This window comes from Exiguobacterium sp. LL15 (genome assembly GCF_024436095.1).
Taxonomy (GTDB): Bacteria; Bacillota; Bacilli; order Exiguobacteriales; family Exiguobacteriaceae; genus Exiguobacterium_A; species Exiguobacterium_A indicum.
The window spans coordinates 1,180,851-1,288,862 of the sequence record NZ_JANFNX010000001.1 but is presented as its reverse complement, the minus strand read 5'-3'; the positions used below and the strand labels follow the sequence as shown (position 1 = coordinate 1,288,862).

139 protein-coding genes, 1 pseudogene and 1 riboswitch (2 of these 141 running past the window's edge) are annotated in these 108,012 nt (G+C 47.9%); of the genes and pseudogenes, 62 read left to right on the top strand and 78 right to left on the bottom strand.

Annotation, left to right across the window (positions count from 1 at the left end):
• From NOM72_RS06530 to NOM72_RS06495, 8 genes are all read left to right on the top strand, one after another.
• Positions 1-961, top strand: partial view of a DEAD/DEAH box helicase gene (locus NOM72_RS06530; protein ID WP_255998307.1) — the 3' end only. 1,649 nt of this gene lie to the left of the window's left edge; only the last 961 of its 2,610 coding nucleotides appear in the window; the start codon falls outside the window, past its left edge; it ends in the stop codon at positions 959-961.
• The gene (locus NOM72_RS06525) at positions 958-1,488 is read left to right on the top strand and encodes a glycerol-3-phosphate acyltransferase (RefSeq protein ID WP_058713097.1); all 531 of its coding nucleotides are present in this window, start codon (positions 958-960) and stop codon (positions 1,486-1,488) included. The genes NOM72_RS06530 and NOM72_RS06525 overlap by 4 nt, the downstream gene beginning before the upstream one ends.
• Positions 1,489-1,500: 12 nt before the next feature.
• Complete coding sequence (locus tag NOM72_RS06520; RefSeq protein WP_174316320.1) at positions 1,501-3,051, top strand: GNAT family N-acetyltransferase; 1,551 nt, start codon at positions 1,501-1,503, stop codon at positions 3,049-3,051.
• 289 nt (positions 3,052-3,340) lie between these two features.
• Positions 3,341-4,018 carry a 50S ribosomal protein L25/general stress protein Ctc gene (locus tag NOM72_RS06515; protein ID WP_023468341.1) on the top strand — a complete coding sequence of 226 codons (678 nt, stop codon included), beginning with the start codon at positions 3,341-3,343 and terminating at the stop codon, positions 4,016-4,018.
• A gap of 95 nt (positions 4,019-4,113) precedes the next feature.
• Positions 4,114-4,213: riboswitch (TPP riboswitch) on the top strand.
• Positions 4,214-4,313: 100 nt separating this feature from the next.
• Positions 4,314-4,886, top strand: coding sequence for an ECF transporter S component (locus NOM72_RS06510; protein WP_047390306.1), 573 nt, complete (start codon positions 4,314-4,316; stop codon positions 4,884-4,886).
• Positions 4,883-6,412 (top strand): ABC transporter ATP-binding protein, encoded by a 1,530-nt coding sequence (locus NOM72_RS06505; protein WP_255998302.1) that lies wholly within the window; start codon positions 4,883-4,885, stop codon positions 6,410-6,412. Before NOM72_RS06510 ends, NOM72_RS06505 begins: the two co-directional genes overlap by 4 nt.
• Positions 6,384-7,106: an energy-coupling factor transporter transmembrane component T family protein gene (locus tag NOM72_RS06500; RefSeq protein ID WP_255998300.1), complete on the top strand. Its 723-nt coding sequence runs from the start codon at positions 6,384-6,386 to the stop codon at positions 7,104-7,106. The genes NOM72_RS06505 and NOM72_RS06500 overlap by 29 nt, the downstream gene beginning before the upstream one ends.
• A 55-nt stretch (positions 7,107-7,161) precedes the next feature.
• Entirely contained in the window at positions 7,162-8,193 is a 1,032-nt protein-coding gene (locus NOM72_RS06495) for an NAD(P)/FAD-dependent oxidoreductase (protein ID WP_255998298.1), read from the top strand.
• 72 nt (positions 8,194-8,265) lie between these two features.
• Here the strand turns inward: NOM72_RS06495 and NOM72_RS06490 are convergent, their stop codons facing one another.
• Positions 8,266-9,084, bottom strand: a complete 819-nt coding sequence (locus NOM72_RS06490; protein WP_023468346.1) for an alpha/beta fold hydrolase — start codon at positions 9,082-9,084, stop codon at positions 8,266-8,268.
• A gap of 154 nt (positions 9,085-9,238) precedes the next feature.
• On the opposite strand from NOM72_RS06490, the gene NOM72_RS06485 reads away from it, so the two are divergent.
• On the top strand, positions 9,239-10,507 hold the full coding sequence (locus NOM72_RS06485) for a hypothetical protein (protein ID WP_255998295.1): 1,269 nt from the start codon (positions 9,239-9,241) through the stop codon (positions 10,505-10,507).
• Positions 10,504-11,772 carry a hypothetical protein gene (locus NOM72_RS06480; protein WP_023468348.1) on the top strand — a complete coding sequence of 423 codons (1,269 nt, stop codon included), beginning with the start codon at positions 10,504-10,506 and terminating at the stop codon, positions 11,770-11,772. Before NOM72_RS06485 ends, NOM72_RS06480 begins: the two co-directional genes overlap by 4 nt.
• 1 nt (position 11,773) lies before the next feature.
• On the opposite strand, the gene NOM72_RS06475 is transcribed toward NOM72_RS06480, so the two are convergent.
• From NOM72_RS06475 to NOM72_RS06460, 4 genes are all read right to left on the bottom strand, one after another.
• Positions 11,774-12,010 (bottom strand): hypothetical protein, encoded by a 237-nt coding sequence (locus NOM72_RS06475; RefSeq protein ID WP_023468349.1) that lies wholly within the window; start codon positions 12,008-12,010, stop codon positions 11,774-11,776.
• A 116-nt stretch (positions 12,011-12,126) separates the two neighbouring features.
• Entirely contained in the window at positions 12,127-12,456 is a 330-nt protein-coding gene (locus NOM72_RS06470; protein WP_023468350.1) for an antibiotic biosynthesis monooxygenase, read from the bottom strand.
• Positions 12,457-12,488: 32 nt separating this feature from the next.
• The gene (locus NOM72_RS06465) at positions 12,489-13,112 is read right to left on the bottom strand and encodes a hypothetical protein (protein ID WP_255998292.1); all 624 of its coding nucleotides are present in this window, start codon (positions 13,110-13,112) and stop codon (positions 12,489-12,491) included.
• Positions 13,109-13,540 (bottom strand): GNAT family N-acetyltransferase, encoded by a 432-nt coding sequence (locus NOM72_RS06460; RefSeq protein WP_255998290.1) that lies wholly within the window; start codon positions 13,538-13,540, stop codon positions 13,109-13,111. Before NOM72_RS06460 ends, NOM72_RS06465 begins: the two co-directional genes overlap by 4 nt.
• Before the next feature lie 44 nt (positions 13,541-13,584).
• Here NOM72_RS06460 and NOM72_RS06455 point away from each other — a divergent pair, with 44 nt between their 5' ends.
• Complete coding sequence (locus NOM72_RS06455) at positions 13,585-14,370, top strand: pentapeptide repeat-containing protein (protein WP_255998288.1); 786 nt, start codon at positions 13,585-13,587, stop codon at positions 14,368-14,370.
• Between the two features lie 67 nt (positions 14,371-14,437).
• Here NOM72_RS06455 and NOM72_RS06450 read toward each other — a convergent pair whose 3' ends face one another.
• Together NOM72_RS06450 and NOM72_RS06445 are read right to left on the bottom strand one after the other, a co-directional pair.
• Positions 14,438-15,166 carry a nucleotidyltransferase domain-containing protein gene (locus tag NOM72_RS06450; RefSeq protein ID WP_255998286.1) on the bottom strand — a complete coding sequence of 243 codons (729 nt, stop codon included), beginning with the start codon at positions 15,164-15,166 and terminating at the stop codon, positions 14,438-14,440.
• On the bottom strand, positions 15,147-15,620 hold the full coding sequence (locus NOM72_RS06445) for a hypothetical protein (RefSeq protein WP_029341746.1): 474 nt from the start codon (positions 15,618-15,620) through the stop codon (positions 15,147-15,149). Before NOM72_RS06445 ends, NOM72_RS06450 begins: the two co-directional genes overlap by 20 nt.
• A gap of 199 nt (positions 15,621-15,819) precedes the next feature.
• Between NOM72_RS06445 and NOM72_RS06440 the strand changes: the two genes are divergently transcribed.
• On the top strand, positions 15,820-16,386 hold the full coding sequence (locus NOM72_RS06440; protein WP_023468356.1) for a recombinase family protein: 567 nt from the start codon (positions 15,820-15,822) through the stop codon (positions 16,384-16,386).
• A gap of 25 nt (positions 16,387-16,411) precedes the next feature.
• Here the strand turns inward: NOM72_RS06440 and NOM72_RS06435 are convergent, their stop codons facing one another.
• On the bottom strand, positions 16,412-16,819 hold the full coding sequence (locus NOM72_RS06435; RefSeq protein ID WP_023468357.1) for a hypothetical protein: 408 nt from the start codon (positions 16,817-16,819) through the stop codon (positions 16,412-16,414).
• Positions 16,820-16,964: 145 nt separating this feature from the next.
• On the opposite strand from NOM72_RS06435, the gene NOM72_RS06430 reads away from it, so the two are divergent.
• Positions 16,965-17,348 carry a hypothetical protein gene (locus NOM72_RS06430; protein ID WP_023468358.1) on the top strand — a complete coding sequence of 128 codons (384 nt, stop codon included), beginning with the start codon at positions 16,965-16,967 and terminating at the stop codon, positions 17,346-17,348.
• Between the two features lie 18 nt (positions 17,349-17,366).
• On the opposite strand, the gene NOM72_RS06425 is transcribed toward NOM72_RS06430, so the two are convergent.
• A complete protein-coding gene (locus NOM72_RS06425; RefSeq protein WP_023468359.1) occupies positions 17,367-17,894 on the bottom strand; it encodes a hypothetical protein in 528 nt (175 codons plus the stop codon).
• 110 nt (positions 17,895-18,004) lie between these two features.
• Here NOM72_RS06425 and NOM72_RS06420 point away from each other — a divergent pair, with 110 nt between their 5' ends.
• Positions 18,005-18,604, top strand: coding sequence for a TetR/AcrR family transcriptional regulator (locus NOM72_RS06420; protein WP_255998283.1), 600 nt, complete (start codon positions 18,005-18,007; stop codon positions 18,602-18,604).
• Between the two features lie 38 nt (positions 18,605-18,642).
• Here the strand turns inward: NOM72_RS06420 and NOM72_RS06415 are convergent, their stop codons facing one another.
• The 12 genes from NOM72_RS06415 to NOM72_RS06355 form a co-directional block, all read right to left on the bottom strand.
• A complete protein-coding gene (locus NOM72_RS06415; protein ID WP_255998282.1) occupies positions 18,643-19,932 on the bottom strand; it encodes an MATE family efflux transporter in 1,290 nt (429 codons plus the stop codon).
• Positions 19,926-20,663, bottom strand: coding sequence for an ABC transporter ATP-binding protein (locus NOM72_RS06410; protein WP_255998280.1), 738 nt, complete (start codon positions 20,661-20,663; stop codon positions 19,926-19,928). Before NOM72_RS06410 ends, NOM72_RS06415 begins: the two co-directional genes overlap by 7 nt.
• Positions 20,642-21,388 carry an ABC transporter ATP-binding protein gene (locus NOM72_RS06405; protein WP_255998278.1) on the bottom strand — a complete coding sequence of 249 codons (747 nt, stop codon included), beginning with the start codon at positions 21,386-21,388 and terminating at the stop codon, positions 20,642-20,644. Before NOM72_RS06405 ends, NOM72_RS06410 begins: the two co-directional genes overlap by 22 nt.
• Positions 21,336-22,163: an ABC transporter permease gene (locus NOM72_RS06400; RefSeq protein ID WP_255998276.1), complete on the bottom strand. Its 828-nt coding sequence runs from the start codon at positions 22,161-22,163 to the stop codon at positions 21,336-21,338. Before NOM72_RS06400 ends, NOM72_RS06405 begins: the two co-directional genes overlap by 53 nt.
• Positions 22,160-23,095, bottom strand: a complete 936-nt coding sequence (locus NOM72_RS06395) for an ABC transporter permease (protein ID WP_255998274.1) — start codon at positions 23,093-23,095, stop codon at positions 22,160-22,162. Before NOM72_RS06395 ends, NOM72_RS06400 begins: the two co-directional genes overlap by 4 nt.
• Positions 23,095-24,612, bottom strand: a complete 1,518-nt coding sequence (nikA, locus tag NOM72_RS06390; RefSeq protein ID WP_255998272.1) for a nickel ABC transporter substrate-binding protein — start codon at positions 24,610-24,612, stop codon at positions 23,095-23,097. Before nikA ends, NOM72_RS06395 begins: the two co-directional genes overlap by 1 nt.
• A 163-nt stretch (positions 24,613-24,775) precedes the next feature.
• Positions 24,776-25,690: a methyl-accepting chemotaxis protein gene (locus NOM72_RS16110; RefSeq protein ID WP_294746159.1), complete on the bottom strand. Its 915-nt coding sequence runs from the start codon at positions 25,688-25,690 to the stop codon at positions 24,776-24,778.
• A gap of 116 nt (positions 25,691-25,806) precedes the next feature.
• Complete coding sequence (locus NOM72_RS06375; RefSeq protein WP_035397253.1) at positions 25,807-26,565, bottom strand: SDR family oxidoreductase; 759 nt, start codon at positions 26,563-26,565, stop codon at positions 25,807-25,809.
• Positions 26,566-27,144: 579 nt separating this feature from the next.
• On the bottom strand, positions 27,145-27,582 hold the full coding sequence (locus NOM72_RS06370; RefSeq protein WP_023468370.1) for an Asp23/Gls24 family envelope stress response protein: 438 nt from the start codon (positions 27,580-27,582) through the stop codon (positions 27,145-27,147).
• A 42-nt stretch (positions 27,583-27,624) separates the two neighbouring features.
• Positions 27,625-27,831, bottom strand: coding sequence for a DUF2273 domain-containing protein (locus NOM72_RS06365; protein ID WP_035397250.1), 207 nt, complete (start codon positions 27,829-27,831; stop codon positions 27,625-27,627).
• Between the two features lie 15 nt (positions 27,832-27,846).
• Positions 27,847-28,389 carry an alkaline shock response membrane anchor protein AmaP gene (amaP, locus tag NOM72_RS06360; protein WP_255998271.1) on the bottom strand — a complete coding sequence of 181 codons (543 nt, stop codon included), beginning with the start codon at positions 28,387-28,389 and terminating at the stop codon, positions 27,847-27,849.
• Positions 28,390-28,673: 284 nt separating this feature from the next.
• Positions 28,674-29,117 carry a hypothetical protein gene (locus NOM72_RS06355; protein WP_055968215.1) on the bottom strand — a complete coding sequence of 148 codons (444 nt, stop codon included), beginning with the start codon at positions 29,115-29,117 and terminating at the stop codon, positions 28,674-28,676.
• Positions 29,118-29,202: 85 nt separating this feature from the next.
• Between NOM72_RS06355 and NOM72_RS06350 the strand changes: the two genes are divergently transcribed.
• Positions 29,203-29,931 (top strand): SDR family oxidoreductase, encoded by a 729-nt coding sequence (locus tag NOM72_RS06350; protein WP_023468374.1) that lies wholly within the window; start codon positions 29,203-29,205, stop codon positions 29,929-29,931.
• 66 nt (positions 29,932-29,997) lie between these two features.
• On the opposite strand, the gene NOM72_RS06345 is transcribed toward NOM72_RS06350, so the two are convergent.
• The 3 genes from NOM72_RS06345 to NOM72_RS06335 form a co-directional block, all read right to left on the bottom strand.
• On the bottom strand, positions 29,998-30,966 hold the full coding sequence (locus NOM72_RS06345; protein WP_255998270.1) for an LLM class flavin-dependent oxidoreductase: 969 nt from the start codon (positions 30,964-30,966) through the stop codon (positions 29,998-30,000).
• A 62-nt stretch (positions 30,967-31,028) separates the two neighbouring features.
• Positions 31,029-31,718, bottom strand: coding sequence for an ABC transporter ATP-binding protein (locus tag NOM72_RS06340; protein WP_023468376.1), 690 nt, complete (start codon positions 31,716-31,718; stop codon positions 31,029-31,031).
• A 109-nt stretch (positions 31,719-31,827) separates the two neighbouring features.
• Entirely contained in the window at positions 31,828-32,220 is a 393-nt protein-coding gene (locus NOM72_RS06335) for a hypothetical protein (RefSeq protein WP_023468377.1), read from the bottom strand.
• A 197-nt stretch (positions 32,221-32,417) separates the two neighbouring features.
• On the opposite strand from NOM72_RS06335, the gene NOM72_RS06330 reads away from it, so the two are divergent.
• Together NOM72_RS06330 and NOM72_RS06325 are read left to right on the top strand one after the other, a co-directional pair.
• On the top strand, positions 32,418-32,936 hold the full coding sequence (locus tag NOM72_RS06330; RefSeq protein WP_255998269.1) for a DUF4256 domain-containing protein: 519 nt from the start codon (positions 32,418-32,420) through the stop codon (positions 32,934-32,936).
• Between the two features lie 137 nt (positions 32,937-33,073).
• Positions 33,074-33,937, top strand: coding sequence for a sensor domain-containing diguanylate cyclase (locus NOM72_RS06325; RefSeq protein ID WP_023468378.1), 864 nt, complete (start codon positions 33,074-33,076; stop codon positions 33,935-33,937).
• On the opposite strand, the gene NOM72_RS06320 is transcribed toward NOM72_RS06325, so the two are convergent.
• Positions 33,899-34,588, bottom strand: coding sequence for an alpha/beta fold hydrolase (locus NOM72_RS06320; RefSeq protein ID WP_052017118.1), 690 nt, complete (start codon positions 34,586-34,588; stop codon positions 33,899-33,901). The genes NOM72_RS06325 and NOM72_RS06320 overlap by 39 nt on opposite strands.
• Positions 34,585-35,430 carry an alpha/beta fold hydrolase gene (locus NOM72_RS06315; RefSeq protein WP_255998267.1) on the bottom strand — a complete coding sequence of 282 codons (846 nt, stop codon included), beginning with the start codon at positions 35,428-35,430 and terminating at the stop codon, positions 34,585-34,587. Before NOM72_RS06315 ends, NOM72_RS06320 begins: the two co-directional genes overlap by 4 nt.
• Before the next feature lie 39 nt (positions 35,431-35,469).
• On the opposite strand from NOM72_RS06315, the gene NOM72_RS06310 reads away from it, so the two are divergent.
• Positions 35,470-36,135 (top strand): HAD family hydrolase, encoded by a 666-nt coding sequence (locus NOM72_RS06310; RefSeq protein WP_052017117.1) that lies wholly within the window; start codon positions 35,470-35,472, stop codon positions 36,133-36,135.
• The gene (locus NOM72_RS06305; RefSeq protein ID WP_023468382.1) at positions 36,132-36,515 is read left to right on the top strand and encodes a GNAT family N-acetyltransferase; all 384 of its coding nucleotides are present in this window, start codon (positions 36,132-36,134) and stop codon (positions 36,513-36,515) included. Before NOM72_RS06310 ends, NOM72_RS06305 begins: the two co-directional genes overlap by 4 nt.
• On the opposite strand, the gene NOM72_RS06300 is transcribed toward NOM72_RS06305, so the two are convergent.
• From NOM72_RS06300 to NOM72_RS06290, 3 genes are read right to left on the bottom strand one after another with little or no spacing between them, the layout of a single operon-like run.
• A complete protein-coding gene (locus NOM72_RS06300) occupies positions 36,507-36,944 on the bottom strand; it encodes a GNAT family N-acetyltransferase (RefSeq protein WP_023468383.1) in 438 nt (145 codons plus the stop codon). The two genes, NOM72_RS06305 and NOM72_RS06300, sit on opposite strands and share 9 nt — an antisense overlap.
• 15 nt (positions 36,945-36,959) lie before the next feature.
• Positions 36,960-37,415: a hypothetical protein gene (locus NOM72_RS06295; protein WP_023468384.1), complete on the bottom strand. Its 456-nt coding sequence runs from the start codon at positions 37,413-37,415 to the stop codon at positions 36,960-36,962.
• Entirely contained in the window at positions 37,412-37,906 is a 495-nt protein-coding gene (locus tag NOM72_RS06290; RefSeq protein WP_035397238.1) for an RNA polymerase sigma factor, read from the bottom strand. Before NOM72_RS06290 ends, NOM72_RS06295 begins: the two co-directional genes overlap by 4 nt.
• 138 nt (positions 37,907-38,044) lie before the next feature.
• On the opposite strand from NOM72_RS06290, the gene NOM72_RS06285 reads away from it, so the two are divergent.
• The 3 genes from NOM72_RS06285 to NOM72_RS06275 are packed head-to-tail and all read left to right on the top strand — an operon-like array spanning position 38,045 to position 39,821.
• A complete protein-coding gene (locus tag NOM72_RS06285) occupies positions 38,045-39,070 on the top strand; it encodes a serine hydrolase domain-containing protein (RefSeq protein WP_305120358.1) in 1,026 nt (341 codons plus the stop codon).
• Positions 39,067-39,477, top strand: a complete 411-nt coding sequence (locus NOM72_RS06280) for a TIR domain-containing protein (RefSeq protein ID WP_023468387.1) — start codon at positions 39,067-39,069, stop codon at positions 39,475-39,477. The genes NOM72_RS06285 and NOM72_RS06280 overlap by 4 nt, the downstream gene beginning before the upstream one ends.
• Positions 39,474-39,821, top strand: coding sequence for an AAA family ATPase (locus NOM72_RS06275; RefSeq protein ID WP_255998261.1), 348 nt, complete (start codon positions 39,474-39,476; stop codon positions 39,819-39,821). Before NOM72_RS06280 ends, NOM72_RS06275 begins: the two co-directional genes overlap by 4 nt.
• Here the strand turns inward: NOM72_RS06275 and NOM72_RS06270 are convergent.
• The gene (locus NOM72_RS06270; protein WP_255998259.1) at positions 39,801-40,073 is read right to left on the bottom strand and encodes a hypothetical protein; all 273 of its coding nucleotides are present in this window, start codon (positions 40,071-40,073) and stop codon (positions 39,801-39,803) included. The two genes, NOM72_RS06275 and NOM72_RS06270, sit on opposite strands and share 21 nt — an antisense overlap.
• A 61-nt stretch (positions 40,074-40,134) precedes the next feature.
• Here NOM72_RS06270 and NOM72_RS06265 point away from each other — a divergent pair, with 61 nt between their 5' ends.
• Genes NOM72_RS06265 through NOM72_RS06250 form a run of 4 tightly spaced genes read left to right on the top strand, consistent with a single transcriptional unit; the run spans position 40,135 to position 42,805 of the window.
• Positions 40,135-40,941: a phosphotransferase gene (locus NOM72_RS06265; protein ID WP_255998257.1), complete on the top strand. Its 807-nt coding sequence runs from the start codon at positions 40,135-40,137 to the stop codon at positions 40,939-40,941.
• Positions 40,942-40,979: 38 nt separating this feature from the next.
• Positions 40,980-41,411, top strand: a complete 432-nt coding sequence (locus NOM72_RS06260) for a hypothetical protein (protein ID WP_255998255.1) — start codon at positions 40,980-40,982, stop codon at positions 41,409-41,411.
• Positions 41,412-41,461: 50 nt separating this feature from the next.
• Positions 41,462-42,445 carry a DUF2268 domain-containing putative Zn-dependent protease gene (locus tag NOM72_RS06255; protein ID WP_255998253.1) on the top strand — a complete coding sequence of 328 codons (984 nt, stop codon included), beginning with the start codon at positions 41,462-41,464 and terminating at the stop codon, positions 42,443-42,445.
• Positions 42,446-42,454: 9 nt separating this feature from the next.
• On the top strand, positions 42,455-42,805 hold the full coding sequence (locus NOM72_RS06250) for a hypothetical protein (RefSeq protein ID WP_255998251.1): 351 nt from the start codon (positions 42,455-42,457) through the stop codon (positions 42,803-42,805).
• 357 nt (positions 42,806-43,162) lie between these two features.
• On the opposite strand, the gene NOM72_RS06245 is transcribed toward NOM72_RS06250, so the two are convergent.
• From NOM72_RS06245 to NOM72_RS06225, 5 genes are read right to left on the bottom strand one after another with little or no spacing between them, the layout of a single operon-like run.
• Entirely contained in the window at positions 43,163-44,473 is a 1,311-nt protein-coding gene (locus tag NOM72_RS06245) for a HAMP domain-containing sensor histidine kinase (RefSeq protein ID WP_055968244.1), read from the bottom strand.
• Positions 44,470-45,141, bottom strand: coding sequence for a response regulator transcription factor (locus NOM72_RS06240; protein ID WP_255998248.1), 672 nt, complete (start codon positions 45,139-45,141; stop codon positions 44,470-44,472). Before NOM72_RS06240 ends, NOM72_RS06245 begins: the two co-directional genes overlap by 4 nt.
• 16 nt (positions 45,142-45,157) lie before the next feature.
• Positions 45,158-46,303, bottom strand: coding sequence for an ABC transporter permease (locus NOM72_RS06235; RefSeq protein WP_255998246.1), 1,146 nt, complete (start codon positions 46,301-46,303; stop codon positions 45,158-45,160).
• Positions 46,300-46,977 (bottom strand): ABC transporter ATP-binding protein, encoded by a 678-nt coding sequence (locus NOM72_RS06230; protein ID WP_255998244.1) that lies wholly within the window; start codon positions 46,975-46,977, stop codon positions 46,300-46,302. The genes NOM72_RS06235 and NOM72_RS06230 overlap by 4 nt, the downstream gene beginning before the upstream one ends.
• Positions 46,977-47,834 carry an efflux RND transporter periplasmic adaptor subunit gene (locus NOM72_RS06225; protein WP_255998242.1) on the bottom strand — a complete coding sequence of 286 codons (858 nt, stop codon included), beginning with the start codon at positions 47,832-47,834 and terminating at the stop codon, positions 46,977-46,979. Before NOM72_RS06225 ends, NOM72_RS06230 begins: the two co-directional genes overlap by 1 nt.
• Before the next feature lie 168 nt (positions 47,835-48,002).
• On the opposite strand from NOM72_RS06225, the gene NOM72_RS06220 reads away from it, so the two are divergent.
• The 9 genes from NOM72_RS06220 (at position 48,003) to NOM72_RS06180 (ending at position 59,501) form a co-directional block, all read left to right on the top strand.
• Complete coding sequence (locus NOM72_RS06220; protein ID WP_023468400.1) at positions 48,003-48,698, top strand: ABC transporter ATP-binding protein; 696 nt, start codon at positions 48,003-48,005, stop codon at positions 48,696-48,698.
• 27 nt (positions 48,699-48,725) lie between these two features.
• A complete protein-coding gene (locus NOM72_RS06215; protein WP_255998240.1) occupies positions 48,726-49,499 on the top strand; it encodes a hypothetical protein in 774 nt (257 codons plus the stop codon).
• 19 nt (positions 49,500-49,518) lie between these two features.
• Positions 49,519-52,155 (top strand): ABC transporter permease, encoded by a 2,637-nt coding sequence (locus NOM72_RS06210; protein ID WP_255998238.1) that lies wholly within the window; start codon positions 49,519-49,521, stop codon positions 52,153-52,155.
• 52 nt (positions 52,156-52,207) lie between these two features.
• Entirely contained in the window at positions 52,208-52,624 is a 417-nt protein-coding gene (locus tag NOM72_RS06205; RefSeq protein ID WP_055968256.1) for an NUDIX hydrolase, read from the top strand.
• 14 nt (positions 52,625-52,638) lie between these two features.
• A complete protein-coding gene (locus tag NOM72_RS06200) occupies positions 52,639-55,266 on the top strand; it encodes an ABC transporter permease (RefSeq protein ID WP_255998236.1) in 2,628 nt (875 codons plus the stop codon).
• A 17-nt stretch (positions 55,267-55,283) separates the two neighbouring features.
• A complete protein-coding gene (locus NOM72_RS06195; RefSeq protein ID WP_255998234.1) occupies positions 55,284-55,811 on the top strand; it encodes an HAD-IIIA family hydrolase in 528 nt (175 codons plus the stop codon).
• Positions 55,812-56,316: 505 nt separating this feature from the next.
• Positions 56,317-56,955, top strand: a complete 639-nt coding sequence (locus NOM72_RS06190; protein WP_255998232.1) for a hypothetical protein — start codon at positions 56,317-56,319, stop codon at positions 56,953-56,955.
• A gap of 5 nt (positions 56,956-56,960) precedes the next feature.
• Positions 56,961-58,217 (top strand): hypothetical protein, encoded by a 1,257-nt coding sequence (locus tag NOM72_RS06185; RefSeq protein WP_255998230.1) that lies wholly within the window; start codon positions 56,961-56,963, stop codon positions 58,215-58,217.
• Between the two features lie 30 nt (positions 58,218-58,247).
• A complete protein-coding gene (locus NOM72_RS06180) occupies positions 58,248-59,501 on the top strand; it encodes a hypothetical protein (RefSeq protein WP_255998228.1) in 1,254 nt (417 codons plus the stop codon).
• A gap of 1 nt (position 59,502) precedes the next feature.
• On the opposite strand, the gene NOM72_RS06175 is transcribed toward NOM72_RS06180, so the two are convergent.
• Together NOM72_RS06175 and NOM72_RS06170 are read right to left on the bottom strand one after the other, a co-directional pair.
• A complete protein-coding gene (locus NOM72_RS06175) occupies positions 59,503-60,033 on the bottom strand; it encodes a hypothetical protein (protein WP_255998226.1) in 531 nt (176 codons plus the stop codon).
• Complete coding sequence (locus NOM72_RS06170) at positions 60,030-60,617, bottom strand: TetR/AcrR family transcriptional regulator (RefSeq protein ID WP_023468411.1); 588 nt, start codon at positions 60,615-60,617, stop codon at positions 60,030-60,032. The genes NOM72_RS06175 and NOM72_RS06170 overlap by 4 nt, the downstream gene beginning before the upstream one ends.
• Before the next feature lie 154 nt (positions 60,618-60,771).
• On the opposite strand from NOM72_RS06170, the gene NOM72_RS06165 reads away from it, so the two are divergent.
• Together NOM72_RS06165 and NOM72_RS06160 are read left to right on the top strand one after the other, a co-directional pair.
• Positions 60,772-61,488, top strand: coding sequence for an ABC transporter ATP-binding protein (locus NOM72_RS06165; RefSeq protein ID WP_255998224.1), 717 nt, complete (start codon positions 60,772-60,774; stop codon positions 61,486-61,488).
• Entirely contained in the window at positions 61,488-62,516 is a 1,029-nt protein-coding gene (locus NOM72_RS06160; RefSeq protein ID WP_023468413.1) for an ABC transporter permease, read from the top strand. Before NOM72_RS06165 ends, NOM72_RS06160 begins: the two co-directional genes overlap by 1 nt.
• Here NOM72_RS06160 and NOM72_RS06155 read toward each other — a convergent pair whose 3' ends face one another.
• Entirely contained in the window at positions 62,517-63,191 is a 675-nt protein-coding gene (locus NOM72_RS06155; RefSeq protein ID WP_255998222.1) for a hypothetical protein, read from the bottom strand.
• A gap of 117 nt (positions 63,192-63,308) precedes the next feature.
• Here NOM72_RS06155 and NOM72_RS06150 point away from each other — a divergent pair, with 117 nt between their 5' ends.
• Both NOM72_RS06150 and NOM72_RS06145 read left to right on the top strand, forming a co-directional pair.
• Positions 63,309-63,653 (top strand): DUF2200 domain-containing protein, encoded by a 345-nt coding sequence (locus tag NOM72_RS06150; protein WP_050678012.1) that lies wholly within the window; start codon positions 63,309-63,311, stop codon positions 63,651-63,653.
• 258 nt (positions 63,654-63,911) lie between these two features.
• Entirely contained in the window at positions 63,912-64,121 is a 210-nt protein-coding gene (locus NOM72_RS06145; RefSeq protein ID WP_255998219.1) for a hypothetical protein, read from the top strand.
• A gap of 57 nt (positions 64,122-64,178) precedes the next feature.
• On the opposite strand, the gene NOM72_RS06140 is transcribed toward NOM72_RS06145, so the two are convergent.
• From NOM72_RS06140 to NOM72_RS06125, 4 genes are all read right to left on the bottom strand, one after another.
• Positions 64,179-64,721, bottom strand: a complete 543-nt coding sequence (locus tag NOM72_RS06140; RefSeq protein WP_035397188.1) for an NADPH-dependent FMN reductase — start codon at positions 64,719-64,721, stop codon at positions 64,179-64,181.
• Positions 64,722-64,775: 54 nt separating this feature from the next.
• The gene (locus tag NOM72_RS06135; RefSeq protein ID WP_035397186.1) at positions 64,776-65,759 is read right to left on the bottom strand and encodes a ring-cleaving dioxygenase; all 984 of its coding nucleotides are present in this window, start codon (positions 65,757-65,759) and stop codon (positions 64,776-64,778) included.
• 59 nt (positions 65,760-65,818) lie between these two features.
• Positions 65,819-66,253 carry a MarR family winged helix-turn-helix transcriptional regulator gene (locus NOM72_RS06130; RefSeq protein WP_255998216.1) on the bottom strand — a complete coding sequence of 145 codons (435 nt, stop codon included), beginning with the start codon at positions 66,251-66,253 and terminating at the stop codon, positions 65,819-65,821.
• Between the two features lie 194 nt (positions 66,254-66,447).
• On the bottom strand, positions 66,448-67,128 hold the full coding sequence (locus NOM72_RS06125; RefSeq protein WP_255998214.1) for an NAD(P)H-dependent oxidoreductase: 681 nt from the start codon (positions 67,126-67,128) through the stop codon (positions 66,448-66,450).
• A 119-nt stretch (positions 67,129-67,247) separates the two neighbouring features.
• On the opposite strand from NOM72_RS06125, the gene NOM72_RS06120 reads away from it, so the two are divergent.
• Both NOM72_RS06120 and NOM72_RS06115 read left to right on the top strand, forming a co-directional pair.
• Positions 67,248-67,619 (top strand): winged helix-turn-helix transcriptional regulator, encoded by a 372-nt coding sequence (locus tag NOM72_RS06120; protein ID WP_035397181.1) that lies wholly within the window; start codon positions 67,248-67,250, stop codon positions 67,617-67,619.
• Complete coding sequence (locus NOM72_RS06115; protein ID WP_255998212.1) at positions 67,616-68,074, top strand: VOC family protein; 459 nt, start codon at positions 67,616-67,618, stop codon at positions 68,072-68,074. Before NOM72_RS06120 ends, NOM72_RS06115 begins: the two co-directional genes overlap by 4 nt.
• Here NOM72_RS06115 and NOM72_RS06110 read toward each other — a convergent pair.
• The 3 genes from NOM72_RS06110 to NOM72_RS06100 are packed head-to-tail and all read right to left on the bottom strand — an operon-like array spanning position 68,067 to position 69,905.
• Entirely contained in the window at positions 68,067-68,699 is a 633-nt protein-coding gene (locus tag NOM72_RS06110) for a Type 1 glutamine amidotransferase-like domain-containing protein (protein WP_255998209.1), read from the bottom strand. The two genes, NOM72_RS06115 and NOM72_RS06110, sit on opposite strands and share 8 nt — an antisense overlap.
• 25 nt (positions 68,700-68,724) lie before the next feature.
• The gene (locus NOM72_RS06105; RefSeq protein WP_255998207.1) at positions 68,725-69,483 is read right to left on the bottom strand and encodes an aminoglycoside phosphotransferase family protein; all 759 of its coding nucleotides are present in this window, start codon (positions 69,481-69,483) and stop codon (positions 68,725-68,727) included.
• Complete coding sequence (locus tag NOM72_RS06100; RefSeq protein ID WP_023468425.1) at positions 69,480-69,905, bottom strand: Lrp/AsnC family transcriptional regulator; 426 nt, start codon at positions 69,903-69,905, stop codon at positions 69,480-69,482. The genes NOM72_RS06105 and NOM72_RS06100 overlap by 4 nt, the downstream gene beginning before the upstream one ends.
• A 136-nt stretch (positions 69,906-70,041) precedes the next feature.
• Here NOM72_RS06100 and NOM72_RS06095 point away from each other — a divergent pair, with 136 nt between their 5' ends.
• The gene (locus tag NOM72_RS06095) at positions 70,042-70,200 is read left to right on the top strand and encodes a DUF1272 domain-containing protein (RefSeq protein ID WP_023468426.1); all 159 of its coding nucleotides are present in this window, start codon (positions 70,042-70,044) and stop codon (positions 70,198-70,200) included.
• A 35-nt stretch (positions 70,201-70,235) separates the two neighbouring features.
• On the opposite strand, the gene NOM72_RS06090 is transcribed toward NOM72_RS06095, so the two are convergent.
• On the bottom strand, positions 70,236-70,700 hold the full coding sequence (locus NOM72_RS06090; protein WP_047394648.1) for a DUF4188 domain-containing protein: 465 nt from the start codon (positions 70,698-70,700) through the stop codon (positions 70,236-70,238).
• 1 nt (position 70,701) lies between these two features.
• Positions 70,702-71,238, bottom strand: coding sequence for a PadR family transcriptional regulator (locus NOM72_RS06085; protein WP_055968286.1), 537 nt, complete (start codon positions 71,236-71,238; stop codon positions 70,702-70,704).
• A gap of 148 nt (positions 71,239-71,386) precedes the next feature.
• Here NOM72_RS06085 and NOM72_RS06080 point away from each other — a divergent pair, with 148 nt between their 5' ends.
• Positions 71,387-71,659, top strand: coding sequence for a hypothetical protein (locus tag NOM72_RS06080; protein ID WP_023468429.1), 273 nt, complete (start codon positions 71,387-71,389; stop codon positions 71,657-71,659).
• A 5-nt stretch (positions 71,660-71,664) separates the two neighbouring features.
• On the opposite strand, the gene NOM72_RS06075 is transcribed toward NOM72_RS06080, so the two are convergent.
• Positions 71,665-72,222 (bottom strand): histidine phosphatase family protein, encoded by a 558-nt coding sequence (locus NOM72_RS06075; protein WP_255998203.1) that lies wholly within the window; start codon positions 72,220-72,222, stop codon positions 71,665-71,667.
• Positions 72,219-72,881: a Type 1 glutamine amidotransferase-like domain-containing protein gene (locus NOM72_RS06070; RefSeq protein ID WP_255998201.1), complete on the bottom strand. Its 663-nt coding sequence runs from the start codon at positions 72,879-72,881 to the stop codon at positions 72,219-72,221. The genes NOM72_RS06075 and NOM72_RS06070 overlap by 4 nt, the downstream gene beginning before the upstream one ends.
• A 162-nt stretch (positions 72,882-73,043) precedes the next feature.
• Between NOM72_RS06070 and NOM72_RS06065 the strand changes: the two genes are divergently transcribed.
• A complete protein-coding gene (locus NOM72_RS06065) occupies positions 73,044-73,751 on the top strand; it encodes a hypothetical protein (RefSeq protein WP_255998199.1) in 708 nt (235 codons plus the stop codon).
• 10 nt (positions 73,752-73,761) lie between these two features.
• Positions 73,762-74,466, top strand: coding sequence for an AAA family ATPase (locus tag NOM72_RS06060; protein WP_035397160.1), 705 nt, complete (start codon positions 73,762-73,764; stop codon positions 74,464-74,466).
• Positions 74,467-74,545: 79 nt separating this feature from the next.
• On the opposite strand, the gene NOM72_RS06055 is transcribed toward NOM72_RS06060, so the two are convergent.
• The 3 genes from NOM72_RS06055 to NOM72_RS06045 form a co-directional block, all read right to left on the bottom strand.
• Positions 74,546-74,959: an SRPBCC family protein gene (locus NOM72_RS06055; protein ID WP_035397158.1), complete on the bottom strand. Its 414-nt coding sequence runs from the start codon at positions 74,957-74,959 to the stop codon at positions 74,546-74,548.
• Between the two features lie 103 nt (positions 74,960-75,062).
• Positions 75,063-75,281, bottom strand: a complete 219-nt coding sequence (locus tag NOM72_RS06050; protein WP_023468435.1) for a hypothetical protein — start codon at positions 75,279-75,281, stop codon at positions 75,063-75,065.
• A 2-nt stretch (positions 75,282-75,283) separates the two neighbouring features.
• Positions 75,284-76,564, bottom strand: coding sequence for a right-handed parallel beta-helix repeat-containing protein (locus NOM72_RS06045; RefSeq protein WP_255998196.1), 1,281 nt, complete (start codon positions 76,562-76,564; stop codon positions 75,284-75,286).
• Positions 76,565-76,681: 117 nt separating this feature from the next.
• Between NOM72_RS06045 and NOM72_RS06040 the strand changes: the two genes are divergently transcribed.
• Positions 76,682-77,260, top strand: a complete 579-nt coding sequence (locus NOM72_RS06040; RefSeq protein ID WP_255998194.1) for a hypothetical protein — start codon at positions 76,682-76,684, stop codon at positions 77,258-77,260.
• Positions 77,261-77,296: 36 nt separating this feature from the next.
• Here the strand turns inward: NOM72_RS06040 and NOM72_RS06035 are convergent, their stop codons facing one another.
• Positions 77,297-77,911 (bottom strand): histidine phosphatase family protein, encoded by a 615-nt coding sequence (locus NOM72_RS06035; RefSeq protein WP_055968296.1) that lies wholly within the window; start codon positions 77,909-77,911, stop codon positions 77,297-77,299.
• A 144-nt stretch (positions 77,912-78,055) separates the two neighbouring features.
• Between NOM72_RS06035 and NOM72_RS06030 the strand changes: the two genes are divergently transcribed.
• Positions 78,056-78,931 (top strand): alpha/beta hydrolase, encoded by an 876-nt coding sequence (locus NOM72_RS06030; RefSeq protein ID WP_023468439.1) that lies wholly within the window; start codon positions 78,056-78,058, stop codon positions 78,929-78,931.
• Between the two features lie 274 nt (positions 78,932-79,205).
• Here the strand turns inward: NOM72_RS06030 and NOM72_RS06025 are convergent, their stop codons facing one another.
• From NOM72_RS06025 to NOM72_RS06015, 3 genes are read right to left on the bottom strand one after another with little or no spacing between them, the layout of a single operon-like run.
• Positions 79,206-79,853, bottom strand: a complete 648-nt coding sequence (locus NOM72_RS06025) for a hypothetical protein (protein WP_255998192.1) — start codon at positions 79,851-79,853, stop codon at positions 79,206-79,208.
• 59 nt (positions 79,854-79,912) lie between these two features.
• Positions 79,913-80,443 carry a nucleotidyltransferase family protein gene (locus tag NOM72_RS06020; protein WP_255998189.1) on the bottom strand — a complete coding sequence of 177 codons (531 nt, stop codon included), beginning with the start codon at positions 80,441-80,443 and terminating at the stop codon, positions 79,913-79,915.
• Positions 80,436-81,419 (bottom strand): quinone oxidoreductase family protein, encoded by a 984-nt coding sequence (locus NOM72_RS06015; protein ID WP_023468442.1) that lies wholly within the window; start codon positions 81,417-81,419, stop codon positions 80,436-80,438. The genes NOM72_RS06020 and NOM72_RS06015 overlap by 8 nt, the downstream gene beginning before the upstream one ends.
• Before the next feature lie 166 nt (positions 81,420-81,585).
• On the opposite strand from NOM72_RS06015, the gene NOM72_RS06010 reads away from it, so the two are divergent.
• Both NOM72_RS06010 and NOM72_RS06005 read left to right on the top strand, forming a co-directional pair.
• Entirely contained in the window at positions 81,586-82,173 is a 588-nt protein-coding gene (locus NOM72_RS06010; RefSeq protein ID WP_255998187.1) for a hypothetical protein, read from the top strand.
• Positions 82,174-82,243: 70 nt separating this feature from the next.
• A complete protein-coding gene (locus tag NOM72_RS06005; RefSeq protein WP_255998186.1) occupies positions 82,244-85,477 on the top strand; it encodes an FtsX-like permease family protein in 3,234 nt (1,077 codons plus the stop codon).
• Between the two features lie 53 nt (positions 85,478-85,530).
• Here NOM72_RS06005 and NOM72_RS06000 read toward each other — a convergent pair whose 3' ends face one another.
• The 10 genes from NOM72_RS06000 to NOM72_RS05955 form a co-directional block, all read right to left on the bottom strand.
• Complete coding sequence (locus NOM72_RS06000; RefSeq protein ID WP_255998185.1) at positions 85,531-86,454, bottom strand: DMT family transporter; 924 nt, start codon at positions 86,452-86,454, stop codon at positions 85,531-85,533.
• Between the two features lie 105 nt (positions 86,455-86,559).
• Positions 86,560-87,030, bottom strand: a complete 471-nt coding sequence (locus tag NOM72_RS05995; protein WP_255998183.1) for a hypothetical protein — start codon at positions 87,028-87,030, stop codon at positions 86,560-86,562.
• 31 nt (positions 87,031-87,061) lie between these two features.
• On the bottom strand, positions 87,062-87,379 hold the full coding sequence (locus NOM72_RS05990; RefSeq protein ID WP_023468447.1) for a hypothetical protein: 318 nt from the start codon (positions 87,377-87,379) through the stop codon (positions 87,062-87,064).
• 29 nt (positions 87,380-87,408) lie between these two features.
• Positions 87,409-89,853 (bottom strand): ABC transporter permease, encoded by a 2,445-nt coding sequence (locus NOM72_RS05985; protein WP_255998181.1) that lies wholly within the window; start codon positions 89,851-89,853, stop codon positions 87,409-87,411.
• Positions 89,850-90,599 (bottom strand): ABC transporter ATP-binding protein, encoded by a 750-nt coding sequence (locus NOM72_RS05980; RefSeq protein WP_370688696.1) that lies wholly within the window; start codon positions 90,597-90,599, stop codon positions 89,850-89,852. Before NOM72_RS05980 ends, NOM72_RS05985 begins: the two co-directional genes overlap by 4 nt.
• Positions 90,600-90,695: 96 nt before the next feature.
• On the bottom strand, positions 90,696-91,118 hold the full coding sequence (locus NOM72_RS05975; RefSeq protein ID WP_035397130.1) for a cytidine deaminase: 423 nt from the start codon (positions 91,116-91,118) through the stop codon (positions 90,696-90,698).
• Positions 91,119-91,128: 10 nt separating this feature from the next.
• Complete coding sequence (locus NOM72_RS05970; RefSeq protein ID WP_035397128.1) at positions 91,129-91,899, bottom strand: ABC transporter permease; 771 nt, start codon at positions 91,897-91,899, stop codon at positions 91,129-91,131.
• Positions 91,896-92,597, bottom strand: coding sequence for an ABC transporter ATP-binding protein (locus NOM72_RS05965; protein WP_255998176.1), 702 nt, complete (start codon positions 92,595-92,597; stop codon positions 91,896-91,898). Before NOM72_RS05965 ends, NOM72_RS05970 begins: the two co-directional genes overlap by 4 nt.
• Before the next feature lie 96 nt (positions 92,598-92,693).
• A complete protein-coding gene (locus tag NOM72_RS05960) occupies positions 92,694-93,134 on the bottom strand; it encodes an NUDIX domain-containing protein (protein WP_023468453.1) in 441 nt (146 codons plus the stop codon).
• A 58-nt stretch (positions 93,135-93,192) separates the two neighbouring features.
• Positions 93,193-94,788 (bottom strand): M3 family metallopeptidase, encoded by a 1,596-nt coding sequence (locus NOM72_RS05955; protein ID WP_255998174.1) that lies wholly within the window; start codon positions 94,786-94,788, stop codon positions 93,193-93,195.
• Between the two features lie 159 nt (positions 94,789-94,947).
• Here NOM72_RS05955 and NOM72_RS05950 point away from each other — a divergent pair, with 159 nt between their 5' ends.
• A complete protein-coding gene (locus NOM72_RS05950; protein WP_023468455.1) occupies positions 94,948-95,154 on the top strand; it encodes a helix-turn-helix transcriptional regulator in 207 nt (68 codons plus the stop codon).
• The gene (locus NOM72_RS05945; RefSeq protein ID WP_255998172.1) at positions 95,151-95,849 is read left to right on the top strand and encodes a DUF3169 family protein; all 699 of its coding nucleotides are present in this window, start codon (positions 95,151-95,153) and stop codon (positions 95,847-95,849) included. The genes NOM72_RS05950 and NOM72_RS05945 overlap by 4 nt, the downstream gene beginning before the upstream one ends.
• A gap of 44 nt (positions 95,850-95,893) precedes the next feature.
• Here the strand turns inward: NOM72_RS05945 and NOM72_RS05940 are convergent, their stop codons facing one another.
• Entirely contained in the window at positions 95,894-96,043 is a 150-nt protein-coding gene (locus tag NOM72_RS05940; protein ID WP_023468457.1) for a hypothetical protein, read from the bottom strand.
• A gap of 100 nt (positions 96,044-96,143) precedes the next feature.
• On the opposite strand from NOM72_RS05940, the gene NOM72_RS05935 reads away from it, so the two are divergent.
• Together NOM72_RS05935 and NOM72_RS05930 are read left to right on the top strand one after the other, a co-directional pair.
• The gene (locus tag NOM72_RS05935) at positions 96,144-96,326 is read left to right on the top strand and encodes a Fe3+ hydroxamate ABC transporter substrate-binding protein (protein ID WP_255998170.1); all 183 of its coding nucleotides are present in this window, start codon (positions 96,144-96,146) and stop codon (positions 96,324-96,326) included.
• A 6-nt stretch (positions 96,327-96,332) separates the two neighbouring features.
• Positions 96,333-97,196, top strand: coding sequence for an NAD-dependent epimerase/dehydratase family protein (locus NOM72_RS05930; RefSeq protein WP_255998168.1), 864 nt, complete (start codon positions 96,333-96,335; stop codon positions 97,194-97,196).
• A 46-nt stretch (positions 97,197-97,242) separates the two neighbouring features.
• Here the strand turns inward: NOM72_RS05930 and NOM72_RS05925 are convergent, their stop codons facing one another.
• On the bottom strand, positions 97,243-98,241 hold the full coding sequence (locus tag NOM72_RS05925; protein ID WP_255998166.1) for a phosphotransferase: 999 nt from the start codon (positions 98,239-98,241) through the stop codon (positions 97,243-97,245).
• A 77-nt stretch (positions 98,242-98,318) separates the two neighbouring features.
• Here NOM72_RS05925 and NOM72_RS05920 point away from each other — a divergent pair, with 77 nt between their 5' ends.
• The 3 genes from NOM72_RS05920 (at position 98,319) to NOM72_RS05910 (ending at position 99,522) form a co-directional block, all read left to right on the top strand.
• Positions 98,319-98,717 (top strand): VOC family protein, encoded by a 399-nt coding sequence (locus NOM72_RS05920; RefSeq protein WP_023468461.1) that lies wholly within the window; start codon positions 98,319-98,321, stop codon positions 98,715-98,717.
• Between the two features lie 122 nt (positions 98,718-98,839).
• The gene (locus NOM72_RS05915; RefSeq protein WP_023468462.1) at positions 98,840-99,181 is read left to right on the top strand and encodes a PadR family transcriptional regulator; all 342 of its coding nucleotides are present in this window, start codon (positions 98,840-98,842) and stop codon (positions 99,179-99,181) included.
• Positions 99,178-99,522 (top strand): DUF1048 domain-containing protein, encoded by a 345-nt coding sequence (locus NOM72_RS05910; RefSeq protein ID WP_370688663.1) that lies wholly within the window; start codon positions 99,178-99,180, stop codon positions 99,520-99,522. Before NOM72_RS05915 ends, NOM72_RS05910 begins: the two co-directional genes overlap by 4 nt.
• Positions 99,523-99,572: 50 nt before the next feature.
• Here NOM72_RS05910 and NOM72_RS05905 read toward each other — a convergent pair whose 3' ends face one another.
• From NOM72_RS05905 to NOM72_RS05885, 5 genes are read right to left on the bottom strand one after another with little or no spacing between them, the layout of a single operon-like run.
• The gene (locus NOM72_RS05905) at positions 99,573-99,926 is read right to left on the bottom strand and encodes a hypothetical protein (RefSeq protein ID WP_255998164.1); all 354 of its coding nucleotides are present in this window, start codon (positions 99,924-99,926) and stop codon (positions 99,573-99,575) included.
• Positions 99,923-100,138, bottom strand: coding sequence for a helix-turn-helix transcriptional regulator (locus tag NOM72_RS05900; protein ID WP_255998162.1), 216 nt, complete (start codon positions 100,136-100,138; stop codon positions 99,923-99,925). The genes NOM72_RS05905 and NOM72_RS05900 overlap by 4 nt, the downstream gene beginning before the upstream one ends.
• Before the next feature lie 56 nt (positions 100,139-100,194).
• Positions 100,195-100,650 (bottom strand): GNAT family N-acetyltransferase, encoded by a 456-nt coding sequence (locus NOM72_RS05895; protein ID WP_035397107.1) that lies wholly within the window; start codon positions 100,648-100,650, stop codon positions 100,195-100,197.
• A gap of 19 nt (positions 100,651-100,669) precedes the next feature.
• Entirely contained in the window at positions 100,670-101,014 is a 345-nt protein-coding gene (locus tag NOM72_RS05890) for a DUF3147 family protein (RefSeq protein WP_035397105.1), read from the bottom strand.
• A complete protein-coding gene (locus NOM72_RS05885) occupies positions 100,995-101,399 on the bottom strand; it encodes a MarR family winged helix-turn-helix transcriptional regulator (RefSeq protein ID WP_055968336.1) in 405 nt (134 codons plus the stop codon). The genes NOM72_RS05890 and NOM72_RS05885 overlap by 20 nt, the downstream gene beginning before the upstream one ends.
• 74 nt (positions 101,400-101,473) lie before the next feature.
• Between NOM72_RS05885 and NOM72_RS05880 the strand changes: the two genes are divergently transcribed.
• Positions 101,474-101,830, top strand: a complete 357-nt coding sequence (locus NOM72_RS05880) for a hypothetical protein (protein WP_255998159.1) — start codon at positions 101,474-101,476, stop codon at positions 101,828-101,830.
• A 12-nt stretch (positions 101,831-101,842) separates the two neighbouring features.
• Positions 101,843-102,610 carry a nucleotidyltransferase domain-containing protein gene (locus NOM72_RS05875; protein ID WP_255998157.1) on the top strand — a complete coding sequence of 256 codons (768 nt, stop codon included), beginning with the start codon at positions 101,843-101,845 and terminating at the stop codon, positions 102,608-102,610.
• On the opposite strand, the pseudogene NOM72_RS05870 reads toward NOM72_RS05875, so the two are convergent.
• A pseudogene (locus NOM72_RS05870) lies at positions 102,599-103,309 on the bottom strand (class I SAM-dependent methyltransferase). The gene NOM72_RS05875 and the pseudogene NOM72_RS05870 sit on opposite strands and share 12 nt — an antisense overlap.
• A gap of 183 nt (positions 103,310-103,492) precedes the next feature.
• Here NOM72_RS05870 and NOM72_RS05865 point away from each other — a divergent pair.
• Positions 103,493-104,128 (top strand): homing endonuclease associated repeat-containing protein, encoded by a 636-nt coding sequence (locus NOM72_RS05865; RefSeq protein ID WP_255998155.1) that lies wholly within the window; start codon positions 103,493-103,495, stop codon positions 104,126-104,128.
• A gap of 48 nt (positions 104,129-104,176) precedes the next feature.
• Here NOM72_RS05865 and NOM72_RS05860 read toward each other — a convergent pair whose 3' ends face one another.
• From NOM72_RS05860 to NOM72_RS05850, 3 genes are read right to left on the bottom strand one after another with little or no spacing between them, the layout of a single operon-like run.
• Positions 104,177-104,587: a DUF4362 domain-containing protein gene (locus NOM72_RS05860; RefSeq protein ID WP_255998145.1), complete on the bottom strand. Its 411-nt coding sequence runs from the start codon at positions 104,585-104,587 to the stop codon at positions 104,177-104,179.
• Between the two features lie 16 nt (positions 104,588-104,603).
• Positions 104,604-105,110, bottom strand: a complete 507-nt coding sequence (locus tag NOM72_RS05855; RefSeq protein ID WP_023468473.1) for an SRPBCC family protein — start codon at positions 105,108-105,110, stop codon at positions 104,604-104,606.
• On the bottom strand, positions 105,082-105,447 hold the full coding sequence (locus NOM72_RS05850) for an ArsR/SmtB family transcription factor (protein ID WP_023468474.1): 366 nt from the start codon (positions 105,445-105,447) through the stop codon (positions 105,082-105,084). Before NOM72_RS05850 ends, NOM72_RS05855 begins: the two co-directional genes overlap by 29 nt.
• A gap of 136 nt (positions 105,448-105,583) precedes the next feature.
• Between NOM72_RS05850 and NOM72_RS05845 the strand changes: the two genes are divergently transcribed.
• Positions 105,584-106,438 (top strand): LysR family transcriptional regulator, encoded by an 855-nt coding sequence (locus NOM72_RS05845; protein ID WP_255998141.1) that lies wholly within the window; start codon positions 105,584-105,586, stop codon positions 106,436-106,438.
• Here the strand turns inward: NOM72_RS05845 and NOM72_RS05840 are convergent.
• Positions 106,426-107,055 (bottom strand): hypothetical protein, encoded by a 630-nt coding sequence (locus NOM72_RS05840; protein WP_255998139.1) that lies wholly within the window; start codon positions 107,053-107,055, stop codon positions 106,426-106,428. The two genes, NOM72_RS05845 and NOM72_RS05840, sit on opposite strands and share 13 nt — an antisense overlap.
• Positions 107,056-107,173: 118 nt before the next feature.
• Between NOM72_RS05840 and NOM72_RS05835 the strand changes: the two genes are divergently transcribed.
• Together NOM72_RS05835 and NOM72_RS05830 are read left to right on the top strand one after the other, a co-directional pair.
• A complete protein-coding gene (locus NOM72_RS05835) occupies positions 107,174-107,941 on the top strand; it encodes an SDR family NAD(P)-dependent oxidoreductase (RefSeq protein ID WP_214746014.1) in 768 nt (255 codons plus the stop codon).
• A 62-nt stretch (positions 107,942-108,003) separates the two neighbouring features.
• Positions 108,004-108,012, top strand: the beginning of a protein-coding gene (locus tag NOM72_RS05830; RefSeq protein WP_174316373.1) for an SDR family NAD(P)-dependent oxidoreductase. The gene runs 789 nt beyond the window's last position; the window shows 9 of its 798 coding nt (coding positions 1-9); its start codon is at positions 108,004-108,006; its stop codon lies beyond the right edge, outside the window.

Sequence of the window (108,012 nt, the reverse complement as noted above, 5' to 3'; positions counted from 1 at the left end):
GTCGCAAACAGTCAGTCAACTACGGCATCTGCAAGCAAAACGCCGTTTCGCCTTAACGGGAACACCGCTCGAGAATCGACCGCGTGATATCTGGTCGATTTTCCATGTCCTGTTTCCAGAGCTACTGCCGGATCTAATGACGTTTGAGAAATGGTCGTTTGACGATATGCAACGGTTCATCCAACCGTTCTTATTACGGCGTGAGAAACAAGATGTCTTACAGGATTTACCGAAGAAACAGATCGAACATCATTATGTCGAGCTCGGTCCGAACCAAAAACGCTTATATGCGTCGTATCTTGCCAAATTGCAATTCGAGACGCTGCAACACTTAGACGAGATGAAACGCGAAGATCGTTTGAAGTTACTGGCTGGGTTAACGCGTTTGCGGCAAATTTGCAACGATCCGGGATTATTCGTCGAGGGATACAGAGGAGAAGCAACAAAACGAACGCGTCTGCTCTCATTGATTGCCGAAAAACGGGCAGCCGGAAAGCGGATCTTGATTTTCTCGCAGTATACACAAATGCTCGAGCGTATTCGCTCGGATCTCGCGCAACGTCACCTCCCCCACTTCCTGTTGACGGGTGAGACACCACTCGAAGACCGGGTGGCGTTATGCGATCGGTTCAATGACGGTGAAGTCGATCTCTTCTTGATTTCCCTGAAAGCCGGCGGAACGGGACTGAATCTCGCGTCTGCTGATACCGTCATCCTCTTTGACAGCTGGTGGAATCCCGCAGTCGAACAGCAAGCTGCCGATCGTGCCCACCGGCTTGGACAACAATCCGACGTGACGGTCATCAAATTGCTGACACGCGGGACGATCGAAGAAAAGATGACGGAATTACAAGATCGAAAAGCCCAGATGGTCGATGCCGTCCTGACGGCTCCAGACAGTGATGCCTTGACCGTCAAAGAACTCGTTCATCTCGTAGAAACAAAGGAGGAACATCGGTGATCCTTGATCTTCTGCTTGGTTACCTTATCGGCAGTATTCTGGGCGGTACGCTCTGGAAGTACGTCAGTCGAACCGATTTGGCTCAGGTCGGTTCCGGAAACATCGGTGCTCGCAACGCCCATCGTGCCGGTGGGCTCCCGGCCTTTTTATTCGTGTATCTGTTTGATGCCGCGAAGACCGTTCTTGCACTACAGATCACAGACGCATTTTATCCCGTTGCTCTTGCCGTGCTCATCGGTCACTTGTTTCCGTTGTTTCATCCGCGACGCGGCGGTAAAGGGTATGCCGTATTTTCCGGAATTGTCTTCGCCATCACGCCGTGGGCATATCTTGCCGGACTAGGCATACTCGGTCTGTCTTATCTCGTAACGAAAGATAGCGTCAAAGCAGGGCTGATTCCGGTTGTTCTGCTCCCGTTACTCCCCGTCTACTTTGACGCAGGATCCATCAATATCTTGTGTACCGTTGCCGTAAGTCTACTTGTCCTGTGGGCTCATGATGCACTTCACAAGCTAGTCATTACATAAGGAGGACATCTCATGATCGACTTTTCCATTGCCACCGCTTCGGACGCGGAAGCAATCCATGAACTGAACTACCTCACCTTCACGGAAGAGATTCCGCAACATCAACCGAACACCGAACGGAAACGGATTGACCGGTTTCATGATCAAAATACTTATCTGATCGGCAAGGAAGACGATCGACTCGTCGCGATGATTGCTATTCGGAAGCATCGCCCTTTTTCACTTGAGGAAAAAGGCGTGACGTTAGATGAGACATTGACGGACCCAGCGGAAATCCGTTTACTCAGCGTTCGTCCCGAATACCGCAATAGTCGTACGTTCATGCAATTGATGCGCTTTTTGATGGTCTACTTGGAACGGGAAACGATTGATCATGTCTATATCAGTGGTACGACACGGGAAGCTAAACTATATGCGCGGTTCGGCTTCACACCAATCGCAGCGACGCTCGGTAGTGGTGACGCCCAGTTCGTACCGATGTTGTTGTCGCGCGCGACATACGAACGATCCGTCATCGCGGACGTTTTACGTCCTCTGCATTTTCTAGCCGGTCCGGTCGAAGTCGCTCCGACGGTCCGTCAAGCGGCGCAACAAGCACCGCGCCCGCATCGGACGGCATCGATGCGTCAGCTCGATCAAAATTTACGGGACCGAATGTGTCAGTTGCTGGATTTGCCACATGTCTCGATGGCTGTCGGCAGTGGTACGCTCGCCAACGATATCGTCGCACAACAACTGAGTGGACATGGGTTGATCCTAAACGGTGGTGAGTTCGGTCAACGCTTGATCGATCACGCAGCACGAGCAGGAAAGTCCTTTGATGTCCACTCGCTTCCATCCGGTCACCCGATCGACTTGGAACAACTCGCGAGTCAACTGCATCAAACGGAATACGACTGGATCTGGTTGACGCATTGTGAGACGTCAACGGGCGTCCTCTACGATCTCGATGCGGTAAAAGCGCTGTTAGAACAACGAACCGCACTCATCGTCGATGCGATCAGCGCCGTCGGAACCGGGCGTTTCTCGTATGCCGGCTGCAGATTCGTCACGACCGTCTCCGGAAAAGCAATTGGGGGTTTACCGGGTCTTGCGTTCATCGGTCACGTAGATCGCGTCCTACCTTCTCCACGTATTCCACGTTATCTAGATCTCGGACTCTATGCGGAAGGCGTCGCCTTTTCCGGTTCCTCGAACTTGTTGCTGGCTTGTCAGGCAGCGCTCGATGCCCTTGATCTCGATCAAGCCGCTATCAAGATGACCTATCTCGAACAGGCCGTTCGCGCGACTGGTTTTAACCTGCTTGCGACGCAAGAAGCACAAGCGCCGGGAATTCTGACGATCGTCCATCCGTCGGCAACCGCTTTAGGAGACGCTCTCCGGATCCAAGGCTATCATGTTCAATATGAAAGCGACTATCTCGTCCATAATCAATGGCTCCAAATCTCAACGATGGGACAGACGACGATGCGGCACATCGAACGTCTCGTCCGCGTGCTGGTTCGTGAAAACCAACGCATCACCATAAAAAATGAAAAAAACGAAAGACCTCTCAACCCTTGATTTCAAGCGGTTTGGAGGTCTTTCGACTTTAAAAAATAAAAAATAGAGGTTTAAGGATTTAAAACATAGGGGTATAAACTCACTAGCACCGCATCAAACGGTGACTTACTCACACATGTTTCTCAATATCAGCGTAATGACCTGGGAGAGAAATGCAAAGTCACGAAAGCGTCAGATTCAAAAGAGTCTGAAACCGATTGTCTTAGCATATTTAAATTGTTCAGGACTTGTCCTGCTCCTACATTCATTACCTTTTGAGGGCTATACCAAATTCAAGGGGGAAATGAACATGTCAGTTAAATTAACAGCCGAAAAACGCGAGGTACGTCCACGCTCACTCCGTAAACAATTACGTCATGAAGGAAAAGCTCTTGGTGTCGTGTATGGTTACAAAGTGGAAAGTACACCAATCGCATTCGAAGAAAAAGAATTGCTTAAAATCGTTCGAGAAAACGGTGAGAACGTCTTGATTTCACTGAAACTCGACGGTAAAAATATTAACGTCTTGATCAACCGTCGTGATATGGATGTCTTCACACCAACTGTCGATCACGTTGAATTCATCGCCGTTAAAATGGATGAAGAGACAGAAGTCGAAGCAGACGTCGTACTCGTCGGCGAAGCAGCTGGCGCTAAAGTCGGTGGATTCCTGTCACAGACACTCTTTAAAGTAACAGTCGCAGCTACACCAGATAAATTACCAGAGAACGTCGAAGTCGACGTCACGAACCTCGAAATCGGCGATTCGATCTCTGTAGCTGATCTTCCAGAACAAAAAGATTTCCGTATCGTCACAGAAGGCGACATTCAAGTCGCAGCTGTCGTCGAATCAACGCTTGAACAAGAGCTTGAGGAAATCGAAGAAGCAGAAGCTGAGGCACAAGCGGAAGCTGGTGAAGACAACGAAGCGGAAGCTACGGAAGAGTCTTCAGAAGAAGCAAAAGAAGAGAACGAAGACAACAAATAAGTCGTTTGACGATACGCCCTTCGTGGCGTATCGTTTTTTTGTGTCTTGACAATAGACAGAAGATTGCCTAAAGTGAACAGCGTATCACCTATTACCATATCCACTAGGGGAGCCCATTTGGCTGAGACGATTCACTTCGGACCCTTCGAACCTGATCTAGTTCATACTAGCGTAGGAAAGTGGAGCGATCACATCCAATGACTCCTGCTGCGCGCAGTTTTTCTGAGGACCGCTCTCTTTTTTACGGAGGGCGGTCTTTTTTGGCGTCTCCCCCATTCTAAGGAGGACGTACCTAATGCAACACTGGAAAATGAAAGAAATCATGGTCATGATGATGCTCGCCGTCGCTTGCGGGGTCATCTATCTTGGTTGGTCAACACTCTGGTTACCGATGTCTGCGATCTTCGGACCTGTCGGTGCCAACTGGATGTTTGGGATCTGGATCATCGCGAGCCCGCTCGTCGCAGCAATCATTCAAAAACCAGGTGCCGCCCTCATCGCGGAAATCGTCGCGGCAGCCGTCGAGCTGTTCACGGGTAGTCACTTTGGTTTATCGGCTCTACTGATCGGGGTATGCCAAGGGCTTGGTGCGGAACTCGTCTTTGCGATGACGCGTTATCGTCGTTATGACACCTGGACATTGATGTTATCGGGTGTTGGAGCCGCGATTGGTAGCATTGTCTATAGTCTGATCGCGAACGGATTCGGTTACTACACGACGACGACGTTGCTTGCGACAACTGGCTTACAATTAATTAGTGGCGCATTACTGGGCGGCTTGCTTGCAGCGATTCTCGTCCGTCGCCTTGTTGCGACCGGTGTCTTGAACGGGTTTGCGGCAGGACGTGCGAAACGGGAAGTCGCATGATTACTGTCGACGATCTCAGCATCCGCTACCCCGGTCAGATGAAGTCGGTGCTCGATCATGTATCGCTGACGATCGAGCAAGGAACGACCCTTCTGCTCGGACGAAGCGGGAGTGGCAAGACGACACTGCTTCATGCCCTAGCCGGACTGACACCAGAGACGATTGAAGTCGAACAGACGGGAACCGTTACCCGGTCCGGTTCGGTCGGAGTGCTATTCCAAAACCCAGAAGAACAGTTCTGCATGGAAACGATCGGACGCGAAATCGCTTTTAGCTTAGAAAACCGGTCGATTCCACGCGAAGAGATGGAGGAACGAATTGAACGCTTACTCGCACTCGTTGGTCTCCCTCTCCCCTTCTCGACACCAATCGCGAGTCTATCCGGGGGGATGAAACAACGCCTCGCGCTCGCTGCGGTCCTGGCACTTGAGCCGACGATCTTATTACTCGATGAACCAACGGCTCAGATTGACCCGATCGGGCAACACGAGCTGATGGCGTTGATCTTTCAGATTCAGAAAGAACATGATTTAACGATCGTCTTGATCGAACACCAACTCGATGTCTGTTTACCTTACATCGACAAAATCGTCTTACTTGAGGACGGATCGGTGACTGCAACGGCGCATCCGCAGGATTTGTTCCCGCAGGCGTATACGGATCTTCAATCGAAAGGGATCGCTGTTCCCTCTTTGTATCCGTACACGTTAGAGACGTTACCCATAGATGGACCACAAGCAGCGCGACTTCATGTGCTTCCTCCAGTCGCTACTGCAGGCATTCCCTTGTTACACGTCGCTGCATTATCGACGAAAGCCCCTTACCCGCTGACCGATGCGACATTTTCCCTGAAGACGGGAGAATGGGTGATGCTGCTCGGGGCAAACGGCTCCGGGAAAAGTACGTTGCTTGCAACACTCGGTCGGTTGCTCTCGCATCAAGGAACATACCGGTTCCAGGAACGTTCGGCTCAGCGTTACTCCCGGCGACGCTTTTATGAGCATGTCGGCTATGTCTTTCAACAACCGGATCTGCAGTTTCTCAAACTGACAGTCGAAGCGGAAATCGACTGGAGTCACCGGGCAGCGACGAGTGATGAGCGCACAGCGTTGCTCGAACGACTGGAACTCGCATCTGTCAAAGAGCAGTCACCGCTTGCGCTTAGTACGGGGCAACAACGACGGCTCAGCGTCGCGACGATGCTCGGGCAGACGAAGGATTTATTGTTGCTCGATGAACCGACGTTCGGACAGGATGGATTGACGACACGGCGGCTCATGGAACAGTTGTTGACGGAACAACAAAACGGAACGACACTCGTCATGGCAACGCACGACATGGAACTCGTCGCCCGATACGCGGATCGTGTCCTCGTTATGGAGCAAGGCCGAATTGCCTTTGATGGAAGTCCGAGCGAGTTATTCGCTGATGTTCCGTTACTCGAACGCTGTCAGCTACAACGTCCACTTTCGTACCAATTCCAGGAGGTGAAGCGCAATGCAGACGAACGCGTCACCGTTCGCTAAACTCAATCCTGTCATCAAAGGTAGCGGATTGTTTTTGATCATGTTTGCCTTGATTGCAACGAACGACTGGGTCAAGACGTTGGTGTTCCTGAGTTTTGCTATCGCGCTGCTACTCCTCTCCGGGTGGGGTCCTCACGATTTCTTGAAACGACTCGCACCTTACAGTCTATTATTCTTATTGACGTTCTGGATGATGGCAGCCTTCGGCAAAGGAACGAATCCTCTATGGTCGTTTGGTTGGTTTCATGTCACATCGGAAAGTGTTATGCACGGCTGGTTACTTGCCTTACGGATGGCAACGTTCGTCTGCTTAAGTTTCGCTTTCGTCACGACGACCGATGCGACCCGGTTCGTGATGAGCTTGATTCACCAAGCAAAGGTGTCGCCTCGCTTCGCGTACGGATTTCTTGCCGGGATCCGCTTTCTGCCTCAACTGGTCGAAGAAGTTCGCGTCTTACGGCAAGTTCGGATGATTCGGAACGTTCACAGTCGCTTTCCTGGTGATGCGTTCCTATCAATCGGCTTACCGCTCTTCTCGCGATCGATCCAGCGGGCAGAACGGATGGCGATCGCTTTCGAAGCCCGTCATTTTTCAGCAGAACGGACATATTATGAAGTGCCAGTCGTTCAGCGCCAGGATGTTATCTATCTCATGGTCATCCTCCTGTTCATCAGTCTTGTCTTTTGGCTATGATTATCGCCACCCGTATCCGGGTACATTCTAGCAAGACAGATTGAAGGAGAACGACATGAAACGAATCCTCTTGATTGGTGCAGGGCACGCTCATCTGCATTGCATTACCAATGGACCAACAGAAGACGTCGAGTGGCTGATTTTAAATGCCTCGACGTACCAATATTACTCGGGCATGTACTCCGGACTTGCTGACGGAACGTACGATATCGATGAGATCCGTATCGACGTCGCCGCACTGTGTCGCGCCAATGATAAACAGTTCATCGAAGAGACCGTCATCAAAATCGACCCCGATGAAAAGCTCGTCTTCGGTGCATCCGGCAGACGCTACACCTATGACGTCGTCTCGACGAATATTGGCTCGTTCGATTGGGCGGAAGATACGACACGATTATCGATTAAACCGAACTACCGGTTACCCGATACATTAAAGCGTCTGCAACAAGCAAAGCGTCCAGTCTTGATTGGAAGTGGTGCAGCGGCCGTCGAGATGGCGGCGTCCTTAAAAGCAGCGGGTGTACCGATCACACTGATCACGGATCCAGAGTTACTTTCAGGACACCCCGCAGCGGAAGCGATTGCGAGACGGTTAAAAGAACTCGATGTATATTGGATCCGGGAACGTCCAATAGATGACGAACCACCACTCCGCTTCAAGCATCACCCTCCAATCGAGTCGGATGCGATCATCCGCTTAACGGGTGCGAAAGCACCGGCATTGTTTGCAGACAGCAAGCTCTATACGGAAGACGGTTTCCTAATCGTCAATGAACAGTTGCAAGCGCTCGATCATCCGAGTCTGTTTGCTGCGGGTGACGCGGCGACCCTCGTCGCTTATCCCGATATTCCAAAGAATGGCGTCACAGCTGTCCGGCAAGCACCGATCTTACTGGCAAACCTCTTACGGTACGTCCAGGAAGAGACACTGCAAACCTATCGTCCGCAAACGAACTATTTGACGATTTTATCGATGGGATCGCGTCATGCGATTTCCCTGTATGGCAATCAGTATTCGACTCACCCGTTCGGTTGGTACCTGAAGCGCTGGATTGATCAACGGTTCATGCGGAAGTATCGCCCTTAAAAGTGTGCGCCGGCGCACACTTTTTTTTGTACACAAAAACAAGCCATGGACGGGTGTCCATGGCTTGTTGGATTAGACGGTTTGATTTCCTTTAACGTACGAGAGTAACGTTTCGTTGAACTTCTCTTGTTCATCAAGCAACATACCGTGCCCACTCTCTTCGAAGACTTCAAGTCGTGCATGTGGAATTTCCTTTTGCATTTCTTCCGCGAACTCGAACGGACAGACTTGGTCTTTTTTACCGTGGATAATTAACGTATCGACTTTGATGTCTCCGAGTTTCCCACGTAAGTCTTCGTCACGTAAGGCGATCGCTGACTGAATCGTACCGTGGGACGAAGCGGCGATACTAAGTCCATGGAACCATTGTTGAAGTGGTTCTGGATGTTCTTTCGCAAAGAAGATTTCCCCGAATCCTTTAAGCATCGACGGACGATCTTGTTTCGTATCGGCAATCAACGCATCGACTTCTTCTTTTGTCATTCCGTATGGATAGCCGTCTCGCTGTGTAAAGACAGGTGCTGCAGCTCCTGCGAGAACGAGCTTACTGACTTTTGAATCCCCGTATTGCAAGAGATAGGACAAGGCGATTCCTCCTCCCATCGAGAAGCCAAGCAACGTGACGTTCGATAATTTCAGCTGTTCGATGACTTCATTGATATCGGACGCCATCGTCTTATAATCGTATCCCGTTGCCGGCGCATCTGATTTGCCATAACCGCGATAATCGATCCCGACGTAACGGTACCCTTCTTCGACGAGCAGGTTCTTTTGATACTCGAACATATTGTTGTTTGCTGGCCAGCCGTGTAGAAAGACGACTGGTTGACCCGATCCGACATCCTCGACATAAATCTTCGTGCCATCAACTGCTTGAATGAATGTACCCATCATAAAACCCCCATAGTAATAGATTGACCGTGCATGCATCTATTATTCCCGACTCAAGAGATGTCAAACATCTTGATGTTAAAGTGTTATAGAAAATTCTGTCTATTCTTGAAATTATGGTAAAATATAGTCATTAGGATGAAGGAGGGTTTTCATGAGACGCTATATACATACCGGTATTCTCGCAGGCGCAGTCCTACTTGCCGGATGCGGTAAAGAACAATACTTAGACCTTACATATGATGCCAATTACTGGGGCGGTATTTCGACTACTTTTGATGGGCAAGAGATACCGGATCTCCCCAAAAAACAAACGGCTGCTTTGTTGAAGGTTTGTCAGCAAAAACCAGACATGAAGCACTTACCTGACCGATACGTGCAACACGAAGGGTTTGACTTATACTTCCTGCCTCCGAATGTCCAAGGGCGTGAATTCCAACACGTTCGTTTCCTATCAGACGAAAAAAAGGACTATCTGGCCTGTCAGCCGATTCGCCACGCAGATTATACGGTCCATCAGATTAAGCGAAGTGATTATCCATTCGTTGATTGGTCAAAACAACCGGTTAAAGCTAAATCGACGATTGTCCGCTTTAAACCTGTACCAAAAAAAGTAATGGATCAGCAAAAACAGGAAAATGAAGAAAGTAAGCAATCGAAAGAGATGGGACATTACCTCTTCCCGTCCTACCAGCTGTCCTTACCACCGGAAGGTCAATTCGTTCTTTTCATGAAAGACAAAAGTAAGGACGACGAACAAACACTCTTTGAGACGACCGAATCCCTATCCGGTTCCGAATTGAATTTAGCTTTTCGTGTCATTCCGAATAGTGGTTTGCAACATACATCAATCGAACTAATGACCAGTGGTGATCGTATCGGAATTCCATCCGTCATTCAAGATCATGTGATGGGGCAATCGTATCAAATCGAACGAAAACAACTTCCTGATACACTTTCAGTGGGACAGACGGTTCCTTTTGCGACTGTTCGGAAGAAAGAAGAAGGCAAAATCATTCAGGAAACATCGATTTATATGCGTCTCAATCCGACTTACGAAAAACCCGCGAATTACAAATACGTATTCTTTGATACATCGCCAACCAGCTATGTCGGTTTTATCCATCAATCACCGAAACAGCTCGTCGAGAGCGATTATAAGTTTGTCTCGGCAATACCGGATAAATTAGCGAAAAAAATCGCTCAGGAATTAAAAGAGACCGATGTCATGGAGCCACAGGGCACGAAACTAAATCAGAAAAAATTAACATTGATGCGCCAAGGAAAAAGCCAAACGTTCGAGCTATTTGAACGCAAACGCGCCAAAAAGCTTGAAATCTATGTCGTCAAAAAGGGAACAAAGAACGGTGCTAAGCTGTCGGGTACGACAAGTGAAGCACTCAGTGAGGTGCTTAACAAATGAACAAACGTTACTGGATCGGACTCACACTTGCAGCAACGCTCGCGTTAAGCGGTTGTCAAAGTGATGCGCCGAATTTCAAATGGGATTACTTATCGAAATTGTATGATGGAGCGCGGTTTAAAGGCAAAGAACCTCCGAAGATGTTATCGGAAAAGGAAATGAGTGTCATCATGGAGGAGTGTCGATCAAAAGCGGTAAAAGCTCCAAAAAATTATTCTTACGGTGACACGTTCTCCGTCGTGATGACGGCACCATTTGAAGATTACTTAGGACAAATGGCTCGTTATGTCCAGTCCGGAGAACAAACATATCTGTATTGTCAGAATATGGCTGACAGCGAGTATCACCTCTTATCAACCAAACAAGATGTCTTCGCGAAAACGAAGCTGGTTGAACATCCGAACGAGTTAGAAGTCCATCCAGACACCATTAAAAAAGAGGACTGGTTCTCACGTGATGATAACATCATAAACGGTTCTGTTCGAAAATTAGCGCTACCTGGATCAGGTTACCTGGTGATGAAAGCGACTGATGTAACGAAAAAAGACGAACGAAAGACATTCGTCGTCTATGCAGAAGCCCTTACTCCCTTTACTGAAGATACGAAGCTTTATCTGACGTACAATGAGAAATATAATGAGAATGACGATATATCGTATAACTCCTTTGTACGCATACCGCAATTGATCAGTGGACAGCAGATGGAGACGTCGATCCATGCGATGAAACAGCCCGGAAAAGTCCGCTTCATTCCTGGTGACGGCACACCGGAACATTACGGCACGCTTATCGCAACAGAAAAAAACGGACACCAATTCCGCTACGAATTGTCGATTCAGCACACGATGGAACGTCCGTCTGAGCTTGCTCGACAGGACTTATCGGAAGAAGATGTTCTATCCACTATCAATGACATAACACTCTTCCATCAAAAGCAGTTCAAGCATTATCTTTATGATCAAAGCGATTCTTCTAAAGATCGTCTTAAAGTCGAGGATACGATCATGATGACGAGTGATGAGTCCGGGAAATTGCAAAAAGCAATCAAGACAAGTGAACAGGCTGACGTACGAGGAAAACGGGCGAAGTGGAAATACTTGACGTTCCGAAAAGGAGTGAAAGGACAACAATACGAAGTTTATCTCGACAAGCGTGTCAAAAAGACCGATATTTACTTGAAGGATCCGAAACGTGACGTGTCGATTCACTTATCAGCATCAGGTCGTGACATCATCCTTTCCTTATTTGAGCTATACGAAAAATGACTCACACCATAAAGATGAGATGTTGGAGCAAATAAATCAAGGAACACCAGAAGATAAAGGCAATCCCCTCGCGTAACCACTCTTTACGCGTCAACGGTTCACGTAAGAAAGAGACGCAAGCAAACAGCAAGACGAAGAAGTAGAGATAAATGAAGCTACCGCTCGTCAAGAAACCAAAGAGCAGGATCATACCACCGAGGACGGACAGGCTAGAGACGACAGGTTTACGATAGACCATGCGGTGTCACCTCGTTTCATCTAGTTTGTTAGAATATACCCAGATTACGGGAAAACATTCTAATCTATCATTACAAACAACACCCCTGAGAGAAGTCTTCTCAGGGGTGTTAGTGTTTAGTCCACGACGGCACTGTGATCAGCGACGATCGCATATTCCGTGACGGTATTCGACGTCACGAGCGGTTTGACTTCCGACGTTCCGTTATCCCGCTTATGGTGCACGCCTTTGTACGCTTGACTCTCTTGCCATGCATGGAATGCCGCTTGATTCAACCATGTCGTCATGATCGTGACGATGTCTTCTTCTGCCTGACTGATATCGACGAGGACTTGCATCCGGTGGAACCCTTCCATTCGTTCAATTCCTTTCGTCGTCTTAAAACGCGCTGCGACTTGATCTGCTGCACCTTTGACGACGTGTAACTGGTTCATGACGATCCACATGTTCTTCTCCCCCTTTTTTCGTCTTCAGTATACTAAAAGTCATTCCGGGTTGAAAACGCGGATGCGTTATCGCTTGGTAACGTCAATCGCTGGATCGTCTCTTTTCCGTCTACGCTCGTCGCGATCATCTCGAAATAGAGCGAATGCGGGAAGGCATCCGGTAACGGTTGGACAGTATGGAAACGTTCCTGATTTGTTACTGACAAGGAGCGTTGCATCGGACGAAGCGGCGCTTCGCCATCAGCCGTCGTCTTATACGGCTCGAACCGGATCGATTTCATTTGTTTCGAACCGTTCATGCCGTAGGCGACAAGGTATCGACCTTCGTCCGTCGTCAACAAGCGACCTTCGAACCAGTCCGTCTCCCTCGTCTGTTTCGAGCGAATGATTCGGTCGATTCGTTGTGCCTCATCGGTTTGTTGCAGGAGCAAAAACAAGCGGTCGTGTTTCGCTTCAAGATACGCGACGGCATAATGCCCAGACAGTCGTTCGACGAAATAGACGTCGCGCGCTTCGACCGGTGTGTTCGTCATCTGTGTATATAACCGGGCGGCTTGCTTCGCCGTAAAGGAAACGGTCTCTTGACGTGGCTGTATCCCCGTCAGCGTTCCGAGCACGAGACCGAACAATAAGATGAGGAGGAGACGCCGTTTCATCGGTCGACCTGTTTGACGAGCAGGTGATAGCTCATCCCTGGTGGATAGTCATCGATTCGTCCGACTTCGACGAATCCCTGTCGCTCATAAAACGGAAGCGCTTGAAATGAGAACGTCTCGACGCGGATTCGCTGAACACCCGCTGCTCGTGCCCATTCCTCCAGTTGACGGAGTAACTGAGTACCGAGCCCGCTTCCCCGTTCCTCTTCGACGACGAAGAACCATTCAATATGTAACCAGCCCCAGTACATTTCCCCTGAGATGCCACCGATTGGTTGATCGTCACGTGTCGCAAGTAATGTGACGGCTTGTGTTCCCTCGGAGCGTTTCGTCGCATGAAGCGGTGAACGCTCGACATTATATTGACGCACTTGCTGCCTAAGCCAGTCCTGTCCGTCCTCATTTTCATTAAGTTGAAATTGCAGCATGTCCAAACTCCTTTCTTGTTATAGTAGTAGTGGAGGTGAATCATATGGAGCCTACATTCCAGATTGATTGTACGAAGTGTTTTGGTTTATGTTGTACCGCACTCGCTTTTTCGAAATCCAGTGATTTTGGTCATGACAAACCGGAAGCGACACCGTGTCGTAATCTTGACGCGGACTACAGCTGTCGCATCCATGACCGATTACGCGACAGCGGCTACAAAGGCTGTACCGTCTATGATTGTTTTGGTGCTGGACAACATCTGTCACAGCAGACATTCGAAGGCGATGATGCACCTAAGCGACGCCAAGCGATCTATGCTGCCTTCCCGAAGATGGTTCATTTGTTTGAGATGATGTGGTACATAACCGACGGAAAACGCGATGTCACCCGTGACATTCACGATCAACTCGATGAGACGCTTGCCGCACTGACCCGGTACGCGGCATTACCAGCCGATCAATTTGAACGACTTGACTTGATACCGGTTCGTCAAACCGTCCGACCACTCCTTGAAATGATTGCATCGCGTGTTCAAGCTCAGTATAGCGGAAGACGCGACCAGATACCACGCGACTGGGTCGGAAAACAGTTACCAAGACGTAATTTCTCAGGTGCCAGTGTTCAGAACCAGTGGTTGCTTTCGACGAACTTATCGCGCAGTAACCTGCGCGGAGTCAACTTTCTCGGGGCGGATTTGCGAGACTGTAACGTCAAGGACGCCGATCTGACGGATGCACTCTTTTTGACACAGGCACAAATCAATGCGGCAATCGGCAATGCAGCGACGCAGTTACCGCGTCGCTTACTCCGTCCGTCCCATTGGCGTTAAACAGAAGCGAACGATAAGGAGGCACGTTTTCGGTCGATTGATCCGAAAGCGTACCTCCTTTTGCTTGTTATCGTTTCCCGAGCGTAAAGCCGTCAAAATAACGCCCGCCAAATGGTGCAAGATAATCATCGACTAATGCGACGACTTCTCGTCGGTCATCCGATTGATAATACAACTCGAATGCCGTTGTGTGTCGACTAGCATAGTCTTCGTCAAATTCCGCAAGAGCACGGATCGCCCACTTCCCTTGCCCGATGTAGCAACGATTGGCGCGAAGGACGAACTCGATGCTCTGTTCATATAAACGTGACGCAATCGCTAAACCTTCCGCGCGGTTCGTCACACTCTCGAAGTCGTCGAGCATATCACTTAAAAAATAACGTGCGCGCTCTTGTTCCGAAGTCGTCCACGCAACAGGTCCGTCCGCCAATTGTTGAACGGCTTCCTGACGGATAGTTGCAAGTCGCGGATGATCCTCGATTGTCCAGCTGTCAGCAATCATTCGTTGCAGGGACGGGCGACCACGTTCCCGGTCACTCTCGAAAAACGGCTGGATCGTCTCAAAGGAATGGACGAATGCTTCGACCGGGACACCATCATGAATGAACGATTCCCGGTATGCCTGACCTCGACTCACTTCAAAGATGATCACATCGACATCTGATTGAGCGGTCGCTTGCCCTCGCGTATGGCTGCCGGCAAGTAAAACAGCACAGTGATTCGGGTAACGTGACGCAATGAGCGGCATGATCCAGTCGCACCACTCCATGCGTGTCTTAGTCTTCAACTTGTTCACCGATGCCGGAGAAGACGGCTAGTTCGTCACCCGGTACAGCGACGATCGTTGCATCGGCTCGGTGTGGCGCAAGACCAATATCGATCGCCCACGATTCATAATATGTATCCGATCCGTTCAGGACGAGCGTTTGTCCGTTGCTAAACGTTAGGAATAAGTGGGGTGCCGTCTTTCCGATCCGGACACCGGTGATGCGTTCCGCGTGAAGCGAGACGATCAAGTGTAACATCTCTTCCTTCGTCGCATGGCGGACGACCCAGTCCTGTGTCGTCTCGACATCGCCATAAAACAGACGATCCGTCTCGATCCGAAGTCGTAGTTCAGGCGCAGTCGTATCGAACAAATTGATGAATTCGAGCGTGACGTAGCCTGCGACATGGACCGTCGCTAACTGTGTGCCGATGAAATAGGTCGTCAAAAGCTGACGGGCGAGTTGATGATCTTCTTTGTTCATGATGAGCACCTCATTTAAAAAGAATGAATGGTATCGGGATGAGTCCGAGAAACTTACTTCCACTCAATTTACCACAAATTAGTCGATACGAACATGAGAAGAAAGGCTTGTTTTCGGTTTTCTGCGGCACGGAGGTGAGAATACGGTATACTGATGAGGAACTGACGTCGATCGTGATCGACAGAGAGGAGCTCCATCCATGCAATATTTCTACATGAGACCCTATCCGGATGATCCAGACTGTTCTACGCAACAAGCGGAAGCCGACAAGATGAATGTGACGACACGTGTCATCGAGACGCATGATTCAGCGAAACGACGGACGGAATTAGAACAGATGCTCGAGACCCTTCAGACGGGAGACGAAGTCATCGTCACGCATCTCTACATCTTAGCAGACTCGACGCGGCACTTGATCGAGATGCTCGAGCACATGGAGACACGCGGTGCGACGCTGTGGTCACTCCGCGAACAGATTCGGACGAGCGAGCGTGCTTCCTTGTCGTTTCTTGAAACGGCACGCCACCTGGTCCAGCTGCAAAGTGACGTCATCAGCATGTCGACGCGTGCCGGACTCTCAAAAGCAAAAGAACAAGGAAAGCAGACCGGTCGACCGCGGAAGCCGGATGAAAATGTCCGCCGCGCGATCGCGATGTATCAAAGTAAAAACTATTCGCTCGCTGATATCCGAGAACAGACCGGTATTAGTAAAAGTACGTTGTACCGATATCTCGAAAGCGAGACAATCGATACAGATAAAGGCTGACTCCATCATGGAATCAGCCTTTTTTTTAGCTATTTTGCTTTAAGGTGTTGCCGAGCCATTTTTGGAGGGCTTTTCCGCCTTCATAGAACGAGCTGTCTCGTAATTCATACGTATGACCGCCTTGTTCGATCAAGTCGAGGAACGTATTCCCGACGTCCCGGTTTTCCCATTTCCGCTGATCCGTCAAATACTTGAAACCGAAGTTACATTCGACGTTGAAGATGATATGGAACGGTTCCTTGAACGATTGGACGGCGCGAATCATCTCGATCAAGATCATCCGTTTCGGCGATGACGCTTCGAACGTATCGAACAGCGTTGTCCGGCGTCCGTGAAACTCGATGACGCGGATCGCGCGACCGGTATCCGCTTTAAAATCATAACTCGTCCGGATCGAGACGATGATCTCGCGTTGGTCTGGTTGTACTGGCATGGTGTATCGCTTCCTTTCTCTCGGTCGATTATAGCATGGAGCTGCTTGAATTTAATAGATGTCAACGACTCGGTCTTAAGAAGGATTGTCGTAACCCAAAATTTGTCTTATACTAAAATTACCAAATACATAAAGGAGCGTTTTCGTGAAACATCTATTTTCGATACTCCTCTCGGCGAGTCTTTTGTTCACGGGTTGCTACTGCACCCTCGACGAACGGACGGACGAGCCACACTTCAAATCGCGTGCCCGCTCCATCTCCTCGTACCATACCTTCGACATCGAATATGCGAAAGGATTACGGAAGGAGCAAGTCTCAAACCGAACAGTCACCGTGACGGATTCGAACGGTGAGCGGATGCAAACGGAGATTGAAGTCCTTGACGGCAAAGAGATCCGAATTAAACCGCCACGTACGGGATATAAAAAAGGACGTCGCTACATCATCCACATTCGGGATTCGATCGACGCCCGCAAACAAGTCCATACGAATACGATTCGGGAACGAACCTTCACTGTCGACCGCTGACAGACAAGGTTCGTTTTTTTATTTGGATCGAGCCGGAAAGACCGTATAACTCATCGAGATGACCCCATCGATCACGAGGACGAGTCCCCACAATTGTAACGTCCGTAAGAGACTCTCCGTCTGCTTCGCATCTCCCAGCCAGAGAATCATCGCACCGAGTAACGCTCCACCAATCAAAAAGGCCAGCACGTGCCGATAGAACCCGTTTCGCTCTTTACGTGCCTTTGAAATGCGCTCCCGTGATACTTGTTCTCTCAGGATGAACCGGCGATACATCCCGTCCGCCCAGGCAATCATCTGTTTTCCAAAGGCAAGTGAGACGCCGATATAGATCGCAGCAAGTCCGTGCGCGATCGTCGCCGTACTGCCGCGACTTAAGTCAAACACCGTTAAGACCAGTAAGACAATATCAATGACCGGTGACATCGCCATCAATCGAAAACCAAGCTTCTCTCGTCTGAATCCATAACGCACGATTAGTCCAGCGACGATGAATACCCAAAATAGAATCTCACAACAGACGATTGCCCACGCGACAAGTTGCATATCAATCCTCTCCTTTTTTAATACGACTGTATCATAAAGATAACACCTCTTTTGTAGCTTGACTAGTCTTTTTAATACATTCGTGCTAAAAAAGATGATATACTTGAGACATGCCAAAACAAGTCAATCACGAAGAACGCAAACGCCTCATCGCCGAAGCGACGTGGCGCACGATTTCTCAAGTCGGTATTGAACAAGCCAGTGTCCGGACGATCGCCAAGGAAGCGGGACTCTCACTGGGTGCCTTACGGTATTACTTCACTACCCAGGACGAGTTGCTCCGCTTCTCGATGGACCTCGTCCAAGAACGGGTCCAAGCACGCATCACAACCATTTTCGAGAAAGGAGGAACCCCGGAAGAAACGTTATGTGACGTCTTACTTGAGGTCTTACCTTATGCACCCGAGCATCAGCTCGAGATGCATGTCTGGTTTCAATTCATGATGTCCGCGTATTCATCGCAAGCGACAGAAAATCCGGATGATATCTACCATATGGTTCAAATACTGTTGACACAGATCCCGGACGGTACACTCCGAGCAGATTTAGACATTGAGCTTGAGAGTGAACGGCTCGCAGCACTCGTTGACGGGTTAGCCTTTCATGCTCTGTTTCGACCAGAACGATTACCAAAAGAACGCCTGCGTCATGTGCTCGTCCATCACTTGAACGCCCTCTTCGTCCGTCCTTTAGCGATCGACGACAAATAACCCGCTGTTCCCTTTACACGAGGGAAACAGCGGGTTTTTCATCGTTTTGCTTCTACGAGAATCAACGATAAGGAACGAATCAAGAAGAACGTCAAAAATGCTGCCCAGACACCCTGATTTTCAAAAGTCGGTGTCAGCAGGAGGACGACCGCAAAACCAATTCCTGCTTGAATCATCGAATTCCGAACGGGTGTTGCTTCAACCCGCCCGGCAAAGATTCCTTCATAGATCATCGCCCAACCGGCGAGGAGCGGTAGGATGATGATCCAGAAGTAATAATCGCGCGCTGCGTCTAGGATTGCCTCTTCTGAAGTGAACAACTGTAGGAGCGGTGTCTCAAGGAAGAGGAGCACCAGTGACCAGAAGACGACCGAGTAGAATCCAAACGTCCGTGCCAAACGGACACTCTTCCGGTATCCTGCCTGATCTTGATGCCCTCTCGCCCGACCGACGAGAACCGTTGACGCATGACCGAGTCCACCGAACCAGTACGAAATCAGATACTGGATTTGTAGCAGGATCGCGTTGGCTGCGAGGACATCCGGTCCGAATTGTCCACCAGCACGTGTGAACCAGCCGGTGACGAGTAGAAGGAAAATCGTGCGAATGAACAAGTCACGATTGACTTGAAAGAATTGACGGTACGCTTGCCATGCCGTCAAGGCGCGCCATTCATCACGCGTCATCGATAAATGACCACGAATCAGGTACAGACTACAGACGACGATGCTGATCTCCGCGATGACGGTCGCAACCGCGATTCCAGCAACACCGGCATCCAATCCGTAGACGAATCCGATATCGAGAACGACATTGACTCCTGTACTAAACAATTGGACGAACAAGGCGTGCTTGACCTGACCGGTACCAATCAACCAGCCGAGTAACGCATACCCCATCAACACGAACGGTGCGCCAATCATCCGGTATGAAATATACGTCTTGACCGCACCGAGCAAGTCAGCGGGTGGTGCAAGTAAGTACAGTCCGATTTGCTCGAGCGGCTGTCGGAATAACAGGATGAGCAGACCGATACAAGCTGCTAGAAACAGCGGTCGGTAAAGTGACGTCCGTAAGGCGTGCACGTCATTCGCCCCACTTGCTTGGGCGCTGAATCCTGTCGTACTCACTTTTAAGAAACCGAACAACCAATAGATCGTATTAAAGAAGACGGCTCCGACAGCGATACCGCCGATCGCCCGCGGATCACCGGATTGACCGATGACGACGGTATCGGTCACCCCAAGCAAGGGTGTAGCAATACTTGAGAGAATCAGCGGATAAGCGAGTAACCAGTACGTTTTGTGGGTCGGTTGTGCGTTCACCATGTTCCGGCCTCGACGAATCGTTGGGTATACGCACCACCTAATTCCAATCGATCAATCAAATCAACAGCACGACCGTCACGTAAGACGAGTATTTCCGAACAGAGGCGCCGGATGAAGTCGATATCGTGCGAGATCAATACGAGACTGACACCAAATGTTTGCTGCAGGCGTTCTAGTAGTTCGATGATCTGTGCGCGAGAGACGACATCAAGTCCCGTCGTCGGCTCATCCATCACAATGATGTCGGGTTCAATCGAAATCGCGCGGGCGATCGCGGCACGCTGAATTTGTCCCCCACTCAATTGATGGGGCAATCGATCGAATAACCGTTCCTCCAACCCGACCGCAAGTGCGAGGGCAGTCATGAGATTTTCTTCTGACGTCGCTGGGAAATGCCGCAAGATCGGACGATGCCGACGAAACGGTTCAAGAATCGATTCCCGCACCGTCCATTCTGGATTAAAGGAAGCGAGAGGATGTTGAAAGACGGCTTGAATAGCTCGTCGCTCGTTTCGGTGCCCACTCGGAAATGCCTTTCCATGCAAGGAAATCAAACCATGCGTGGGTTTGAGCAGACCGAGGATCAATCGTCCGAGTGTCGTCTTGCCACTCCCACTCTCCCCGATGATGCCAATTGACGCCTTTTTCGTCACGTGAAAGGAGATATTCGACAAAATGGGCTGATCCTTTATTTGATAAGTAAGATCTGTTACGGATAAGACTGGGTACATGAACTCTTCCTTTCTTCCGGTGATGTACGATGCGCTTGCATCAAGCTCATCGTGAACGGATGACGACTTTGCTCGATCATCTGTGGTGTTCCCGTCTCGACGATTCGTCCATCCTGCATTAAGACGAGTTGCTCCCCATAATGTAAGGCAGGTCCTAATTCGTGGGTGACGAACAAAATCGTTGCCCCGTACTGGTGTTGGTATTCGGTCAACCAGTCGAGTAAACGACGTGTCAACACAGGATCGAGCGCCGTCGTTAGTTCATCCGCTAAAATCAATCGTGGTTTTAAGGTGACGGCAAACAGGATCGCGAACCGTTGCAATTGCCCACCGCTCAACTCTCCTGGATATCGGTCCAACCAGGTCGGGTCCAACTCAAGCGTTCGCAAGACGTCATCGATGTAAGGATGATCCATCTTTCGTCCATGTGCGCGATATGTATCCCGTAACATCTGACGCATCGTCAAAAACGGAAGAAACGCATCGGTATACTGCTGTGGTATGTAACCAATATCGAGACCACGCCGAAGAGGTTCGTCCGAGATGACTTCTCCGCTCGACGACATCCCGTCCGGCAATCGATCCAGTAATCGTTTAAGCAAGAGCGTCTTACCGCTCCCGCTCGCTCCGACGAGACAGATGAATCGATGAGCTGGTAACGATAGATTCATGTCATGCAGAAGGACGTGTTTCGCCCGAACGTGTAAGTTCCGAATCTGAATCATTTACGTGTCCTCCTTTTTTCTTCATCCATCGCGTCCATCCCATCGTCGCGACGACGGTCAAGACGATGCACGCACCTGGCAAAAGCATGAGCCGGGGTGCGGAACTGAAATAAGGACGTCCTTCGTTCAACATTGCTCCCCACTCTGGCAGTGGTGCTTGGACACCAAGCCCGATATAAGAGAATGCCGATAAGAATAAGATGACTTTGCCGACATCCAAACTCATTAACACGACGACTTGTCGGATGATGGGCGGCAAGATATGGCGTCGTAAGATCATACTGTCTGTTAACCCGTTGATGCGTGTCATGCTGATGTATGGCTTTTGCATCGTCTCGGTCACGAGTGTCTCGCTTAATCGCGCGTAGGAAATCCATTTGATGAGTAAAATCGCAAAGATCAAACTTTGAGGACTGGCACCAAATAATCCGGCGATGACAAGTGCTAGAACGGTGTCAGGGAAAATCACGAGACCATCTTCTAATCGATGAATCAAGTGCTTGAGTCGTCCATCATAAAAACCGGCTAGACAACCAAGACAGGTACCGATGCACGCTGTGAGCAACACCGTAAGCAGGCTGAAACCTAAGGATATCAAACCAGCTAAAAAAAGACGAGCTGCGAAATCTCGTCCTAAACCGTCTGTTCCGAGCCAATGTTCGAATGAAGCAGGCTCAAGTCTTTTCGTTACGCTTGTATTAAATGGATTAATGTATACGGTATATGAAATAAATAGTAGGAGACATCCTCCGAAAATGAGCCATCTTTTTTTCATGTGTGTGTTCCCTTCTGCCAATCTGGTCGTAACGCCCGGTTTAACGACCGGATACCTTGATGCAAGACAAGAATGATGCCTGTCGTCAGCAAGATGTAGCCTTGGATCAGTGGGTAATCGCGTTGCAAAATCGCATCGACCATTAACTTTCCGACACCTGGATACGCGAACAGGACTTCGAGGACGACGACACCCCCGGCAAGACTGCCGAGCGTCAGACCGAACACGGACAGGATCGGTGGCAAACTGCCGCGTAACGCATAACGCCAAAGAATCGTCCGCTCGGATATACCACGCATCCGTGCCAACTCAATGTACGGTTGGTTCAATTCACGGCGTAGATTCAGTCGAATCAATGGAATATAAACGCTCGCAAGTGGAAAGCCGAGCGATAGAGCCGGGAGGACAAGTGACGTCATCCCCTCCCGCCCCATCACAGGTAACCATCCGAGACGGACGGCAAACAGGTCGACGAGCAACAGACCGATCCAAAAACCAGGCACGGTCGCTCCGCTCATGCTGACAAGGTGCGCAAGACGGACGACGCTTCGGCCCGTCATCAAGGCGCTACCGATTCCTAGGGGTAAGGCGATCAATAAGGCAATCAAAATACCGCCAAGTGCCAGCTCCGCTGTCACGAGATAACTCTCTAACAACATCTCGATGACCGGTCGCCCCGTCTGTAACGAGTTTCCGAGACGTAAGGTGAGTATGTCTTGCAGCCAACGGACGTACTGGACGAGCAACGGCTGATCGTATCCTAATTCACGGCGCGCGGCCTCGATTTGTTCGGGCGTTGCTGATAATTCATCGATATTCAATAACGTCAAGACCGGATCACCCGGCAGTAACCGTAACAAGACAAAACAACTGAACGTGATGAGTAGAGTGAATAGACTCAGCGATAGCAGTCGTTTGACGATCGAATGCATCAATCGGTCACCTGCAACGTGTTCGTGATCATGTAGTATTCACTCTTTTCCGTTTTCCATCCTTTGACGCGTTTGCTGTCATAGGCGACGAGTGTTGAAGGATGGAGCAAGAAGCTATTGTAGCGTTTCTCGTCGACATATCGCGCGATCTGCTCCGCAAGCCGTGATCGCTCCTCGATCTGAATCGTTTCATTTAACGTCTCGATCTGTTTCGTCAACTTCGGATCCGCGACACGACTGAAGTTCAGTCCCCCGTTCGGATGATAGGTCGCGTTCAAATAATATCCAGCATCCCCACGCGGAGCTGTCAGATTGCTGTACGTCGCGATATCCCAGTCCCGGTTACTTGCCATGTATTCTTCTGGGACATCGATTTGTTTAATCGTGATCGCGACACCAATCTTTTTCGCGTCATCTTGAATGACTTGAGCGATCAACGGCAGGTCTGGTCGAGCCGCATACGTCAATAACGTCAACTTTAAAGGACGACCGTCCTTTTGCATCCGTCCGTTTTGTTTTGTATAACCGGCTTGTTTGAGCCATTCCTCAGGCGTCTTCTGCACTTGTTGCGGATAGTTCGGAGCAAATGGGAATGACGATAGGAACGGACCACGTGCTGGCACCGCATATCCTTGGAGGACGTGATCGACGAGTTGCTTTCGATTGATTAAAGCATCCATTGCCTGTCGGACTTCAAGCGATTGCATCGGACCGTTCGCGACATTCATTGTCAACTGATGGACACGGAACGTATCCGTCGCTTGGACTGTTAATCCTTCAGACTTCAACTGCTTGACACTCTCGATTTCCGGTCGATAGACGATATCCGCCTGTCCGGCACGCAAAGCGTTCGTCCGTGCGCCAGCATCTTCGTTGAAGACAAAATCAACGGAATCAAGTTTCGCTTGTTCTTGCCAATAGGACTTGAAACGTTTTAACTCGACTTTTGTTCCCGGAGCGAACCGCTCGACTTGGAACGGACCGGTTCCCATCGGTTCCTTCGTTACCCCGCTCGCTTTCGTGTCGATGATTGCTGTGTTCGGATTGACGAGTTCCGAGATGAACTCTGGATATGTCGTCTTCGTTTGAATGAGCAAATCGGGTCCGTCCGTTTTGATCGTCTCGATATTCAAGGCATTCTTGACACCTGGATTTTCGTCGATTGAGCGTTCGAGAGACGATTTGACGGCTGCCGCATCAAGTTGTTTCCCATTATGGAACGTCACGTCTTCCTGTAAGACGATCCGCCATGTTCGCTTTCCTTCGTAGGACCATTTTTTCGCAAGCCACGGCTCGACCGTCAATCGTTCGTCATCAAGACGGACGAGCGTCTCCGTCACCCCTGCGCGAAGCGGAACATAACTGCTGTCGCGATGCGGATCGAGCGATTGTGTCGCGAAGTTATAGACGAACGTCAAATGGTTTTGCTCTTGTGGCTTATCAGAAGCAGCACAACCGGCAAGTGTCAAACCGAGGAAGACACTACCGATAAGGCTAGCAGTTTTATATGTAGACATTGTTCTCCACCTTTAATTCGGAATAATTACGTTTTACATCATATCGTAACGATTCCGATTTAACAAGCATCTTTTCTATTTCTCTATATTGAATTTGCCATCAAAAAAAATACCGAATCAACTACAAGCGAACAGCTCGTGTGATTCGGTAGCGGTGTATTTCTTATAAGACGTCGACGAATTGTTTTGCCTGACGCTCGAGTTGTTTCGCTGAATCAGCCAATTGATCGAACTCACTGACCGTATGTTCGAGTTGCCCCGTACTGTCCTTGACCTTAGACGAAATCCGCTCGATGCTGTGTGAAACATCTTCAATCCGCTCAACGATCCCTTCAATGTTGTTCTTGATTTCTCCGATTGAGTGCGACACTTTGTTCGACAGTTTTCGGACTTCGGTCGCGACGACATCGAACCCACGTCCATGTTCACCAGCACGTGCCGCCTCGATCGCCGCATTCAAGGCGAGCAGATTCGTCTGCGCTGCAATATCACGGATCGTCTTGACGATGTCGGTGATCGAGTTCGCATCCTTTCGTAAGGCAACAAGGCTCGACAGATTCTCGACGGATTCCGCCTCGACTTGTTGGACGGTCGCCAGCACGTTCAGACCATCCTGACGACCACTCTCCGATTTGACCGTCAAGAACGCGGATGTCTCGTTGAGTTCAGCCGCCATCCGTAAGACGTCCTGTTGGCGAATCGTAATGTCCGATGCAATTTTTGAGACACCGACGACCCGGCGCCCGTCATCCGAATAGATCGGCATATAGGTCGCTTCGAGCCATTTCTGTTGCCCATCAGCAGCCCGGCGTTCAATCTTGTCCTGATAGGTGATGCCTTGCATCAATTTGCGCCAAAACAACTCATAATCCGGACTGTTGACGTACGCTGGAAAGCAAAGATCACGGTGGTATTTACCGATTAGCTCTTCCACTTCATACCCCATCGTCCGGGCAAACAACTCGTTGACATATGCGACTTTCCGTCGATCGTCGAAGCGAATGATTGCCAGATTTTGCTCGATTGCTCGAATGACTTGTGTGTCGGTGACGTGTGCTGCTTGTTCCTGCATCGACATGCCGATTCCTCCCTGGATTCAAACTCAAGGTCATAATGCTCCTATTGTCATATTATCCCTTGTATCGACAGGTTCCTGCCATTTTAAACTGTAATCTAGTAAATAATATACGATTTTTAATACGCACTCCATCCACCATCGGCGACGACGATTGCCCCGTTAACAAAACTCGCCTCGTCAGACACGAGGAACATTGCCAATTTTGCGACCTCATCCGGCTGACCGGCACGTGGATTGAGTCCCATGCCGAGCATCGCCCGTCCCATTCCGAATTCATTCAGGTTCGTCATCGATTGCCCGATGTTCGTCTCGACGGCTCCAGGAGCGATGCCGTTACAGCGGATCCCCTCTCCGGCGTAAAAGAAGGCGGTATTCTTCGTCAAACCAATGACGGCATGTTTGGAAGCGGTATAGGCTGCTCCTGCTCGGGCACCGTTCAGACCGCCAATCGAGATGTTATTCAAAATGACACCACCTTTTACTTCCTTGAAATGCTTGACCGCTTCGCGCATCAGACGCATCGTTCCCGTCGTATTGACGGCGAGAACATGATCCCAGCGTTCATCGGAGATGTCTTCCACTCCCTCCATTCCGTCCATGATCCCAGCATTGTTGACGAGAACGTCCAGTTTGCCGTAAGCCTCAAGCGCTTGTTGGACGAGTTCTGTTGCTGCCTTTGGTTTGGCGATATCACTCGCAACAGCGATCGCTTCTCCCCCTGCTTCCTTGATGTCAGAGACGACCCGTTCAACGGTTTCCAACCGAATGTCCGCTGCGACGATCCGTGCGCCTTCTTGTGCAAACAATTTGGCCATGGCTTCACCCATTCCTGAGCCAGCTCCCGTGACGATGATCGTTTTACCTGTTAGTCGCATCATGAATCATCCTTTCGTTTATCGTGATACTAATCTATTCCCGAAAAAGGCTCTAGTTTAGTCAAACGTCGTGTCAATTCCATGAAAAAAGACCCGACGATTTTCGTCAGGTCCTGCAGTTAATACGTTGCAATTGTTTCAATGCGACATCGACGTTGAGCCGCTTTCCGGTTTTCTACGATTCTCGGAACATGCTCGGATCAAATAATCTAAATTGATGATTGATCCAGTTTTGTCGATAGATTTCGTGTGCTTGTTTTATGATTTCTTCGTCTGACAACTGTTTCATGTCTATTTCCACGCAGTCGAAATCATCTACACCGAACTTGAAACCACAGCATGGACAAATTTCGTTACTCCCCGCAAAGTGTTCATAATATGGTGGATCTTCAAGTTTATTGCATCCACACACAGGACAGATATAATACGGATCGTTTGGTTTCAAAGATACGATGCCTCCTTAGATAATGATCATTCTTATATCTATCGTAACCCATCCAACCGCTATTTTAGAGAGGAAGTCATGTTATGAATACATGAAAAAAAGACCCGACGAGTTCGTCGGATCTTTTGACTTCGTTATTGTAGTTCGCGGCTCTTTTCTTCTTGTTCGTTGTTCGATTTATTTTTCGCTTCAAATTCAGCGCGTGTCATGACGTCCTCAACGTGCATGTTGACCTCGACGACTTCAAGTCCTGTCATATCACTGATTGATTTTTTGATTTTAGCGACCGTCTCTTGGAAGATTGACGGAATATTTTTACCGTATTCGACGATGACTTTCAAATCGAGTGCGACTTGGCGTTCGCCGACTTCCGCACCGATTCCTTTTGTGATGTCTTCCGAACTCCGGAGACGATCCGTCAGTCCACTCATGAATCCACCACTCATTGACAAGATGCCTGTCACTTCATTCGACGCGATCCCTGCGATTTTTTTGATGACTTGATCTTCGAACGTCAATTTATTCTCGCGTACCACTTCGTTTTCAGTTGTTGTGTTTACTTCGTTTGCCATTTGAAATCTCTCCTTTTGAATGTGTAGTTAGATATATATGAATCAGTCCCGTTGAAAGAACTGAATCCACCCTTCGATATCGAGCGCACCATCGCGCCACTTCCCAATCAAGAATCCGATCGCTGCAAAGGCAACAATGAGGATCGTCGGACCAAAGCCAATCGTCAAGAATAAGATGGCGAGGATTAGACCGACAAGTCCTCCGATCAGTCGGAACCGATACGGGTAAAGTGCTTCCCTTGTCTTCATGTTCCCTCTCCTCTCTTAGACGACACGTTCCGATGTTTTTGTTTTCGTATCACTAATCGTGACCTTCGTACTCGTGACCGGCAACTCGAGTAAGGATTCGACGGCTTGTTTAGCGCGTTCTTGAATATCCTTCGCGATCGTCGGAAGCCCCTCTTGTCCGAAGACCGAGCAGTCGACTTTTAAAGCAACCGTCTCTTTTTTCGAATGGATGTCGGCATGGACACGCGGTGTCCGTACGCCACCAATCCCACGAATCGACTCCAGTGCCGTCCGTTCGATTGTTTCCTTCGAAATCGTAATCGTTCCGTCACCCGTTTGAATCAACAGACGTTGACCTTTCGAGCGGCTGAATAATCCTGTGAATAATAGAATGACGAATACGAGTGCTAAAAAACCTCCGATGGATAGAACGGTATAGCTATACCATTGCTGATCCTGCCACTGCTCGATTAACGAACTGAGCCGTGGAACATCATACACACCGAGCACAAGCAGCCCGACACTGACGAGTCCGAGTATGCCTATGATGACGAGTAAGAATCGATTGAACCCATTCATCTGCACCTCTCCTTTAGGATTGTTAACTTCTTTCACCTAGGTGATTCAACACATGAATTATTATGTGTATGGTGTGTTTATTCCCGTTCATTCGAACCCGAAACATTTACATACACTTTCGTTAAAATGTTCATATATTCTGATTTTTCAGACTATAATTAGTAAAACAAGTGGATTTTTTACTATATTTAACGAAAAAAGACCTCTTTCAACTAAAAAGAGGTCAACAATCTAATCCGTCTATCATTTCCCGCATACTTCGTCAACACGTTTTTTGAAAATGATCATTCCACTTCGATCGGAATGGCAAAATAACCGTTTCCTTCTTCCCACCCTGCTCTAATCTGATAGACATATTTTCCACGGGTCGTTGGCAAAGTGATATTTTCTACGTCCTGAAACGTTCTAAGCTTTTTTCCATTTGTAACGGACCATAACTCAACGGCAACATTTTTTGGATGCGGACCATCTCGAAAAAGAATCGACATCTGTTCTTCCGGTGCAACGCGTTCACCTTGTTTCTTTTTTACTTGTTCAACTGGTCCGATCTTTGCATCAGCCGTCTCTCCTAAAAAGAGACCCGACCACGTATAGGTTCCTAAGTACACCTTTGCTTCACGATTTTCAATCGTCACGTCGGGTGCTGGTGGTTGATGGCGGAAAGGATCCAGCGAGAAGAGTAACCCTAAACTAATCAGCACTATACCAATAAACGTTTGTTGTTTCACGAGGCAACCTCCTACACAATGTTTTCAAATCAATAAAAGCGGCAATACCTCTCAAGGAGTACGTTATTCAAAAGGAGGAGTTCAGATGATTCAGGATAAAGTCGTCATCATTACAGGAGCATCAAGCGGGATTGGGGAAGCAACCGCTAAAGAACTTGCAAAACAAGGAGCAAAACTCGTTCTTGCTGCACGCCGGGAAGATCGTTTGCAAGAACTCGTCAAAGCCGTTGAAGCAGAAGGTGGTCAAGCCGTCTACCAAGTGACGGACGTCACGGATCGCGAACAAGTCGATGCACTCGCTAAGCTTGCGAAAGACAAGTTTGGCTCAGTTGATGTCATCGTCAATAACGCTGGATTGATGCCACTATCACACCTCCACAAGAATCAACAGGATGAATGGAATACGATGGTCGACGTCAACATTAAAGGTGTTCTCCACGGAATCGGAGCCGTCTTGCCGTACATGCGCGAACAAAAAAGCGGACATGTCATCAACATCTCGTCTGTCGCAGGTCACGAAGTCATGCCGTCGAGCGCCGTCTATAGCGGTACGAAATTCGCCGTTCGCGCGATCACGGAAGGTCTCCGCAAGGAAGAATCGGTCGACAATCACATCCGTGCAACGATCATCTCACCGGGAGCGGTCGATACAGAACTGAAGGACCATATCTCGGATGACGAGATCAAACAAGGGATTGGTGACTTGAAAGCGATCGATGCGAGCGCGATTGCGCGTGCCATCGCTTACGCCGTTAACGAACCAGAAGATGTCGCGATTAACGAGATCCTGATTCGTCCAACGGCTCAACGTTAATTGAATGTAGAATTTATTAACAGGACCCCTCATTAGCCAAACAGCTAACGAGGGGTCCTGTTCTGTTTAGAGTAGTCGTTCCGCGATGAGCTGGTACGACTGTAATCGTTTTTCTTGATCAAAGGCATTGTTGATCAGTAAAAATTGATCCGTTTGATAACGCGTTGCTAATACCTCTAGCTCACGCTCAACGACATCCGGTGTCCCAACAATCGCTCGCCGGCGATCTTTGCGAATCCGTTCTACTTGCACGTCATTCCAGACCTTTGATTCTGTCGTCTTAAATGACGGAACGATCGAATTCCCGAGTCGGACGCCTTGAATCCAGGCATCCTGTGTTCGAGCGAGACGTTCTGCTTCTTCTTGTGCCGGAGCACAGATAACGAAAACACAGACGATGACGTTCTTCCCGCCCGCCTCGCGATATGTCGAGAGCGTCTCTTCCCAACGATCCGGATTGATGAAGTGACCAAACACGAGACCACGGTCTTGTTCAGCTGCAATCCGCGCGCTACGTGGTGACAGACCTAGGATCGAAATCGGTGACGGTTTCCGGTCACGTGGTGTCGTCTTGACGATCCGGTACGGGTGTCGATTCGATAGACTGTCTGTTAAAAAGCCCGCCGTCTCATCGACGAGTCGACTAAACTCCGCCGCCCGGTTTTCTTCTCCATCCGTCAACGCAAGTCGTGTCCGTTCGCTCCCGCCCGGCGAATTACCGATCCCGAGTTCGATTCGTCCCGGATAAAACGCATCGAGCGTCGCAAAGCTCTCGGCGACTTTCAGCGGATGATACTGCGGCAACAACACGCCACCTGAACCAAGCTTGATTTTTGACGTCTTCGCACCCATTCGGGCGATGAACAGTTCCGGTGCCGCACTGAGCAACCCGTTCGTATTATGATGTTCAGCGAACCAGTACCGTTCGTAACCGAGTCGCTCGGCTTCTAAGACGAGTCGTTCCGTCGCTTCCATCGTCGCTTCGACCGTATCGCCCTCGTGTAACGGCACTTGATCCAGTATTCCTAGTCGCATCACGCATTCCTCCTCTACCCTTTCAGTGTAAAGCGTGGAGGAACGGAGTTCAAAAACGAGGCTCAGACACGCACGAGACGATCTTCGATGATGACGCCATCTCGCATCTCGATCGTTCGGTTCGCCCGTTCGGCGAGTGCCGGATCGTGGGTGACGAACAAGACGCCGCAGCCTTTCTCTTCGTTTAATGACCGTAAGAGATTGAAGATGATTTCTCCCGTATCCGTATCGAGGTTCCCTGTCGGCTCATCGGCAAGCAACCATTTCGGTTCATGAACAAGTGCTCGGGCAACGGCGACCCGTTGTTGTTGTCCACCGGAAAGTTGCGACGGCAAACTGCCTGCTTTATCAGCAAGACCGACTTGTGCAAGTAACTGCTCGGCGCGTTCTTTTTTATCGTATGGTACTTTTCGACCGAACAAAGGCGCCATGACATTCTCAAGCGCCGTCAGCGTCGGAATCAAATGAAACTGCTGGAAGATGAAGCCGATGTTCTCGAAACGGAAGTCGGATAGTTCTTTACTGTTTAATTTGTTGATTGGTTTTCCGTCGTAATGCAACTCCCCACTCGTCGGACGATCGAGCGTTCCGATTAGACTGAGTAACGTCGACTTTCCAGAACCTGATGGACCGATGATTGAGATGAAGTCACCTGCTTCAAGCGTCACTTCGATGTCTTGTAACGCATGTGTCTCGACTCCGTCTCCCGAAAATGATTTTCCCATCTGTTTGCATTGAAATGTTCCTTCCATATGTAAGCCCTCCATATATTCGTGATAACGTACTATTCAAGAATTTATTGGGAATTCCTTCTAAAAGAAAGGAAATAAAAAACAGCACTCTTGAGGAACAAGAATACTGTCAAGAAACACGTGGTTGAATGGAAACGAAATTTTTACGATAGACGATCTCATACGGTAAAACGAATAATAGACAAGCAAGAGCCGTGAACTGAATCATGCTTCCGGTTGGTGGTAGCGGAGACAGCGATGCATCATGCCATGCTTCATACAAACCAATGAAAAGAAACAGGACGACACTACTCGTCGTCACGTAGATGAGTAAACGAAGGGTCAATGGATAATGGCGGACGATCCATAACATCGGTAAACCAAAGATAAAATAGGATAACGTCATCGCAAACGTTCCGAACTGATAGACGATCTCAAAGTCGATCGTCGTCAAGAACGAATATGCTGTGAACGCTAAGAACGAAAGAATCGTCACAACAGCCGCATAACTGATCCAGCGCATACGGTTGGGCTCCTCTCCTGAATGTCGTTCCTGTACGCGCGATCGCAACAGAAACCGGATATGTACAATTAGTGTAGGCAGTCCGATTTCATTTGTCAATTGTCTTCAGATTGACTTATTCAGTCACTAAACGATTGCACTGGAAGCGGATTCATTGAATAATGGAAAAAAGGAACTAGGAAAGTGAGGTTTTACTGATGGAGGAACAACTCAGGACATTTCGTGATCGCTTTGAATCTACTACTAATTACCACGATGGTCTTTCGTATGACGAGGTCGAGTCTCGCCTGACGTCATCCAAACGAACAGCCCTCGCTTGGATGGAACAAACAGGCGGCGAGCCGAATGTCGTAACCCTTGCTGGACGACTCGTCATCGTCGACACTGCCAAAGAGAGTCCAGCTGGTCGTCGAAGTGTCTGTTTTGATGAATCTGCTCGACTTGGTCGCAAGAAAAATGCGCCCGCAGCAAGTGTCGAGTCGATGATTGAGATGCTAGAGGTGCACCTCTTAACACCAGAACAGTATCAAGAACTACAGACGCAGTTTTCGTTTGACGAAAAAACCTCCAGCTGGCTTGCGACGCCGGACGTGATCCGTCAAAAAGGTGGCGCTTTGTTCGGAGATCGTCGTTATGAGACGACGTTCATCTATCACAACGGAGCGGATTCCTATTATGCGAGCCGAGGATTTCGTGTCTGCATTGAGCTAAATTAATCCAAAAACACTCTACGATTGAAGTAGAGTGTTTTTTGTAAATTATAGGTAATAAAACCCAATTATGATATGATGGTCGATGAATAGAGGAGGTGGACGTCATATTTGTATTGGGATTGATTGTAGGTGGTCTTATCATGTTGATCAGTTTCCGGTTATTCCGCCAGCAACAGCCGGATACAATCGCATTGTGTAAAGATATCTTCTACGTGTTCGAAGTGCAGCCGGAATATCGGTTTCGTTATATCAGTCCTTCCCTCGATGACCATATGGGGAAAGGCGTGGCAGCAGCCAGCTACATGGATCCGGACGAGTGTTTCGCGCGGATTCATCCGGAAGACATCGAAGTCTTGATGTCGAAGATTTCGGGCGACTGTGACTACGATCAGCCGTTTCGGCAACGCTGGCGGACGAATGACGGAACGTACGTCTGGTTCGAAGAATATGCGACACCCATTTGCGAAAATGGGCAGATCGTTGCCATCCAAGGGGTGATCCGTAACATTGACGAACAGTTGAAATCACAACAGGCATTGCTCGATCAATACCGGATCGATGCCTTGACTGGTCTAGGGAATCGCCATGCCTTCAACGAGGCTGTCCACACACTCGATCAAGAGAAGACGGCGTATGGGGTGATTCTGCTTGACTTGAATGAACTAAAAGAGCTCAACGACCGGTTCGGTCACGCGGTCGGTGATGCCTTGCTTGAACAAACAGGACTTTGCATCCGCCGCTTGACAGACCATGGCTACCGGATCGGTGGTGATGAATTCGTCTTGATCGACGAGAGTCCGTCGATTGAGCTGTTCGAGGGATTCGTCGAACACGTTCGCTCGACGTTCGCGACACACGAAATCGGACTCGCAATCGGCGCCGTTCATACGACAACAGGACGCCGTGTCGACGACGTCCTGCATGAGGCAGATGAGCAGATGTATCAAGAAAAGATGAATGATCGCTTAAGTCGTCAGCATGGATTGATGCGCTTGAAGCAATAAGGCGTTGAAGCGTTCCGGTTGATCGAGATTCGCCGTATGCCCGGCTCCCTCGATCGGTAAAACGATGACGTTTGGCACATGTTCCGCAACGAACGCGGTTGCGTCGACTTCGTATGTTTCATTCGTTCCGTTTAGGATGACGACCGGTAAGGTGATCGACTGCAGCATCGTTTCCGTCAGTGCTGGGAAACGGAATGTCATCAAATCAAGGACTGCCCGCGCCGTCGTTTTCCAGGCAGGACCATGCAACTGTTCGAACTGGTCGGCAATTTCCGGTGCTTGTTGTTCGAGGTCGAGGAAGAACTCTCGTTGCTTGCGCATCAGCGGCTCCATCGCTTTAGGAATGAATGGTGAAAAACCCGTGATACATACCCCTTCGAGTTCGTCCGGTGGGTCGAGTGCCAGTTGCATCGCAAGCGTTGCGCCAAGCGACAACCCGAGAATCCATCCTGGACCTTCCTGTGCCATCCGTTCGCGGATGGCACGTGTTGCTTGTGATAAGTAATCTTCCGTTGCCGGTTCCGTCGTCATTCCGTGACCAGGCAGATCAATCGGAATGAACGTAAAATCATCCGCTAAAGCGGATAGCTGTGGTGCAAAGTGTGTTGCTGCCGTTCCCATTAAACCATGTAGTACATACATACGTGTCATACGGTAAACTCCTTAAATTGATGTAGTGTCAATATCGCGTCTACGATGACGTCCGGACGATCGCGATGCATCAGGTGTGATGTTCCCGGAACGAACGTCACGTTCGCCTGATCGGATAGATTCGCCTGTCGCTGAATCAATTCCTGCCATTTTTCTTCCATCCGCTCCAGTTCGTCTTTTGGAAAACCAGCAGCCATCATCGTTTCGATCGACTGCGCTTTGTCCCGTCCAAGAACGGTCAACGGAATACCGAGATCGCGCATGCGTGGTTGAAGATCTTTCGCATCACTTTTCCACTGCGAGATGATCGCATGCATCGCCAGGTAATACGCCGGGTTCCAATCCGTGCGGTCATCCCCGTCCGGGAAACGGTCACGTAAATCAGTTGCTTTTGATAGTTCTTCGAACCGATCGATCCAGACGGCGTCATCCCCTTCTCGGTCGAGCATCGGTGTATCCAGCTGATCGAGTTCTGCTAAATCAACGGACGTCGCATCCACGAGAACGAGACCGGCGACACGTTCTGGATGATGTAGAGCAAAAGCTTGCGCGACAAGACCACCGTAAGAATGACCGACGAGTGTGACCGGAGTCGTAATCTTCGTTGCGTTAAGAAACTGATTGATTTGCCGTAAGATGCCGGTCGTCCCGTCGATGTAATCGTCCGACCATTCGTGCGGATGAAAGCTGACGACCCGGTAGTCCGGTGTCAGTTTCGTCAGAATGTCCGCCCAGTCCTGATACGTCCCACCGAGCGAGGGTAGGAGTAACAACGGTCGACCTGTCGAACCGTCGTCATAATACGTCACTTGTTTTCCCTGATGTTGCATAATTCGTTCCATTATAATCACTCCTCTATACTTTGAAAGATGGTGTTTACCTTGATTCGTGCCCTATTGTTTGATTTAGACGAGACGTTACATGACCGGTCCGGTTCTCTTCCCTATTTCCTTCGGGATCAGCATCAACGTTTTCGTGAAGTTGCGCATGTTCCGATCGACGACTACATCACGACGTTCTTGGCGCTTGATCAAGAAGGACGCGTCTGGAAGGACGTCGTCTATACGGAAATGATTCGTCGCTTCCAGTTGTCGCTTTCTGTTGAAGTACTGCTACACGACTACGTGACGCGTTATCCGATCTTCGCACGGAGCTTTCCGGGAGTCGACGCCTTTTTTGCGCAATTACCGCCTGAGCTACCCATCGGCTTACTGTCGAACGGTCGGACGACGTTTCAACGTGCTGTCTGTGACGCAATCGGACTGTCTCCCTCTTTTACGCAGATCGGGATTTCGGAACAAGAAGGCGTCCGTAAACCGGATCCGGCATTTTTCTTGCGCTTAACGGACCGTTTAGGTGTTCGCCCGGACGAAGTCCTTTATGTCGGCGACAATTACGACCACGACATCTTACCGGCGCGCGCCCTCGGCATGCAGGCGATTTGGAAGCGCACAGGCGATGTTCCATTGACCGACACGCAATTTTCGGACTGGTGCCAGTTACCTGCTCCACTCCAAGACCTGATACGAAAGGAGAACCAGCCATGACGGAACAGATTCGCCGTTTCCAGCCTGACGATTTTGAGCAGATTCATCGATTGAACGCATTAGAAGGATGGCAGGATCTCGTCGCTGATCAAGAGCGGACTCGCAACGCGTGGATGAATGCAAATGCCGCTTTCGTCCTTGAGTCTGACGGAGAAATCCTTGCCTATGTCCGCGCTTTAACGGACGGTTCAGTGACGACGTTCGTCTGTGAGCTCCTCGTCAGCCGAAACGCACGCAAGCGTGGGTACGGACAACAGTTACTCGATCACTTGCAACTTACCTATCCGACGCGGATCGATCTGCTGGCAACCCGTCAAGCTGCTTCTTTTTATGAACAACAAGGATTTCGTGCTTTCCATGGTTTCCGTAAATCACGATGAAGCGAGTGATTTCGAATAACTCGTGCTCGTCACGCTGTAGCCCATCGATTGATAAAAGTGATGGGCTGCTTCGCGTTCCGGTCGATTACCACTGTTCAGCAAGACGGCAGTTGCTCCTCTTGCGTGCGCCCAGTCTTCCGCTGCTCGGATCAAGCGGCGTCCGATTCCCTGCCGACGATATTTCGCGTTGACGACGAACGCGACGATTCGGACATAGGTCGTATCGTGCTCAAACGCTTGCGCCTGAAACAGACCGACGCAGCCGAGAAGCATATCGTCGTCTTCTAACACAAGCAATTCATAATCCGGATGACGGGTGACCCGTGTAAACCGTTCGCGTAACACATTCTCGCTTGCCGGATACCCGAGCTGCGTCATCAAACCGACCAATTGCGGTAGATCGTCTGTTGTCCAAGACCGGATGTTCATCTCCCTTTCCCCCTTCTACTGTTCTGGTGACAGAATCATCACCCGTTCTCTTCCCTCTTCCTGACCAACGACCAGCACGTGCTCAGATACCGGATCATCCTTGATTTGATAGACGGTAAACGCATCGAGGTTCGACGCAAAATCAGATGTGTCCTGTTCCAGTTGCGTATCGGTCAAGACATCATCCGTGACGCCGAGTCGCTTCCCTTTCAGCTGTTGCCAGTCTAAATTCGTCATCTCTTTTGATACTTTGTAAAACTGTTCATCATAATACATGCCGACCCTCATCGATTGCGATGATTGTTCGGGAACGGTCTCATGCAAGGAACTAAAGCCGATGATCGTCAGACCTGCAGCAAGGCAAACAGCTTGTACCGAGCGCCGGCGCCGTTTCGCTTTGCGGATACCTTGGATTGTCCGTTGCCTGACAGATGACGGTACATCGATCAAGATTTTTGGCTCGTGATTCATAGACTCATCCCCTTCTGTCGTCGTACTTTCTCGAGTGCGCGGTACAACGTGCTTTTGATCGTACTCAGTGGCACATTGAATGCTTGCGCAATCTCTTGCAATGACAAATCTTCTTCATACCGGAAGTAGACGATTGATCGCTCGGTCGGCTCGAGGACATCCAGTAAATCGTCCAAGTACAAGCGATCGACGAGACGCTCTTCAAACGAAGTCGTTTGACTCGGTTCGATCGCGAGCGGCTGAAACGACGCTCGATGTTGCTGGAAAGCGCAATTCATCGTGATGCGCGTCAACCACGTCTTAAAATACGAAGCATCCCGTAAACTCTTTCGCCCACGCCATGCCCGGTACGCGACCTCTTGGACGTTCTCAAGCGCTGCCGCCTCCTCTTTCAGATAAATGAAGGAAATACGGTACACATAGTCTTCTTCTGCGAATAAAGCTGCTTCAAAAGCAGCGTCGGATAATGCTGTACCTGACTTTCGAAACACATCGGCATCCTCCTTTTTGGCAATCACTCCCCTATTAGATACGCAACACGTTTAAAAAGTTTCATTTTTTTCAAATTTTTCTTATAATTCCCTTTTCTTGCATGAATGAATTCGATAGGATGGGAAGCAGAGAGGGTGATGAACGTGTACAAGAAACTCATTGCTTTACCGGAGCTTACGCATCTCGAAGGGGCGGTCTCCATCCACCAGAAAGGTGAACAAATCTTTAGCCATGCTAACGGATTCGCACATCGAGGCTACCGCGCATCGAATACAGAAACGACACGATTCGGAATTGCCTCAGGTGCGAAACTCTTCACGGCGGTCGCTATCTTACGGTTAGTCGAGGAAGGAAAGGTTACACTCGACGAACGCGTCGCGCCGATTCTACCGGACATAGGAATCGTTCTAGACGGTGTGACCATACATCATCTGTTAACCCATACGTCAGGCATCGGTGATTATTTTGATGAAGCGACGATGACCGACTTCGAGGAGGTCTTTCAAGATTTCCCGATGTACTGTTTGCGTCGTCCCATCGATTTTTTACCGTTGTTTAAAGGTCAAAAAAGACTGTTCACTGCAGGCGAACGTTTTCATTACAACAATGCGGGATACATCCTGCTCGGTCTCGTGATCGAACAATTGACGAAACAACCCTTCGCGGATTACGTGACGAACGAATTATTCGCTCGGGCGCAAATGACACAGTCTGGTTACTTCCGACTCGATTCGCTACCGGCAGATACAGCCATCGGTCACATCGAGAATGAAGACGGAACGTGGCGAACGAATCACTATGCGTTACCGATCATTGGCGGACCTGATGGCGGCGCCTTCCTCACAGCATCAGACATGGAACGTTTCTGGCGAAGCCTTCTGACGCATCAGTTGCTGTCCGAATCGATGACCACGCAACTGTTTCATCCCCACGTCAAAGTCAAAGATGTTGCGTCTTATGGTTACGGCGTCTGGCTGAAACGACTCGATGCCTCGCACGAGAAGTGGCACATCATGGGTTACGACCCGGGTGTCAGCTTTCATTCCGCCTATTATCCACAATCGGAAACGATCGTCACCGTCTTATCGAATACGTCTGACGGAGCCTACGCGCTCGTTCAGGCCATCGAACTACTTTTACTTGAGAAAGGAATCCATACATGAACCTTTATATCGCTTCTCGCTTTGATCACACGTTGACCGTCCGCTGGCTCCGCGATGAACTCCGCTTGCGTGGACACGATGTAACATACGACTGGACGATGAATGATCGGGCAGAGGATCCTGAAGCATTACGAAAGATTGGTCTTGCTGAATTCGAAGCCGTACAACAAGCGGACGCCTTCGTCCTCGTGTTACCAGCAGGAAAAAGTAGTCACGTCGAACTCGGGATTGCGCTCGCGACGAATCGCCCGATTTACTTATGTATGCCGGATGCGACCTACTTCACCGGACCATTGGCCAGTACGTTTTATCATATCGGACAGACGACCTCTTGCTTCGGAACGAAAGAAGATTGGCTCGCGCAGATTCTCGCTGATCGCTTACCGGAAGAACAACTGACGTCATGAGGACCGTCCTGTTGACGATCGGACCGACCCATGCCGGGAAAACGACGTTCGCACGACAGCTTACTCAACGTCTACCAGCAAGCCTTGTCATCGATCAGGATCTTCAAGCACGCTTTTTGCTCGAACATTATCCGGACCTCGTTCCAACAGAAGGACCGAATCAGATCAAACATGACTTGACGGGATGGTTGATCGAACAGGCAATCACGTCTTCCGTCGAGACGATCATCTTATGTAACGCCAACACCACGCGGATTGGTCGGAAACAATTATTAGATCCATTCTCCCGATCGACGTTCCGCTCGATCCTCGTCTGGTTCGATTTACCCGAAGCCACTTTTTAAAATCGACTGACTCACTCCAAACGCGATGGACGAGAGATTCGTGGCGACTCGTCGTACTACGACATCTATCAGCGGCAACGAATCGAGTCGCCAGTTACAGGTGAAGCGGACAAAATCGTTCGTCTTCGTTCGACGGAAGACGTTGACACATTCCTCGATCATGTCACGAATCCGACGCTTGATGCTCTCTTCGATGCGGTGTCGACTGATTGAAGAACATAATAATCGTGCATAAAGCACCCGCTTCTTCATCAACGCATGCAAAAAGACCAACCGATATGTAACCGATTACAAAAAGAAAGAAGGAACACTCATGTCTGAAGAACAACGATTGACAGGCGGAAATGTCTCCGCTGTCTATCAAAAAGGTGAGCATGTTTATCGCTCACAAAAAGAGAACAGCAACAACGTCCAACGGTTATTATGCCACTTAGAAGCGAAACGCCTATCCGGTGTTCCGCGTTTCGTCGGTATCGACGAACAAAATCGAGAGATCCTGACCTTCCTCCCTGGTGAAACGGCCGATTATCCGCTAAAAGCATACATGTGGCATGACGACGTATTGGACGATGTCGCACGTCTGATGCGCCAGTATCATGACGCGACAGTCGACTTCGACGTCTCACCGGACTGGGCACCGTTGCTCAATACCCCGACTCCACACGAAGTCATCTGCCACAACGATTTTGCCGTCTACAATACGATTTTTCAGGATCAAAAACTGAGTGGCGTGATTGACTTTGACCTCGCAGCACCCGGTCCACGTGCTTGGGATATCGTCTATGCGCTCTATACGTTCGTTCCGCTTAGCAGCAGACGACAAGCACCTGACGAATCCGTTCTTGCTTATTCACCAGAGCAAGATGACACACGTTTCGCCAAGCGAGTGAGTCGGTTCCTTGATGCGTATGGCTATGAAGGACCGCGTTCTGAACTCCTATCCATGTTATTGTTACGCGTCGAAGCCCTCTATCTGTTGATTGATCAAAGAGCAACGAACGGTGATGCTGCCTTCATCAAGATGAAAGAAGAGGGTCACGATACACATTACCGCGCGGAATACCGTTTCATCGCGGAACATGGGGAGAAGTGGTTCATCGATAAATCTTCGATAAAATAATGTTCGACGACATCGATCATCACAAAGGAGTGATTTTTTTGAAGATTATTGATCTCGATTTTTTACTGACGACTGAAGAATATGATCTCGAACTAGATACGATGTCGTTAAAGGCGAACGACCATTACGCGATTGATTTCTATTTTTATGGCGCTGACGAGACATACAAGCTTTTGATTGACGATCCTTCGCGCGATTACTTTTTGATGCGTTTCGAAAAGTACGCCGTTTTCCTAGGAACGTTGCAAGAACATGGCATCATCGACGACAGACTCCAGAATCCTTATCCAGTCGTGAAGTCAAAAGAATCGATCTTGGGAGAGTTCGCTGCGAAGTATATGAAAACGAAGGAAATTTATACGGAACGGGGAGACTTGCACTTATTTGCCATCAGGACACATGAACAGGATTTTTACATTTTATCCTACAGTGATCCAATCATCATTGATCATATGGCGAAAGAGGATTAATTGAACAGCAGATGTTGTTACACCCTAAAAAAGAGGGGGATGAACGTATCTTGAAAAAATTACTGATATTTTTTTTAACTGCTCCCTTTCTGCTTTTATCCGCTTGTACAGAAGAGCAAAAGACATCACAGCCTACTACTCAACTGATGTCAAAGTGTGAAAAAATACAATCCGAATCTATAAAAATTGATGACGAAAGTAAATTGAACATTGTTTTTCTCTATAAACCGTACAAAAAATATCTACAAGCGTCTTTAAAAAACAATGATCCTGAAATAGATAAAAAGAATTATGCGAAGTATGTCTTGAACTATATCGACAAAGTCGGGGAAAAGGAGGAGTTCGCGACAGGCGACTTGAAAGGTTTCCAGATGTTGCAATCAACCGTATACGAACAAGAGCTACTCGATAAAGTCGAGAACTTGATGAAACAGCAGGACAACATTAAAAAAATTATCCAAAAAAAATACATCGCTTCACATAAGATCCTTCCCAAAAAGAAAAGTACCATTTTTATCGCTCCCATTAATCCTGAATCCTCTTTCGATATCCAGCCGATGAAAGGTGTTACAGGAGCCGCCTATAAAGACGCATTCGTTCTCTACCTGGATCCAAACTACGATCAAGACGTCTTAGCATATACGACGGCACATGAATATCATCACTTAGTCCTCATGGATACACCCGATTTTAGTTTAAATACGACTCTTAATTCCGTCATTGTCGAAGGAAAGGCTGATGCCTTTGCCGAGCGAATCGTCAAAGACGTTTCCATTCCTTGGAATGTTGATATGGATGAAGCAACAAAGAAACATGTCGTGCATCTCGTCAACAGCCATGAAGTATCACAACTCGACTTCGTTGTAGGTAACGAACAAAAAGAGATTCCTCGCTGGAGTAACTACATGTTAGGGCGTGATATCCTCAATCATTATTTTGAGTTGCATCCAGATCAGTCCATTGCTGACTGGACCTATACGAATCAAACAGATATCTTAAAAGGATACAAGTATCAAAAGATTCTTGAGCAATGAGGTGTTTTCATGAAATACACATGTCCCGTCTGTGGATATAACCGAATGGACGACGTTGCTTATTATGAAAATGGTGACGCCTCGTTCGAAATTTGTTTTTGTTGCGGCTTTCAGTTCGGAGTAGACGATGATGTCGAAATCGAGGATGGTATCTTCTTATCAATAAGTGAAGCACACGACTTGTATCGTGCGAACTGGCTCAAGGACGGTGCTAAAATCTTTAGTGATTATGCCTTTGAGCGTGCTCAAGCACAAGGTGAACCTTTAGCGCGAACAGTACTGGAAAGTCAATTACAAAATCTAAAAGTCATAACGAAAGAATCAAACACAAAAATTATGGTAGCTAAGAGGGATATGTGATGTTGATTCAAATAATCGGTATCTTTTCAATAATCTTTATACTTGGTTTAATTTTTACAAACCATCCATTGAAAAGAATCATTGTCATTTTATTCGCAAGTTCTATCATTATTTTCGTTGCACGTATTTTAACGACACAACAATCGATTGCAGAAGCGTTTTTTAATTCATTTGGCTTTTTAACACTTTTAGCATTCGTGATAGTCATTATTCACTTCTATAAGAAGCAGTCCATCAAAAAAAAGTAGTCCATAACATGAAATCAAAGACCTTCACGACTACAATCAAAAAAAGCAATAAAGCGCGGAATTTCACGAGAGTCTCGTGTAAGTCCGCGCTCCTTTTCGTCTGTCATCATTAACGCGTCTCGTGCGCCGTTAACGTAACGGTCACGATTGCGCCTTGCTCCGACTGATTCCTAATCGTCAACTCACCGTCATGTAAATCAATGATTCGTTTAACGATCGATAATCCAAGACCATGTCCTTCATTCGCTCGTGATTGTTCGCCCTGATAAAAGCGATCAAACACGTACGGTAAATCCTGTTCTGCGATTCCCGGTCCTTCATCGCGGATCGTGACACGAATGTTCTCTCCTTCACTTAAGGTCACTTCTAACACTCCCGACCCTGGCGAAAACCGAATCGCGTTCTCAAGCAGATTCAGCCAGACGTGCTGCATCAGTTCCTCTTCCCACTCGACGGACATTTCTGGTAAATCAAGCTTCAGTCGAAGTGATTTCTCCGTCCACTGCTGTTCCAGTAGTAAAAGACATGTCCGAAGTTGTTCATCAAGGCGATACCGTTTCCGCTCGATGATCGTCTGATGATCAAGTCGCGACAAGCGGACGAGATTCGACGTCAAGCGTGATAGACGGGTGCTCTCTTGCTCCATGATCGTCAAGTACTGCTGCCGTTTATCCGAGTTTTCTTCTGTCAGTAACAACCTAGAAAATCCTTGAATCGAAGCAATCGGTGTCTTCAGCTCATGCGAGATCGAAGCGACGAGATCCTTTGCGAGATGGTCGTTTCGTCGCAGTGCTTCAGTCATGTGGTTGAAGTTTTCAACGAGGAGCGCGACCTCATCATTTCCACCTTCCTTGATCGAGACATCATAGTTCCCGTTCGTCACTTCAATCGCCGCTTCACTGATGCTACGAATCCGTCGTGTCACGAGCGTGACGGCAAGCCAGGTCAGGATGAAGGCGACGCCGATCGTGATGACGATACCGATTCCAGCTGACGTTCGTAATCCGTCAAGGATGCGTTGTCCGGCAATCGGTGTCGAGACGAGATATCCTGTCTCCGTTTGGCGAATGTATTGCGACGGTTCGAGCCACGTTCCATCGATCGTGATTTCACCCTTTTGCTGTAACTGGTCACGTTCTGACGACGATAATGATTGTACTTGATTGAGCGACGTGTATTGTGTCGTTTGAATTAAAGACTGATCCATATACTGACTCGCCTCAGCGAACGACAGGCTTTGGTCTTGCATCAATCGTTCAATCTGATCCGTTCGTTGTTGCAATTGATTATTTAGGTCTTGATCGACTTCTTGGAACTGGAACCAGACCGTCATGATGAACGGTAATAGCAGTGGTAGTAACAATAAACCGAAGAGGATGACGAAAAAGCGACCAGAGATCGAGCGGACGAAGCGTTTCACTGGATCACTCCCTTATAACCGAGTCCCCAGACCGTCTCGATCGTAAAATCATCATAGGCGCTGAACTTGTCACGCAACCGCTTGATGTGGACATCGACCGTCCGACTGTCGCTCTCGGCATCATATCCCCAAATCTCGTCCATCAATTGCTGACGCGTAAAAATCTGCTTCGGATGTGCGAGCAAGCGATAGAGCAGTTGAAACTCCTTTTGTGGTAACGGTATCTCACCATGAGGCGTTACGACCGTTGCGTCCGTCATTCGTAGTTGCAGGGCGCCGACGATTAATTCTTGCGCTGCTACGATCTTTGACCGGCGTAACAGCGCTCGGATCCGCAGTAACAGTTCGTCCAAATCAACCGGCTTGACCATATAATCATCGGCACCGGTCGTGAACCCGGCTTCCTTATCCTGAAAGGAATCCAGCACCGTCAACATCAAGACAGGTTGTTCGTATCCTGATTCACGCAGCAGCTCAACCAGTTCGATCCCTGAAACGTGCGGCATCATCACATCCGTTACGACGAGATCGACGTGTTGTTGATCCAGTTGATCGAGTGCGTCTTTCCCGTCTCTCGATTCAATCACCGTAAAGCCGGCGGACCGGAGTGTCTCGCCTAGTAACAGACGGACATTCCGGTCATCTTCGGCAATCAAAATCGTTACCATCGTCCTCCTCCTTCACTTAAACATTTCGTAAGGCTTCAATCGGATTCAAACGAGATGCCTTTCGCGCTGGCATATAACCGAACAAGACGCCGACACCGATCGAGAATCCGGCGGCAAGCAGAATCGTGCTCACGGAGAGTGTGAACGGTGTACTGATCATCAGACTGACGCCAAATGCGAGCATCGCTCCGACAAGAATCCCCATCACTCCACCCATCAAGGACAGTAGAATCGATTCCAAGAGGAACTGAAGGCGGATCGTACGTGGTTTCGCACCGAGTGCTTTTCGTAAGCCAATCTCCGTCGTTCGTTCCGTGACCGAGACGAGCATCATGTTCATGATGCCGATCCCGCCGACGATCAAGGAAATCGACGCAATACCTGTCAACAAGAGCGAGAGCATCGTATTGATTTGGTCAATCGAATCGAGGGCTTCATCCAAGCTGACGACGTCATACGTATCGTCGCGTCCGTTATAGAACTGGTACAGCTTTGCCGTGACATCCCGTTTGACGGTCGCGACGTCAGCTGCGTCCGTCTTGAAGATATCCACTTGCTTAACGGCTGTCACTCCAAGCGTCCGCAAGGCCGTCGTATAGGGAATGACGATTTGGTCGTTATCCGCGTCGCTGATACCGACGATCCGGTAATCGAGTCCATCAAGCTTGATCGTCTTACCGATCGCGACCTGACCCGGATAGAGCGTCCGGGCGACGGACGGACTGACGACGGCGACATGCGTCTGTTGTGTCACATCACTGATGACGATGCCACGTCCTTGCGGGACATCTTCAGATTCCCGGTAATAGATGTGATTTCGCCCTTCGATCGTCACCTGGTCGAGTATATGATTTTCGACACGGAGGTCCCGGACCGTCGAGACGGTCGGTGAGACACCGCGTGTTCCTTTAATCGTGTTTAACTCTTCCAGTTGTGCAGGTGATAATCCTTCTTTCAACGGCGTCTCTGTCGTTTGGACCGTTAATTTATTGGCACCGAACGACGCGACCTCTTCATTGATTGAGGCCGTCGCACCGTTGACGATCGAAATCAAGGCGATGATCGATGCGACACCGATGATGACACCAAGCGTCGTCAAGAACGACCGCATCTTATGATGCCAGATATTCGACCATGCCATCCGTAACGTTTCGCGAATCATGTCGTCACCTCCGTCACCTGACCATCCTCGATCCGGATGATCCGGCGGGCTTGCTTAGCAATATTGATATCGTGTGTGATCATGATGATCGTCTTCCCTTCCTCCGAGAGGCTCTCGAACAACTCCATGATTTGTTTCCCTGTCTTTTGATCGAGTGCTCCGGTCGGCTCATCGGCGAGTAAGGTCGTCGGTCGCGTCACGAGCGCCCGGGCAATCGCAACCCGTTGTTGTTGACCACCGGACAGTTGACTCGGTAAGGCATCGGCTTTATCTGTCAATCCGACACGTTCCAGGAGCTCAAGCGATCGCGCGCGGCGCTCTTTGCGTGAGACGCCGGCATAGATGAGCGGTAATTCGACGTTTTGTAGGACGCTCATGCGCGGTAGCAACTGAAACTGTTGAAAGATGAAGCCAATCTCTTCATTGCGGATCGTCGCTAGCTGATCTTCGGATAGATCGTGGACGAGCTGCTCCTGCAAGCGATAGACGCCGCTTGAAGCGACATCGAGGCACCCGATGATGTTCATCAGCGTTGATTTTCCTGAACCCGAAGGTCCGAGGATCGTCACATATTCACCAGCCTCGATCGTTAGCGATACTCGATCGAGGACGATGTGACGATTGGTTCCTTCGCCATAAGCTTTTTGAATTTCATGCAAGTCAACGACCGGCATCAGGATGCACCTCCTGGTGGAGTCGGAAGAAGACCGGAAGCACCGTCCTCACTCGGCAGGAAGACCTCGTCTCCGGCAGACAATCCGTCCTTGATTTCAATATCCTGTCCGTCCGTCACGCCCGTCTTGATGTATTGACGTGTCGTTTCTCCGTCTTTTTTCATATACACATACGGACGATCCGACTTCGAATACGAAATGACATCGAGCGATAAGACAGGTACATCTTGTGCGAGTTGATACGGTAAGCGTCCCTCGACCGTCATGCCGGGTAACCAGTTTGACGAGCTCGGTACCGACACCTTTGCATTGAAATACGTACTTCCATTTTCCGTCACAGCTTCTGGACTAATCGATTCGACCTTCCCGTTGATGGTTTTGTCAGATGCATCCGTCTGTAGTTCAATCGTATCTTCAACTTCAATCCGTTCGATATCTTGTTCATCAATTTTCAAACGAGCGATCAACTCTTTGTTGTCTGCAACAACGAAGAGGACAGTATTCGGGGCATAAACTTCGCCTTCCGTGACGTCAAGACGAACGAGTTGTCCGGAGCGAGGTGCCTTGAAATCTTCTCCTCCTTCGACGCTGACGATCGTTTGACCCGACTTAACGGTATCTCCTTCTTCAAATCGAACGTCGGTGACACGGACATCACGATCACTGATGACCGTCTGTCGATCTTTCGCTTCAAGCGTGCCTGAGAAGTAGAAGAATGTTTTTAATGTCTTCGACTCGACGACCTCCTTCGTTCCTTGTGCCTCTCCTCGTCCTAAAAAGAGCGTGGAACCGATTAACAGGAGTACCAGGATAACCCCTCCACTGATCCATAACCATTTCTTGCGTGTTCGTTTCATGTTAAATGCCTCCCTTGATTGGTGTTAATCCGATCATAGGGAGAAGTTATGAACCAACTATGAACAAATGTTAAAAAAGCGGTTGGATCAGAAATAAAAACGCAATAGACAAAATTTTCTAAAAATAATACACTAAACATAACCAAATTATGTAAAAGGAGTGGTCATATGGATATTACCTTTCAAGATATTTCGCATACATTCGAACGAAGCGGTGTCCGGACCGATGTCTTGCATCAACTAAACGGTCAGTTTTCACAAAGTGAGGTGACGGCACTCGTCGGTCCATCCGGTTCTGGAAAATCAACGTTCCTGAGTCTCCTTGGTTCGCTTGATCGTCCGACGTCCGGTCAAATCCTCTATGACGGGCAGGACATCACGTCTTGGAAGAACAAACGGTTATCGCAATTCCGCTCGCAAGAGATCGGCTTCATCTTCCAGCAGTTTCACTTATTACCGGCACTGACGGTGTCTGAGAACTTAAAGGTCGCCTTGTTAAAGCAAAAGACCTCCTTCAATCAAGAGGAGCGGATTCTCGAGCTGCTCGAACGGGTTGGACTCGACGATAAACGGAATGCTTTACCGGCTCAATTATCCGGTGGACAACAACAACGGGTCGCGATCGCCCGTGCCCTGCTTCATCATCCGCAATGGATTCTCGCGGACGAGCCGACCGGTAATCTCGATTCCGTGACCGGTGACGCAATCTTCGAGTTGTTACTAGAGCTGCATCGTGAAGCCAAATGTGGCGTTTTATTTGTCACACATGACCTAGAACTCGCCGAACGTGCTGACCGGATTCTCTTCATGCAGGATGGACGAATCGTTGAAGACCGCCGGAAGCGTACGGTGCAAAGTGTCTAAGTATTGTTAATGAGGAGGTGTCTCGCGTTGCACACGTTTCGTGCCAAATTAATCACGAGCTTTATCGGCTCACTTGTCGTTTTTCTGTTGCTGTCGGTATCGACGCAGTCCGCGTATGAAGCGTTTCGGAATGCAGACTTCTCGGAACAGGAGACGACGATCGTACGAGATTGTAATCATGATGACTTATCAAAACTTATTTTCAAAAAAAATAGTTGTACACTCGATAACACAATCGACGAAAATTCTGAAGGTGAAATTTTAGGTATAAGTACAGGTAAAACGGAAAAAGTGGATGGAACAGCACGTGGAAAAGCCAATGCTACCAAGTCGCCAGGCTTTTTGGAATCAGCAGAAGAAAAGGCAGGCTCTAGTTTTTCGATCATCCTTCTCTTGTTGCTTTTTGTCGGAAGTTTCATCATTTATTTTGTAATCAAAAAACGAAAGCGACTCACAGGAAAACATACCTTAGAGAGTGCGGAGGATACGCAAGATCAATCAAATTTTTCTTTCAAGTATAAAACTTCTTCTACAATCACTCAGTCGATACCTACTCCTCCTATCGAATCACTGCGCCTGATGCTGTTTGATTTTAACCAACGATTACCACGTGCCCTCAAGCGGCGAAGTCATGAGTCGTTGACAGACTGGACGGAGCGCATTCATCTGGTGACGCCACTCTCTCCTTACTTCGTCACCCGCTACGCAGCGCAAGCAGAAGTAGAAGCACTCGATGCACAAGCGATTCACCATTTCGAACAAGATCTTACACATTATTTAAAGACGCAAATCTCCCAATAACAAGCAAAGGAGACTACATATGCTTCGTTTCGTCATCAATCAATGGCGCCGGCAGCGCGGGAAATTCATCCTGACGCTCGTCGGTGCGCTCATCATCAGCGCTGGACTCAGTCTGATGTTCAACTTGACCGATTCGAGTCAGGGAACGGTCGAACAAACATTACAAAAGAAATGGTCGTCTGCGTATGACATCGTCGTACGACCGAAAGGCAGTCAGCTTGCAAGTGAGTCGAATGATTTACTGGAACCGAACTATTTGAATGGAATCGACGGAGGAATTTCCTTCAAACAATACGAAACCATCAAGAAAATGAAGGACATTGAAATTGCAGCTCCGGTTGCTGTTATGGGATATGTAAACTCTGTTACTTCATTTAAAAATGTATTGAAGTTTCCAAGCGAACCCGGTATGTATCGTCTAACAGAAACGAATTTTATCGAAAATGGTTTTTCGAGAGAACGTCAATCGCATAGCGTCATCCATATCTCTCAAGGTACGAAAGTAAATGTTCCGAAAAATGCTTCTTTTTTCAATGAACCCATTGAAACGTTTAAAAATGCAATTGCAAGAAACCCAGTATTGATTGTTGGAATCGACCCTGTCGAGGAAGCTCGACTTGTCGGATTAGATAAAAGTGTTCGCTTAAATAAAAAGTCTCGATATTTCAACAGCACAGATCAACATCAATCCGGTAATTATTCTGACGAACACATTATACCCGTCTTAATCAATCCGAACTCCTTTAACAAAGGAAGCTATGAATACACAATCGAAAAATTAGATGCTCCCTTTAAAACAGAGCAGGATCAACAGAAGTTGATTGATGGTCTAGTAAAAAAACAACCGAAACGTTCAGTTCTTCATTCAGCGTTAACTACGTATCCTACAAAAAAAATACAGCATCTTGAAATTCCAGCATCTACAGTGGAAGAAAACTATCTTCAAACACTTATAGAAAAGACAAATTCTACGTATGTTGATATGACAAGCGCTGAAGGAGCCCAACTACTTTATAAATCTGGACAACTCTCGTTTAAGCCAGCCAATAGTCCATATCCAAGTCGCTGGAAGACTGCCTATGAAGTATCGGCTTCGCCAACTAAGATCAAAAATTGGACATTCGGAAAACAATTTTTACCTACAAAAGGTTTCCGTTCCCTTGAATCCGTCGGACGTAAGGTCAAAAATCCAAAACCAGGAGAGTTGGATACGGTCTTCCCATACCTTGCATTCAAGGTCGTCGGCTTATATGATCCGAATAACATCAAGGTCTCAAAGGACCCACTAAACGAGTTACCGATGGAAACTTATCGTCCCTCGTCTGCAGATCTTGTTTTAGATGCAAAGGGCAAACCCGTCAACCCTGCAAAATCAATTGATACATCTGGTAATCCTGTTGGTCTTTTGACAAGTTCACCAAATATCTTAACGACGATCGATAGTGCACGGGCAATCAATGGCGAACAAGCTATTTCTTCGATTCGTCTGAAAGTCAAAGGTGCAACGACCGTCAGTGAAGAGTCAGAACAACTGCTTCAAGATGTGAAACAACAAATTGAACAAGAAACTGGATTGATCGCCACCATTACAAAAGGTTCCTCTCCTCAACCCGTCGTCACAAAAGTCGTCGATGACGGCAAAACGCTCGGTTGGATTGAACAACCATGGATTCACATCGGTGCCGCGATGACGATCTTCCGCGAGACGAGCGTCGGGTTCTCCGGTGTCATCTTCGCAATGCTCGCCGTCGCGATCGTCTATGTCCTCGCGACGAGTTATGTTTCGATGCTCGCCCGCCGGAAAGAATTTGCCGTTTTACTCGCACTCGGCTGGCGGACGAAGGATCTCTACAAAATCGTCTTGATCGAGGCGGCGATCCTCGCCGGATTCGTCTCAACGATTGCATTGATCGTCGAAAGCATCTTCTCATATGTCCGTAATGAAGCGATGAACGGCTGGAGTCTTCTTTGGATCGCGCTGTTCAGCCTCTTCATCTACCTGGCTGGTGCAATCTGGTCAGCGTGGACGATTCGCCGCATCTCACCGTACGAAGCGATCAAGACCGGTGAATACGCGAAAGCGGCTCGTGTCGGACTGAAACTTCGTTCGACGGTGACACTCGCACTAAAGGAACTGATCGGGAAATGGAAGCGTAATAGCCTGTCCGTCCTCTCGATTGCTTTACCGACAGCTCTCTTAACCTTCTTCCTGTTCGTGACATTCCATTTACAGGGTGTCCTCTATACATCGTGGCTCGGACAATTCGTCGCTCTGCAAGTCGGTCCAATGCATTACGTGACGATGGGTGTCGCGATCACGATCGCCATTTTGACGACGGGAGAGATCATGTGGCAAAACGTCACCGATCGCCGCGCCTCACTCGCTGTCTTAAAAGCACTCGGCTGGACGAACGGCGCGATCCGTCAGTTGATTGTCCTTGAAGGCTTCCTGGTCGGTCTGATTTCCGGAGTCATTGGACTGATTGTTGCTTATACGACAATTTATGTCTTGTATGACCTCGTTCCATGGAATGAACCGTTGTTGATTGGCGTATCGCTCGCCTTACCGATTCTGTTCGGTGTCATCGCGGCGTTCATCCCAGCACAACTGGCCGCTCGTGTTCAACCGTATCAAGAACTGAAAGATGCATCTTAATATTTGGCGGAGGGGCAACAGACGTTGTCCCTCTCTTCACAGGAGGAAGTCTATGTTACCGACATCGATTTATTCGTTATCAGCAGGAGCGGTCGTCTTGAATGACCAAAACGAGATTCTTTTGATCCAAGGACCGGATCGCGGCTGGGAGTTTCCGGGTGGCATCGTCGAGCCTGGGGAAAGTGCAGCTGACGGTATCATTCGCGAAGTCAAAGAAGAGTCTGGAATTGAGATTGAAATCGTGAAATTTTGCGGCATCTATCAAAACCTCGAGGCGAATGTCTGTGCGACCTGTTGGCTTGCAAAAGCGATTGGTGGTCAACCGCAGACGAGCAGTGAAAGTTTAGCAGTCGGTTTTTTCCCGCTCGAAGAAGTGTTACGACGCGTAACGTGGTCGAACTTCAGCGAACGAATCTTACATATCTTAGATGAACAGTCTCATCCATTTTTCGTGGCCTTTACCCCATAAAAGGAGGAATGACGATGTTCCGTTTTGTCTTAAATCAATGGCGCCGGCAGCGTGGGAAATTCATCCTGACGCTTGTCGGCGCGCTGATCATCAGTGCCGGGCTCAGTTTGATGTTCAACTTGACCGATTCCAGTCAAGGAACGGTCGAACAGACGTTACAAAAGAAATGGTCGTCTGCGTATGATATCGTCGTGCGACCGAAAGGCAGTCAGATGTCGACCGAGTCGAGTAAGTTACTCGAACCGAATTATCTGAATGGGATTAACGGAGGGATTTCATTCAAACAGTATCAACAAATCAAACAAATGAATGCGATTGATATCGCAGCCCCGGTTGCTGTCATGGGGTACGCCAATATCGGCATCTCGATTCCAAATCAAATTCACTTTCCAGACAAGCCTGGTATTTATCGACTGAGTAATTCACATTATGGTGCTGGTGGATTTTCGAAAGAACTCATCGCACAGGATGGTGCCTACTTTTCAACTATGGAAGAGCCGCTCGTTCCTCCGAATACGCGATTGATCCATCTTCAAGATCCGAAAGGTTTTTCATCCATACAACCCTTTACCTATAGTCTTATCGTCGGAATCGATCCGGAGGCGGAAGCGCAACTCGTCGGTTTGGATAAGAGCATCCTGAATCAAAAGAAGTTTCGTTACTTCAACCAGGAGGATGTCCCCTCAGCCAGCAAGAAGAGTTCCAATGAATTCAATATCCCGGTATTGATTAATCCAAAATCCTTCAATACGGGATATAGTCAATTTAAGTTAGAACAAGTTAACGTCGATCTGAAAACGAAACAAGCACGCGACACATTATATCAACGACTAGCTCAATCGAACGCTCCTCAACCTCTCGATCAAGAAAAACGAAAGATCATCCAAGACATTAAAGTCGATGCCTCTAAAGTCGAGAGCGCTTTTTTTGATTCCCTACTCGGTCAAAAAACTAAGGTACTTCCGCATTCGGAAGCAAATACTAACGCTCAACTCGTCGCCCAGACAGGCTCATTGACTTATCAAACGGTGAAGAGTCCGTTCCCTACACGATGGGAGAATGCTTATGAAGTACACACAGCACCTACTGCATTCAAAAATGCTATATTACCATCCTCTTATCTTCCGAAGCGTGGCTTCCGGACGGTAGATTCTTATGAAATAAAAATGAAAAAATCGGATGGATCTACTTTTAAGTCAATGAATCCTTATCTGACGTTTAATGTCGTCGGTTTGTATGATCCGAACAAGATCAATGTCTCCAAAGATCCATTGAACGAATTACCGATGGAGACCTATCGACCATCGGCTGCGAGTATCGTACTTGACTCAAAAAATGAACCAGTCAATCCTGCCCAACCGATCAACACGACCGGGAATCCAATTGGTCTGTTGACGAACTCTCCAAACGTTCTTACGACAGTCGATAGTGTCCAAAAGGTGATGGGCGATCAATCGATTTCATCGATCCGGTTAAAAGTAAAGGGTGCTTCTTCTGTCGGTGAACAATCAGATAAAACCTTACAACGTATCAAGTCGGAAATCGAACGAGAGACTGGTCTTATCGCTACGATCACCAAAGGTTCCTCTCCTCAACCCGTCGTCACGAAGGTTGTCGATGACGGGAAGACGCTCGGTTGGATCGAACAACCATGGATCCACATCGGTGCTGCGATCACGATCTTCCGTGAGACGAGCGTCGGGTTCTCCGGTGTCATCTTTGCGATGCTTGCGGTCGCGATCGTCTATGTACTCGCGACGAGTTATGTCTCGATGCTCGCCCGCCGGAAAGAATTTGCCGTTTTACTCGCACTCGGCTGGCGGACGAAGGACCTCTACAAAATCGTCTTGATCGAGGCGGCGATCCTCGCCGGATTCGTCTCAACAGTCGCCTTAATCGTCGAAGGGATCTTCTCGCTCGTTCGGAGCGAAGCGATGAACGGCTGGAGTCTTCTTTGGATCGCGCTGTTCAGCCTCTTCATCTACCTGGCTGGTGCAATCTGGTCAGCGTGGACGATTCGCCGGATCTCACCGTATGAAGCGATCAAGACCGGTGAATACGCGAAAGCCGCTCGCATCGGACTGAAGCTTCGTTCGACGGTGACACTCACACTGAAGGAATTGATTGGGAAATGGAAACGAAACAGTTTGTCGGTCCTCTCGATTGCTCTACCGACGGCACTGCTGACGTTCTTCTTATTCGTGACGTTCCATTTACAGGGTGTTCTTTACACATCGTGGCTCGGTCAATTCGTTGCCTTGCAAGTCGGTCCGATGCATTACGTGACGATGGGTGTTGCAATCACGATTGCCATTTTGACGACGGGAGAGATCATGTGGCAAAACGTCACCGATCGCCGTGCCTCACTCGCTGTCCTAAAAGCACTCGGTTGGACGAACGGAGCGATCCGTCAATTGATCGTCCTTGAAGGCTTCCTGGTCGGTTTAATTTCCGGAATCATTGGACTGATCGTTGCTTATTCGACGATTTATGTTTTGTACGATCTCGTACCGTGGAATGAACCGTTATTGATAGCCGTATCGCTTGCCCTACCGATTCTGTTCGGTGTCATCGCAGCTTTCATCCCAGCACAACTGGCCGCACGTGTGCAACCGTATCAAGAACTAAAAGATGCTTCGTAATCAAAGGAGTTGTACACATGAATTCTATTCAAGCAATATTTCTTGACCGAGACGGAACGATTGGTGGAGATGCCACCGTCCACTACCCTGGAACGTTTGCGTTATTTCCATACGTTTCTTCGTTAATCGAACGCTTACGTAATCAAGGGATTTTACTGATTGCGTTTACGAATCAACCTGGTATCTCAAAAGGATTGGCGCGTGAAGAGGATTTTCGAACAGAATTACAGAGCTTCGGCTTTGATGATACGTTGATTTGTCCGCATGCAGCGGAAGATTGCTGCACTTGTCGCAAACCATCACCACATTTATTACGGCAAGCACAAGCAAAACACGATCTCCGACTCGATCAATGTGTCGTCATCGGGGACCGCTGGAGTGATATGGTGGCAGCTGCGCACGTCGGGTGTATCAAAATCTTAGTCCGAACTGGTGCCGGAGAGAGCTCCATTCGTGATTACGCTGACCGGGTGGAACAAGCAAACGTCGACTATATTGCCGACGACTTGACAGACGCGATCGCTTGGCTCGATACGCAAAACTGAACAAACAAAAAGGCGCGCTTCCGCAATGGAAGTCGCGCCTTTGTTATTTCTTCGAACGTTTTGGTTGAGAAGATGCGTAGACACTAACCGATAACACAAATAAGATTGCAAACCATGTCCAAAATGACATGTTATCGCCTCCTTTAAATAATGCGTAGGTACTTTAACTATCTTCTTTTTATTACCAATAAATCCCTGCAATCATTTATTAGCAATTTTTCGTAATAGATAAAGCGCGTAGATGATCTATGGAACAGCCATCGCTATGAAGATGATATGGACACTTCCGAATAACACGTTCATAGCTAGATTAAAATCTGACAATTTTGTTTCCTCCTATATTTCAATAGTTCTCTGTATTTATTCTACTATAATAATGCATTCACTATATTTTGAACTCTTACAATTATGTAATAATTTTCAATTACCCTTCCTTATGAAGGGATTCACGGTACACTGAACGTACGAAACAGAGGTGAACATGTTGCAATTAACATTTGAGTAAATGCCTTATCATTACGATGATGATCTTCAATTGATTCTAAATGATTTTTCAGACCCTGATAATCTGCGCTTCGTCATCGAACAAGACTACATGTCAGCTTTTAGCATCTTTACGAATCCAGACGATGAATCCTCCTCGTTTGAAAGTTCATTTCTTGAGCAGTGGTTTCATCGATTACAAGCTTTCCCACTATTCGTCTGTGTAGAGGTGAATCGTTATGACGAAGAAGAGTTTGAAGCGTTATGTCGCTTTTGTTCGATTACATATAATGATTTAACACCACTTGCGGACAAACGTTTCATCGTCGTTGAGCTGCTGCATGTTACCGATTTTCAACACCTGTATTCTTACTTACATTCCCACGTGAGTTGGAATGATCTTGTCATCTGGTCGACCAAACCAAATGTCTTCCGGATTGAATACCGAACGCACTACTACTCCGGGAGACCAGAAAAAACGGTCATCGTCTCCATGCAGGAAAACATGTCTATCTTTGCGTTCAGCTACGATGCAAATGTCGTGAATGTTGTTTCAAATCAACCGTTTTTCGAGACAGCCGATCGCTTATTCCAAACCTTACCTGACTTCGTCATTCCAACCTTAGTTGACGACACGGAGGACATACAAAAAAAGGAGTGAACAGCTTGCATGCCCTAACAAAACAGCTATCTGAATACATGCTCGAGAAATATCAGTTAACCAATTATATACTCCATGAATCGTACTACGATCGACACAAACTGAACGACCAAACCGTTTACTCTTTTGAAACGTTTTGGATTCCCTCTGGTAAATCGATCATCGAGGAAGAGGATGGCATGATGCTTCCTAAAGGAACCGTGCAGATTACAATTGACCCTGTCACGAAACGAACGACGACGTTATCCTTACACGGTCCGACCTATCTCCATTCCGTGCCTGACGATTTACTTGATCCAACCACTCGGATCGCTTGGCTCGAATCAGAGACCGACATGATCCATGGTACGCATTTTATGGTAGAAGAAGAAAACGAAACTTTTTTTAGTTATGTGAGTTGTCATGAAGGGATTCGGCTGTCTCCCGGTTGTTTCATTCATCTGACGTTAACGGACAACGGTCAACTCGATGAGTTGTTCCTATACGGTCCTCATCCGCTTGATCATCATGTGAAACAGGAACCTTTCGCCTTAACGCTCGAGGACATCAAATCGCTAACTAAACAACAACTAAAATGGTTCTCCTATACAAAACCAGGACATCAATACGCGCATACCGTCGTCGAGACGTTCGTGACGCAAGAAGGGTCTATCCTTGTGCCTAGTAAACTGGATTTCACGTCGTCACTCGATCGAAATGACATCTTAACGTGGACAAATCCGTCCTCTTCAATTCTCAAACGCCATCCTTTCCAATCAGCAGCAAGTGTGACAGCAGAGGATGTGATCATGCAGACCGAACATCCTGATTTTCGTCCGATCCAGCAAGAGACGGTGAACGCCTGTCGAATTGCGATTCAAGAAATCGTCCAAAACGTCTACCCTAGTGAATCAAGACAATGGGCGATTCGTCACATTTACCGGCAACATCCCTACCTTGCTGTCACATTGTCACGCGCGCATCCGACGTCCTATGTTGATCAGCAACGGCGCGTCACGATTCTCCTTGACGAAAAGACGCTTCACTGGATTAGCTTGACCGACGATCAGGAACTCCATACCGTGTTCGATTCCGTTAGCGCACCGGAGCTCGAGGATGAGCAGCAAGACATCATCTTCAACGCATTACGTCCGTACCTTTTACTCACGCCGCGTTATGTGTTTGCCGCTTCAAAAGGTCAATACGTTCTTTGTGGCTTGCTTGATTCAAATCATGCTTACTTACCGGCAACAAATGAAGTCGTTTTATTGCGCAATCTATAAAGTGAAGATAGATACGAAGGAGTGAACGAGTTGCATCCATTAACGAAAGATTTAATCTCCCATATTCAAGATAAATATCAACTGAACGATTATGTCTTACATGAATCCTTCTATCACCGCGAAAAATTTCATGGTGAAACGCAGTATTCGTTTGAGACATGTTGGTTCCCCATCAATCACGGTCCATGGTCTGAAGACGAGAGTTATCCAGACGGTACGATTGAGATCCAAGTCGATACAGTTACACGACGAACGACATCAATCAACAAACATGGTGATGTCACAATTTATTCTCTTCCAGAGGACTTGCGTGATTCAGACACACAGACTTCCTGGCTAGAGCAAGAGTTAGGAATGACGTTCGACCAGGAGTTCATGTTACTGAAGCACCAAGATTCGCTGTATCAGTATGTCAGCTGCCAAAACGGAATTCGCTTCTTCCCTGGTTTTTTCATTTCGCTTGAATTGACGGACGACGGAGCGCTTGATTTTTTCAGTGTGTATGGAACCCCCGCCCTGAGCAACAAGTATCCGACTGAATCGTTTTCACTGGCACCTGTTCAAATCACACCGATCATTACAGAACAGATACGGTTCTTTTCAGCTCCTGGTGATCAACAACGAATACAGGCGCATACAATCGAGGAAATCTTTGTTTCTCAAAACGACTCGCTCACGTATCCCTTTAGTGATCCAGACACTTCGTCCGTTGCCATGAACGAGATCGTGACATGGGACAAACCATCTACGTTCTCCTACACGCGCAAATTGATTAAGCGGAGAGACGCCGTCACGGCACGCGATGCCGAAGCTCAAACGCCACACCCGGATTACCGACCGTTGACCGATGGGACATTGATGACTTGTAAGTCAATTGCTGTAGACCTCATCGCTGCGGAGTATCCTGAGGAGTCAGGAGCGTGGACGATTCAGGAAATCTATCGGGATTTTCCATTCATTAACGTGAAAGTACGCCGGACTCGTGACGACCCAAATCTCGCTCATAAACGTCGTTTGACGATTCTCCTGATTGAAGAAACTTATGAAGTCAGCCTAATCGTTGATAACGAGTCGATTATCGCGCTCTACCATGACTCGTCACAACCGTTGCCTAATAGCGTGCCCAAAGAAGCCATACGTGACGCACTCATGCCTTATCTGACATTAAAGCCATATTATGTCTTCGACCAGGCGCTCGATCAGTACGTCCTCTGCGGACTACTCGACTCCGTTCATGCTTACTTACCGGCAACGAACGAAGTCGTTTTATTGCGCGACTTATGAGTTAGTTCAGCCATTGATCTATCCGATTCCTTATTGCTTTTGGAAGAACGAGTCGTCTCAGCTGTTCCAGTCGCTCATGGTCCACTTCCTGTTTCGTGAGATACTGTTCAATCATCGCGACCTTTTGTTCCCGCCCCGGAATCAGTTGATAGATGACGTACCAATCGACGAGTGCCATGAACGGAAGTTTCGCTGAATCGATCGATTGTTCATCAAACGGATAGACGAACACACCCTCGTCATGGTGTACCTGCAGTCCGCTCATCAAATCGAGATCGATTCCTTCGATCATGAATTCTTGGAACACTTCCGTTGCGTAAAGTGACGTCTCGTCTTGTTCAAGGACAATTCCCATCTCAAATAACAATAAGACTGCCCGTTCGGCGTCCGCTAATGCGACGACGAGATCGATGTCGCGCGGTACAACTTGTAGTCCATGCTGCGCCAACAATAATGAACCACCGATACCAAACTGAATCCGTTCTCGCTGCAAACAAACGACGACTTTTTCTAAGACTTGCTCAAGACTCATCGCCGGAACCCCGCTGCTCGAAACGGTCCTTCCATCGAAATCGTAAAGATGATTCGAGCAATTTCATCCGGTGATGTCTCGTTTGGGTGGCTCAACCAGGATTCGATGACACCGAGATGAGCGGCTGAGAGATAGGCAATGAGATAATTTTCCGGAACAAGGCGTTCTCCTTGTTCCGGTAGTCCCGAGAACAGAATCTGTTGCATGTAATCACGGACTTGCTTCCGAAACATCCCGTCACTCGTCGGACTGAGTAAGATCCGCATCAGCGTCCGGTGTTCATAAAGAAACGTTAGAAACGGGATGATTCGTCGGTATGGTGAGTCCTCCGTTTTGTTGATCAGGACGAATGGAATCTCGCGTTCGAACGTCGCTTCAATCTTTTCAAAAACCTCATTCGTCATCCGCTCGAGCAGTTCGTATTTATCCGCGTAATGATGGTAGAACGTCCCGCGATTGACTTCCGCCCGTTCCGTCAACAACTTAATTGTAACGGCGTCAAATCCAACTTCGTCGATCAGCTGAAGGAACGTCTCGCGTATCCTCCGGTCGGTCCGGATAACGCGTAAATCCTGTTTTTTCATCGAAATCGCCTCTTTCTTCAACATTTTATCGAGATGTGTCGCTTAAGCGACAGATGAACGTTAACTGGTCATTGCTCCCAGTTTCTCTCCCTTTTATAATGAAATTAATCAACACGTTGTTCAATAATTATTTCATAAAAGGAGGGAGAATACGATGGATCTACGATTACAAGGTGTATCAAAATCATTTCATCAGCAGACCGTCCTTCAACAGATTGATCTTTTGATTCCGTCCGGTGAAATTTGTGGTTTGCTCGGTCCGTCAGGTTCCGGAAAGACGACATTGATTCGTTTAATGATTGGTGCAATCCAAGCAGACGCAGGTTCGATTCAGATTGGCGACACTTCGATACCAAATTTCAAGATGTTATCGCAGATTGGTTTCATGCCACAAAACGATGCCTTATACGAGGATTTATCTGGCCTTGCGAACCTGCAATTTTTCGGTTCCTTATACAATATGTCCCGTCAGGATTTAGCAAAACGAATCGACGAGGTCTTGACACTCGTCGATTTAACGAATGATCGAAAAAAGCTCGTTCGCCATTATTCCGGCGGGATGAAGAAACGATTGTCCCTCGCCATCTCGATCCTGCATCGCCCTAGCGTCCTATTTCTGGATGAGCCGACCGTCGGGATCGATCCCGTGTTACGTCGCCAGATTTGGAATCAATTCCAAGCGATCCGTACGCAAGGCACGACGATCGTCGTTTCGACCCACGTCATGGATGAAATCAACGAATGCGACCGGGCAGCACTGATCTATAACGGTCGGATCATCGCCTACGATCCGCTCGACCGTTTACTTGCGCAGACTGAAAACGGTCAGGTCGAGGAACTGTTTCTGCTCGCTGGAAAGGACGTGACGTGATGTGGCAACTCGCACGACGGGTCATCCGTCAAACGTTGAACGATAAACGAAGCGTCGGACTGATTTTGCTTGCTCCATTACTAATCTTCACCTTGATCTATTTCCTACTTGGAAACGATGATTACACGCCTGTCGTCGCTATCAGTCAAGATGTACCGGCTCCAGTCTCTCAAGCGATCGAAAAACAGGATTTGTCGATCAAAACGTATAATGGCAGCGATGCTGACGCCTATCTCAAGAATCATGAAACGGTCGACGTCGTCTTAGAGATGAGCGACAATCAGCTGTCCTTAAGTCTCCGCGAACCATCGACGAAAAGTTCGAAAGCACTACGAGAAATCCAAACTGGATTGGCATCGCTGCAACCGACGATGCAACTCGAGACGAACTATCTGTACGGAGATGTTGATCAATCGACCTTTGATGCGCTTGGCTTCGTCTTTTTATCGCTGTTCTCATTCTTCTTCGTCTTTATCTTGTCAGCAATGGCTCTCGTCAAGGAACGCAGTGGTGGAACGCTCGAGCGGTTGATGATGACACCGATTCGCCAAACCGACGTCATCTTCGGCTATACGCTCGGTTATAGCGTCTTCGCCTCCATCCAGGCAATTCTTGTCGTCCTGTACGCGACGACCGTTCTCGACTTACCGTCTGAAGGTTCAATCATCTGGGTCTTCCTGACGATGCTTGGACTTGCCGTCGTCGCGGTCTTGTTCGGCGCAACAATTTCGATCTTTGCCCAGTCTGAATTACAAGTCGTCCAATTGATTCCCTTTACGATCATTCCGCAAATCTTCTTCTCGGGTTTGATTCCACTCGACTTAATCCCGTACGGACTCGGTAATATCGGATATATCACCCCGATTTTCTACGGAGCGAGCGCGATCAAGGAAGTACTCGTCTACGGCAACGGGTGGTCGAGCATCTGGCCGTACTGGCTCGGACTATTCCTTTATGGTGCAGCACTGTTCCTCTTAAATATGCTCGCCCTTAACAAGTATCGCGGACACCAAAAAAGACACGGCTGATTACACAAGCCGTGTCTGAGTTTGCTCAAGCTGTTCAAGGAAAACAGTCCGTCGAGAGGAATCGAGTGTCTGCTCCGGAATATCAGCATACCGAACGAGCTGATACATCTCTTGCGGAACCGAGACCTCTAAACGTGTTAACCACTCCGTCAGCGTCTCATGTGTCCGTCGCTGTTGCGCTGGAGCAAGTGACCGATTGAACGCGCGCACTGCTTCACGAATTTTTGAATCAAGAATACTGTCTTCTGATGAGGACTGGACTTCAGGCGTTAGCGTTAGCGATAGAGCGGTTCGTTTTGGTTGATGCCTTAGTGGAAATGACCACTGCATGCGGTTGAATCGTTGTCGACGATACAGATAGAAGATGATCACTAAAGCGACCATCCAAGGAGCTATACGTGCAATTTTATTGACCGCATCTGTCAAGAAACCTCGTCCAAGCTCAATCGGTTTTTTCTTTTTAGGTTCCTTCCGATATCCTTCGTGCCCGCTTTTTGAAGAATCCAGTTGTTTGATGATTTGCTCTTTTTTCGCATAGATGACCTTTTTAGTCGGTAAGATTGTACTCGGAACATGTACCCAGTTTCCTGTCGATTGATCAATCGGTGGATCGATCAATGCTTGATACGATAGTTTTACACCTACGACGCCTAAAAATAGTACTAGGCACGTCATGAAAGTCATTCCAATGATTCGATATCTCATTTCATCCTTCACCTCCAAACCGACTTGAAATCCGTGACACAAGACCTTTTCCCATATGTTACCATGACATGAAAGGAGGCGATTCAGATGAGTTACGAAAAAGTATTTCAAATGCCGATGCAGCAGCTGTATCAGGTATACCGTCAAAAAGTCGAGCGCAAGCAACGGACGCAAGACGAGCTTGATGACGTGCTGTTCTGGTTGACCGGACACACGCAATCAACTCTTGAACAAGCCATACAAACCCAAACTGTCGCAGCCTTTTTCGAGCACGCACCCGACCTGAACGAACGCCGATTTTTAGTCACTGGCGTCATCTGCGGGATTCGTGTGGAAAATCTAACGGATCCGCACATTCGTAACATCCGGATTCTCGACAAACTCGTCGATGAGTTGGCGAAAGGAAAAGCGTTAGCTAAAATCTTACGATAAGGAGGAATGCTGATGTCTACTTTACTCAGTACACTGGCGATCCTCGTCATGGTGACCAGTGTGACCTATTTCATCGTCTATAAAGTCAAATGAAATAAAGGAACCCATCGTTCACCCGTCTATCGACTTGCTTTTAGTGGTCTGTTGGTCGGCTTGATGGTCAGTTATTTTTTGTTTACGTGAGTCGTGATTTTTAGTTTTTGATTTAAACAATAAAATCATTAATACAGTATTTGAAATAATGAAGGAGGTATACGATTGAAGATTCGAAAATGGATCCTTCCACTTTTATTGCTCACCTGTCTCGCATCACCGAATGCTGCGACGTCGTATGTAAAATGGACGGTCGCTCCAACGGGTCACTATCTCGAACGTCTTCAAGCGGCTGACATTCCTTATAAAGTCCGCCAACACACGCTTTACATTCAAGAAAAGGATCTGCGCCGCGTCACGTCGTGTTGTACGTAACAACCATCCAAAAACCCCTCATTTCGAGATGAAATGAGGGGTTTTTATAGTAACTAATTAGCGGATTGTTTTTAACGCCGTTGCCCACGGAATGACTTGATCGAGCATTTGGTTGACCGATGTTTCTTGAACGGCTGCCGCTTTTAAGACCGATCCGTTCTCGAAATCCGTGAACAAGGATAACGCCGGATGCACCCGGACATCGGCAATCAATAATTCACCGAGGATACCGCGCAGGTGTTCTGCTGCCCGCGCTCCACCGACGGAACCGTAAGAGACGATCCCTGCCGCTTTATTGTTCCATTCGACTCGTAAATAATCGAGCGCATTCTTGAGTGACGCTGCGATTGAGTGGTTGTATTCCTGGACGATGAAGATGAATCCGTCTTGTGCCGCGACATCCTTCGACCAATCAGCAGCACCAGACGCATCCCCGTCCTTTTCACCTAGGAGCGGTAATTTGTAGTCGGCGATATCAAGAATCGTATAGTTCGCATCCCCCCGTTGATCCGCGAGTTGTTTGACCCAGTTCCCGACTTGTGGGCTGAGGCGTCCTTCACGTGTGGATCCTAAGATGATACCAATGTTTAATTTCTCCATTTTCATTTCCTCCTCTTGTTTAGATGCGGTTAGTTACGTTATCGTAATGTTCTCTTATAGGTATTCTTTTTCGATCTTGCGCGTACTCCGGACCGTATCGATCGGACGGACCATTTGTTCGATCTGTGCCCGTTGTGGCTCGAGGAACGGTGGTAACGACAATTTCTCCCCGACCGTTTCGTATGGCTCATCCCCCATGAAACCAGGACCATCCGTTGCCCACTCGAACAAGACACCGCGCGCAACACGAGCATAAAGTGACTCGAAGAAGAAGCGATCGACGTAACCGGACGTGTTGAAGCGTAGCTGTTGCATCCGCTCGATCCATTCCTGTAAGGCAGCCGTATCTTCAACACGGAAGGCGACGTGGTGCACCGTTCCGAATCCTTGACGTCCGCTTGGTAGAACGACGTTATGCTCAACGATGACTTGGGCACCGTTTCCGCCCTCGCCCATTTCGAACAAGTGCAGGGAACCAGCTTGATCGACTTCGCGCATCAACATCGCTTGTTCGAGTACCGCTTTTAAATTGTCGAACTCCGCGATCCGGATGTGAATTGGACCGAGTCCCGTGATCGCGAACTCGAGGGGTACCGGACCGTTTTGCCACGGTGTGCCGGAAGCGACACCTTGATTATGCTCGTCAGAGATCAACATGTATTGTTGCTCATCGAAATCGACGAACGAGAGCGTCTGCTTACCGAATTGTTCTTTGATACCACGGTGCTTGACGTCGTATTTGTCAAAGCGTTTAATCCAGTATTCGAGTGCAGCATCCGTTGGGACACGGAACGCCGTCTTGAAGATTTCATTCGTTCCGTGTGACCCTTTTTGAATACCAGGGAAATCAAAGAACGTCATATCCGTGCCGGCAGATCCTTTATCATCGGCGAAAAATAAGTGATACGTCTGGATGTCATCCTGATTGACGGTCTTCTTGACCAATCGCATTCCTAGGACGTTCGTAAAGAAGTCATAGTTTTTCTCGGCACTGCTCGTAATCGCTGTCACGTGGTGGATTCCTTTTAATTCATTCATGAAAAATCGCTCCTTTAATGGTTATTATCTCGAATTCGAGATATCAGCCTAAAAAATTTTTATTGTTTTTTTGCTTGATAGCCGATCGTTTTGGCTGTCTCGATGAATGCTTCGAGTTCTGACGGGGCTATTCCTTGAAATACTTGATTGATTGCTTGCTCGTGCTTTGGAAAAATAGCTTTCATCAGTTGGTGTCCTTCAGAGGTCAGTTCCGCAAATGTCACACGCCGATCCTCTGGACATGCTTTTCGGACAACGTAATTTTTCTTTTCAAGCTTATCGATGACATAGGTGATGCTACTGCTCGTGATCAAGACTTTTTTCCCAATCAATTGAATCGGTTGCCTGCCTCTGTGAAACAGCAACTCAAGAACCGAAAAATCCGTCGGGTTCAACCCCCATTGCGCAACATCCTTCTTGATGACTTCATGTAACGCATCAACTGCGCGCACCATGATCGTCAATGCTTTCAAGTTCGGATTCGGTGGAGTCATTTCGTTCACCTCTTTTGTATCTTTAATTCATATATCTTTAATTCGAGACAAATATACCATCCTGATTTTTATTCGTCAACTGTTTTGAATCATATTTATGTGGACTTGATGCGTAACAAACTAAAAAAACTGAGCCGAAGAAAAATTTCGGCTCAGATGCGATGAATCACATGGTTTTTAAATTAGCTTGAATGTTAGACCCAATCAACGAGATCAGCGATGGCTTGACGCGTTTGCGGATGCGCCGGTGCTTCATTTCGATAACCGAACGCAACCATGACGGCGACATTCAGATTATCCGTCAGGTGTCCTTCATCACGTAACAGCTGTTCGACGGCTTTTTGGTCGAATCCTTCCATCGGGCACGAATCAATCCCGATCTGTGAGGCACTGGTCATCATGTTGCCGAGCGCAATATATGTTTGTTTTGCCGCCCAATCCCGCATGGCGCGCTTGGATGACACAAGATCGAAGTCGGCTTCCTGGAACTGCCGATAAAATGAATGACGACCTTTCTGTGCTTCATGCGTTAATCCGATCACATCTTGCATCATATGGTTGATGTAAGGCGCGTCAAAATGCATGTCCTGTTCATTTCGAGCCAAGAGGATGACGAAATGGCTCGCTGTCTCGAGTTGTCCGGCAGCGCCCCACGCAAACGGTGCAAGCCGCGCACGAAACGACTCATCCTGAATGACGAGAAAACGCCACGGTTCGTAGCCAAACGATGATGGAGAAAGACGTCCCGTTTCGAGGATGAAAGCAAAATCATCTTCCGGAATCTGTTTGTCCGCAAATCGTTTTGTCGCGTGACGGAAGGCGAATGCCTCGAGAATCTGTTGTTTTCGTAAATCGGTAGTCGTTTTAGTTAACATGTTCTAGCCTCATTTCGTATGATAGTGACATCTGAAGTGTATGCCGCTTCCTAGCAAGCGACAAGTACGCACTTTGAAGTGACATACTATCAATCATGTAACTAAAGGAGACGATCTATATGCCAATCGAAGACAGTTGTGTGTTTCTAAATACCTATTCTTGTGCGACGGCAGCGACGGTCGAAGTGATCGGTGGAAAATGGAAAGCCATCTTACTCTATCAACTACTTGACGGTCCGCTTCGCTTTTCAGAACTGTTGAAGACCTCTGAATCCATCAGTCCGCGTATCTTGACCTTACAATTACGAGAACTCGAGCACGATGGACTGATCCATCGCGTGACATACGCAGAAGTACCGCCTCGTGTCGAGTATTCGCTTACCCCGCTCGGTGAGACACTTCGTCCGCTCGTCCTGATGATGAAACAATGGGCGACCGATCATATGTCAAGCGTGCTCGAGCATCGTGCTGCAGGAGAACTCGTTCGATGACGTTCTCACTATATGAAGCGCATCTACCGGTATCAGATTTACATCGATCGATTGAATTTTACGAATCACTCGGATTAACCTTTGATCATACCATTGACGATCGAATCGCATTTTTATGGATTGAACCCGGAAAAAGTTGGCTTGGACTTTGGCTTAGTGAGCATGCGAACACACCGTATCATCCTTCCATCCGACACATCGCTTTAACTGTCGATATCGACTTTTTACGAAATGCTCCGAATTGGTTGCGCGAGCGTCAAATCGAACCACGCGCTGCATTTGGATTTGGACCAGATGAGCCCTTCGTGATGACACATACGGATTACGCCCATGCCAAATTGCATTTCAATGATCCGGATGGAAATAGTCTAGAATTCATCTGTCACTTACCGAATCCGAAACGACTATCGAAGAAGATGACACTCCTAGAGTTCGAGACGCTAACGTTCACTTAATGTAACGTCCATACAACGCGTGTCCTTCGCCTAATCGATAGTGATCGGTCCCAGAAAGAATATACGCCGTATCGTCAGGTAATCCGATCGCGTGATTCATTTGAGACAGGTGTTCCTGAAAACGGGTTGCCCGTTTTTCCTGGTTCAAGTGTGGACAGAGACAACCACTCAGCCAACCTTGCCCCGTATCCAGGTAATAGTCCGTTCCGTCCTCGCTCGTACGGATTCCGTATTCCATCGCATAGATCGCTCCAGCGCTGACACCGACGTACCACGTTCCACGCTTAACGGCTTGTTCAAGCAATAGATCCATACCTTTTAGAGCAAGCGTCTGAACGAGTAACGGGTAATTGCCACCGCCGACATAAAGAATGTCGGCACACTCTATTAATCGTCGTTGCGTCGCCATGGATTGTTCGTCGTCAAACAGCGTGACGACCGAGACGATCGCTCCAAGTGCTTCATATGTATCTCGAAATTGGTATTGGTATAACGATTCATCTCGACTTGCCGTCGGCAGGAAGACGATATGTGGCGCGTGTTTCGTCAGTTGAACGATATGCCGATTGATGAATTGATGAGACGGAGCAACCAGTTGACCGCCTCCGATTAGCATGAGGTTCATCTTTTTTCTCCTCTGTAGCGACTTTTTAGAAAAAGGTATATAGACCATGTTCATAATAATCAAATTCTCGTGTAGTCAATCGCTCGAAACGGTATCCTTCATAAAAGGCATCGAGGGCTCGCGGATCATCGATGATTGGACTAATCGCAAGAGCGATGTCATACCGCCGATCGCCCGGTCTCATTGCCCCGACATCAATGAACGACAGCGTTCCGTCCGTCGCGACCAACAGATTGTCTGTCGTACAGTCGCCATGAATCCAACTGGCAGTTATCGGCTCCGGACAGGAGGACTTTAATCGTTTCAGTAAATCTATCGTACCGGACGTCCAAGCAGATGCGACATAACGTTCTGCCGTCATAAGTCGTTCCGTTAACCACTCCTGTGACGTTCCCCCTGTCATGCGTTGATGAAACTGGAAAAGATACATTCCGAACGTTTGCCACAGCTGAATCCGTTGCTCGCTTGTCGCCTGTCTTAAGGCTGTCGTCAACGTCATCCCGTCTCGCCACTGCATCAAGAGATGGCTTTGCTGTTCCGTCTTAAAAAAACCAACGTACTCAGGTAGGAACCCTGGTTCTCGATGTATCCATTCGTCTAAGACGATTGCTTCTTCTGCGAGCCATTCTTGGTATCTCACTTTCGTAGCAGTCTTTAGTAAGTAACTCCCTTTCTTTGCTTCAATCCGATACACAATCGAAGTTCCCCCTTGCTCACAAAGCTTTTCGACGTGCTCGATATCTCCCGTCAGTTGTTCAATCCGTACACGTGTCACTTCCGTCATACCGTATATCCCGTGAACGGCACTGGCGTCGACAGTCGAATCCAGGTCGACGGTTTGCCGTAGACCGATGCGTCATCGAGGAAACGCTCCAGTGTTGTAACGGACGCGGTTTGCAACTTGACCATGAAATTATAGCTACCGGTCAAGCGGTGACACTCGACGACTTCTGGATGTCCTTTACAAAATTCAATCAAACCTGCGCAACGTGTCTCTTCGAACATGACGATCGCGAGTAACCCTTGCGCGAGTGCTTCTGGATTAATGACAGCACGGAACCCTTCGATGATTCCCGCGTCCTCCATTTTTCGGACCCGTTCGATGACGGCAGGTGCCGATAATCCGATCTGACGTCCGAGTTCCGACCATGGAATGCGGGCATCGTCTTGCAGAATCCGGACAATCTGTTGATCAATTTGGTCCATTTTTCATCTTCCCTTCGAATTAAAACCACTTTCTTCAAATTAACATGGAATCAAAGGGAAATATAGCCTTTTTCTATGTTCTCCTACTGTGCTCATCAAAATGCTTTTCTTATACTAGTAACAGGAGGTGATACTTATGGAACCAACCTGTGTCCGGTGCCAAGAAACGATTGAAACGACGGTCTATCAGTGCTCGCACGCTTGTACATTTTGCGAACCGTGTACGAAAACGCTCGATCATATTTGCCAAAACTGCGGGGAGATGCTCGAACCCGTCACACCATTCGCGACTTAAAAAGACGGATGCCTCGGCACCCGTCTTTTGTCTATTTAGATCGTCTCTTGTGATTGCCGCTCGGCTAAGCGCCCTTTTGCTTGTTCTTGATGCGGCTTGATCGCCGACTCCCCGAGTGCTTTCGCTAGACCTCGGGTTGGAAGATTGACATACATCGACTCATAATTGCTGACTTCGAACGTCTCATGGAAGATTCCGACCGCTTCTGATGTCCGTGCCTTCTGATTGAATCGTTTCCACGCCGTCAAATGACGGGAACCATGGGCATATGCCATCAATTCTTCCGTCGAACGCCAATACTGAATCAACGTCACGGAACGCCAACCGACAAGTGATTCATGCGAAATCAAACCGACATCGTTTGCATAACACTCTTGTAGCATCGGTCCCATCGCCTGGACCGTCGGCAACCATTGCCGGACGGAACGCAGACGATTGATCCGTAAACCGATGATGAACACGACGACGTCTTTGTTCGGAGTCGCAATGATCCGTTTCATGTCAATTTCCTCCTTCAAGGGTCTCAAGGGAAGCGTCACACCAATCGAGTAACGCACGTGTCTTCCGAATGCCATAATCAAGCGTCAATAACCAATAGACGGCATCATTCGAGTCCGGATAAGAACGAATCATCGCATCGATCGCTTGATACGTCTCAAGCCGTTCTTCGAGCAATCGAGCGTGCTCCTGAATTTTCTGCAAGGTGACCTCTTTTGAAGCATGTCGAGCGAAGTACAACTTCAACAACAGGTCGTTCCGTTGCACCGGCAGTTCGACGGACGGTTCAGCGACCCACCGTGCGAGCTCCGCATGCCCGTTTTCCGTCAGGGCGAATTGTTTCCGTTCCCCATCCGTGACCTCTTCAACGATCAACCCTTCCGCTTCTAACCGTTTCAGCGTTGGATAGACTTGTCCGAAGCTGATTTTCCAAAAGTGATTCAAGCTCGTATCGATCGTGTGTTTCATCTCATAACCAGACGTACATCCGCTTGCAAGAAGTCCGAGAATCGCATAACGGGTCATGTTTTCTTTTGGCATCGGTCCCTCCTATATCTAAAAGATACTATCTTTTAGATATAGTTCCCGTTCATTCAAATGCCAAACAGGAAATTTACTGGATGAAGCAGGAATTCTCGTTTTAAATTCGAATTCTTGTTTACATACTTAATTAAAAAGGAGTTCACATATGACATACGCTAAAGCTTCTCTCTTCTTTAGTTTGCTCGGTCTGCTCATCGCCTCTATGATTTTCCCACCGCTCAACTGGTCGTTCGGACCGAACTCGATGCTTACGATACCAATCGGACTTGTCATTTATCTGTTTGGAATCGGACTTGGGATCGTCGCCATCAAACGACGCGAATTGGGAATCCTCAAATACGTCAGTCTCGCCTGTGCCGTTCCGCTTGGTGTGTTATTACTGCTCTTTCTCGGTTTCATCTTCAGCGGACAGATTTAATCATTTTACAATAGTTGTTCATGAGACGTTTTCCCGCCTGCATCGAATGTCAGCTGATGGATTGCTGGACTCCCCATCGCGCCCAGCCATTCATTTGCCGGTCGTCCAGTGTAGTGTTCGAGCACTAACGCCAACACGAGACCATGCGTCGCGACGACCACTCGGTGGTGCGGGTGGGTTTTACGTAGCTGATCGATGACTGTTAGAGCACGATTACGTGCTATTTGATTCGACTCTCCACCTTTTTGCGCGTAATCGTCATTTTGGAATGATCGCTTCAACAGTTCTTCTAGCCGTTCAGGCGATAAACGTTCGTCTGTTTCCTGAAAACGCCGTTCCTGAAACGCTGCCTCGTAGATCGGCAAACCTCGTTGCTCAGCAAGTGGGCGAACGGAGTCCATCGCTCGTTGCATCGGACTCGAATAGATGGCGTCAATCGGTATCATTTCAAAGAACGCCACGAGTTCCTGTGCTTGTTCCTGACCTGCATCTGTTAATCCTCGCCCTCGATCACTACCTGTTTTGATTGATTCGCAATGGCGAATGAAATAGATCGTCCTCATCGCAACTGGACCCACGTTCCTTCAGAAATCACGTCTACGTTCGAACCGATGACACGGATCGCTGTCGCGTCATCGATTGCGTACGCCGGATTCGTTAATGTCTCAGCCCAAGACTTGGCAGCTTGTAAACGATTGTCTGGTAACTGCGGATGATCGAGATGCGGGAAGATTGAAAAATCAACGAGACCTAATGTTGCGTCCGATTGTTCCGGCGTCTTTTTCCACCCAACGAAATCTGTTCCGATTCGTGGCGTAAGCACCATGCTACCGGCGCTCATCCCGACATAAACACCGGTCAGTTGCGGTAATAGTCGATCGAAGCCCGATTCGACGAACCAGTGATGTAGAAAGAGTGGATCACCACCATTAACGAGAATGACATCCGCTTGTTCGACCGCTGGTTGCCAAATAGTTGGATCAATTACCGAGACCGCTGATAATTCCAACAGACCGACTGACTTCCATCCTAAATCGACCATCGGTGCCTCATCTTTTCCTTGAATGAAGTTGACAGCGAGGTCCGTTCCTCTGCCTAATGCATAGGAAGCTGTCGTGATCGCGATGGCATGGCATTCTTCAATCGGTTTTCCAAGCATCTCACGTAACGCTTTATGAATCGATGGATTTTGTATCCCACCGGACGTTAATAAATAGTCCATCATCGTACCTCCTGTCCTTTGCTTCAATTTACAATATTTGTGCGTTTCTGGTATTCTTACTTTTATTAACAACTTACTTCATCAGGAACTTTTCTCCATTTTCTTTCGTATCAAAACATACAGGCTCATATTTTGACCAATTTTTGTGAACGGGAGGCACATATGTATTCGATTCCTAGCTACTTTACACTCTACTTAAGAATCATGCTGACGGATAAGATTCCGGTCTTTTGGTCGTTGATTTTCCCGTTGATTCTCGCCTTTGTCTTCGGGTCACGCCTCGACTTCACCGAGAACAGTTTCCTCTCATTCCTCGCGCTCTTTTGGGGCTATATCTTGCTCTCGATTTACGTGAATGGCATCGGTCTCCAACTTGCCCGGATGCGGGAGCATGGTTTGATGAAGACGTATATCATGATTTCCGGTAGTAAGATTGGTTGTATTCTCGCACTCGTACTCGTTCAGCTCGTGTTTGCAGCCGTTAGTTTGTCGGTCTTTACGACGATCCTGATGCTTGTATTCGGCTTCTTCTCACCTTTGACGTTGTTACTCGCTTATCTCGTCTTGTTGCTCAGCATCTCGCTTGCTTTTGCAAGTATCGCCTTGACGATGCTTCCAGCAAAGATTTCGAGTATGTCGACATTAATCAACATCGTCATGTATCCCCTGTTCTTGTTTGCGAATAGCCAACCGGATCGTTGGTACAGTTACTTGAATCCTTTTTATGTCATGAAAACACTCGGTCTCGCCGTCTCTGAGCACGTTACGGGAGCATCGTTACTTATCTTGACCGTCGTACTCGTCGTTTATCTGTTACTTGGTCTATTCTCTGTCAAACGCTTTAATCTCATGTCATTACTGACCCGATAGGAGGATTCAGATGCACGTTCAACACGTACGCTTCAACTATCCGAAATCACCTGATCTGTTACACGATATATCTTTTTCGCTTGTTCCCGGGAAACTGAACGTCTTGATCGGGATGAACGGTGCCGGGAAAACGACACTGTTTGATTGCATGACTGGTGCCTTACCGATCACGTCCGGAGAACTGAACTTACCTGATATCTCGGACATACTCTATTTGACGCAATTCATCTATTACTCGGACGAACTAAAGGGTAAGGATGTCGCCGTCTTCGTCGGTCGGCTCGCTCGTTTGAAAGCATATCGCAAGCAAGAGACGTATACGCGTCATCTGAAACAGCCACGAGAGCTCGATTTATTCGCTCATCTGTGGGAGATGAAAATCGGTAAGATGTCCGCTGGCGAAAAGAAATGGTTGTTCGTCACCTTGTTGACGACAGTACCACGTTCACTCTACATCTTTGATGAGCCAACGAGCGGGGTCGACCCGGCAACACGGCTTCATATCATGCGACGCTTCGAGCAGATGACAGCAAACGGTCAAACGTGCCTCTTCTCGACCCATCAATTACACGATCTATTGCATACCGATGCCCATGTCATCTTTCTCCATCAAGGTCGTATTTTGTACGAAGGTGACTTCAAGGATTGGTTGAACCGATTCGAGACGACGGATCCGGACGTCGCGTTCGTTCAAATGTTGGAATTAGCAGGTTAATGGATTCTAAAAAAACCGTTCGGGATACTCGTATTTCCTAAGTGGAACACAAGTATCCTGAACGGTTTTTATTGCATGTTTATTTTTTCGACTCCGCATACGCCTTGAACCGATCAAGGATCGCCTGCCAACCCGCTTGTTGCATCTCAGGCGGGTTCATCGTTTCGGCATCAAATGATTCAACGACTTCGGTTTGTTCCCCGTTCCGAGAAAAGTCGATCGTCACCTGACGACCATCCTCAAGGACATACGCAATGCGCTCATAAGGAACGATCGCCTCATATGTACCCGTGAAATCAAAACCCATGCTACCGTCTTTTGCTTCCATTCGATTCGTGAATTGACCACCGACCGTCAAATCATTCGTTGACGCTGTCGTATGCCAATCGTCAGACGCTGCGTTCCAGCGTTTGATGTCTTCCGGTGCGTTCCAAATCTCCCACACGGTCTCGACCGGACGGTCAATCACGGCTTGAATCGTTAGTTTCGTCATCTTTCTTCCTCCTTACTAATTGAAGTTCCCTCCCTATTTCGAGGACGACTAAATGAATTCCTTGTTATTTTCGATTAATTCAAGTGTTAATTTAATTCAAGTGTTAATTTGAACGCTTTGTTTTCCATACCATGAACAATAGAATCGCCGGAACGAGACAGATGATCGCATCGGTAACGGTCGGCAGGCGTAACGCCGGACTGGTTAAAAACCGAACGCCTTCCACTGTCCAGATCGTTAGCATACAGGCGGTCAACGCTGCAAGCCGCCAGCGTCTCGGAATCCGGATCCAGTAAGCGAGGAGTCGTTCCGATAACTTCATTCTCATTCCACCTTTCGGACCGCTTTCAAGAAGCTTTGTTCCGTTTTATAGGAGGCGTCGCGCCACATGAAACGTTTCGTATGCTTGAACGTATTTTTTTCAAACTGGTTGCCAGAACTCGTTTTGAAGTAGTGGGCGACACTTAACGAACCGTCGAATGTGTTCCCGATGATTTTGTTGTCATGGACATCATGCTGGACGAGCAATTGACCACCCTCGAGCCTTTTCGTATCATTCCCGATCAGCTGATTTTGCTCGATCCAGACGCGTTTTGTACCACCTCGCTTCGTATCATACCCACCGATTGAAATCCCGGTGTAAACATTTTGCCGTACATCATTCTGGCGGACGATGACATCTTCTGCGTACCGTCCGGCATGTTCACTCGTCACCTCAATTCCGATATCACTCGCTTCGACGAGATTCTTCTCGATCGTCAAATTTTTTCCACCATCGACATAGATACCGGCTGCGCTGTATTCCTTCCCGTAAGCAGGATTGCCGTAGCTTGACGTCCGGTAAACACGATTTTCTGACACGACGCCCTCACGGACGTAATCGTCTTTCTTCGATCGAGCAATCCCTTCATGTCCAATCAAATCAATGCCGATGTTGTCGTTATCCCGTACGACGTTCTTCGTCACGTGGAAATGTTTGACGTTTCCGTTTAAGACGAGGGCTTCGCTGAAACCAAGACGATTTTGCTCGACTCGGTTACCGGTGATCGACAGGTGACGAATCGCTCCCGTTCCGTAGACAGCGATGCCGTGTGCATTCCCGTCCCTCGCGAGCGTCTTGATGTCGCGAACCGTATTATCCTTCAACGTGATGTGGGATCCTGATCCTGTGACCAAAATGCCGATCGGTGTCGCGTCCGTTCGTTTCGACTGAACGGCTTCGATCGTCAGTCCTTGGATTGTCACATATTTTCGATTTTTTACCTGAACGATCGGTAAAGTTGCATCCCGATCTTTAATGTTTTTCCCATTTAAGACGACTCGTTCTTGTTTATAATTCCGAAAGACGATTGGATGTTGTTTCGTTCCACTTTGTCTGACGTTCAGCGTCTCGTGATACGTTCCCTTTCGCAAGTAAACCGTCGTACCGGCAGTCGCTTTTTGTGTCGCTTGCCGGATTGTTTTAAACGGCTGTTTCAACGTACCGGTATTTTTATCACTGCCGTTCGGTGCGACGTATAACGATTTTGCCGTCGATTCGGCCTCTTCACCCGTCGAGGCACAACCGACGAGCAGGACGGTTGCTAATAACCATTTGCCTTTCATGATTTCCTCCTTTATTTAGCGAGAACATTGTTGGTATAATCTAGGTATCATTTCTAATTTTTTGAATATTTTAATTTTATCCCGATTCACTATGACTATGGAAAAGAGGAACACGTCATGAAATATGCGCTCTTATTCACCCTTCCCTTCTTGCTTGCTGGTTGCACAACGGAAGCAACCGTCCTTCCAAAAGAAACCGTCAAGATCAAGAAGTCTTCCTTTTCGATCACACCTTCTACCGCGAAGGACGAGTCGCAGCAACAGCAGACATTTTTCTTAACTGGTACACTCGATCGCCCCCTCCAGCTCAAAGCGATTCAATTTGACGATACAGAACCACCAGAGGTGCTGATCGACAAATCGATTCCTGCCGGTACATATGATCGCACGCCGTTCCAGTTGACGTATGATTTGAACCTACTCAACGATTCGCATACCTTCACCTATTCGCTTGATGCGAAGAATGGTATTCCTGAGACGAAAACGGCCTATACCTTACCTCAAAACGTCCAGACTGACAGCGGTCAATTCAATGATCAAAAACAGACGAATGCTTCGTTCTATCCCTTACTCCTCAAACGCTATACGACAGGAGAATCGATCATCGGTCGCTCAATCGACACGATATCCTCTCCTCACCTAAAGGTCAGAAAACAAGAAGGCGCGATTTTGATCTATTTGGCGAAATCACGATAAGGAGAACGGCGGACCGAGAAAAAGTCCGCCGTTTTTTTAGTCCGCTATGACATGCGACATGTCAGCTTCTAATCGAATCACGGCTTCCCCATCCCTGTATTCGACGATCGTCAAACTCGTTCCATGAATGAACGGCGGATCCCATAAGGTCGCGAACGGCTTACGTTGAAGATATGTCAGCAAGATGTTAAGGAAGATGCCGTGGGTGACGATTAAGATGTTTTCGTCTTCTTCATGGTCTGCCAGTCGTTCCAAAAACGATAGAATGCGCTCCCGGACCGCGTCAAAGGATTCTCCACTCTCCGGTATGTACGTATGCGGCGTTTGCCAAAATGCAGCATGAGCAAGCGGGTGCGCGACTTCAATTTCCGCCGCCGTCCGCCCTTCCCAGGCCCCCATGTGCATTTCACGCAATCGATCGTCGATGGTGACCGGAATCGCTGGATCGAGATCCATCATTCGAACTGTTTCTCGGACGCGACCAATCGGGCTGATATAGAGGTGATCCAGATGAATTTCACGTAAGCGGTGACCAAGGTCCCGCGCATTTTGTCTGCCCTTTGCTGTCAGAGGAGAGTCTTCCCAGCCTTGCATTCGTTTTTCTAAGTTCCATTCCGTCTCGCCATGACGCGTAATGTAAAGTGTTGGCATCTGTTCCATCCTTTCGATTTCTAATTTCTTTCAAAAGTGTATCAAACTCTGGCTGCTTTTTCCTACGACTAGAGAAAACGAATCCAGAAGAGCAATTCACCAATCCGTTCGGTATGATGAAGATAGACCTAAAGGAGGAATTCGATGAATCGCCAAGAGATGATTGACCTTGCCAAACAAATCCGCTCAGATGAGGAACGTCCTCAAGTCACACCTCCGCATCCACCGCAAGCGACCACGACTACGCTACACGTGCCGACTTCAGTCGGAGATGTTCGAGTGTTGCGTCACTCACCGATTGATGCAGTAGAACCATTACCTGGATTCATCAGTTTCCATGGTGGTGGTTTCATCACCGGAACGCCAGAGATGGATGAACCATGGAATCTGTTTCTCGCTGAGACCGCCAACTGTCATGTTCTCAATATTGAGTATCCGTTAGCGCCGGAACATCCATTTCCTGTTCCGGTCCACGTCGCCTATGAAGTCGTTCAGTGGATTTTCCAACATGCTGATACGCTACGCCTCGATTCTTCACGCATCGCAATAGGAGGGCATAGTGCCGGTGGCAATCTCGCGACTGCCGTATCGTTATGGAACGCTGATCAGACAGATCCTGTGCCGCTCATCGCTCAAATTCTAGACTACCCTCCGCTTGATCTCGCGACGGATCCCGCGGATAAACCATTCTTTGAGGAGGCGATCCCCGCTGAACAGGCACGGCAGTTCAATGCGATGTACATCGCTCGTGCGGAAGACGCGTATCATCACCTCGCTTCGCCACTCTATGCGGCTCAACTCGATGCGTTACCACAGACTCTCGTCCTGACAGCGGAGCACGACTCGCTGGCGCAGGAGGCACGACAGTATGCGAATCGCCTTCAGGCGGCAGGTGTCGTTGTTGAGCACCAGGAATTCGCTGGTCAAGCTCATGCCTTTACACACCACGGTGACTTAGACGTGGCGTTTCAGGCTTGGCACCGTATCGCGGATTACCTCAAGTCCGTCTATCGTTCGTAAGTATAAGAGGCTGACTCAAAAATCCGTTTCCATAAAGGTAAGGGTGGCAGAATGATGATCTGCCACCCTTACCTCGTAACAAAAAGAATGACGCGTTTCACGCAACTCCTACAGGAAAATACGCCTCTTTGCGCTGTCAGAGACAAATAAGATCTGCTTTCTTGCTTGAATAAGGCAGAAAAGCTCCTTGTGTCTCGCCTGAGGGAAGGGCGTGAACAGACGCGTCGTTCTTTTTTGGGGTCAGCCTCTTTGTCTATTCAGTCTGCTTAATTGTTTACACAGTGAGAAGCGAGTCAATCGGACTTTCTAGTGATCGCTGAATCAACCGCATGGTTGTCTCTTCCGGTCGATCACTGACGATCCACATCACGTCTGTTCCGTTTTGGTAGGCAAGATTGAGCTGTTTCCCTTGCTTTTGAACGTGTACCTTCAATCCGTTGATGGTACGTACCCGTTTTCCAAATCGTGCCGGAATCTGCTCACTTTTCAGTCGTGTCTCCATTACCGTATAATGACGATTCGTTACAAGTTTCGTCGTCATTTTTTTCTTGTTTCCTTCCCACGCTAGACTCCCATCGATTGACTCGCCTTTCGTGGGTTGATCTCGAATGAGATCCATCGAACTGCTTAACATCCAATTCGACTTCTTTTCATAAATCATCAGCGAATCGTATCGTCCATCGATTACGCTTGCTAGCAGTAAATTATAGTCACCGAATCGCGCGTCCACTCGGAAATCATCTTGCTTTAACGTATAGGTGGACTTGTCACTCAAATCAAATTTAAACTGATGTTCGGCCGTCTCTACAGCAGTCGGATAAGAGCCACTGTCGAACAAACTCGTACCATCAACTTGAATCTTTTCTTTCACCTCGACATTCTTTTCCGGTGCGCACCCGCTGAGAAAAAGGAGTCCTAACATGAAAAGAGTGATCTATTTTTTAGGTTTGATTCGTTTTATCGTTTAAGCTCCCTCTTGTTTCATGTATATATATGAAGACCTGAGTCGTCTTGCCATCCTTTTTCAATTACCCGTCGCTGAAAAATCGAATGACGCGCGGTACCGATTTGAAAAGGTGGCGTCGGTCGAATGATGCGATCAGCGAAATCGTTCGCACCATAAGGAAGATACAATTCGAAGTCTGGTCGTTTCGTCACTCCGATCGACGTGACGGTCTCGGGGAACTGTAAAATCGCATCCTTCGCGGACTTATATGGTGGTAATCCATTGATCAAATGCATGCGCGCTTGATTTTTAACGGACCACGGTATATCCGACAAGCGTCTTAGCTGCCCTTCATGACGCTTTTCCGTTACCTCCGAAAGATCGATAGGATCGAAATAAACGATATCGATATCCGGTCGTTCATATCGATTCTCCTCCCATACGATAGAGCGGACATATCCCGCGCACATCCACCAATCAGGTAATTCTAATGTTGCCACTAGCGTTAACATCTCTTGTAACTCAAGATCGTCTCGTAGTCGTTGATTAATCTCTTCTTCACTCAATCTCGTCTCCTCCGATTCGTAGGACGATTTTTCCTTGATACTGTCGAGATTCCATCAACCGATGCGCTTTTTGCACTTCCTCTAATGGGAACTCATGAATCATTGGCATCTTCAATTTATTTTCTTCAAACAACGTCAAGACATAGGACGCAGCAGTTCGAATACGTTCTGGATCCAGTTGACGTGTCGTGCCAAGACTAAATCCACGAATCGTCCGGCAACTCGCATGAACGTCTGTCGTCGAGAGTTCACCCGCTTCTCCACTACTATTACCGAATTGTACGAGTGTTCCGTAATACGCGAGACAGTCAAGACTTTTTCGTGTCACGTAACCCGCGACAGAGTCAAAGATAACATCTGCTCCCTTATCGACCGTCAATTCCTTCACTTTTTCAGAAAAATCATTATATGTAAAGACATTCTGAATACCAAGTGCATGAACATAAGGTATTTTATCAGCATGTCCAACAGTAGCAATCAATCGTGTCATTCCTTTTAATCGCGCCAATTGAATCAACATCGATCCGACACCTCCAGCGGCACTGTGGATGACGATTGTATCCTTCAGTTTCACTTGTGCGATCTGCGTCAACAATATCTCGCTTAAAATCGAAGTCAACATTCCTGCAGCAGCATCACGTAATGAAATCGTTTCAGGTAAACTGTAAACTAACCGTTCGTCGGCACGGACTACTTCCTTATATGATCCATCTAATACAAATGCCATGACTCGATCCCCTACTTTGATCGCGGAAGATGGATCCGCATCGACGACGATACCTGACACATCTACTCCGAGAACAAATGGAAAGGTTCCAGTCGCCTTGCCACCACGTCGTTGTTTGATATCCGTGAAATTGACTCCGGTCCATACCGCACGAATTAAGACTTCTCCAGATTGTCGAATCGGCATCACGACATCATCCATCTGTAGCACGTTTACATCACCGTATTGTTTTTGAATGACTGCTCTCATAATTCTTCCCCTTTCACTTCACTAAGGTTATTTTACCTTATTTTATCAATCGGGTAACCGTTTCCTTATTTTTACACTATTTTCTCCATTTAGCTTGTTTCCATTCCTTGTAAATAGTATATTTTATATAAATATTCTGACTATTCTATCGAAAAGGAGTGTTTTTATGCCACAAGCTCGTAAAACGATTCCTCTACTGATTACTTCTCTTGCCCTGATTGGTGGTGGAGGCTGGTATTGGTCATCCCATCAGGAGAAACCTATCAATGTCTCATCACAAACAAAATTAGCTGGTGTAAACGAGACGCAGGAGAATCGCATCTTAAACATTGACGAATTGATGAAACAGGGACTCGTCAAGACCTACCCGGGAGATCCTAAACTAAAAGCGAAGACATTCCGTGCCGAGGCACTTCTTTCCTCTCCTCCAAAAGAATTAAACCTGAAAGATAAACCAGGTTATCGTTATGTCACGATTCCGCTCGTCATGCATGACACGTCCGATAATTTCGGAGCTTACAGTGTCTATAAACCAAACTTATTCGTTCTCAATGATGGCAAAGGACACGAGTACGACGTCGTCGATTACGTCAATCATAATCCGAAGGCGTGGAAGAACAGTCATCAATATTATTCTCCACATCGCGCTCAAATCGATTTAGTCTATCAAGTACCAGAAGAAGCGAAGACGTTCGTCTTATTCGCTGCTTCCGATGCATTCCCGAAAACGCATACGATTAAAATCGAACTGTGATCCATTGCGCTTGCATGAATGTGCAAGCGTTTTTTACATAAGAATACGATGAGAAAGGATGTATGGTATCATGCTACGTTTCATCTGGAATTCGTGGTGGCGCAACAAGGAACGATTCATTTTATTACTCGTCGGTGTTCTCGTCGTCAGTACCGGTTTGAGTTATTTGATCGGGACGACACAAGCAAATAACGGAACAGTCGTCGACGAACTGCAAAAACGTTGGAAGTCTTCCTACGATATCGTCGTGCGTCCCCCAAATAGCCGAAGCGTGACGGAAGACCTCAAACTACTCGAACCGAACTATATGAGTAGTCTAGATGGTGGAATCACGATGAAGCAATATAAGACGATCCAAGATATCTCGGACGTCGAAGTCGCAGCTCCGATTGCGATGATTGGAAACCACTCTACAAATGCACCTGTTGGTACGCATCGGTTTGACGATTACGGTGTCTATAAGTTGACGATCACCGATAAACAGAATACCGGCTTGAACGTCGAAAAGTACTCTACCGTTAATTATCTCGCTGCCGGATGGACACCAGATGAAAATGCAACACGTTCCGGCGTCTCACCTGCTGTTCTGGGTGAAGATCCGTTATTAGAATTCGGAAGTGCGACGATGGTTGCCGGAATTGATCCCGAAGCAGAAGCCCGCTTGATCGGACTAGATAACGCGACGATCAGCGGAAAACATAGTCGCTACTTTGACAAACAAGACAAAGCAAACGTCGTCGATCCTGAACTCGGAACGGTTGAGATGCCTATTTTGATGAGCGAACGGGAATATGTCGATGCGTCACGGACGTATACGTATGAGAAAATAGACCTCCCGCTTATTAATGACTCGATACAAGAGACGATTCAAGATGTTACGAAGCGTGGTGGTGCAAAGTTTCTAAATACGCTACAGACGACTGACGATCCTGCAAAGACGTATTCAGTCACAACGCAGGACGTTCAAAAAACACTGCTAAAACAGATCATGACGGACTCGTTTCCTGAGCTGCCGTCAGGAAATTCCGAATGGCTGATCCTAAAGCCGTCACCGATTAGTTATCAGTCTATCTCTAGCCCCTTTGCGTCGCGCTGGCCGTTCAGTTACCAAGTTGAACCGAAGAAAGTCGATCCGGATTCGTTACTTGCGAAACGGACGATGTACCGGGAAGCACGCATGTTTGGGAAGACGAGTGATGATTGGCCAAGAGTTCGCTTAAACTACATCGGAGTCTTCAATCCGAAGAAATTGAATATATCGAAGGATCCCTTGACGGAACTACCGATGGAAACGTATTTCCCTGCAAAGGCGCAATGGGTCATGGATAAAAATGATCGTCCGGTTAACCCCGTCAAGGATGTCAAACCGACGAATGATCCGTATGACTTCCTGACGAAACCCCCTTCGATGTTGACGACGCTTGATGCCGCCTTCAAGATTCGCGGCGAAAAAGCAATCTCTGTCATTCGCGTCAATGTCAAAGGCGTCGATCAGATGAATGCAGCGAGTGAGCAAAAGCTCCAAGACGTCGCGAACGAAATTGAGGAGAAGACTGGTCTGATCACGGACATCACACTTGGTTCCTCTCCGCAGCTCGCTTTGACGTACTTACCAGGACTTGAAAAACAATCGGCCCTCGGTTGGGTCCAACAACCGTGGATCAAACTCGGTTCTTCAATGACGATTTTCCAAGAGGCGAAGGTCGGTATGTCTGGCGTCATCGCTAGCGTCATCGCGGTTGCGCTCGTCTATGTCTTTAGTTCAAATATCATTCTACTCTATGCACGCAAAAAGGAATTCGCGATTCTATTGTCTCTCGGCTGGCGTCCGCGTCAACTCTCGAAGTTGCTGTTCCTTGAAGCGACGCTACTCGGATCTCTCGTAGCGTTAATCGCTTGGTCGATTCTCGGTACGTTTTGGTTAACGACTGATCATCCGATCGCTTTAGGACGAATTCTGTTAATCGGTCTTGCTGGTCTACTCATTTACTGGGGTGGGACGCTCGTTCCGATGGCATTGATTCGTAGAATCAAACCATATGAGAGCATGCGATCCGGTGAAGTCTCACGTTCGCGACGATTCGTTCGGTCACAATCGATTCTTGGTATGAGCATGAACCAACTCTTTACGTACTGGCAACGAACAATCCTTTCGATTATCGCCATCGCCTTGCCGACGAGTCTGTTCATCTTCTTCCTCTTCGTGACATTCCGCTTAAAAGGGGTGCTCTATGCGACGTGGCTTGGTGAATATGTCGCCTTAGAAGTCGGCACGATGCATTATGTCGCGATGGGTGTTGCCCTATTGATCGCCATCTTGACGACGACGGAAATTCTTTGGCAAAACGTCAATGAACGTCGCAGTCAACTCGCTGTCTTAAAAGCGACAGGGTGGCAAGACGGGTTGATTCGACGCCTCGTCTTATTAGAAGGTTTGCTGACAGGGTTACTAGCTGGAATCGTCGGACTTCTCTTTGCGCTAGTGATGATTTGGCAAGTATACCGCCAATTCCCGACGACGGAACTCGGTTTCTTGTCTGCAACGATTCTAATTCCACTGTTGACAGGGATCATCGGTGCAATTTTACCAGCACAGCGCGCTGTCCGTATCGTTCCGAATGCTGCAATCAGCAGCGTCAATGCTAACTCAAAAGAAACCGAACGACGCTTTAAACTTGCTCTCTCATCTATCGGAGCCGTGTTATTCGTCGGTGTCCTTTCCCTCTTCCTGTTTGCAACGAATGAACAACCTGCCAAACAGACGTCTGTTGCGAAAGCTCCAAAAGTCATCACGACGGGAAGCAAAATTTCCGATGGTCTTACGGGTGCAAAGCGACAGCTCGAGACGACGAAAAAAGAATCATCCGGTGTCATCGAAGAGACGATGGCAAAAGGAACGATTAAGACGTTCCCAGGAGATCCGGCTGTTAAAGATACAAGTTTCTGGATCGGAAAATTGTTGAAGCAACCGCCTGCTTCCCTGAAACTAAAAGAGAAAGAGGGGTATCAGTACATCACGGTTCCGACGTTTTATCAAGATCTCTACTATCGAGATGCTGGGGAAGAAAGTTACTATTTCCCGAATCGTTTCCAAGTGACGGGAGTCAGTGGTGTCTATGAACCGATTGATTATGAAAACAAAAACGAAAAAACATGGAAACAGGGTATGAAGTATGTTGCACCGGGTCGGTCACATGTGAACCTTGTCTATCAAGTACCTGCAGATGAGACAGAATTCGTCATGTTCGTCTCAGGGGATATTTTCGCAAAGACGATTTCCGTTAAAATTGATTTAAAGAAATGACCGAAGACAGCTCGTTCTCAACGTATGCCACCATACGTTCGAACGAGCTGTTTTTAAATGCGTATCAACACAATACCGCTAAGCATGACAAGCAGACTGACGATCTGCACACCTGTGACCGGTTGTTTCTTTGCACCGAACCAGCCGAAACGGTCAATCAATAGGCTGCCGGTCAGAAGACCGATCGTGACGATGACGACAGCGAGTCCTGTACCAACGAGCGGAACGATGAAGGCATTACCGGCAACGAACAACGCACCGATCAATCCCCCGATCCAAATCCAAGCAGGTAAGGGTTGCGAACGATCGATGTGCCATTTCGTTCGGAGGATCAGATTCAGTAATAACAAGGTGATCGTACCGATGACGAATGAAATCAAGGCACCTTTGACGGCTGACCCGAGAACACTACCGAGATGACCATTGATCGCTGTCTGGGCAGCACTCATCATACCGGTTAGAATTCCGAGCAGACGCCAGATAAACAATGAGTTTTCTGATGATGTCATCTGTTGCTTGCGCCGTCGTGCGAAATAGTCACCAAGCGCGACCGTTCCAACGACACCGAGTAACACAAGCACTGCGCCAATGACTCGTGTCAGTGAGAGTGAGGTGAAAGTTGACTCAAACAATCCGAAATGATCGATCAACAGTCCCATGATGACCTGACCGAAAATGGGCATGATGACCGTTTGTACGCCTCCGAGTCGCGGAAACAGCAGGATGTTCCCAGTCAAATAGATGACGCCAAGCAGTCCCCCACCCCAAATCCAGAACGGTTCATCGGCAGTAGCCATAAGACCTGTGAGATTCCCATCGACGACCAACACCAGAATCAGTAAGAAGAGTGAGCCGATCGAAAAGGAAATCAGCGAAGCGAGGAACGGCGAACCGACGACACCCCGCAGCCGTGTATTGACACTCGTTTGAACTGGTACGAGCAGACCGATGATGAATCCAATGATGATAGCAAGCATACGAGGACCTCCTTCTTCATGTGCCCCTTCATCATACGGCAGTCGAACACGCTGAAGCGACCGGAATGCTCAAAAAGGAGCCGGTGCATCGACCGGCTCCACGGATTAGATCTTTTTCCACGACTTCGGATACATCCGCAGTTCCTTCTTCATTGGATGCTCAGCATCGAGACGTTTTCCGTTTCGTTCAAGCAACATATCGGATACGAGCAAAATAATCGCAAGAACGACATAGACAGTAAAACTGAGGAAGAATGGCAAGTCGAATACGATGATCAGCGGGAAGAATAATCCCATTAAGATGACGAACAAAAAATCGGTCACATACTGCCATTGAATGATTTTTTTCATCTGTGGTTCTACCGTTAATGCCATATCACGTTCGACTTCTTGCGAGTGAATCCGCGCAATCCACACTAGTGCTACAAGTAAAAAGAACAATGGCCAGTACACGTCCCGATTGGCGACGACTAATAAGATACTGACGCCGTACAGCAACGAGCTGTATAAACGTGGTTTGACGAGTTGACGCTTTTCTTCTTGAATGAACGCGATGCGCTCGGCTTTCGTTTTCATCTAAATCCCCCAACTGATGTGACGTATCTTTTTAATCTGATCGAACCGTCCGTGATCGACCGATGTACTCGACTTTATTTTGAAGTACACGATACATCCGGTATTCTCCCGTTGGTGCCGACTTCAGCTGAACGGCAATCTGATGACGTCGTGATTTCGATGATTCGGACGCTACGAAGTACGGTTTGACCGACGCGATATCATCACGTCCGAACTGCTTCGTCACGTGTCTTACGACTTGCACTTCAACAATCTGTTCATAGGTCGCATCCCGTTCATCTGCGATCATCCACCAGCCGACACCGCTAATTACTATGAGTAATAGAATCGCCCCGATCGTTTTTCGCATTTCGATCCCCCCGGTTCTCGTGCCCTTACTTACTGTTTCAATTCGTGAACGAGGTTTTCCTGCTTTCGTCGGGTGACGAACCAAGCGATGCTTAGGACAAGCACTATCAAACCGGCAATGGTTCCGGCAATCGTCGGTACGTTAAAGTAAAATGCCCCCCTATCATCGATCCGTGTCACGAAGAAAGTCGCACCAAGACCACTAATCAGCCCAAAGGTGATGCCACTCCCAACGAATAAGAGCATTTGAATGAGTGTCAGCTGCCGGAGCTTGTTCCGTGTCAACGCAATCGTTCGTAGCAAGGCATACTCGCCTCGTTTTCCACTCACGAAACTGAGTAAGGCGTTCGCAAGTCCGAACCAGACGGATCCACTCATGACGACAAGCGCAATCAAGAAGACGAACCAGCGTTCCGTCGTTTGTTGCTCCGCATCGCGAAGCGCGTCAGATAGTCGATTCACTTGCAATGTCGGATAACTTTCTGTGATCTCTAATAATGTTGTGGTCACTTGAGTCTTTTTTAACTCGGACGGAACGTCGATAAAGACATTCAAGATGTGATCGTTCGGTTGCCGCAGTTGCTCGTTCCGCCAATCCACGAGGACGTCTGGTGCTATCTTCTTTTCGATTCCAACGATTCGGAATTGACCGACCGAAACGCTTCGTTCTTGTTCCCCGTCCCATCGCCCGAGCGGCAACGTATCACCTTTTTCGAGACTATGTTTTTTAGCGAAGGTCCGTGAGACGATGATTCCTTCTGTGTCACTCGTCTGCTCTCCCTCTAAGACGTCAAGACGACGATAGTCCGTTACTTCGTATTCGATCGAGACATCTTCTTGAGACGATTGATATTCGAGTGAATTTCGAGACGACAGGAAGGTCGCTTTTGCGCCAGGTAGGTCCGTTTCAATTTGTCGAATCAATTGTAGCGGGTCTCCTTGCGATCCTTCATCTAAACGACTCTTTAGGACGACCTCCGTCGGATATTGGCTGATGATGTACTTCCGTTCGTTTTGTTGCACCGTCTCAAGGAACGTCGAGCCGATGACGACGATGATCATCAAGACTTGAACAATCAGCATCAACCAGGCATTTTTCCGAAGTTGCGGTAACACGCCCCGGAGGGCGACGAAACTTGTCGGTCCCGCTAACCGACGAACGATCGGTTCCGCTCGATGCAGCACTCCCTTCAAGAGGAGTGGCGTCGCAAGATACATCGTCAGTAAAAAGGCGACGGTTGCACCGAGCCAGGCGATTGCCCGTGACCCCTCCGTACTGGCAATCACTTCAGCGAATAACACCAAACTGACGGTCAATCCACTACTGAACAGGACGAGACGTTTTCGCCGAGTCGGTCGTGACGCCGTTTTCAGATTTTCTCGCAAGACGTGGAGTGGTAACACATCCCGTTTTCGGTAAGCCGTACTCGCGAGCAACAGCAGAATCAACAAGGCACTACCGAACGTTACGAGCACCAAGAACGCTCCCTGTTCGATCATGAGGGAGACGATCATTTTACCCTCTGTCGGCCATACGAGTTGACCGAGTAACGGGAAGCAAATACTGCCTAGAATCGTAAGCACCGTGCCCGCTAAGACAATCAATCCAGATTGAACGAAGAACAGCTGAAACAGTTGCCGTGTCGTCGCCCCAAGCGTCCGCATGATGGCAAATTGGACAGCATGTTTACGTAAATACAAGTCGAAATTCGCCATCAAGATGAAGGCGGACACGACAAGGATCAATACTGACAAGATTCCGATGTAGCCGTTCAGCGCCGGTGAGAGCGTTTGCCCTTCCGAAAGTTCAATCCGGAGCTTCGGATTCGCTTTGACGAGTGTATCGGCATAGTGGACGAGATCCGCCTCTTTTTTTAGATTGAGCAAGACGGCTTTCGTTTCAATCGGATGATACTTCTTCAGATCAGCATACGAAAGAAAGACTTGATCTTGCGTAGCTTCAGATGTTGTCGCACTTGGTAAAATCTCACGGATTCGATACGTCGCTTCTCCGACGCGAAGCGTTTGCCCGACACTACGATCAAGCGACGTCGCGAGTCGAGCTGACACGATCGCTTCTCCCTGTTTCAAATCGTTCGTGAAATGATACCGACTTTTCGTCAGGGCATCCGAATGAACTCCTATCGTCTCCACGTCGGCCATCGTTTGACCAGCTACGCGCGCTGTCGTCTGTATGATCGATTCTGCGCCCAAGAAATCGTGATCCTTTTTAAGTTGCTCAAACACGGACTGATCCGTCCGCTCGTCTTCAGGTGTATATTTGACCGTCAGATCGACTTGACCATATCTTTGTACACGATCTGTCTCGATAGCGGCTTGATTATGTAGTAAAAAAATGACCATCGTTAAGACAAGACCAATCGAAATCATGACGCTTCCGATTGAGGTCACTAAAATCATCGGACTTTTACGGTACAGTCGGTGGGAAAGACGGAAGAGATGTTGTCGTTTCATACAGCCCCCACGAATTGCTCGTATGTCTCTAAGATCGGCGCCACGTCTCCGGTTGACAGCTGATCGGCAACGATCTGTCCGTCATGGAAATACAGCACACGTTTCGCATGAGCAGCTACGGTCGCATCATGAGTCACGAGCAGGATGCTCGTTAATTGTTCGCGATTGAGTTCTTGAAGTAACTGCATGATTTCAGCAGATGTCTTGAAATCGAGGTTCCCCGTCGGCTCATCCGCTAAGATGATCGGTGGTCGACTGATCAAGGCACGTGCGATGGCGACACGTTGTTGTTGTCCACCCGACAGCTCTTGCGGTCGATGATTGTTCCACTTCGTCAGTCCGACTCGTTTGAGCCAAGTATCCACCTCTTGATTGATCGTTTTATCATCCATCCCCTTCAGCATCAATGGTAAAGCGATGTTCTCCTGAACTGTCAAATCATCGAGCAGATGAAACGATTGAAAGATGAACCCGATTTGCTGTTGTCGGTATAACGTCGCAGCAGGTTCAGTGAAGATATCGCGTTGCCGTTTTTCCTTTAAGGTCAACGTTCCGCCGGTTGGCGCGTCAAGCGCTCCCAGGATGTTCAACAGTGTACTTTTCCCGGAGCCACTCGTGCCCATGATGGCAATGAATCCTCCTTCCTCTAACGTAAAGCTGACTTGTTTTAACGCATGGATCGTCTCCGTTCCCCGTATGTAGGTTTTTGATAACCGTTCGACTTCTAATAAAGCTGACACGCATATCCCTCCTTAGTTGTTCTGTCTTTATCATAACCATAATAAGGATGATTTAGAAGTAAATGCAAAAAACTCCTCATCTAAACGACGAGGAGTTACTGGTTATTGTCGGACATATTTTAATGGAATCAAATCTGCAATCCGGACTTTCGTCAATTGATCGTCGATCGTCAAGAGGACAAATGCGTCCGGTGCATAGTCGGAAATCAATTCGCGACACATGCCGCACGGACTGACGACACGAATCGTTCGGTCCGCCTCATCCGAATAGGGATGTCGGACGGCGACGATCGTCTCAAAATCCGTCAATCCATCCGTGATGGCGGAACCGATCGTGATGGCTTCCGCGCACACTGTCACCCGTCCGATATAGGCTTCGACATGAACACCCGTTTTCGTCGCGCCATCTTTTGTCCGCAACGCAGCTGCGACGTGATGTTTATCGTCAGCGTAACGGCTTTGAATCGTTTCAGTTGCTCGTTCGACCAGTTGCAGGTCGGCTTCTGTAATCGGATAAGTCTGCATAACGTGCTCCTTACGTGTCTTTTTTCTTATAGGTCAAACCGATGAACTGTGCTTTTTCATTGAACAGTCGACGGTAGGATAGAAAACCAACGAGAACCGATGCCATCGCTGCCGTCGTCAAGATCAGGAATAGAATCAATAGTTGATAGAGGACTGCTTCCATTGGATCGGCGCCACCGATGATCAACCCACTCATCATCCCTGGCAGTTGGACGAGCCCCATCGTTTTTTGCGCTTCGATCGTTGGAATCATACTTGTCCGGATCGCGCCTTTTAAGCTCGTATCAATCGCTGTCTTCGCATCTCCACCGAGTGAAAGAATCAGTTCGATGATCTCGTCGCTTCGTTCGACCTCGTCCTTGAACTTATTGAGGAACAATAAGGACAAGATCATACAGTTTCCGATGACCATCCCGCTGATTGGAATGACTTGCTGGGCTTCGAACGGAATGATTCGTAACCCGAGCAAAATGCCCATTGTCAATGCTTCGACCGCAATCAGTGTGAACAAGATGATCCACTGGATCCCGGGAATCCCGTCCCCTTTACGGATGACGTTCAGTGTCGCTGCACCGATCATCAACAGAATCATCAGTAACATGAAAATTGGACTGCCGCTTTCAAAGACGAACGTCAAAATATAACCGATGATCAAGAGTTGGACGATCGATCGAACGGTTGCGATGAGGATGTCCTTCTCTAGACCAAGCCGTAACGTCCGCGCTAAGACGAGGGGGATCAAAATGAAGATGAGCGAAGTCGCCAGTTGGAGATAACTCATACCGATTCCCCCTTCAAGAACGCTTGCGTCTCTGCTTGACCACTTGAAACGAGTTCCTTGAATGCACCAGACTCGATCAATCGTCCTTCCTTTAAAAACCAGACGTCGTCGCTGACCCGCTTGGCTTGCTCTAAGTCATGCGTAATCCAAATGATCGTCGTCTGTAACTTCTGCTGTAAATCAAGAATCAGCTTCTCAATCTCCTGTACCATCCGGTAATCGAGACTTGCCGTAATTTCGTCAAGCAACAGGACGTCCGGTCGATTGACAAGTGTCCGCGCGATTCCAAGTCGGCTTCGTTCACCACCCGACAAATCTTTGACCGGTCGCTCAAGTTCGACGGATAGGTCAACTTGTTGTAGCAAGCGTTTCGCCTCTTCGCGCGGTAACGATTCACCGAAGATCGATTTCGTTAAATTGATATTATCGTAGACGGTACCTGGAATCATCGGCGCACTTTGGAACGCCATTCCGATCCTTTTGCGGACATCGAGCAGATTCATCTGCTCAAGTGGTTCGCCTCGAAAACGAATTTCGCCGCGATCGGGAGAAATCAGTCCATTGATGTGTTTCAATGTCGTCGATTTCCCGGCACCACTCGGTCCGACGAGCGTCGTAATGACGCCTTCGCGGAACTCACCTGTTATTTCGTGTAAGATGTGTTGATAGCTGACTTCGTGAAACGTAAGAATCGACATACCGTGTGTTCACCTGACTTTCTACAAGTTTCGGGTAATGCTCCTGTAGTGTTGTACCCGAAAATCCGTCACGTTAGTACGTCAAGCGACACTTCCTTACGAGTGGATGATCTCTCCGGCAAAATCGTACGGTACCGTTCGACCAGCAAAGAGCGATTCTTTTGATGCTTCCGGTAAATTGAGGTGTTTGAACGCTTCTTCACGATCCATCCAGACGAGTCCGGAAATTTCTTCTGGAACATTCGTCTTTAATTGACCGGAAGTGATTTCTCCCGCGAAGAAGAAAAAGAGACAATGTTCCCCCGCTTGCGGGAAGAATGCTTCTGCCAGATGGACGATGTCACTTGGTATGATTGTAAATCCTGTCTCTTCCAGAACTTCACGCGTGATTGCCGTATGTAGCGTTTCGTCGCGCTCGACCGTTCCACCGGGCAATGTATAGTAGTCACCATGATCGCCACGATTCTCGACCATCAATAATTGATCACCGGTTTCATTAAATAATGTCGCATAGACGATGTTTTTACGGATATTCATGTTCGTCCTCCTATCGTTTTGTACATCTGCTATTTCTGATCAAAGCGTGTTGTTTTTATTATGTCTTTTCTAGCTCATTTGTCCAAATTTCAATTTGACCCTGTAGGAACGCCATCAACTCTTTCATTTCCGCATCACTTGGTAAGAAGGATACGCCCGCTCTCGCATAGACGGCTTGGATCGAATGGGTTTGACTAAGCGCTAAAGCTGCGATGAAATCTTTCAGCGTTTGGTCAGGGTCTTTCGTGAAACGGTGATAAACCTGGAGAGCGGCGATTTGAGCAATCGCGTACTCGATGTAATAAAAAGGTGTCTCAAAGAGATGGATGACACTCATCCATGCGTGACCTTTCCAATCGGGTGTTTCCGACCAATCAATGACGTCCGTATCGTATGATTCTCGGAGATCGGCATAATAGGCATGTCGTTCTGTCGGATCATGATCGGGGTGAGCATAGAGCCATGATTGAAAACGATCGACGATGATCGTCTCGGGTAAGAACTCGACAATGGAACGAATCTGTTCCAGTTTCGCCCGGGCAACGTCTTTTTTATCCGAAATCACCTGATGCCATTCGTTCATCGTCAACAACTCGAGCGACATGGCAGCGAACTCCCCTACTTCGAGCGGAATCGGTTGTAGTCCGTCGTACGTTTCTTTCATCGCATCATGATGGACGGCATGGCCGATCTCATGCATAAAGATGACGAGATCATCGAAGGTATGGATGCGATTCATGAATAAGAACGATTGTTGTTCGACCGGTAAATACTCACAAAACCCTCCGCCCGCTTTGTTTGACCGGGCATCGATATCGAGATGATTTATCTGTCGCATGTCTTTTAATACTTCAGCAAAATAGGGGTGAACGCTCTTGAGGATGGCTTGAGTCTGATCTAAGAATGAAGTATCGGAATCGGTCACGTGATGATCAATCTGTGTATAGGCCGATTGCCGGACGTCCCACGGATGGAGCGCATGTTTGCCGAGAAACGTTTGTTGTTCGCGCTGAAATTGCCGTTTGACCGGTAGAAAGTCGGATTGAATGATGGTGGCGTAATGATCGACATCTTGACTCGTATAATCGACGCGTCCGAGTTCTACAAAAGCTAGTTCCTCGTATCCAATCTTACCACTTGCAGTGGCACGCGCTTGTCGTAACTCAACGAGTCGTGAAAACAACGGTTGAATGACGGATTCCTTCATGCGGAACGCTTCCTCAATCGATAAGAGAGCTTGTTTTCGAGTGGATTCATCCGTGTCAAATAAAGCAGCATAGAGATCCGAAACCGGCTCTCTCGATTTTGTCAGCATCGTCGCCTCAATTCGGAGATAGTCTTGAATAAGACTAGCTTCCTCTTCTGTTACACTTGTTGCTCTGAGTGATTGTTCAAAACGTGCTCTCGTTCGAAGTGTGACGTCATCACGCGAGACGAGATCCATTTTTACGGAACGTCTCAACGTATCGAGCTTATCCGATAGCTGCTGACGCCCTTGTTCGTATTCAGAAGTGGTACCGGGGTCTGTGACGTCCTGGAGATACGCGATTTTTTGTTTGAGCAATGTCTCTTCCATTTGGAGAATCGAAGCAATCTGGTGCGTAACATTCTCATCATGATAAATAACGTTATTTACACGTGACTGAGATTTCATCGACGGATTTCACATCTCCTTTCAACTTATTCTAGTATACAGTTTATGCCAACGATATGATCGTTTTACAAATAATTGATTATTATATTGTCTTTTTTGACTATTATCGTTGTCAAAAAGACCATGATAAGTTACATTATATAGGAGGTGAATCCCTATATGAAATCCAGGTTAAAAGAATTACGCGCCCGTCACGGGTGGAATCAGTCTGAACTGGCACGGCGTGCGAACATTTCGCGCCAGACGATCAGCTTAATCGAACGCGAAGAATTCATGCCGTCGCTATTGATCGCTGTCAAAATTTCTCGTGTGTTTGATACGCCGCTAGAAGATATCTTTTATTTCGATGAGGAGGAATTAACATGAACAAGGAAGCAGTCAAGGTCATCATCGCAGCGTTACTCGGTTTTATTAGCAGTTATTTCGTCATGTTTGTCCTAAAAAATATCCATTTGTCACAGTTTGAACGATCGCTCTATCTTGATTACATATTTATTGGTCTTTTCGTTATCTTGACGCTCTTGACTCTCAGTTACATCGTACGCTATTCGCAAATTCGTCAATTGACTCAACACTCTGTTTCTTCCGACGAAGAGGACGTGATTGACGATCAAGTGAATCGATACTATGCAGATGGCATGATGATGGTTCAGGTTTCTACTCTTCTCAGCATCGGGATCGCATCGTTTAGCATCATTGAAAACCAGTTCGGACTTCATTTGATACTGAACGGACTCTTTTTTATCATCAGTAGTCTTGCCTCTGTTTTTTATCTTAATCTCATGCATCATATATATCCGGACCGTCAGTTCCCGAAGTACTCGGAAACAAACTATATCAAAAAGCTGTTCGCTGCTTCAGATGACGGCGAGCGACACGTCATGTTAGAGGGACTCATCCGTTCACAGTCTTCTTTGCAACTCCTATTGATGGGGATCATCGTCGTATTAGTCGTGTATTCGTATGAGACCGGTCAATCTCAGATCTTTGCGATCAGCTTATTGATTATCGCCTTGATTTGGAGCAATGCGAAATATTTTCTCCATGTACGCAATCGCTAAAAAGGAGCATCCGGTCCCTCGACCTGATGCTCCTTTACTTGCCTTCAAAAATCCCGATGATTTTGTTGCTGATGGACATCATGTTGGTTCAGTGTGTACTCCTGATCGTCGAGCGAGCGATGTTTCGATTGACTCCGCGCTGAAATGAACCAGACGACTCCACCAACGGCGAGAAAAATAGCAATGAAGATCATGGACACCCTCCTTTAGATTCCTTTTTTACTTTATTCTTCCAACACCCTGGTTTTTCCTTTACGATAAGATAGAAGATATTAATTTATAGGGGGCGTTAGGATGTTCGGCAAAGAACCGACATGTATGCATTGCGGCAAAACGATTGAAGGAAACGAAAAAGTCTACATCCAGATGCGCTATCCGAAACATCGCGGGATGACGGAAGTCAAAGCATACCTAAAAAGCGAAGGACGTTTCATTTGTGAGCAATGTTTCGCAGAAAAGACAGCGTCAAAGGGGTAAGCACTTATGAACCTGAAAGAGAGTACGATTTTAGTTACAGGAATGACCGGAACGCTTGGCTCTCGTGTTGCGCGACGTTTTCTAGAAGAAGCGCGTGAAGTGCGCGGTTTGTATCGCTCTAAGGAACAAGCGGATCAACACGCCTTCAAAGGTGTCCACGCAGTCATCGGTGAGCTCGGTGATCGGGATTCGCTTCTAACAGCACTCCAAGGCATCGATTTGTTGATTCACTGTGCTGCCTATCTCGGAGATGACCCCGATTTAGCACAGGAAGCAAATGTTACAGGTGTACAACATCTCGCGGATGCTGCGACAAAAGCTCGTGTCAAGCGCATCGTTCACATCTCGACGACTTCCGTGTACGGCGAAGTCGTGAGTGGACATTTTACGGAAACGTCACCGCTCCTACCGTCCGAACATGTCTACATCCATACAAAACAGGAATCCGAACGCCTGTTACAGGAAAACACACCCGATTCCGATTTAATCATCTTACGTCCAGGATCAATTTGTGCCGAGGAGCAGTCCTATTGGGGGGATCGTCAAGTCGAGCGGATGAAGGAGGCGGATGTGATTACCTGGGTGCATCCGGATGATGTCGTCCCGTGGGTCCATACGGATAATCTAGTCGAAATGATCGTCATCGCCGCAAAAAATGCGCAAAATGGTGACACCTTTAATGCGATCGATGCGAATCTACCTGAGACGGATTTTCGGATGAAGTTGATCACAGCAAGTGACAAGCCGTACCAAATACCGAAGCGTGCAGCGGAATGCGCTACTTTCTCAAACGAACGAATCAAACGACTCGGATATGTTCCGATTCGTACTCCTGAATCAACTATTGAACAGTTGGTCAAATCGTTTTAATAACGAAGAAGCATCGAATCGAGTGATTCGGTGCCTCTTTTTATGCTTATCTTACCGACATCCACTTGATCCAGAGATTCCGGTCGTGCGCTCGTAATTCTTTTATTGTTAAAACGACTTGTTCTGTTCCAAGTACTCGTTCCGCTTCAGGGATCCCACTTTTCCCGAGTGAGCGCTCCAGATTAAAATTCAGCCAGTCCAGCTTTCCTTGGACACTGCTATCGATGACGTGCTTCCAGTCGACATCAGGCAAACGTTGGTTTGTCGCGTAACCGTCAAGAAAAGCGTTAAATCGAACGCGGTCAAACGTATTGTTTTCCTGCTTCGACCAATAACAGGCTGTCTCGAACACGTCGACCGCTCGATGGATCAGACCCGCAGACTCCCAGTCAATCAGGACTGGACCCGTTGGTGTCCAGAGGACGTTTTTTGGATCGAGATCACGATGACTGACGATCCAGTCTACTGGCAGTTGTTTCTGTGCTTTCTGTGCTAATCTTTCAATTCGTTGCAAATGTTCCTGCTCTTCCATGAATAGCTGCAGCCACTTTGCTTGCTGCCGTTTTCCTTCTTCTAAATGACCGTTCCAATCGATTGAAGTACTCGAGGTATCCGGCTTTAAAAAACCAGTTGTCGCTACCGTAAGTCCATGCAACCGTCCTAATTGAACTCCAATTTGTCGTGCATGTGCCGATCGAAGCTGATTGGCTGATAACGCCTTACCGTTGATCCAATCAAATAAAAGGTAATCCGAGCCGTCAATCGTTTGTACCGCTTGGTCGTTGATGCGACGTGCCGGTAATGCTGCTAAGTGAAATGATGCTTGCACGGCGACATCTTCTGACATCTTAAAATAATTTCGTGCTTCAGGGCGTCGCATGATGTCCGGATTCAATCGTTTTAAGACGTAAGATCCAGTCGTCGTCTGTAATCGCCATGTCTCATGCATGAGTCCGCCAGTCAATCGTACAGGTTCGCTAATCATTTGCCCTATTGTAAAACGTTCACAAATCAAATTCATCGTTTGTTGCATCATAATCTCCATTTCGTTCGTTCCAACCGATCCATGAAATGCTACACTAGTTTTGCAGGATTTCATTGAACACGAAGGAAGGTTTTAGTATGAAACAAATTCATCACATCTGCATTCAGACGACGGACTATGCTGCGTCTAAACATTTTTATGAACAACTTGGATTCTCACTCGTTCAAGAGTCACCTGGTTTTCACGACCGCGCCTTTAACAGCTGGTTACGTCTCGGTGACTTCTATATCGAATTGCAAACACCCAAATCGGGTCAGCCGTTCACTGATTATACGAAACAAGCAGCGGGTCCCGTCCATTTCGCACTTTACGTTGACGACTTGCAAGAAGAAGTAGCACGCTTGGAACGACTCGGGATGCCTTTCCTACCGAAACACGGCGGAAACATCTACTTCGTCGTCGATGGTCATCTCAGCAAATTAAAAGCACCAGAAGGAACAATCATCGAATTACGGGATACGTTTGCGATCTCTTAATTTCGATTCAACCGCCCATAATAAGGCGGTTTTTATATTGTCCAAACCAGTACTTTGTGTTACTATATAGTAGTAGTCATTAATACTAAGTAGCTGATTTATTAAGTAGCGAGGTGAATAATTTGGAAAATATCACAGAATTGCTCAAAGGTATACTTGAAGGATGTGTACTTGAGATCATCAGCCGCGGTGAAACTTATGGTTATGAAATCACTCAACAGTTACGTCAACTCGGATTCTCAGATGTCGTGGAAGGTACAGTCTATACAATCACGATGCGCTTAGAAAAGCAGCAGCTCGTTCATATCGAAAAAAAAGCGTCAACAATGGGACCTCCTCGAAAATTTTATACGCTAAACGAAGCAGGACACGATCGTTTACGTATTTTTTGGGAAAAATGGGCGTTCGTATCTGACAAAATGCAAGAACTGCAGCAGTTAAAACAAGAAGGGAGTACGAGATGATGAGAATATTCGAGCGGATCACCGGTAGTATGGAAGCTAAACGAGAATGGCGGTCGATGGAGAAGCGGGCTAAATCTCTTCCTCCTCGCTACTATGAGGCTTATCAAGCGATTCAACGCTATTTAAATGTCACGGGTGGACTAACGAGCTGGCAAAGTAGTCATCGTGTACTGACCGTCATCCTCGAGTTGATGGAACAAGCCGCCTTCGAGCAAAAACCAGTGACAGATTTCACTGGAGAGGATGTTGCTGCGTTTTGTGATGAGTTAGTGAAGGACGAGCAGTCTTGGCAAACATCGTACCGTCATAAATTGAATGAAACCATTCGTCAGAATTCATGATGACGTATGGAGTAAAGGGATGTGTCAGACACATTCCTTTTTTGTATTCATCAAATCCGTCGATTGACAAATATTAATATGATTGGAAAGAACAGGATTTGCCCTCCTAATGCTAGCAACAGAGCAAATTGAATGTCTTTTATGATCGACAGATTGACGAGAATCAAGATCAAGAAAAGATATCCGATACTTACGAGATAAGCGATATGTCCACTACGGATTTTAATCTCTCCTTGGCGCTCATCATACGGTTCCGCTGGCGAGAATACCGTTCCTGTGATACGTGACGTGACGCCAGCTAAAACGAGGATGATTCCGAGTGTTTTAGCCGCCGAATCTGTCATCGTTAAGTACAGACCTACTCCAATTAAAATGATGTCTAGTAACACATTGACTCGCTTCATTCTGTTTCCTCCTCGTTCATTCGATTCGGTGTAAAGATGTCTTCGATTCGCCGTTCAAACAGATCAGCTAGTGTAAACGCGAGGTCGAGTGACGGATTGTACCGCTCTTTTTCGATAGAAATGACCGTCTGACGCGACACGTTCAATCGTTTTGCCAGTTCGCCTTGCGACCAGCCACGTTCTTCGCGCATCTCTCTGACCTTATTTTTCATGATCCCACCTCACGCTTCCACTATATGTAAATAACACTCTACCTGTCAAGTTTCCTTTACATCCCTTTTATACGTTCCCACATGATATATCGCTCGTCGCTCCCGACCTGCATCAATCCCGCTTTTTCGAGTACTCGGATCGATGCTTGATTCGTCGACTCCGTCTTCGCAAGTACCCCTGTCACTTCCGTTTGTTCGAACGCCCATTCGATCAATGCTTGAACTGCTTCCGTCGCAAACCCTTGATTGAGATACGCTGGTAACAGACCATAACCGATTTCGACCGCTTGTCGTATGTCCGGCTTCCCCTTAAATCCGATATCCCCAATTACCTGACCATCCTTTGTCATGACGAGCCAGCTGCCCCAGTATAGCATCGAAGGATCTGACGCTACTGACATCAAATGATGCTGAACTTCCGGTCCGTTATCGTAGTGCTGTTGTTGTAGCCGTGTCACGTCATTCGCCGTACACGGATGAATCGTCAAGCGCTCCGTTTGAAGGATTACCATCGCTTTCGCTCCTTTTTGATTACGTTTGCCACCAATGTTGTAGTTGACGTTGAACATACCAACAAACGATAAAAAAACTTGTTGCACCAAGTATACTGTAAAAAACAGGAATCCCTAAGCGAATTAACCCATATAAGACGGCAAGCAATAAGAACGTCGCTGGTAATCCGAGTAACACACTCTTTAAGAATGTACTCAGTTCTGCCCGTTCACTTCCCTGTTTAACGAGCCAGGCAAAGCTGATCAGACTGACGACGGGCAATGCAGACAACACACCACCCAGTGACGGTGAACGCCGGGCGACTTCCGTGACGAGACCGATGACCAGTGCGCTCGACAGCACCTTAACGAGAAAAGCAGTCATCTGCCGCCTCCCGCAACAATCGAAACGCCTGTTCAATCGTCTGTTGTTCTGTTTTTGACATCGTAGCAAGGACTTGATTTAACCGTTCAGGATCGAGCTCGGTATGACGACGAACGATTGTATCTCCTAAGACTGTCAAACCAATCGTCACTTGGCGCTGGTCTTCTGGATTTCGCTTTTTTTCGATATAGCCTAATCTCTCCAACTTTTTGACGTGCTCAGACGTCGTATTATGTGAGAGGCGAAATGCCTCGGCAATCTGCTTGATCGTCGGATTCATCGCAAATTGAATGTATTGCAAAATACGCACACTTTGGTGAGACAGGTTTTCTTCGAACCGTGGATGTAATTGATAATAAATTTTTGCAAAATCAGCTGAAATCATAATGCTCCCCCTTATATCGTATAATCCGAATATATCGTAAATTACGATATATAACCAGAGAAAGAGGTATTTTCATGAAAAAAGTGTTAGCTACTATCGTATTGGTCATTCTTTTTCTCAGTGGATGCTTAGCGGAGACGACGATGACAACGACGGACCTCATCGCGGCGGAAGCCATTAAACAAGCTCAAGACGTCATCCGCTTGAACGATCGCGTGTACCGACTAGATCAGGTCGTAACCGTCTCGAGTCTTTCTTTGACTTCTGGTCCACGTGTTCAAAAAATAGCATCCGAAAAGACGCTCAACGACAGCATGGCAACTCGTCTTAAGAGCGGTACGGTCATCTATCAAGAAAAAGATGATACGATTTTTTTATATGTACAGCGAAACAAGAAGTGGTATCGCTATCAATCCATCCCTGAAGGATAAGGAGGAAAACAGATGCAGTATCCAACGACATTGGGCACGAAAAATGGCTACATCCACAATCCAACTTCCGCTGAAGCGATTCCTGTCCGTTATCGTGCCGTGATTCAGGACGTCGTCGCCTATGTACAAACCTTATCTGCGTTTCATGGCGTGTACTTGTATGGCAGCGTCGCCAAAGGAACGGCGCGTCCCTTTGAATCCGACCTCGATTTTACACTGATTTTGACAGAACCGTTGACGGAAGAAGAACACATGCAGTTAGATGAACGGACGGAAGACTGGTTGAAGGACTATCCATTCGTCACCAAAATCGATTATGACATCGGTCTGCTTGGCGACGTCATTCGGGATGACGAAGTTCTTCGCTGGGGCGTCTGGTTGAAATCCGTCAACTTGTTTTTGGCAGGCGAAAATCTCCAAAGTCGATTTCCATCCCTTCGTCCGACACGCGCTCTTGGCTTCGCGTTAAACAATGGAGTATGTGAGCAGTTGAAAACGGATTTATTTCTCTTAGAAACCGGTCAGGTCGCTCTGCTTCATTCCGATTCGATCGTGAAACGGATTATTCGGAGTGCCTATCACCTCATCTTAGAAGAAGATCAAAGCTTCGTGCATGACCTAGAGACACTCCGCCCGATCCTGCTTTATTATTTCCCTGACGAACCGCGCTTTTTGTCACTGTTCGCCGCTTACGATACAGACCAAATCGTTTCGCTAGAAGATGTCCACTACTTTGTGGACTGGTTCGCGTCTCGAATGCCGGACGAATCAATTCTTTAATCGAAACAGACCAGTCCACAGTCCAGCATGACCAAATAATGCCTCCGGATTGTCGACGGGTTTCATTTCCGTTAGTTCGATGACGTCGAATGCATCGAATATGGAGAGTAATCGCTCTTTCGTGTATCCAAGTCCACCTTGGAGACTATTTTCTTGATAGACCTCCCAGTCCGTCAACGTCGCCCCGCCAAGCGGACCGCCCGCAACAAAACACGTCAATCCGAAATATCCTCCTGGGCGCAACATCTCCTTCATTCGCGTCACATAGGTCACACGTCGATGTGGCGCCATATGATGAAAACAGCCGGAATCGTAAATGAAATCATAAGTATTCTGTTCGGTCGTCTTTAGAAAATCTTGCTTTCGAAACGCAACGTGCGCTCCAGTCTGTTGCGCTTGTTCTGTTGCCCAGTCTAACGCGGTTGCTGAAAGATCCAGTCCCGTCACCGAGAAACCATGTGTTGCGAGATAGATCGCATTCCGCCCTGGTCCTGTTCCGAGATCTAATGCGTCACCAGTCGAGAGCCAGCCCTGTTCGACGTAGCGAACTAAGTTCTAGTCCGGAATGTTCTTAAAAAACGGGACCGGTTTCGACCGATCTTCATAGAACTTGTCCCAAAACGGTTCTGGTTCACGCAATCGTGCGTCGAGCATCTTTAAAATATCCTCCATCGTATCAATCGTCTGTGTTTCTGTCATTGATCAGTTCCCCCCCTTTTCTACTATAATATTGTATTCGTGTTCCAGCTCTGATTTTCCTGTATTTCCTGGATAAAAATGCGCTATTTTTCTTACCTTACGATATTGTTAGTATGTTCTCGCAATCCCTCATGCTACACTAGCCTGTAATTGAAACAACCATTCAAAAGGGAGATATCTTGCATGCGTCAACATCCGACTTCCACTTCCACCTTAGCAACGGATGAGAAGATCATCCGCTTGATTCAAGGTCTTCATCAAATGCACCATTCACCTATGAAAGCTACCCATTATCAAAAGTTAGCAGCTCAACTTCCTTACCCTTCGCTTGAAGAAATCAACGCCCGATTCGGTTCGTGGGCACACCTGTTAGAACGAGCTGGAATCGTCAAGGCTTCCCATTTATCGACGAAAGAACGCATGACGCTGAACCGTCCCGCTGCGGTCAAGCGAACGAAGCGGTGGTCGATCGAAGAAAGCGTTGCTTTTTATGTCGCACAAAAAGGAACGAACATGACGATTCGCTCCTACACGGAATTGCGGGATCTACACCCAGAGATGCTGAGTGCGAATACGATCATTCGTCGGTTCGGTACCTGGAAAAATGCCTTGGCACACTTCGACCTCACCTCGAACGGCTTCTTCACCGATCAAGACTGCTTAGACGCTCTTCAACAAGCTGCATCCACACATGGACCGCTTCTGACGAGTCAACAATATGCCAAGTGGGCGCGTGCGCACCAAGCACCTTCACTGACGTTGTTGATTGAACGCTTCTCCAGTTGGCGCGAAGCCTTGCGTCGTCTCGACAGCGAATAAAAAGGATCGTGCCCGCTGATTGATTCGACGGGACACGATTCTTTTTGATTATTGTGTTAGCAATCGTAGCAGCTCATGATCCTCTCCTTCAGCGCATTGACGTAACGTGTAGGTTGCCTTCTGCTTCACGATTGTCTTGTCGAGTTGCTGACAGACTTCGTTTTTACGATCATCGTCTGTTGTACCGAATTGATCACGCGATGAATCAGACGTGTAGTGATACGACTTACCCTCATACTTGACGTCATACAATACCGGGTCTCCTTCAGTCGTAAATGCCGTGATGCGAATCTGATCTGATTTGCCTTGCGTTGACTTCTTTAAAAAGGACTCGAATCGGTCGCTGTTCGTAACATCATTCTGGACGATGATGTCGCCATTCTCTTTCGCCTCTTCCATCGTATATTTTCCACAACCGGCTAAACAAAGCAGACATACTATAAGACCGAGCTTCCGCATCCTTACCGACTCCTTCTCAACGTTTCGTTAATAAGCGATCAAGGCGATGCAGCTGCGACGTAAAGCCTTCCTTCATCCCCATACCGAGCACTTCTTGCACGGCTGCTTCTGTCTCATAGGTCGACTCGAAGACGATCAACGTCGTCTCCCCGTGGTCGAGGAATGTCGTGACATTCTCGCTTCCTGGTAAATGTTCTGAGATCGCCCCTGACGCGTCCGAGAAATAATCGGCATGACTATACGTGTTCGGAGCATCGATGTGTCTGAAAATCGCTTTCCCCCACGACTCCATGCCGTAAAAGTCACCTTGCGCCGGATCAACACAGCGCATGCAATAATGCCATACGCCACCCGGTTGAAACTCAAACGTCTTGATCGTCGTTTCCCAGCCTTCCGGACCCCACCACGTTTCAAGCTGCTCTTTTTCTGTGAATGCAGCAAAGACGCTATCTCGTGGCGCCTCGCACGTCCATTCCATTCGTAAAGTCTTCCCCTCAATCGAGGTCTTCAATTCCTTTTTCATTCGTCCCGTCTCCCTTCACGTTCGACTGAATCTGCTTCAAATGTGCGTCTAGACGATGCATACGGGCTTCCATTTGCGCAAGCGAGTTGCTCCACATGACGAGCTCTCGAAACGCTTCTGGGCGAAGGCTATACAGGCGACGATTCGCCTGCCGTTCGACAGTGATCAGTTCCGCGTCAAGCAACAGCTTCAAATGCTTCGAGGTTTGCGGTTGGCGTAAGTGTAGTTGTTCAGCCAACTCATTGACGGAGCGAGGACCGTTTCGTAACGCTTCAATAAGTTGGAGCCGTGTCGCGTCTCCGAGTGCTGAGAATCGTATTGGTATCCGATCGTTCATATCCGTTCACCTCTTTATTTTGTATATTCCCATTTTAGAATATTCCAAACCAAGAATATAAAAAGTGCAAAATGATTGTCAGATGCGTTCAAATGACGTACGTTCTAGACAACCTGTATGAAAAGAGCGTGAACCAATGAAGACCGAATGGATGGAAGCATTCCTCGTCACCGCGGAGACCGGTAGCCTGACGAAAGCAAGCGAAGTACTGCATATGACGCAACCGGCGTTAAGTAAACAAATCAAAAGTCTTGAGAGTGCACTAGACGTCTCGCTGTTACACCGTTCGGCACATGGTGTCACGTTGACGACAGCTGGCGAAATCGTCTTTGAAGAGAGCCGTGAACTGCTTGACCGGATCGATCAGATGAAACGACGGATCGGTACGATCGACGAACGGACGACGTTGACGCTCGGATCATGGCCAAGCGTCGCGATGACGTATCTCCCCCGTCATGTTTCACGACAAGCGACGGCACCGGATCTCAAATTAAAGACGGCGCATACGACGATCGATTTGATGCAAGGTCTTGAAGAACGCCGATACGATGCTGTCTTACTCGACGATCGTCACCATGTCCATCCGTATCATACGACTCATTTGTATACGGAGAACTTTTTACTTTATGTCCATCAAGACGATGAACGATTCACAGACTGTACGTCTGTGGCGTTTGAGCAAATTCGTGACGCCTCTTTCTTGTCGCTTCCGATCGATTGCGATTCGACGAACATCCTAAAGGACGCGTTCATCGAGCGAGGTGCCGTCTATCAAGCAGAAAACGAGATGGAATTCGGATCGAGCGTCCTCGGTTTCATCCGTGCAGGGCTCGGTATTGCCCTGTTGCCGGAGATTTTCCAAGACGGACTATCCCCTGAAATCAAGACGTTACCGGTCGACGGGTTTGATGTCGTCCGCGAATTGTCGCTCGTCTCACGAGACGCCTCCCATCATGCGATCCTGCTTGATTTACTCGGTCAGTCGCGCTGAAGATGCACTTGTAGTCCATGTCTCAGATTTTCGACCTGATCTTGTGAAATCGCCGAGTCCGGTGTGTCACCGTACCGGACGAGATGATAGATTGATGGATCGAGCGTGACATCAATCCGCTGTAACCATTCGCCGACCGTCTCTTCGGAGCGGCGGCGTTTTTGTTGTGTCAGTTTTCGATCGAACGTTTGTAACAGACGGCGAATCTCTGACTCTGATTCTTCACCAACAAGTGTTTGTCGTATCGAACGATTTGGGGAAAACACCGGCGGCGGCTCCATTAAATCGTCGATTACATTCTCTCGTCTGCGTCGTTTTCGCAAATGCTTCAAGCAATAACGCACACTGAAGATGACAATCAGTAGTATGACAAGACCGACGACGCCGTAAAAGGTAGCAACACCTAAGGCATCCTTATCCGCAAATCCCCCGCTTTGGATGTCCATTTTTTGCTTGGTCGGTTTTCCTTCTTCTTTCCCGCCTCCATCAACCATAAATCGGGCTTGATAGGTTGCCGGATCATAAAAGAAATAACGATAGACTTCTGTACCGACTAGTTGAATAGCAGCAAGGCTCACGAGTGCTATACATAATGTCACAACTAAACCACGCTTCATCTCATCCCTCCTTTTCAATATTTTACCATCTCTACTTTACTATGGAGTGATTTTTCTTTCTTTTCAGTCAATTTTTCATTAGAGTAAGTGATGACTCTCAATAAAAGGACGTGACATCATGTATCTTCCAAGTTTTTCGTTAACCGATCAGACATTTCTCATCACAGGAGCTGGTCGAGGCATCGGACGTGCACTCGCCATCGGGATGGCAGAAGCCGGTGCCGACATCATTCTCGTCGCCCGGACGGAACGCGATTTGAAGGAGACGGCACAAGAAATCGAACGACTCGGTCGAACGGCTTACATATTCCCGTGCGACATCACTGACCGGAAACAAGTCGTCGAGACGGTAGCTCGTGCTTACGAACAAGTACCGCAGATTGATGGGCTCGTCAACAATGCTGGAATGAACATTCGTTCGAAGGCACTCGATGTGACGGAAGACGAGTGGGAAACGATCCAGCAAACCAATCTGAAATCTGCTTTCTTCTTTGCTCAAGAAATTGGGAAACGGATGCAAGAGACAGGTGGAAGTATTCTGAACATCGCCTCGGTTGCTGGTCACGTCGCCTTACGGACCGGCGTCGTGTATGCGACGACGAAAGCGGCAATGATTCAGATGACGAAAGTACTGGCGCTTGAATGGGGACCACGAAACATTCGTGTCAATGCGATCGGACCGTGGTATTTTAAGACACCATTAACGGAACCATTGCTGAAAGATCCTACATACCTGCAAGAGATCGTTGACGTGACACCGCTCGGTCGGGTCGGTGAATTAGAAGAACTGGTTGGACCAGCTGTCTTCTTATCGTCTGCTGCTGCCCGTTACGTGACCGGGCAAACGCTTTATGTCGATGGTGGGATGACGATTAAAGGTTTTTAAGACAGAAGAAGACGGATGCGCATCTGTCCATCCATCTTATCGTATCTGAAAGGAGCTTCATCATGTCAAAA

What these genes read in the sequence shown, in the direction of transcription:
- NOM72_RS06520 (WP_174316320.1), top strand. Translation starts at nt 1,501, where the DNA reads ATGATCGACTTTTCCATTGCCACCGCTTCGGACGCGGAAGCAATCCAT.
- NOM72_RS06515 (WP_023468341.1), top strand. Translation starts at nt 3,341, where the DNA reads ATGTCAGTTAAATTAACAGCCGAAAAACGCGAGGTACGTCCACGCTCA.
- NOM72_RS06510 (WP_047390306.1), top strand. Translation starts at nt 4,314, where the DNA reads ATGCAACACTGGAAAATGAAAGAAATCATGGTCATGATGATGCTCGCC.
- NOM72_RS06505 (WP_255998302.1), top strand. Translation starts at nt 4,883, where the DNA reads ATGATTACTGTCGACGATCTCAGCATCCGCTACCCCGGTCAGATGAAG.
- NOM72_RS06500 (WP_255998300.1), top strand. Translation starts at nt 6,384, where the DNA reads ATGCAGACGAACGCGTCACCGTTCGCTAAACTCAATCCTGTCATCAAA.
- NOM72_RS06495 (WP_255998298.1), top strand. Translation starts at nt 7,162, where the DNA reads ATGAAACGAATCCTCTTGATTGGTGCAGGGCACGCTCATCTGCATTGC.
- NOM72_RS06490 (WP_023468346.1), bottom strand. Translation starts at nt 9,084, where the DNA reads ATGGGTACATTCATTCAAGCAGTTGATGGCACGAAGATTTATGTCGAG.
- NOM72_RS06485 (WP_255998295.1), top strand. Translation starts at nt 9,239, where the DNA reads ATGAGACGCTATATACATACCGGTATTCTCGCAGGCGCAGTCCTACTT.
- NOM72_RS06480 (WP_023468348.1), top strand. Translation starts at nt 10,504, where the DNA reads ATGAACAAACGTTACTGGATCGGACTCACACTTGCAGCAACGCTCGCG.
- NOM72_RS06475 (WP_023468349.1), bottom strand. Translation starts at nt 12,010, where the DNA reads ATGGTCTATCGTAAACCTGTCGTCTCTAGCCTGTCCGTCCTCGGTGGT.
- NOM72_RS06470 (WP_023468350.1), bottom strand. Translation starts at nt 12,456, where the DNA reads ATGTGGATCGTCATGAACCAGTTACACGTCGTCAAAGGTGCAGCAGAT.
- NOM72_RS06465 (WP_255998292.1), bottom strand. Translation starts at nt 13,112, where the DNA reads ATGAAACGGCGTCTCCTCCTCATCTTATTGTTCGGTCTCGTGCTCGGA.
- NOM72_RS06460 (WP_255998290.1), bottom strand. Translation starts at nt 13,540, where the DNA reads ATGCTGCAATTTCAACTTAATGAAAATGAGGACGGACAGGACTGGCTT.
- NOM72_RS06455 (WP_255998288.1), top strand. Translation starts at nt 13,585, where the DNA reads ATGGAGCCTACATTCCAGATTGATTGTACGAAGTGTTTTGGTTTATGT.
- NOM72_RS06445 (WP_029341746.1), bottom strand. Translation starts at nt 15,620, where the DNA reads ATGAACAAAGAAGATCATCAACTCGCCCGTCAGCTTTTGACGACCTAT.
- NOM72_RS06440 (WP_023468356.1), top strand. Translation starts at nt 15,820, where the DNA reads ATGCAATATTTCTACATGAGACCCTATCCGGATGATCCAGACTGTTCT.
- NOM72_RS06435 (WP_023468357.1), bottom strand. Translation starts at nt 16,819, where the DNA reads ATGCCAGTACAACCAGACCAACGCGAGATCATCGTCTCGATCCGGACG.
- NOM72_RS06425 (WP_023468359.1), bottom strand. Translation starts at nt 17,894, where the DNA reads ATGCAACTTGTCGCGTGGGCAATCGTCTGTTGTGAGATTCTATTTTGG.
- NOM72_RS06420 (WP_255998283.1), top strand. Translation starts at nt 18,005, where the DNA reads ATGCCAAAACAAGTCAATCACGAAGAACGCAAACGCCTCATCGCCGAA.
- NOM72_RS06415 (WP_255998282.1), bottom strand. Translation starts at nt 19,932, where the DNA reads ATGGTGAACGCACAACCGACCCACAAAACGTACTGGTTACTCGCTTAT.
- NOM72_RS06410 (WP_255998280.1), bottom strand. Translation starts at nt 20,663, where the DNA reads ATGTACCCAGTCTTATCCGTAACAGATCTTACTTATCAAATAAAGGAT.
- NOM72_RS06405 (WP_255998278.1), bottom strand. Translation starts at nt 21,388, where the DNA reads ATGATTCAGATTCGGAACTTACACGTTCGGGCGAAACACGTCCTTCTG.
- NOM72_RS06400 (WP_255998276.1), bottom strand. Translation starts at nt 22,163, where the DNA reads ATGAAAAAAAGATGGCTCATTTTCGGAGGATGTCTCCTACTATTTATT.
- NOM72_RS06395 (WP_255998274.1), bottom strand. Translation starts at nt 23,095, where the DNA reads ATGCATTCGATCGTCAAACGACTGCTATCGCTGAGTCTATTCACTCTA.
- nikA (WP_255998272.1), bottom strand. Translation starts at nt 24,612, where the DNA reads ATGTCTACATATAAAACTGCTAGCCTTATCGGTAGTGTCTTCCTCGGT.
- NOM72_RS16110 (WP_294746159.1), bottom strand. Translation starts at nt 25,690, where the DNA reads ATGTCGATGCAGGAACAAGCAGCACACGTCACCGACACACAAGTCATT.
- NOM72_RS06375 (WP_035397253.1), bottom strand. Translation starts at nt 26,565, where the DNA reads ATGCGACTAACAGGTAAAACGATCATCGTCACGGGAGCTGGCTCAGGA.
- NOM72_RS06370 (WP_023468370.1), bottom strand. Translation starts at nt 27,582, where the DNA reads ATGGCAAACGAAGTAAACACAACAACTGAAAACGAAGTGGTACGCGAG.
- NOM72_RS06365 (WP_035397250.1), bottom strand. Translation starts at nt 27,831, where the DNA reads ATGAAGACAAGGGAAGCACTTTACCCGTATCGGTTCCGACTGATCGGA.
- amaP (WP_255998271.1), bottom strand. Translation starts at nt 28,389, where the DNA reads ATGAATGGGTTCAATCGATTCTTACTCGTCATCATAGGCATACTCGGA.
- NOM72_RS06350 (WP_023468374.1), top strand. Translation starts at nt 29,203, where the DNA reads ATGATTCAGGATAAAGTCGTCATCATTACAGGAGCATCAAGCGGGATT.
- NOM72_RS06345 (WP_255998270.1), bottom strand. Translation starts at nt 30,966, where the DNA reads ATGCGACTAGGAATACTGGATCAAGTGCCGTTACACGAGGGCGATACG.
- NOM72_RS06340 (WP_023468376.1), bottom strand. Translation starts at nt 31,718, where the DNA reads ATGGAAGGAACATTTCAATGCAAACAGATGGGAAAATCATTTTCGGGA.
- NOM72_RS06335 (WP_023468377.1), bottom strand. Translation starts at nt 32,220, where the DNA reads ATGCGCTGGATCAGTTATGCGGCTGTTGTGACGATTCTTTCGTTCTTA.
- NOM72_RS06330 (WP_255998269.1), top strand. Translation starts at nt 32,418, where the DNA reads ATGGAGGAACAACTCAGGACATTTCGTGATCGCTTTGAATCTACTACT.
- NOM72_RS06325 (WP_023468378.1), top strand. Translation starts at nt 33,074, where the DNA reads ATGTTGATCAGTTTCCGGTTATTCCGCCAGCAACAGCCGGATACAATC.
- NOM72_RS06320 (WP_052017118.1), bottom strand. Translation starts at nt 34,588, where the DNA reads ATGACACGTATGTATGTACTACATGGTTTAATGGGAACGGCAGCAACA.
- NOM72_RS06315 (WP_255998267.1), bottom strand. Translation starts at nt 35,430, where the DNA reads ATGGAACGAATTATGCAACATCAGGGAAAACAAGTGACGTATTATGAC.
- NOM72_RS06305 (WP_023468382.1), top strand. Translation starts at nt 36,132, where the DNA reads ATGACGGAACAGATTCGCCGTTTCCAGCCTGACGATTTTGAGCAGATT.
- NOM72_RS06300 (WP_023468383.1), bottom strand. Translation starts at nt 36,944, where the DNA reads ATGAACATCCGGTCTTGGACAACAGACGATCTACCGCAATTGGTCGGT.
- NOM72_RS06295 (WP_023468384.1), bottom strand. Translation starts at nt 37,415, where the DNA reads ATGAATCACGAGCCAAAAATCTTGATCGATGTACCGTCATCTGTCAGG.
- NOM72_RS06285 (WP_305120358.1), top strand. Translation starts at nt 38,045, where the DNA reads ATGAACGTGTACAAGAAACTCATTGCTTTACCGGAGCTTACGCATCTC.
- NOM72_RS06280 (WP_023468387.1), top strand. Translation starts at nt 39,067, where the DNA reads ATGAACCTTTATATCGCTTCTCGCTTTGATCACACGTTGACCGTCCGC.
- NOM72_RS06275 (WP_255998261.1), top strand. Translation starts at nt 39,474, where the DNA reads ATGAGGACCGTCCTGTTGACGATCGGACCGACCCATGCCGGGAAAACG.
- NOM72_RS06270 (WP_255998259.1), bottom strand. Translation starts at nt 40,073, where the DNA reads ATGAAGAAGCGGGTGCTTTATGCACGATTATTATGTTCTTCAATCAGT.
- NOM72_RS06265 (WP_255998257.1), top strand. Translation starts at nt 40,135, where the DNA reads ATGTCTGAAGAACAACGATTGACAGGCGGAAATGTCTCCGCTGTCTAT.
- NOM72_RS06250 (WP_255998251.1), top strand. Translation starts at nt 42,455, where the DNA reads ATGAAATACACATGTCCCGTCTGTGGATATAACCGAATGGACGACGTT.
- NOM72_RS06240 (WP_255998248.1), bottom strand. Translation starts at nt 45,141, where the DNA reads ATGGTAACGATTTTGATTGCCGAAGATGACCGGAATGTCCGTCTGTTA.
- NOM72_RS06235 (WP_255998246.1), bottom strand. Translation starts at nt 46,303, where the DNA reads ATGATTCGCGAAACGTTACGGATGGCATGGTCGAATATCTGGCATCAT.
- NOM72_RS06230 (WP_255998244.1), bottom strand. Translation starts at nt 46,977, where the DNA reads ATGCCGGTCGTTGACTTGCATGAAATTCAAAAAGCTTATGGCGAAGGA.
- NOM72_RS06225 (WP_255998242.1), bottom strand. Translation starts at nt 47,834, where the DNA reads ATGAAACGAACACGCAAGAAATGGTTATGGATCAGTGGAGGGGTTATC.
- NOM72_RS06220 (WP_023468400.1), top strand. Translation starts at nt 48,003, where the DNA reads ATGGATATTACCTTTCAAGATATTTCGCATACATTCGAACGAAGCGGT.
- NOM72_RS06210 (WP_255998238.1), top strand. Translation starts at nt 49,519, where the DNA reads ATGCTTCGTTTCGTCATCAATCAATGGCGCCGGCAGCGCGGGAAATTC.
- NOM72_RS06205 (WP_055968256.1), top strand. Translation starts at nt 52,208, where the DNA reads ATGTTACCGACATCGATTTATTCGTTATCAGCAGGAGCGGTCGTCTTG.
- NOM72_RS06200 (WP_255998236.1), top strand. Translation starts at nt 52,639, where the DNA reads ATGTTCCGTTTTGTCTTAAATCAATGGCGCCGGCAGCGTGGGAAATTC.
- NOM72_RS06195 (WP_255998234.1), top strand. Translation starts at nt 55,284, where the DNA reads ATGAATTCTATTCAAGCAATATTTCTTGACCGAGACGGAACGATTGGT.
- NOM72_RS06190 (WP_255998232.1), top strand. Translation starts at nt 56,317, where the DNA reads ATGCCTTATCATTACGATGATGATCTTCAATTGATTCTAAATGATTTT.
- NOM72_RS06175 (WP_255998226.1), bottom strand. Translation starts at nt 60,033, where the DNA reads ATGAGTCTTGAGCAAGTCTTAGAAAAAGTCGTCGTTTGTTTGCAGCGA.
- NOM72_RS06170 (WP_023468411.1), bottom strand. Translation starts at nt 60,617, where the DNA reads ATGAAAAAACAGGATTTACGCGTTATCCGGACCGACCGGAGGATACGC.
- NOM72_RS06165 (WP_255998224.1), top strand. Translation starts at nt 60,772, where the DNA reads ATGGATCTACGATTACAAGGTGTATCAAAATCATTTCATCAGCAGACC.
- NOM72_RS06160 (WP_023468413.1), top strand. Translation starts at nt 61,488, where the DNA reads ATGTGGCAACTCGCACGACGGGTCATCCGTCAAACGTTGAACGATAAA.
- NOM72_RS06155 (WP_255998222.1), bottom strand. Translation starts at nt 63,191, where the DNA reads ATGACGTGCCTAGTACTATTTTTAGGCGTCGTAGGTGTAAAACTATCG.
- NOM72_RS06150 (WP_050678012.1), top strand. Translation starts at nt 63,309, where the DNA reads ATGAGTTACGAAAAAGTATTTCAAATGCCGATGCAGCAGCTGTATCAG.
- NOM72_RS06140 (WP_035397188.1), bottom strand. Translation starts at nt 64,721, where the DNA reads ATGGAGAAATTAAACATTGGTATCATCTTAGGATCCACACGTGAAGGA.
- NOM72_RS06135 (WP_035397186.1), bottom strand. Translation starts at nt 65,759, where the DNA reads ATGAATGAATTAAAAGGAATCCACCACGTGACAGCGATTACGAGCAGT.
- NOM72_RS06130 (WP_255998216.1), bottom strand. Translation starts at nt 66,253, where the DNA reads ATGACTCCACCGAATCCGAACTTGAAAGCATTGACGATCATGGTGCGC.
- NOM72_RS06125 (WP_255998214.1), bottom strand. Translation starts at nt 67,128, where the DNA reads ATGTTAACTAAAACGACTACCGATTTACGAAAACAACAGATTCTCGAG.
- NOM72_RS06120 (WP_035397181.1), top strand. Translation starts at nt 67,248, where the DNA reads ATGCCAATCGAAGACAGTTGTGTGTTTCTAAATACCTATTCTTGTGCG.
- NOM72_RS06115 (WP_255998212.1), top strand. Translation starts at nt 67,616, where the DNA reads ATGACGTTCTCACTATATGAAGCGCATCTACCGGTATCAGATTTACAT.
- NOM72_RS06110 (WP_255998209.1), bottom strand. Translation starts at nt 68,699, where the DNA reads ATGAACCTCATGCTAATCGGAGGCGGTCAACTGGTTGCTCCGTCTCAT.
- NOM72_RS06105 (WP_255998207.1), bottom strand. Translation starts at nt 69,483, where the DNA reads ATGACGGAAGTGACACGTGTACGGATTGAACAACTGACGGGAGATATC.
- NOM72_RS06100 (WP_023468425.1), bottom strand. Translation starts at nt 69,905, where the DNA reads ATGGACCAAATTGATCAACAGATTGTCCGGATTCTGCAAGACGATGCC.
- NOM72_RS06095 (WP_023468426.1), top strand. Translation starts at nt 70,042, where the DNA reads ATGGAACCAACCTGTGTCCGGTGCCAAGAAACGATTGAAACGACGGTC.
- NOM72_RS06090 (WP_047394648.1), bottom strand. Translation starts at nt 70,700, where the DNA reads ATGAAACGGATCATTGCGACTCCGAACAAAGACGTCGTCGTGTTCATC.
- NOM72_RS06085 (WP_055968286.1), bottom strand. Translation starts at nt 71,238, where the DNA reads ATGCCAAAAGAAAACATGACCCGTTATGCGATTCTCGGACTTCTTGCA.
- NOM72_RS06080 (WP_023468429.1), top strand. Translation starts at nt 71,387, where the DNA reads ATGACATACGCTAAAGCTTCTCTCTTCTTTAGTTTGCTCGGTCTGCTC.
- NOM72_RS06075 (WP_255998203.1), bottom strand. Translation starts at nt 72,222, where the DNA reads ATGAGGACGATCTATTTCATTCGCCATTGCGAATCAATCAAAACAGGT.
- NOM72_RS06070 (WP_255998201.1), bottom strand. Translation starts at nt 72,881, where the DNA reads ATGGACTATTTATTAACGTCCGGTGGGATACAAAATCCATCGATTCAT.
- NOM72_RS06065 (WP_255998199.1), top strand. Translation starts at nt 73,044, where the DNA reads ATGTATTCGATTCCTAGCTACTTTACACTCTACTTAAGAATCATGCTG.
- NOM72_RS06060 (WP_035397160.1), top strand. Translation starts at nt 73,762, where the DNA reads ATGCACGTTCAACACGTACGCTTCAACTATCCGAAATCACCTGATCTG.
- NOM72_RS06055 (WP_035397158.1), bottom strand. Translation starts at nt 74,959, where the DNA reads ATGACGAAACTAACGATTCAAGCCGTGATTGACCGTCCGGTCGAGACC.
- NOM72_RS06050 (WP_023468435.1), bottom strand. Translation starts at nt 75,281, where the DNA reads ATGAAGTTATCGGAACGACTCCTCGCTTACTGGATCCGGATTCCGAGA.
- NOM72_RS06045 (WP_255998196.1), bottom strand. Translation starts at nt 76,564, where the DNA reads ATGAAAGGCAAATGGTTATTAGCAACCGTCCTGCTCGTCGGTTGTGCC.
- NOM72_RS06040 (WP_255998194.1), top strand. Translation starts at nt 76,682, where the DNA reads ATGAAATATGCGCTCTTATTCACCCTTCCCTTCTTGCTTGCTGGTTGC.
- NOM72_RS06035 (WP_055968296.1), bottom strand. Translation starts at nt 77,911, where the DNA reads ATGCCAACACTTTACATTACGCGTCATGGCGAGACGGAATGGAACTTA.
- NOM72_RS06030 (WP_023468439.1), top strand. Translation starts at nt 78,056, where the DNA reads ATGAATCGCCAAGAGATGATTGACCTTGCCAAACAAATCCGCTCAGAT.
- NOM72_RS06025 (WP_255998192.1), bottom strand. Translation starts at nt 79,853, where the DNA reads ATGTTAGGACTCCTTTTTCTCAGCGGGTGCGCACCGGAAAAGAATGTC.
- NOM72_RS06015 (WP_023468442.1), bottom strand. Translation starts at nt 81,419, where the DNA reads ATGAGAGCAGTCATTCAAAAACAATACGGTGATGTAAACGTGCTACAG.
- NOM72_RS06010 (WP_255998187.1), top strand. Translation starts at nt 81,586, where the DNA reads ATGCCACAAGCTCGTAAAACGATTCCTCTACTGATTACTTCTCTTGCC.
- NOM72_RS06005 (WP_255998186.1), top strand. Translation starts at nt 82,244, where the DNA reads ATGCTACGTTTCATCTGGAATTCGTGGTGGCGCAACAAGGAACGATTC.
- NOM72_RS06000 (WP_255998185.1), bottom strand. Translation starts at nt 86,454, where the DNA reads ATGCTTGCTATCATCATTGGATTCATCATCGGTCTGCTCGTACCAGTT.
- NOM72_RS05995 (WP_255998183.1), bottom strand. Translation starts at nt 87,030, where the DNA reads ATGAAAACGAAAGCCGAGCGCATCGCGTTCATTCAAGAAGAAAAGCGT.
- NOM72_RS05990 (WP_023468447.1), bottom strand. Translation starts at nt 87,379, where the DNA reads ATGCGAAAAACGATCGGGGCGATTCTATTACTCATAGTAATTAGCGGT.
- NOM72_RS05985 (WP_255998181.1), bottom strand. Translation starts at nt 89,853, where the DNA reads ATGAAACGACAACATCTCTTCCGTCTTTCCCACCGACTGTACCGTAAA.
- NOM72_RS05975 (WP_035397130.1), bottom strand. Translation starts at nt 91,118, where the DNA reads ATGCAGACTTATCCGATTACAGAAGCCGACCTGCAACTGGTCGAACGA.
- NOM72_RS05970 (WP_035397128.1), bottom strand. Translation starts at nt 91,899, where the DNA reads ATGAGTTATCTCCAACTGGCGACTTCGCTCATCTTCATTTTGATCCCC.
- NOM72_RS05965 (WP_255998176.1), bottom strand. Translation starts at nt 92,597, where the DNA reads ATGTCGATTCTTACGTTTCACGAAGTCAGCTATCAACACATCTTACAC.
- NOM72_RS05960 (WP_023468453.1), bottom strand. Translation starts at nt 93,134, where the DNA reads ATGAATATCCGTAAAAACATCGTCTATGCGACATTATTTAATGAAACC.
- NOM72_RS05955 (WP_255998174.1), bottom strand. Translation starts at nt 94,788, where the DNA reads ATGAAATCTCAGTCACGTGTAAATAACGTTATTTATCATGATGAGAAT.
- NOM72_RS05950 (WP_023468455.1), top strand. Translation starts at nt 94,948, where the DNA reads ATGAAATCCAGGTTAAAAGAATTACGCGCCCGTCACGGGTGGAATCAG.
- NOM72_RS05945 (WP_255998172.1), top strand. Translation starts at nt 95,151, where the DNA reads ATGAACAAGGAAGCAGTCAAGGTCATCATCGCAGCGTTACTCGGTTTT.
- NOM72_RS05940 (WP_023468457.1), bottom strand. Translation starts at nt 96,043, where the DNA reads ATGATCTTCATTGCTATTTTTCTCGCCGTTGGTGGAGTCGTCTGGTTC.
- NOM72_RS05935 (WP_255998170.1), top strand. Translation starts at nt 96,144, where the DNA reads ATGTTCGGCAAAGAACCGACATGTATGCATTGCGGCAAAACGATTGAA.
- NOM72_RS05930 (WP_255998168.1), top strand. Translation starts at nt 96,333, where the DNA reads ATGAACCTGAAAGAGAGTACGATTTTAGTTACAGGAATGACCGGAACG.
- NOM72_RS05925 (WP_255998166.1), bottom strand. Translation starts at nt 98,241, where the DNA reads ATGGAGATTATGATGCAACAAACGATGAATTTGATTTGTGAACGTTTT.
- NOM72_RS05920 (WP_023468461.1), top strand. Translation starts at nt 98,319, where the DNA reads ATGAAACAAATTCATCACATCTGCATTCAGACGACGGACTATGCTGCG.
- NOM72_RS05910 (WP_370688663.1), top strand. Translation starts at nt 99,178, where the DNA reads ATGATGAGAATATTCGAGCGGATCACCGGTAGTATGGAAGCTAAACGA.
- NOM72_RS05905 (WP_255998164.1), bottom strand. Translation starts at nt 99,926, where the DNA reads ATGAAGCGAGTCAATGTGTTACTAGACATCATTTTAATTGGAGTAGGT.
- NOM72_RS05900 (WP_255998162.1), bottom strand. Translation starts at nt 100,138, where the DNA reads ATGAAAAATAAGGTCAGAGAGATGCGCGAAGAACGTGGCTGGTCGCAA.
- NOM72_RS05895 (WP_035397107.1), bottom strand. Translation starts at nt 100,650, where the DNA reads ATGGTAATCCTTCAAACGGAGCGCTTGACGATTCATCCGTGTACGGCG.
- NOM72_RS05890 (WP_035397105.1), bottom strand. Translation starts at nt 101,014, where the DNA reads ATGACTGCTTTTCTCGTTAAGGTGCTGTCGAGCGCACTGGTCATCGGT.
- NOM72_RS05885 (WP_055968336.1), bottom strand. Translation starts at nt 101,399, where the DNA reads ATGATTTCAGCTGATTTTGCAAAAATTTATTATCAATTACATCCACGG.
- NOM72_RS05880 (WP_255998159.1), top strand. Translation starts at nt 101,474, where the DNA reads ATGAAAAAAGTGTTAGCTACTATCGTATTGGTCATTCTTTTTCTCAGT.
- NOM72_RS05875 (WP_255998157.1), top strand. Translation starts at nt 101,843, where the DNA reads ATGCAGTATCCAACGACATTGGGCACGAAAAATGGCTACATCCACAAT.
- NOM72_RS05865 (WP_255998155.1), top strand. Translation starts at nt 103,493, where the DNA reads ATGCGTCAACATCCGACTTCCACTTCCACCTTAGCAACGGATGAGAAG.
- NOM72_RS05860 (WP_255998145.1), bottom strand. Translation starts at nt 104,587, where the DNA reads ATGCGGAAGCTCGGTCTTATAGTATGTCTGCTTTGTTTAGCCGGTTGT.
- NOM72_RS05855 (WP_023468473.1), bottom strand. Translation starts at nt 105,110, where the DNA reads ATGAAAAAGGAATTGAAGACCTCGATTGAGGGGAAGACTTTACGAATG.
- NOM72_RS05850 (WP_023468474.1), bottom strand. Translation starts at nt 105,447, where the DNA reads ATGAACGATCGGATACCAATACGATTCTCAGCACTCGGAGACGCGACA.
- NOM72_RS05845 (WP_255998141.1), top strand. Translation starts at nt 105,584, where the DNA reads ATGAAGACCGAATGGATGGAAGCATTCCTCGTCACCGCGGAGACCGGT.
- NOM72_RS05840 (WP_255998139.1), bottom strand. Translation starts at nt 107,055, where the DNA reads ATGAAGCGTGGTTTAGTTGTGACATTATGTATAGCACTCGTGAGCCTT.
- NOM72_RS05835 (WP_214746014.1), top strand. Translation starts at nt 107,174, where the DNA reads ATGTATCTTCCAAGTTTTTCGTTAACCGATCAGACATTTCTCATCACA.